Source organism: Burkholderia sp. Ed8 (assembly GCF_040761425.1).
Taxonomy (GTDB): domain Bacteria; phylum Pseudomonadota; class Gammaproteobacteria; order Burkholderiales; family Burkholderiaceae; genus Burkholderia; species Burkholderia seminalis.
The window spans coordinates 563,955-679,297 of the sequence record NZ_CP142885.1; the positions used below are offsets into that span (position 1 = coordinate 563,955).

A 115,343-nucleotide genomic window follows, 5' to 3' on the forward strand; every position below is an offset into this window, starting at 1 on the left:
GCGCGGCATGGCGCGCCGCGTCGCGCGTCATGCGTCGTCTTCGTCCATCAACCGGACCTTGACCCGCTTGCCCTTGATCTTCCCCGCATTGAGCTTGCGCAACGCGTCGCGCGCGACGCCGCGCTCGATCGCGACATAGGTCGAGAACTCGGTCACGTTGATCTTGCCGATCTGCTTGCCGTCGAACCCGGCGTCGCCGGTCAGCGCGCCGAGCACGTCGCCCGGGCGGATCTTGTCCTTGCGCCCGCCGAGGATCTGCAGCGTTTCCATCGGCGGCAGCAGCACGCTGTCGTCCGCCGGCTTCAGTTCCGCGAGCGGATGCCATTCGACGTCGCGCTTCTGCGCCTGTTCGATCGCGCCGACGCGGCCCATCTCGTCCATGCTCGCGAGGCTCAGCGCCCAGCCTTGCTGATCCGCGCGGCCGGTGCGGCCGATGCGGTGCACATGCACTTCGGGGTCGGGCGTCACGTCGACGTTGATCACCGCTTCGAGCTGCGCGATGTCGAGCCCGCGCGCCGCGACGTCGGTCGCCACCAGCACCGAGCAGCTGCGGTTCGCGAACTGGATCAGCACCTGGTCGCGCTCACGCTGGTCGAGCTCGCCGTGCAGCGCCAGCGCGTGGAAACCCTGCGCATGCAGCACGTCGAGCAGGTCGCGGCACTGCTGCTTCGTATTGCAGAACGCGATCGTGCTCACCGGCCGGTAGTGGTTCAGCAGCTGGCCGACCGCGTGCAGCCGCTCGTTCTCGGTCACCTCGTAGAAACGCTGGCGGATCTTGCTGTCGTCGTGGCGCTCCTCGAGCTTGATTTCCTTCGGGTTGCGCAGGAACTGCTGGCTCAGCTTCGCGATGCCGTCCGGATAGGTCGCGGAGAACAGCAGCGTCTGGCGCGTGGTCGGGCACATCCGCGCGACCTTCGCGATGTCGTCGAAGAAGCCCATGTCGAGCATCCGGTCGGCTTCGTCGAGCACCAGCGTGTTCAGCGCGTCGAGCTTCAGGTTGCCGCGGTCGAGGTGATCCATGATGCGGCCGGGCGTGCCGACGACGATGTGCGCGCCGTGTTCGAGGCTTTGCGCCTGCGGGCGCATCGGCGTGCCGCCGCACAGCGTCAGCACCTTCACGTTTTCTTCGGCACGTGCGAGGCGGCGCACTTCCTGCGCGACCTGGTCGGCCAGCTCGCGCGTCGGGCACAGGATCATCGCCTGCACGTCGAAGCGGCGCGCGTCGAGGCGCGCGAGCAGCGCGAGCGAGAACGCGGCGGTCTTGCCGCTCCCCGTCTTCGCCTGGGCGATCAGGTCCTGGCCGGCCAGCGCGACCGGCAGGCTCGCGGCCTGGATCGGCGTCATGTCGACATAGCCGAGCTGCGCGAGGTTCGCGAGCGTGGCGGGCGTCAGTGGCAGCGCGCTGAAGGGCGTGGGCGTCGATTGGGTCATGTCAGGACAGGTCTCCGAGGTAGGGGCGGCCTTCCATCTGCTCGTAGACGACGTTGCCTTCGTCGTCCTCGAAGCGTTCGAGGTAGTTGCGCGCGCCGCACAGCGGGCAGCGGAACAGCAGCCCCTGGCCTTCGTCCTTGATGGCGACGTCGGACTGCTCCCACTGCGTGCCGCAGCTCTGGTTTCTGCAGGTAAACACGGTCTTTCTCCAGCTGAATTCGGTTGATGGCGCGCCCGGGCGGGCGCGGCAACGGCGGGCGGCGCTCGCGCGGCTCGGGCGCGGGCCGCACCGGCGGTGGCTCGGGTTGTGTCGATGCGGATGATGGATCGGGCGGCGACGGGGTCGCGCGTGCCGCAATTCTAGCGGATGCGGGGGCGTCCGCCCGGTGCGCGCCAAGAAAAACGGCCGCCCCGGAGGGCGGCCGTGCGGCGTGGCGAAACGGGGCCGGGCGCGTTACAGCGCCATGTCGGCCGACGCCTTCGCCGGGCGGGCCGGCGCGTTGCCGGCCGGCTGCGACGGCACGCCGAGGTCGATCTTCGGCGGCGGCGACAGCTGCAGCACGTCGCTCGTGTAGGTCCATTCCTCGACGACCTTCGCCGGGCTGTCGTTCAGCTTCGTGCCGTAGCTCGGCACGATCTGGCGGATCTTCTGCTGCCACTCGGGCGTCGCGACCTTGTCCTTGAACACCTTCTTCATCAGGTTCAGCATGATCGGCGCGGCCGTCGACGCGCCCGGCGATGCGCCGAGCAGGCCCGCGATGCTGCCGTCCTGCGACGCGACGATCTCGGTGCCGAGCTTCAGCACGCCGCCCTTGACCGGGTCGCGCTTGATGATCTGCACGCGCTGGCCGGCCTGCCACAGGCGCCAGTCTTCCTTCTTCGCGTTCGGGAAGTATTCCTTCAGCGCGTTGAAGCGATCGTCGTCCGACAGCATCAACTGGCCGGCGAGGTACTGGACCAGCGGGAATTCGTCGACGCCCACCCGCATCATCGGCGCGACATTGTGCAGGTTGGTGCTCTTCGCGAGGTCGAAGTACGAGCCGTTCTTCAGGAACTTGGTCGAGAACGTCGCGAACGGCCCGAACAGGATGATCTTCTTGCCGTCGATGATCCGCGTGTCGAGGTGCGGCACCGACATCGGCGGCGAGCCGACCGACGCCTTGCCGTAGGCCTTCGCGAGGTGCTGCTTCACGACCTCGGGGTTGTCGGTCACGAGGAACGAGCCGCCGACCGGGAACGCGCCGTAGTCCTTCGCCTCGGGGATGCCCGACGCCTGCAGCAGGTGCAGCGCGCCGCCGCCCGCGCCGATGAACACGAACTTCGCGTCGACGGCTTGCGGCGGTTCATCCGAGTGCAGCTTGACCCACGACACGTGCCACGTGCCGTCGGCATTGCGCGTGATCTCGCGCACTTCGCTCGACAGCGACAGCGTGAAGTTCGGCTGCGTCTTCAGGTAGCCGACGAACTGGCGCGTGATCTCGCCGAAGTTCACGTCGGTGCCGATCGGCGTCCACGTCGCCGCGACCTTCTGGTTGCGGTCGCGGCCTTCCATCATCAGCGGTACCCACTGCTTGATCTGGTCGTAGTCTTCCGAATACTGCATCCCGCGGAACAGCGGGCTCGCCTGCAGCGCCTCGTAGCGCTTCTTCAGGAAGCGCACGTTGTCGTCGCCCCACACGAAGCTCATGTGCGGCGTCGAGTTGATGAACGAGTGCGGGTTCTTCAGCACGCCCTGCTTGACCTGCCACGCCCAGAACTGGCGCGAGATCTGGAACGACTCGTTGATCTCGATCGCCTTCGAGATGTCGATCTTGCCGTCCGCCTTCTCCGGCGTGTAGTTCAGTTCGGCGAGCGCCGAGTGGCCGGTGCCGGCGTTGTTCCAGCCGTTCGAGCTTTCCAGCGCGACGCCGTCGAGGCGTTCGACCATCGTCATCGACCAGTCGGGCTGGAGTTCGTGCAGCCAGACGCCGAGCGTCGAGCTCATGATGCCGCCGCCCACCAGCAGGACGTCGACCTTCTTCGTATCGGCGGCGTGCGCGGACGACGTCGCGACGCACAGCGCGAGCGCCGACAGTATTACCCGTAACGTTTTGATCACAGCAGATCCCTTTTTCAACTTGGATACATCGGTTTGCCATGCCGCCCGGCGCGCGGTTCCATTGCGCCGGCATGCGGATCCGGAGATCCGGATCGCGAATCCGGAATTCCGGATCGACGCGATGCGCCGTTGCATTTGCGCACGCGCAGCCGTTCGGAAGGACACCTTCGGATCGGCTTCCCGCGGGCAGGCAATCGCAGCATCGCGAGGGTGCGCAACGTGCCCGGGCCCTTGTGGCAAGCCTCGGCGGAACGCGCTTCAGGCTGCGTGGAAAGGCGCCGCGCGCGATGCGTTTTTGCGGGGGCGGGGTGGCAAGGGGCGCGTAATATAACCGAACTCGGACAACGTGTCGCAGACGACGAATGCCCCTGTTTTCGTGGGGTTTTTGCGTGTCCGGGTTTCCGGAATGACGGTGCGCGAGGCGGGAAAACCGGCGGGGTCGGAAGCGCGAAATGCGGGCGACGGACACGCCGTGCGCCACGCGGGTACGTCATCGGGCCGCGGCGTTGCACCGCGCCCCGTTCACGTCGAATCACTTCACTTCGCTTCGCCGTTCCGGCAGAACTGCGCGTAGGCCGGTGCCGAATTCGCGAAGCCATGTGCCTTCGCGAGTTCCCACGGACGCTCGCACTGCTGCGTATGCTCGCACCATGCGTAGCCGGCCGAGCCGATGCAGCCGTGTGCGTCGCGATCGCCGCCGACGATCGGCGGAGCCGCTTGCGCGGAGGGACCGGCCGGCGCCGATGCACTGGCCGGCGCGGACGATTGCGCGGCACAGGCGCTCAATGCGAATGCGCAGGCGATCGCGGCGGCCAACGACGCGGCGGGAAGGTAACGTTTCATCGGGTAGCGCTCCATGGGATGACGATCGGTGGCGGATGCCCGCATACGGGCGCATGGACGCGTGATCGATCACGCGTCCGGCACCGGCACGCGCGACGAGAACTTCACCTCGCGCAACGCGAGGCTCGACTGGATCGACGATACGCCGGCCTGCTTTCGCAGCACGCGCTCGACGAATTCCGCATACGCGTCGAGATCGGCCGCGACGACCTGCAGCAGGTAGTCGGCGGCGCCGGTGATCTTGTGGCACGACGTGACTTCGTCGTGACGCCGCATCACCTCCTCGAAGTGATCCGAATCCTGATCCGAGTGCATGTTGAACGTGACCTGCACGAACGCGAACACGTTCATGCCGAGCGCGCGGCGGTCGAGGTTCGCCTGGTAGCCGGTGATCACGTGCTCGTCCTCGAGCCGCTTGCGGCGGCGCCAGCACGGCGTGACGCTCAGCGACAGCTTCTCGCCGAGCGTCGCGTTCGACAGCGCGCCGTCTTCCTGCAGCAGGCGGAGCATTGCGCGGTCGACACCGTCCAGTTCAACCGAAGCGCGATTTTTGCTCATATCCGGTGTCTCGTAGACAGATTTCTCAAAATTGTACGAAACGAAGAAGCGAAAAGCAAAGTTATTGCCGGCCGGCGTCAATAGACTGTTACCACCCCATTCCCCTGGTCATCACGGCAACGGTCAATCATGCTCACGGTCTACAGCAGCGATCACCACCTGCATCGCGGCGTCGAACTGAAGGACGGCGCGATCACCGAGTCGTTCGAAAACCCGCTTCGCGCCGAAACGGTGCTCGCGCAGGTCCGCACGGCGGGCCTCGGCGACGTGATCGCGCCGCGTGCGTTCGACCGCGCAAGCTACGCCGGCGCGCACAGCGCGCGCTACGTCGATTTCCTCGCCGGCGCGTGGGACGAATGGACGGCGACCGGCCGCACCTGCCAGGCGCTGCCGCTCGTGTGGCCGGTGCGCGCGATGCCGGCGTCGGCCGCGCTGCCCGATTTCATCGACGGCAAGCTCGGCTTCTTCGCGATGGATGCCGGCGCGCCGATCAACGCGGGCACGTGGGACGCGGTGAGCGCGAGCGCGAACTCGGCGCTCACCGGTGCCGACCTGCTGTCGGGCGGCGGCGCGCGCGCGGCGTTCGCGCTGTGCCGCCCGCCCGGCCATCACGCGGGCCGCGAGTACATGGGCGGCTACTGCTACCTGAACAACGCGGCGATCGCGGCACAGCACGGCATCGCGAGCGGTGCCGCGCGCGTCGCGGTGCTCGACGTCGATTTCCACCACGGCAACGGCACGCAGGACATCTTCTACACGCGGCCGGACGTGCTGTTCGCGTCGCTGCACGGCGAGCCGTCGGTGTCGTACCCGTACTTCTCCGGCTATCCGGACGAGCGCGGCGAGGGGGCGGGAGCAGGCTTCAACCTGAACCTGCCGCTGCCGAAGGGCACGCAGTGGGACACCTACTCGGCGGCGCTTGGCCGCGCCGCGGCGGCGATCGCGCGGCACGCGCCCGACCTGCTCGTCGTGTCGCTCGGCGTCGACACGTTCGAGCACGACCCGATCAGCCATTTCAAGCTGCGCTCGCCCGACTTCCTGCGGATCGGCGAGGCGCTCGCGCGCCTGAACCTGCCGACGCTGTTCGTGATGGAAGGCGGCTACATGGTCGACGAGATCGGCATCAACGCGGTGAACGTCCTGCTGGGATTCGAAGGGCGCGCGTGAGCGCATGCGCGGCCTTCGACGAACGACGGATCCGGACACGAACGAAGCGTGATTAAGGAGGAGACAGGCATGAACCGGCATCACAAGACGGCACTCGCCACCGCGGCCGCACTGACGTGCGCACTGGCCGCATGGCCCGCGCATGCGGACGACATCGTGCGCATCGGGCACGTCGCGCCGCTGACCGGCGCGATCGCGCATCTCGGCAAGGACAGCGAGAACGGCGCGCGGCTCGCGGTCGAGGAAATCAACGCGAAGGGCCTGACGATCGGCGGCCGGAAAGTCACGCTGCAACTCGACGCGCAGGACGACGCGGGCGATCCGCGCACCGCGACGCAGGTCGCGCAGCGGCTCGTCGACGACAGGGTCGTCGGCGTCGTCGGCCATCACAACTCGGGCACGTCGATCCCGGCGTCGCGCGTGTATCGCGACGGCGGCATCGTGCAGATCTCGCAGGCCGCGACCAATCCGACGTACACGCAGCAGGGGTTCAAGACGACCTATCGCGTCGTCGCGACCGACGCGCAGCAGGGGCCGGCGCTCGCGATGTATGCGGCGAAGCACCTGGGCATCAAGACGGTCGCCGTGGTCGACGATGCGACCGCGTACGGGCAGGGCCTCGCGACCGAGTTCGAGAAGGCCGCGCAATCGGCCGGGATGAAGGTCGTGTCGCGCGACGCGACCAACGACAAGGCGATCGATTTCCGCGCGATCCTCACGAAGATCAAGGGCGAGAACCCGGACGCGATCATGTACGGCGGAATGGATGCGACGGGCGGCCCGCTCGCGAAGCAGGCACGCCAGCTCGGCCTGCGCGCGAAGCTCCTCGCCGGCGACGGCGTGTGCTCGACCGACCTGCCGAAGCTCGCGGGCCCGGCGTCGGACAACGTCGTGTGCTCCGAAGCCGGCATCGCGCTCGAGAAGATGCCGGGCGGCGCGGCATTCGCGAAACGCTACGAAGCGCGCTATCACCAGCCGATGCAGGTGTATGCGCCGTTCTCGTACGACGCGGTGTACATCATCGTCGACGCGATGAAGCGCGCGAATTCGACGAACCCGGCGAAGGTGCTGGCCGCGATGCCGGCCACCGACTATCGCGGCGTGATCGGCGAGACGAGCTTCACGCCGCAGGGCGACCTGAAGCACGGCGCGATCTCGGTGTTCACGTACAGGGGCGGCAAGAAGGCGCTGCTCGACATCGTGAAGATGTGACGCGGTACGCGCCGGTATCGCGCGCCCGTCGCGCGCGCGGACCTCAGGCCGCGATATCGGCGAACACGTCGTGGTCGATCACGCCGGGCACGAGGCGCGGCTGCCGCAGCCAGTCGAACGCGAGTTCGACGACGAGCGGTGTCGGCCGGCTGCAATGCAGCGACCCGACGGACTCGCGGTCGATCCACGCGCAATGCGCGATCTCGCTCATCGGGCGCGCGATCGCATCCGGATCGATCTCGGCGAGAAACACGTGGTGCACCTTGTGCGCGCCTGCGATCCGGAACAGATAGCGGGCATTGCCGCACGCGAGCCCGGTTTCCTCGAGCAGTTCGCGGCGCGCGGCGTCGCGCAACGATTCGCCGGGCCGCGGCGTGCCGCCGGGCAGTACCCAGCGGGCATTCAACCGGGCGACCAGGAGGATCCGGTCGCCGCGTCGGCACAGCACGGTGGCGCGTTCTTTCATGCGGGTTTCCCGATTGAATGCCCGCGTGTCGAATCGACGGGCAAAAAAACGCCGCTCGGCAAGAGCGGCGAAGAACGGAGATGGATACTGGCGTGTGCCGGACGGGATGACCGCTTCATCCGGCACGCTCATTGTGGCGAGCGTTGCACGCGCAGTGAATCAGACAAGTCTGATTTGAGCGCGGCCAGCGGGCGCATCGCTCCGGAGCGATGTCCCCGCCGCTTACACCCGCTGCGCGCGTGCGCCGTCCGTGCGGCGTTCGGCGTCGTGCACGATGTGCAGTTCACGCGTGCGGATCGGCAGCGCGCAGTCCGCGTCGGCGAGCGTCTTGCGCACCTGGCGTGCGAGGCGCCAGCGCATCGCCCAGAACGTGTCGGTATGGGTCCACACGCGCAGGTTCGCGACGGCCGTGCTGTCGTCGAAGCGCATCACCATCACGTCGGGCGCGGGATCCTGCAGCGCGTCGGGATCGGCCGCGGCCAGCGCGCGCAGCGCGTCGAGCGCGCGATCGATATCGTCGTGTACCGACACGTCCACTTCGAGATCGAGGCGGCGCGTCGGATTGCGCGTGTAGTTGCGGATCGCGCTGCCCCACAGCGCGCTGTTCGGCACGTATTCGCAGATGCCGTCCGGCTTCGTCAACCGCGTCATGAAGAGCCCGACCTCGTCGACGGTGCCCGCGACGCCGGTGCCGCCGTCGATGTAGTCGCCCACCTTGAACGGCCGCAGCAGCAACAGCATGATGCCCGCCGCGATGTTCTGCATCGTGCCCTGCAGCGCGAGCCCGATCGCGAGGCCGGCGGCCCCGAGCACCGCGATGAGGCTCGCGGTCTCGATGCCGAGCTGCGACAGCGCGCCGACGATCGCGACGATGCGGATGCCCCAGACGGCGACGTCGCAGAGGATCGGCCGCAGCGTGTCGTCGACGCGTTCCTTGTTCGCGAGCAGCCGGTTCAGCCAGCGGCCGATGCGTTTGGACAGCCACCAGCCGGCGACGAGCAGCGCCAGGCCGGCGCAGAGCCGGAGGGAGAGCGTGGACAACGCTTTCCACAGGAACGTCCAGCGTTCCGGATGAAATTGATCGAGAAACATGACGGGATTCCGGGTTGAAGACAGGGGGCGCGGTATGTCGTGCGCAGGCAGCCTTCGACTCTACCCGGCGCACGGCGGTTCGCGCGATTGCACGGGGTCGGACGGTGGAAACGCAATTTCGTTCGTGTACTAAACGGCATTTTCCAAAAATAAGATTGGTCCTATTTAGCCGAAGTGGGTACGCCGATACACTCGGTTTCAAGTTGCCGGGCCGCGCCGATCATGGTTCGTGATGCCCGGTTTTTCCGTGTTTTTTCCCGATTTTTCATTGATAGCGAGTGACGACGTCATGCGGTTAGACCTGCGTTCCCGTCTCGCACGCGAACAAGGTCGACCCGCCGAGCGCGGCGTCCGATGTTTTCCGACGCTCCGCGCGCTGATGCGCGGTGTCGCCGCGGCGGCCTGCGTGGCCGGCGCGCACGGGTCGGCGGCGCAAGCGGTGCACGATGCCGCCTTCGCACCGGCGACCGCGGAATCCAGCGACCTTGCCGGCGTGCCTTTTTTCAGTTCCGCCCGAACGACGTGGGGCGGTTTGCGCGCGTCGGTCGTGCCGCTCGACGTCGCGTACGCATCGTACGCGTTGCACGGGCCGCCGGCCGCCGAGCGCGACGGCCCCGTTGCCCGCTTCGGTGCATGCGTGGCTTACCGCGTGCTGTGCGAGGCGGCACGCGGCGCGGTCGAACGCAGTTATGCAGCGCGGTTCGATTACGGCCTTGCGTCGCCGTTGCCCGCGCTGGATCCGCCATCGGCGCCCGGGCGTCCCGCCGTCGATCTCGCATCGGCCGAGGCGTTCACGCTCGCGCCGCCCAGCCGCGGCACCCGTGCCGGCGCGATCACCGGCACCTTGCGGGCGTCGCCGGCGCGCGCCGAACTGCCGGCCGGCGTCGCCGCGCAGATCACCCGCTTGCTGGCCGGACGCGTCGATCCGACGCAGCGTGGTGCGGCCGGCGACACCTTCCGCGTCGCCTTCGAATCCGACGGCAGGGCGAAGCAGCCGGGCCGTGCACGCGTGACGGCGCTCGATATCCGCTTTCGCGGGCAGCGGGTCGCGGCCGTATGGTTCGTGCCCGATGCGCGCGCGCCCGGCGCGTACTACGACCTCGACGGCATGCCGCTCGCTGGTTCGCGGTTTGCCATGCCGGTCGCCGCGACGCGGATCAGCTCGCATTTCGGTGCGCGCGTGCATCCGGTGAGCGGCGCGCGTCACGTGCATTCCGGCGTCGATCTCGCGGCGCCGGCCGGTCGCGCGGTGCATGCGTCGGAGCGCGGCGTCGTGACGTTCATCGGCACCGAGCCGCGCGGTTACGGCAAGTACGTGGTGATCCGTCATGACGGCGGTTATGCGTCGTACTACGCGCACCTGTCGGCGTTCGACCCGGCGTTGCGAACCGGCATGCGGGTCGTGCGCGGCCAGCGCGTCGGTGCGGTCGGCAGCACGGGGACGGCCACCGGCCCGCATCTGCACTTCGAGGTGCGCAGGCATGCCCGCCTTGTCGATCCGATCGCGCTGGTGCAGGCGGCCAAAGCGGCGAAGCTCAAGGGGGAGCAACGCGTGGCGTTCCGCCGCGTGGCGCGCGATGCGCGCACGCAACTGGCGTTGGCGGCGCTGGCGCAGCCGGTGGCAATGTCGAAGGTCGATGCGCCGCGGGCGGGTTGACCGCCAGCCTCCGAAGTCCGTCGATGCCGGTCGCAATGACCGGCATCGTTGCGTGGGCCAACCGGTGCTCCGTCGCCACCGAATGTGCGCGTCGCCGGCGCTCGTACGGCAGGACGGGGCCTACGTCCGTCCGGTGCTTTCAGCCCAGTCCGATGTACCCGTCTTCGTCCCGTCGCTAAGATTTTCGTATGCAACGCGCATGGCGATTTCCGCAGGTGATCGTCGCTGTCGCGTTCGCGCGTCAATCGGCTCGATCGCGCGCGCCGGATGGTGTCCGCAGGCGTGTCGACGCTTCATGTGTCGACGGCCGCGGCGCGGAATGCGCGACGACACAACGGGATGAAAAACCATCTATGTCAAAACTTGACCTCACATCGAAACGCACCTGGAGCGCACTGGCGGCGATCGCGGTCGTGGCCGGCGCACTGACGTCCGCGCTCGCGTGGGCGGCGGGCTGGATCGGATCGCGCACGACGAGCGCATCGCTGGTGTCCGAGACGCCGCAGCCGTTTCCGCCGGGCTTTCGCCGCGCGCACGGCAAGGGCATCTGTTTCGCCGGCACCTTTCGTCCCGACAGCGCGGCGGTGCCGTTGTCGACCGCGCGCGTCTTCACGCAGGCGGATATTCCCGTCGTCGGGCGGCTCTCGATCGGGACCGGCAGTCCGCATGCGGCGGACAGTTCCACGACGACGCTGAGCATGGCCCTGCTGCTGACGACCGACGACAAGCAGCAATGGCGGATGGCCATGAACAACCAGCCGTACTTCGCGACACACGAACCGGAAGGTTTTCTGGCGATGCAGCGGGCAACGGCTCCCGATCCGGCCACCGGCCAACCCGACCCGGAGCGGGTAGCCGCTTTTCTGAAGGCGTACCCGGAGGCAGGGAAGTTCATGAAATGGGCGGCACGGGAACCGGCACCGGGCAGCTTCGCCGGCGCGACGTTCCATAGCGTCAACGCCTTTTATCTCGTGGCCGCCGACGGGCACCGGCAAGCGGTGCGCTGGATGATGCGCCCGCATGATCCGTTCGTGCCCTTGAGCGATGTTCAACGGCGGAAGGCCGACCACGACTTCCTGTTCGAAGGCGTGCGCGCGCGGCTCGCGCGGAAGCCGCTCTATTGGGACTACGTACTGCAGCTCGCGCAGCCCGGCGATGCCGTGGACGACGCATCGCAGCCGTGGCCGGCCGATCGCAAGCAGATCGTCGCCGGCACGCTGGAAATGACGGGCGTCGTCGAGCAGGCGGAGGGCGCCTGCCGGGACATCAACTTCGATCCTTCGATCGTGCCCGCGGGCGTCGAGGTGTCGAACGATCCGATCCTGAATGCGCGTTCGGGCGCATACGCGCATTCGTTCAATCGCCGCGAGCGGGAAATCGGCTACGGCAAGGCGACCGAAGCGGTCGGCAAGCAGGAGGTCAAATGAGTACGCAAAAGCGCGCGAGCGGCGGCGTGCCGCGCCATTTCAATGCGCTGGCGAGAGGTCTGCACTGGTTGATGGCCGCGATGATCCTGGCCATGCTGTTCATCGGCGCGGGCATGATGACGTCGTTGCATCATCGAATCTGGCTGATCGACCTGCATCGGCCGCTGGGTATCGCAATCCTCGCGCTCGCGCTGCTGCGCGTCGCGAACCGGTTGCACAGCCGGCCGCCTGCACTGCCCGAGAATCTCCCGCATTGGCAGAGGCTGGCCGCGAAGGCATCGCACTGGATGTTGTATGCGCTGATGCTGGCGCTTCCACTGATCGGGTGGGCGCTGCTGTCGGCGGGCGGTTTCCCGATCGTCCTGTTCAAGGGCGTCAACCTGCCGGCGATCGTGCCGGCCAGTCCGACCCTCTTCGCATGGCTGCGCGATGCGCATGGCCTGTTGGCGCGACTGCTGTTCGTCGTCGTCGTGGGCCATCTGTCGGCTGCCCTGGTTCATGCGTGGATCTACCGGGACGGCGTTTTCTCGAGCATGGCACGAGGCGAGCGCCGACGCGGATAAGCGGCCCAGTGTCTGACTGTCGCCGGAGCCTGTCGAATGACGGGTCCGGCGACAGTCGTCCGGCAAGCTGGAATACGTATCGGCCGGTTCGACAATCGAATCGGCGAGCGGGTGTACCGGATGCGGGTCGTCCGCATCGTGCAGAGCAGCATCGTCGAGCGGCATATCGCCAATGCATGGCCAACGAATGGCGGCATTGCGTCAGTATTTCCGAATCGCCCGAAATCCGTCATCCGCACTTTCAGCGTTTTCGTCCAAACCGGCAAATTCAACCGGTTTCCCCGCCGCGCGGCCGCCGCGCCGTCGCGCAAAGGGTTGCTGCAAAGCAGCAGCCCAGCCCGTTTCGCTTGTTTCCCAATCCGAAATGAATCGCCGCGTGATTGCCGATATCACGCAATCGCATCTTGCGATTATTTCGAGACAGGTGATATAACCCGGTTCACGCACCGATTTGCAGCAATAACGTCACCAATAAATGCGAGCGGAAAAATGAAAAGAAAGGCGCGGAATCTGGGTTTGGGTGGAGTGGCGATCCTGACCGGCGCAATGCCGGTTGGTACGTATGCGACATGCTCGGCCACCGCGCCGGGCAGCGGCACGACCGTCACGTGTACCGGCGCGAACGCGCCGTCGGTCGTGGCCACGGCCGGCAGCACCAACGTGACGATCAACCTCGATTCGACGGTGACGGGCAGCTACGTGCTGTCGTCCGCGCCGACACCGTTCTCCGTCGACACGTCGAGCACGGTCACCAACAACGGCAACCTGTCGATGTCCGGCAACGGCACGGGCGTCGCGAACCGCGGCGCGGTGCTGCTCGGCGTGAACAACGGCAATACGCTCACCAACGGCGCGGCCGGCGTGATCGCGACGACCGGTCAGTACAACGACGGGATGGCCGCGAACGGCAACAACAACACGCTCGTCAACAATGGCACGATCACGACCACCGGCAACAACGCGTACGGGATGACGGCCGCGTGGGGGCAGAGCAATCCGGGCGCGGCGGGCAACCAGATCGTCAATACGGGCACCGTGACGACGTCCGGCAACAACGCGCGTGCGGCGTCGCTGCTCGGCGGCAACGGCACGATCACCAACAGCGGCACGCTGACGTCGAACGGCCGCGATGCGCCGGCCGTCTACATGCAGGGCAACAACGACACGCTGGTCAACAGCGGCACGATCCAGACGACCGGTACCGCGACGAGCGGCGGCAGCGTCGACGCCGTCGTGTCGAACACGCTCGGCAGTTCGTTCACGGCGACGATCGCGAACCAGGCCGGCGGCAGGATCATCAGCAACAACGGGATCGGCGTGCGGTCGACCAACGGCGCGACCACCATTACCAACGCGGGGCTGATCCAGGGCGGCGGCGGTACCGCGATCCAGGGCGGCAACGGCAACGTGACGCTGATCCTGCAGACGGGCTCGCAGATCGTCGGCACGGCGAACGGCGGCGCCGGCGCCAACACGGTGACGCTGCAGGGCACGGGCACCGCGTCGAACGCGTTCACGAACTTCCAGAGCCTGACGATGGCCGGCACCGGCTGGACGTGGGCCGGCACCGGCACGTTCTCGACCGCGCTGGTGCAGAGCGGCACGCTGAACCTCATCGGCACGCTCGGCACGACGACGGCGTCGGTCGTCGCGGCCGTCAACGCGGGCGCGACGCTGCAGGCGAATGCGTCGAACCTGCCGCTGTCCGTCACCGACAACGGGCTCGTGCGCTTCCAGCAGGACAGCGCCGGCACGTACACGGGTACGATCGGCGGCTCGGGCGCGGTGGAGAAAACCGGTGCGGGGACGCTGACGGTCACGCCTTCTTCTGCCGGCGGCAACACGTACTCGGGCGGCACGACGATTATGCAGGGCACGCTGTCGGTCGCGGCGGACAACGCGCTCGGTGCGGCGTCGGGCAGCCTGACGTTGAACGGCGGCACACTGCAGCTCGGCAGCGCGTTCAATGTCGCGTCGAGCCGCGCGGTGTCGATCACGGCGAATAACGGCACGATCGATACGCAGGGTTTCAACTCGACGCTGACGCAAGGCATCACGGGCGCGGGGTCGTTGACGAAGCTCGGCAGCGGCACACTGACGATGAACGGGGCGAGCAGCCATGCAGGCGGTACGAGCGTCAATGCCGGCATCGTGATCGTCGGTGATGGCTCGAGCGCATCGGCGGCGCTGGGTGGCGGCGGGCCCGTGACGGTGGCATCGGGTGCGACGCTCGGCGGCTATGGCAGCGTGACGGGCAACGTGACGAACAGCGGCACGCTGTCGGTCGCGAATGCGCTGTCGAGCCTTGCAGGCGGCGCGACCGGCAATTTCCGGATCAACGGCAACCTGATCAATGCGGGGCACGTGCAGCTCGGCGGCAGCGGCATCGGCAACACGCTGACGGTCGCAGGCAACTACGTCGGCCAGAACGCGACGATCGCGATGAACACGTATCTCGGCGGCGACGGCTCGGCCTCCGACAAGCTGGTCGTCAGCGGCGGCACGGCGAGCGGATCGAGCACGCTGAAGGTGACGAACGTCGGCGGTCCCGGCGCGCAGACGACCGGCGACGGCATCCAGGTCGTGCAGGCGGCGAATGGCGCGACCACGAATGCGGGCGCGTTCTCGCTGTCCGGCGGGACGGTGAGCGCCGGCGCTTACACGTACTTCCTCGCGAAGGGCGGCACGGCGAACGGCACCGGCGACAGCTGGTACCTGCGCAACACGGTACCGCCCAAACCGCAGCCGCCGGTGGTCGAGCCCGGCCAGCCGACGCCGCCGACCGAACCGCCGGTCACGCCGGCCGAAGGCACGCCGGGATCGATCGTTGAAGCTGTCGACAATGCAGGCGCCGACGGTAAGCCGGAACCGATCTACCGTCCCGAAGTGCCGCTGTACGCGGAAGCGCCGGCCGTCGCGCGCCAGCTCGGCCTGCTGCAGATCGACACGTTCCATGACCGGCAGGGCGAACAGGGCTTGCTGGCCGAGAACGGTTCGGTGCCCGCGTCATGGGCACGCGTGTGGGGCGGCAAGAGCGACATCAAGCAGAAGGGCGACGTGACGCCGTCGTTCGACGGCACGGTGTGGGGGATGCAGGTCGGGCAGGATCTCTACGCCGATACGACTGCCGGTGGCCATCGCAATCACTACGGCTTCTTCCTCGGCTTCTCGCGCGCGGTCGGTGACGTGAACGGTTTTGCTCTCGCACAGCAGGACATGGGCGTCGGCTCGCTGCAGGTCAATGCATACAACCTCGGCGGTTACTGGACGCATATCGGCCCGGGCGGCTGGTATACGGATGCGGTCGTGATGGGCAGTGCACTCACGGTGCGCACGCATTCGAACGACAACGTGAGCGGCTCGACGAACGGCAACGCGTTCACGGGTTCGGTCGAAGCGGGCTTCCCGATCGCGCTCGGTTACGGGCTGACGCTGGAGCCGCAGGCGCAACTGGTGTGGCAGTACCTGTCGCTGGACAAGTTCAACGACGGCGTGTCGGATGTCACGTGGAACAACGGCAACACATTCCTCGGCCGGATCGGCGCTCGCCTGCAATACGCGTTCGATTCGAACGGCGTGAGCTGGAAGCCATACCTGCGCGTGAACGTGCTGCGTTCGTTCGGCAGCGACGACAAGACGACATTCGGCGGTTCGACGACGATCGGAACGCAGGTCGCGCAGACGGCCGGTCAGGTCGGCGCGGGGCTCGTCGCGCAACTGACGAAGCGCGGCAGCGTGTATGCGACGGTCAGCTATCTGACGAACCTGGGCGGCGAGCACCAGCGCACGATCACGGGGAATGCGGGTGTGCGGTGGGCGTGGTGAGGGCGCGCCGTGGCAGCGATTCGGCTGCGGCGCGGGCAATCGATGCTCGCATGGGGCATGCGTATCGCAACTAGCAACAATGCAGCATTTGAAGCTCGTTGCAGCGAGCCCGATCCGGAGAGGCGATGCGTTTGCGATCGTGAAGTTCGACGAGAAGTGCCCGATGGTCGTGCCGACCTTCGATGCCGCGAAGAAAGTGGTGTGTCAGCGACTTGGAGCGCGGGCGCCGCAGCACGCGATAACGGCGCTGATCGACGAGCTGGCCGCGCAGACGATGATTCAGCAGTAAGCGTGTGCGAGCCGGTCACGCCGCTGCCATTGTCGATGACGGCGGATTTTTTCAGAGTACGTGCAACGCAAGAATTAGATCGTTTAGCTAACTGACGAATCGCGAGGAGGTCGCCTTAGAGTCCGAAGGAAGCGTGTAGAGACGCATTGACATACCGAAGCCAGATACCCGGCTCACCTGGCCTGACGAGCGTGACCTGATCGGGGCTCGTGACCGGCAACGGGCACGTCGCGTTGTCGCGGGAGTCTCAATACATGCGGGTGGTCACGTGTACGTGGCGCGTTGACCGGAAGGACTCGACAGCTTGATGAGAATTAGCAGATTTGCTAACATTGCGATGAAGAAGTAGACGATCCTGTACTACGACGAACGAGTAAAACGTGATGTGTTCGCTTTGCCCAAGGGCATTCTTGCTGGCTACCTCCGACTGATCGAGACGATGGAAGAATACGGTGCGGATCTACGGATGCCGCATTCGCGCGCGATGGGGGAAGGATTGTTTGAGTTGCGCCCGCGAGGTCGCGAGGGCATCGGGCGCGTGTTCTATTGCATGCAGGTGGGGTATGACCTCGTCGTCCTGCATTCCTTCGTCAAGAAGACGCAGGAAACATTCGGCGACGAGTTGCGAATCGCCCGCCGGCGAATGAAGGAGGTACGTAACAATGGCTAACGCCCGCCGCGCGCATGCAAGCGAGGAGCGGTATGCACCGGTCCGACACACTGCCGAAGACACCGCGCGTCTACTTACCGATCCGGCGATCAAGGCGGAGTACGATGCGCTGGAAGAGGAGTTCACCGCGCTTCGTGCGTTGCTCGACGCGCGTAAAGACGCGGGCCTGACTCAGGCTCAGGTCGCCGCCCGAATGGGCACTACGACATCGGCCGTATCCAGGCTCGAAGCTTCGTTTTCGAGCGAGAAGCACTCGCCGTCGTTTGCGACGCTGCGCAAGTACGCCGCAGCGTGCGGCAAGAAGCTCGTCATTTCGTTCGCTTGAACACGCCGGCGTCAGGCGCTGATCAGCCGAAGGTGCGGATATCAAAGTCGACCGCTTACGCCGCCTGTTCGACCGGCAACCAGACTTCCAGCACGCCGGCACCCGTCACCGGATCGTAGTCACCGCTGTAGCGCTCGAACTCGGGCGCGTCCACCGCCTTGAATCCCGACGTCGGCAGCCAGCCGTTCCAGATGCTGTGGAAGGTCTGGTGCAACGTCGAGATATGCCCGGCGTGTTCGAACACCGCGTAGCGCTGCGGCGCCAGTTCGACCCAGCGAAACGGCGTGGGCAGCCGGTCGACGCGCGAGACTTCCACGCCCGCGATGTATTCGAAGCTGCCGTCCGCGTCGGGATTGCAGCACACGCCGTACGTGACGTCGCCGAGCTGGCCGGGGAAGGACCCGAGGTAGGGGATGAACGCCTGCCAGAGCGCTGGAATCCCTTCGTTGGTTTCGAACGTATAGCGGTCGCTCATGCCCGCGATCAGCCGCGTGCCGGCGGTCTCGAAACGTGACGGCATCACGTCGACGATCTTCAGTTCTTTCATGCGAAGCGGCTCCACAACAGACAATCCGTCGAGCGTGCGCCGTGCCCGCACCTCCTCGGGCGTCATGCCGAAGAGATCGCGGAAGGCGCGCGTAAACGCCTCATGGGAGCCATAGCCGGCATCGAGCGCCACGTGCAGGATGTCCGGCGCGCCTTGCGCCAATGCATGCGCTGCGCGCGTCAGCCGCCGCGACCGGACATAGCGCATCACCGGCCAGCCGGTATTCATCGAGAACAGGCGCGAGAAGCCGAAGCGCGTCATGTCGCAATCGGCGGAAATCCTGTCGAGCGTCAGTTCCCTGTCCAGTTCGGTTTCGATAAACCAGAGTGCTTGTCCAACCGGGTGCATGGCGTACCAATGAGGGTGTCGGGTGGACTATATGGTATCGGCGGCCGGGGCATTTGATCGTTCTTGCGCGGCAGCCGCGATCGGGCGGCTGCACAAATGCACATCGCCACGCCGGTCGGCGTGGCGATGATCGACGGGCTGCTGCGGTTCAACCCAGCGGCCAGTTCAGGATCGCGATGCCGTCGTTGTAGTCGCCGTCGGTTCCATCCTCCGACCCGACGAGCCCGAAGTAGGTCTTCTTGAAGATGTCGACCTGGCGCGAGCCGATCTTCGACGGCTTGCCGTTCGCCGTCACGACCACGCGCACCTTGCCCTTGCCCGAGTTCACGATCTGCGTGTTCAGGTTCGCGTCTTGCGTGCCGGCGCCCTGGAACGTCGCGGCCGGTGTCGGGTTGTCGTCGACGAAGACCTCGATCGTCTGCGGTGCCGACGAGTTGACCAGCGCCGTCACGCCGAACGCGATGTTCGGCGGCAGGTTGAAGATGCCGTCGCGTTCGCCGCCGGTCGGCGCGGGCGCCGGCTGCACGGGCTGCGGCGTCGCCTTCGAGAAATAGTTGACGACTGCGCCCACGCCGAATTTGGCGGCGGCGCCGGGCAGCACGCCGGGCGCGCCGGCCCACGTGACCGTGCAAGCGACGACTTCGCCCGCCGCATCGGTCTTCACCTTGTTCTGCCAGCTGCCGACGTCGAAGCTGTACGGGATCGTCGCGATATCGACGAACACGTCGTATTGCGGCAGTTTCTCGACCAGCTGCGCGGTCATGAACTGACGCATCCGGTCGAGCACGGCCTGATCGCCGTTGGCTTGTACGGCGGTGGCGTCGTTGCCGGCGAGTTGCAGCAGCGCATACAGATCGTCATGGGTAAACGGTTGTGACATGTCGTCCTCGTCTCGATGGAATATCTCGCGTTGCGCAGCCGGTGACCGGGGTCACCGTGCCGCGCGCGGCGCAAAGCGTGGGACTGCTTGAAAGTTTCGCAATGTGTGGTTGGCCCCGTCGCCATCGCGAAGCTGCGTGACTGCCGCCGATCAGCCGAGCGGCCAGTTCAGGAACACGATGCCGTCGTTGTAGTCGTCGTCGGCGCCGTCTTCCGAGCCGACGATCCCGAAGAACGACTTCTTGAAGAGGTCGACCTGCCGCGAGCCGAGCCGCGACGGCTTGCCGTTCGCCATCACGATCACGCGCACACGGCCCTTGCCGGAGTCGAGCACCTTCGTGCCGAGGTTCTGGTCCTGCACGCCGGCGCCCCTGAACGTCGCGGCGGGTGTCGGGTTGTCGTCGATGTAGATGTCGATCGTCTGGTCGTTCGCCGCGTTGGTGAGCGCGGTGACGCCGAACTTGATGTTCGGCGGCAGGTTGAACGTGCCGTCGCGTTCGCCGCCGGCCCCTCCACCGATGTTGCCGGTGCCCGGATTCCCGCTGCCGTGCGACGACGATTGCGCGGCGGTTTCACCGATCGCGGACAGGCTCGCGTACGAATCGATATGCATCGCGCTGCCGCGCACGCTTTTCCACTGGCCTTTCACGAACGTGATGCCGCTGCCGGCATCGATTGTCGCGACCAGCGTGAACGGCATGCGGCCGGTGCTTTCCGGCACCTTCGACGAATACGTGAAGCAGCCGTCCGCGACGACGCCTCGATCGGTCGCGATCGCGAAGTAGATGCCGGGGAAGTTGTTGCCGGTCGCGTACGGCGTCGGCACGTTGAGGATGACCTGCAGCTTGCCGTCGCGAATCTCCGCCTTGGCGATGTCGATATACAGGCCGGGGATGTCGACGTAGGTTTCCGACGTCACGACGGGCGCGCTGACGATCGAAGCCGAAAGGAGCGGCATGGAAGTCTCCGGTGATGACACGGTTCTGGGATGGCGGCGTGAGGGGGCGCCGAACGCGGCGCGAACCCGCCGGCCGGCGTGGACGCGGCCAGCCGGCGGTGGTCGGTCGTCGATCGCGTCAGGTCAGCCGATCGGCCACTGGAGCACGACGATGCCGTCGTTGTAGTCGCTGTCGTGGCCGTCTTCCGACACGACGATCCCGAAGTTGACCGTGTACGGCGAGCCGTCCGACTTCTTGCCGTTGACCGGCGCGAGGCGCGCGTCGGTGGCCGACGGCTTGCCGTTGACCGACACTTCGAAGCGGAGCTTGCCGTTGCCGGAATTCAGCTTGACTTCACGCGGGCCGTCGCGCGTCGTCAGCTTGTGATACGCGGCGGGTTCGGTGCTGTCACCGATAAACAGCTTGATGTGCTGCTGCTCGGCGGCATTCGCGAAGAAAATCGCACGGAAATCGGTATTAGGCGGAATCGAAAACTCGCCGGCACGATTGGAAGACGTTTGAGAGTCGGCCATGCTTGCCTCCTGAGGTTTGTTGGATAAGGCGTGAGTGCTGTCGCGCAAACGTTTGCCGTTTGAAACGCGACGGTTAAAGCATGGCGAAAAATAAATTAAAAAATATTCGAACGGGAATGGTTATTGTTCAGTAAATCGAAAATCAAGGTTAATCGATTTAATGAATTGCAGTTAATGAATCGATTTTCGATGTATTCGGGAAATTATGTCGATGCGCGTATCGTTTTCGTGAACGATGCGGGCCGTAGCGCGGCGAGAGCGTGGCGGGCAGGTGCAGCGGACAATCGGGCTTCGGAGCAGACGCTCGGCGTTCGCATATGGCAGCGTTTCGTTTCAACATCAGCATCTCGGTCGTGGCCGCGCCCACCGGCCACCGTCGAACGCCCGCACCGAAGCCCGATCGCAAGGGGAACGGGTGCGACACCGGCGAAGAGGATGGACCGACTCACTCCGAACATGAATAGGACCTCACCGGCGCCGCACCCGTGAAGCATATCGACGGGGCAGGCCGTCGCCTATCGGACTGGACTGATTTTGTGCCCGCACTGAGTGCCGGCAAAAACCGCGAATCCCGAGCGCCCGGTTGACAGCCCCGGTCGCCCTGTGATCTGATTCCGGCCATGCAAGCCGCCCAGTCCCTCTTCTCGCTACGACTACTAGCCCGTTTCTCCGGGCTGGGTCTGCGGCTGCGCGCTTTCCGTCTGCTTCTGTCCTGAAGCGCCAGATTTCCCCCGTATCACCGACCTGGCCCCGGTTGTCGACCGGCGCCTGAGTTCGTCTTTTTTCCGTATCGCTCCGCTCCGTCCCGGTCGCTCAACCGCCAAGGCCGTCGTTCGCCGTACCGCTTTGCCGTTGTGCCGTTTCATCGCTGTCACCGCTGCGCGCGCAGCCGGCCACACCCGCCGAGGGCCGCCGCGACGCGGTTTCCCGACATACCGACCGAGGACCGAACATCATGATGCTGAAGAACCCCGCGACGAAGTACCGACCGTTTACGCCCGTCAACCTGCCGGACCGCACGTGGCCGTCGCGCACGATCACGCACGCGCCGATCTGGATGAGCACCGACCTGCGCGACGGCAACCAGGCGCTGTTCGAGCCGATGGACGCCGCGCGCAAGATGCGGATGTTCAAGACGCTGGTCGCGATCGGCTTCAAGGAAATCGAGGTCGCGTTCCCGTCGGCGTCGGAAACCGATTTCAACTTCGTGCGCGAGCTGATCGAGGGCGGCCACATTCCCGACGACGTGACGATCGAGGTGCTCACGCAGGCGCGCGACGACCTGATCGAGCGCACGTTCGAGTCGCTGCGCGGCGCGAAGCGCGCGATCGTGCACCTGTACAACGCAACCGCGCCGGAATTCCGCAAGATCGTGTTCGGCCTCGAGCGCGACGGCGTGAAGCAACTCGCGGTGAACGCGGCGCGCACGATCAAGCGCTGCGCCGACGCGGCGACCGACACGCGGTTCACGCTGCAATACAGCCCCGAAACCTTCACGGCCACCGAACTCGACTTCGCGAAGGAAGTCTGCGATGCCGTCTTCGACGTGTGGCAGCCGACGCCCGAGCACAAGGCGATCGTGAACCTGCCGGCGACCGTCGAAGTCGGCACGCCGAACTTCTACGCGGACCAGATCGAGTGGATGCACCGCAACCTCGCGCGTCGTGATGCGCTGATCCTGTCGGTGCATCCGCACAACGATCGCGGGACCGCGGTCGCGGCGGCCGAACTCGCGGTGATGGCCGGCGCCGACCGCATCGAGGGCTGCCTGTTCGGCAACGGCGAGCGCACCGGCAACGTCGATCTCGTGACGCTCGCGCTGAACCTGTACACGCAGGGCGTCGACTCGGGCCTCGACTTCTCGCAGATCAACGAAGTCGCGCGCACGTCGGAAGAATGCACGCAATTGCCGATCCATCCGCGTCATCCGTATGTCGGCGATCTCGTGTTCACCGCGTTCTCCGGCTCGCATCAGGACGCGATCAAGAAGGGCTTTGCCGTGCAGAAACCCGACGCCGTGTGGGAAATGCCGTACCTGCCGATCGATCCGAGCGATCTCGGCCGCACCTACGATTCGATCATTCGCGTGAACAGCCAGTCGGGCAAGGGCGGTATCGCGTACCTGCTCGAACAGGGCTATGGCGTCGCGTTGCCGCGCCGTCTGCAGGTCGACTTCAGCGCGGCCGTGCAGCGCTTGACCGACGACAGCGGCCACGAGGTGACGAGCGCGCAGATCTGGTCGCTGTTCCAGCAGGAGTATGTGGCGGGCGATGCGCCGCTGCGTTATGTCGGCCATGAGCTGACCGAGCGCGACGGCCGCGAGACGATCGTGCTGACCGCGGACGTGCACGGCGAGCGCCGCGTGCTGCGCGGCGAAGGCAACGGCCCGCTCGACGCGCTGATGCACGCGCTGCGCACGCCGCTGCGGATCCAGCACTATGAGGAGCGCGCGCTGTCGCAGGGCGCCGATGCGAAGGCGATCGCGATCGCCGAGCTGGCCGGCACGGGCGTGCGCGGCAGCGCGTTCGGCGTCGGCATCGATGCGAACCTGACGACCGCGTCGATCCGCGCGGTGATCAGCGGCATCAACCGCGCGTATGCGCGCGCGGACGAGGCGGTGCAGGCGACGTTCTTTGACGTGGCGCGCGCGGTGAAGGCCGTGGCGTAAGTCGAGCGGTGATGGGTGCGCCGGTGTGACGCAGGCCTGACAAACCTGACAGGCGATGACTTCACATAACGAGCGTATCGTGCAAGCGGCGCGCGGGTCCGTTTTATCGCGCCCATCACCACGAGGAATGTGTCATGTCGAAAGAAGATGCCCTGCGGGGCGATATCAAGGGGCAGGCCCAGGCGGCGGACCGCCACAACCTGGCGCGGCCGGCCGCGAACGGCGCGCTGTGGGCGCGCGGGCTCACGACGCAGCGGGTCGCCGACCTGTTCAGGACCTTGCCGGGATTGCCGGGGCACTGGATGCAGTTGCAGAACGAGGTTAACGCCGGGAATCGCTATTTCTACGGCGTCCAGAACGGCAGCGTGACGACCGAGGAAGGCAAGGCGCTGATCCGCTGGATCGCCAACGCGGTCGTGAGCGCCGCCGAGCATGCGTCGTTCGACTTCACGTTGCAGCAGCTGCGTTTCACGGCCGACATGGGCTGGCTCAAGCTCCAGCGTGTCAACGGGCGCGTGATGGTGTTCTCGCGGCCGTGAGCCGGGCGCCGGGCCGACGCTGACGGCCGGTCGTGCATCGAGAAGTGTGCAGGTGAATGTGATGCGGCCGTCGACGGGATGCCGTTCGGCTGCGTCGCTCTATTGCTCGGCAGCTTTCCCTCGTCAAGCCGGCTTTTCGGTTTTCCCTATTTCGCCGTTGCCGAAATAGGGAAGCGAACGAAATCGTCGCCGCGCTCGCGGCGCTTGCGCACGAACCGGCAGGAAGGGCGCTTTCTGATCCATTGCGCGACCTTCGACACGATGAACGGGCTGCCGGGTGATGTCACGGAGCATTGTTGCGGCGGCGATCCGCGCTCGCCGGTGTCCGCGTATTCTGCTTCCCGCATGCAATCTTCCGGACGCGCATTCGCGTCGACGAGTTTCGGTGAGCGGACAGGTAACGGCACATACGCGCTCAGGGACGTGCTTACCGATGAAAGCGTGATCGTGCCGGCAAGACGACGTTTTCCGGGACCCGGTCATCAATCAGGGCATCCCGCGCGTTGACCGTCGATGAAATGACAGTTGCGCCGCAATCCGATCAAGCCCAAACCTACCAACGCTGAGCGCGCCCATCGCGCCCGGCCGCCCACGTTTTCCTGGTGGCGCGGCTAAGACCGGTCCGATTGCCCACATGCGCGACACAGGCGATGCTGTCGGGATTTGAGGGAATCCTTGCATGGGTCTGCTGATCATCGCGATATGCGTCACCGTCGCCATATTCTTCGTATTGTGACCGGCGCCGATCGACGCGGCTCGTGCGCGTTCCATGACAGAAGGGGGGCCTTGTCCGCGATGTCCAATCGAATTCGCAAGCTGGCGATCGCCGCCGCCGGCTGCATGCTGGCGGCTGCGGCCGGTGCCGCTGATACGGCGCGCTGGCCTGGCGCGTCGGGCGGTGAGCCGCGCGTCGGCGTGCAGGTCAAGATCCAGTCGTTGACGCGCGACGATGCGCGCAACATTCGCGACACCGGCTTCGCGTTCGTCCGCTTCGGCGCGTGGGCCGAACGTCTGGATCAGGCGGCTTATCGGGCGCAACTCGACGAGGCGTTCGCGGCCGCACGTTCCGCGGGCCTGCCGGTGCTGTTGACCGTGCGCGCGCTGGGTCCGCTCGTGCCGGCGCACGACGCGAAAACGAAGACGGACGCGCTCGCGCTCGCGGGCCGCCGGATGGCCGATGCGATCGCGGCGCTGGCCGCGCGGCATCGGCACGACCTGATCGCCGTCGAACTCTGGAACGAACCCGACCTCGCGCGCTACTGGCCGACCGGCGATGTCGCGCGGACCTTTCCACCATTCGCCGTAGCCTTGTGCCGCGCGCTGGCCGACGCGGCGCCGGGCGTGCCGGTCGTCGGCTTCGGGTTCGCGCGCGCGCCGCTGCCGGGCAGCGTGCCGGACCGCTTGCTGGCGGGCGTGCATGCGGCCGCACCGGGCTGTCTGGACGCTGTGTCGTACCACGCGTACGGGATGACGCCCGCGCAGATTCGCACGGCCGCGCGCGACATCGACACGCGCTATGGGCTGCCGGCCATCGTGACCGAAGTCGGCGCGGCGTCGACGGGCGGCGATGGCGAGCAGCGGCAGGCGCATCGCCTGCGCGCGCTGCTCGATGCGCGCGGCGAACTGCATACGCCGCTGATTTCGGTTTACGAGTGGGCCGATACCGCAAGCGCCGGCGACGCGGCGCAACGCGCCTACGGCGTCGTGCATGCGGACCGGTCGCCGAAGCCGGCGCTCGACGCATTGCGTGCCGCGCTGCGCACGGCGCCGCTTCCCCGGTAATCAGGGCGACCTCGGTCCCGTGCGGACCAACCACAGCGCGACGGCCAGCAGCGCGACGCTCGACAGGTGCCGCAGGTAGCTGCCGAGATCGGGCTCGAACAGCATCGACACCGCGACATGGCCGAGCACCACGCAAGCCAGCAACTCGCCGTCGCGTGCGGGTGCGATCGCGTGGCCGTCGATGCGCCGCACCGGCAGGCGGCGCCACGCGGCGCAGAGAAACAGCGCGATCAGCGCCTGCATCGCCCAGCCCTTCGGATCGAACGAGAAAAACACCGGCAGGTTGAGCCGGACGACCGAATACGCGTAATTGCCGACGAAATGCACGAAGGAATCGGGCGGCAGCGGATTGTAGAAACTCGTGCGCGCGCCGAACGGCGACGAATAGACGAGATAGTCGACCGCGAGGTCGCGCGGTTGCTGGAGCAGCGTATAAACGCCGTTCGGCAGCGCGACCAGCACCGCGACGAGCAGCAGCGCGCCGGCCACCCTCGGCAGCATGGACACGCGCCGGAATACCCACGCCGCGAACGCGATCGCGAGAATCAGCGCGAAGTAGCTGCGGATCGTCGCCGCGTAGGCGAGATACAGCACGGCAACGATCAGCATCCGCCGCGCCGTGCCGCGCAGGCGCGCGACGGCGAGCACGGCGATCGACATCGCGGCGACGATCGTATCCTTGCTCGCGACGAACAGGTTGAAGAACAGGCACGGCGCGATCAGCGCGAGATAGATGACGAGCCCGCCGAGCCGGCGCGTCTCGCGCAGCGCGATCCAGATCGTCGCGACGCCGAGCGCGACGACGAACACGGCGGTGCCCGCGCTGCCGAGCGCCTGGTACAGCTTGCCGACCGCGTCGAACGACGAGCCGTCGTAGGTCGAGCTGCCGCCGATCTGGGTCTGGATCTTGTCCGCATCGCGGAAGATGAATTCCGGCAGCAGCGCGCGTGCATTCGCGTAGACGCCCACGTACAGCAACGCGACGAGCGCCGCGATCGCGTCGCGCAGGCCGGGACTCAGCAGCGGCCCGCTGCGGATCGCGCTTCGGATGACGTTACGCAGCATGGCCGGCTCGAGTGCGCTTGCCGCGCACGGCGGGCAGGCGCGACGTGACGATCCACGCGAGCCACGCCGTTACCGCGATGCTCGCAACCAGATGGGCGCAGGCCGCGCCGAGCTCATGTTCGCTTTGGACCAGTGCGATCGACATCGGCACGCATGCAACCGTCAGCGCGGCGATCACGCATGCGACCGTGCGCCCCGCACGCAGCGCGACTGCCGCCGCCCACAGCACGTCGGCGGCAGCACGCAGGACGAACGACGGCAGCAGGATCAGCAGGAGCACGGTCGACCGCGCATCGTCGCCGCCGTGCGCAAGCCGGAAGAGCCACGGGTGGGCGAGCGCGATCGCGAGCGCGGTGGCGCCGGTCAGCAGGAGCGACGCACGCAGGGCCCGTGCGAGCTCGGCGCGGAACGCGGGCGCGGCCGCGTGCACGCTGTCGAGCACGCGCACGACGCGTGGCGCGGCGACGGCGACGACGGTCGCCGACGCGACCGTCTGGATCGCATTGGCGATCGACCAGACGAACACATAGTGGCCGAGCGCGTTCGCATCGAGCTGCGCGGACGCGACGAAGCGCTCGAGATACTGCAACACCGACAGCAGCAGCAGCGCGACGAAAAACGGCACACCGTCGCGCCACACCGGGGCGAGCCGCACGCGCGTCGCCGACAGCGCGGGCATGGCCGGCAAGCGGCGCGCGGCGCCGGCGATCAGGATCCAGCCGATCGCCACGACCAGCACGTCGGCGGCGATCCAGATCGCGAACAGATCCTCGACCGACGCGATCGCGCGCAGCGTCAGCGCGCCGATCGCGACGCCGGCCCATGCACCCGTGCGGACGAACAGCAGCCAGGATGCGGCGCGCGCGCGATGCAGCGAGAACAGCCACGTATTGACTTCGAGCGCGGCATGCTCGGCGCACGCCACGAGCGCGACGAGCAGGAGCGGGACGTCGCGCAGCGCGCCGGGCGCGGCGATCGGCAGCGTGGCCACGCCGCAGAGTAACGCGTAGACCCCGGCGTACAGCACGGACAGGCGCACGCAGGTCCGCACCGCGTCGTGCGGATCGGGGCCGGCCAGCCGGCGGTTGATCTCGGTGCTGAAGCCGAGCCCCAGCACCTTCGACGCGACGACCGACATCGCGAGCGCGAAACCGTAAGCGGCCACCGCATCGAAGCCGAGCGTGCGCGCGACGACGATCGTCAGCATGAACTTCAGCCCGAGCGCGCCGACGCGCAGCGTGAGGCGCAACCATGCGGCGCTCATCGCGTTGCCTCGCGGTCGAGCGCATCGCGCAGTGCGGCGACGATCTTTCCGCGTTCGCGCGCGAGACGGGCGAGCCCGGCGTCGGCCTGCATCCAGAAGCGGCTCAGTGCATGGGGCGCGAGCAGCGTGTCGCACACCGCGCCCGCGTCGAAATCGGCCGCGTTCGCGACCCAGTGGCCGACGCCGAGATCCGCGTACGCGCCGAAACCCTTGCGCTCGTAGCTCAGGTGGTACGCGGGCACGCCGTGCAGGATCGCTTCGAGCGCACCGTGCAGACGCACCGACACGACCGCGTCGGGGGTGTCGTCGGCGAGCACGTCCTTCAGCGTGCGCGTGGCGTCGAATCCGCGTTCACGGTAGTACGCGGCGTCGTCGTTGCCGCGACCGGTGCTCTGCACCGCGAACGTGATGCGGCAGAGCGTACCGAGCCGCTCGATCAGCGCGTCGGTCGCCGCGAGATAGCGCGCGCGTTGCGCGTCGCTCCACGCCGGCGGGCGTCGCAGCACGAATGCGACGTGGGCGGGCGTCGACGCGGCTGCATGCGTGCGCATCCGCAGGTCGTTCGCCCGGTGCGCGAGTTCGAGCACCGCGAGATCGGGGGCGCGGCGCGTGTTCGCATTGGCGGCGAGCAGCTCGGCCGAGCGGTCGTCGCGCACGAACACGGCGTCGAAGCCCGCGAGCAGCGACGTCAGGTGCGCGGCGAGCACCGGACTGCCGGCAGCCGGCCCGATGCTCTGCGGCAGATAGACGGCCGGCTTGCCCGCCGCGCGGGCCGCGCGCATCTGCACGAGATGCCCGGCCTCGAGCTTGAGCGCTTCGACCGCGTTGCGCGCGCGCAGATAGCCGCCGCCGACGCCGACGATCAGGTCCGCACGACGCAGCAGCGCACGCAGCCCGGCGAGCGCCGGGTTCGCGCCGACGGGCAGCGCGGCCATCGCCGCGCCGATCAGGCGGCCGGCGCCGCCGGCCGCGAGCACCGGCGCCGGATGCACGTCCGGGTAGCCGGGGAACGACGCGGGATCGGCCGCGACGATCGAGACCTGCGTGTCGGGGCCGAACGCCTCGCGCAGCAGTGCGACCGACAGGTCGACGAGCAGTCCGTCGCCGGAGTTGCGTGCGCTGTAGGCGTGCAGCAGCACGACGTGAACGGAGCGTTTCATCATGCGTGTTCCTGGAGAAGCGCGCGATAGACGGCGAGCGTGCGGTCGACCATCGCGTCGGCCGAGAAATGCGGGGACGCTTGCGCGCAGCGATCGCGCATCATGCGGAATGCGGCCGGGTGCTCGACCAGCCGGCTGACCGCCGCGGCGAACACGGTCGGATCGTCGTCGTTCGGCACGGTAAGGCCGACGTGGTGCGCGGCGATCAGTTCGGCCGCGCCCGCGACCTGGGTCGCGACCATCGGCACATGCGCGGCGACGGCTTCGAGGCAGACGTACGGAAAGCCTTCGTAGCGGCTCGGCAGCGCGAGCAGGTCGAATGCGGCGAAGTAGCGGCGCGCGTCGTCGACGCGGCCCGCGACGTACAGGTTCAGCGGCAGGTCGCGCGCCTCGTCGCCCGCCGCGCGGGCGAAATCGCCGGACCCGATCGCGACGACCTGCACGCGGCGGCCGTGGCGCCGGTCCAGCGCGCGTGCAATGCGCACGAGGCGGTCGACGCCCTTCTGATGATCGAAACGGCCGACGAAGCCGACGACGAACGTGTCGTCGGCGAGCCCGAGCGCGATGCGCGCGGCTTGGCTCGCGAGCAGCCGCGGCGGCGTGACGCCGTTCTCGACGACGCGAATCCGTTGGTGCGCAATGCCGAGTGCTTGCAGGTGATCGGCCTCGTCCTGCGACACCGCGATCACCGCGTCCGAGCAGGCATTGCCGAGCACGCGCTCGATGCCGCCGTAGAACGCGCGCTTCGCAGGCGACAGCGCCGGGTTCAGCGTATAGACCGCGTGCGGCGTGTAGACCTGCTTCCACGGCCCGCGACACAGCCGCGCGAGCGCGCCGGCTTTCGAGCTGTGGCTGTGCACGATGTCGGGCCGCAGCTTGCGCAGCAACCGCCGCAACGCCAGTGCGCCGCGCAGGTCGTGCAGGCCGACCGCGCGTTGCAGCGGCAGCCGGTGGAACGCGTGACATTGCGCGGCGGCGGCGGACAGCATGGTTTCGTCGAAGCGTTCGCCGAGCGGGGCGATCAGATGAATCTCGACGCCCGGGCGTGTCCGCAGGCCTGCGATCAGGTCGTTCAGGTGCACGGCGACGCCGCCGCCGGCTGCTTCGACGACCAGCGCGATGCGCGTCGGCCGTGCGGCGCGGGCTGCGGGCGCGGCCAGGTTCGATGTGGGGCGGGCGGCCGTGTGCGTGGCGGGCGGCGGGGCAAGTTCGATGTCGGTCATGCGGACCTCCGGAGCAGGCGTTGAAGGGCCGCGCGCAGACGGGCCGGATACGTGCAGCGCGTCCCGCACGTGTAGCGATAGGCCTCGTAGCGATAGCTGCCGTATTTCGAGCCGAACGCGGACGCGCCCGAGCGCGGATCGAGGCCGTTCAGCACCACGCCCAGCGAGCCGGCGGGCCGTTGCGGCAGCCGTCGCGCGGACTCGACCAGTTCGCCGGCGCGGGTCGACCCCGCGCGGGCGACGAGCAGGGTCGCGTCCGCGTGCGTGTCGAGCCAGGTCGCGTCGGCGACCGCGAGCAGCGGCGCGGCATCGACGATCACGAGGTCGTAGCGCTCGCGCAGCGACGCGAGCCGCGCGCCGGTGCCGGCGTGCTGCAGCAGCGCGATCGGCGCGGCCGGCAGTTCGCCGGTCGGCAGGAAGTCGAGGTTCGGCGCGACGCCGCGGCGGACGACGTCGTCCGCGCGGGCGCGACCGTCGAGCAGTTCCGCGAAACCGGCGCCGCGTTCGAGGCCGAAGTACTGATGCAGATAGCCCTTGCGCAGGTCGCCGTCGATCAGCAGCACGCGCTGGCCGTTCGCCGCATGCACGGCTGCGAGGTTGACCGACACGAACGACTTGCCGGTGCCGGGCGCGGGTCCGGTGACCAGCACGAGCGGATGCGGGACGTCGGCCAGCGAGAAGTGCAGCGCGGTCTGCAGGCTGCGCAGCCCTTCGATCGCGGGTTCGTCCGGATCGTCGTAGGCCAGCACGTGCAACCCCGCGTCGCGCCGTTCGACCGCGCGGATCAGGCGGCGCTGGCGCGCGGCGGCGGGCAGTACCGCGCGCACCGGCAGCGACGTGTGGCGTTCGATCTCGTCGACGGCCGTGAGGCCGCCGTACAGGAACTCGCGCGCGAACGCGGCGAGCATGCCGAGCGCGAGGCCGGCCAGCGCGGCCGCCGCGATCACGACCGGCCGGTTCGGCCGGACGGGATCGGCCGGTGCGACGGCCGCGTCGACCACGCGGACGCTGGCCGTGCGGCCGGCCTGCACGAGTTCGAGCTGCTGGATGTTGTTCAGCAGCGCGGTGTACAGGTCGGTGTTGACCTTCACGTCGAGCTGCGCGCGCACTTCCTCGGCCTGCTGCGCGGGCAGGTGCGCGATGCGGCTGTCGAGTGCGCCTTGCTGGCGCCTGAGCGTCGCGAGCTGCGCGTCGAGCGCGGCCATGTCGGGGTGGGTGGGCAGGAAGCGGCGCGAAAGTTCGTCGCGCTTCTGCCGCAGTTCGAGGGCGCGCGTCTGCAGGTCCGCGCCTTGCTGGAGCGCGAGCTTGCCTTCCTCGGCGAGATCGACCGAGCCGGTGCGGCTGCGCAGCGACGCGTAATGCGTTTCCGCCCGTTCGAGCTGCTGCTTCACGATCGGCAACTGTCCGTTCAGGAACGTCAGCGACTGCGCCGCTTCGGCGGAACGGCGCGCGATGTTCTGCTCGACGTAGCGGTTCGCCACCGCGTTCAGCGTCGCGCTGAGGTCGGCCGGGTCGTCGCCGCGCAGCGACGCGACCAGCACGCCCGACTGCTTGACCTTCTCCTGCACGTCGAGCGCGGTGCGCAGCGTGTCGATCGTTTCCGCGCGCGAATGCCGGACCAGCCTGAAGCGGGTGCCGGGCAGCGCGTCGAAACCGGTGATCTCGATCTGCAGCGGGCCGTAGCGCGTCGCGAAGGTTTCCGCGCGGCCGACGCGGCCGACGGCGTCGGCCGTCAGGTCGGCGCCGGTCAGCCGGTAGCGCGTGGCGTCGAGCCGCACGACGTGGAACGTGTCGCCTTCGGCGCGCGTCGGCACGTCGAAGCGCGCGACGTCCACGCGCTCCTGGCCCCATGCATAGCCGCCGAAGCCGAGCAGGCCGGGCGACACCGCGCCGTCGTTGAAACGCGCGACGAACGCGCCGATCACGGGCACGCGCGACGGTTTCGCGACGATGTAGGCGCGCAGGTCTTCCACCGCGCGCGTGACGACGAGCCGCGACGACAGGATCTGCGCTTCGGCTGACGCGGGCGAGCCGACGTTGAAGAACGACGCGGCGTCGCCGAGCAGGTTCTTCGATGCGGCGTCGCTCGCATCGTCGGCCTGGATCATCAGGTCGGCCTGATAGGTGGGCGGCGCGACGAACGCATAGAGCGCGCCGGCGGCGACGCAGGCCGCGACGATCGACGCGACGGTCCAGCGCGCATGGCGCAGGACGTCGAGCACGCGGACCAGGTCGATCTCGCGTTCGGAGGAAGAGGGCGTGTTCATGACCGGGAGACGGAAACGGGGTGGGCCGGCCAGCGCGCGGCGAGGCGCGGCAGCCAGCCGGCAACGGCGAGATCGATCAGCGCCGCGCAACGGATGAAATCCGCGCGCGTGCCGCGATACGGATCGGGGATGTCGAGCCCGGGACGCGCGTCGTCCGACGCACGCGCGTATTCGCCGAGCCGGAACACGCGCCCGCGCAGGAACGGGTGGCGCGCCTCGAGCACGCGGCGTTGGCCGTCGTCCATCGCGAGAATCAGGTCGGCGCGCGTGCACAGCGCGGTCGTCACGGGGCGGGCGGCGTGGGTGTCGAGCGTCAGGCCGCGCGCTTCGGCCATGTCACACGCGAGCGGGTCGGCCGGGCGGCGCGGCGGCGGTGCGAGGCCGGCGGATTCCACGTCGGCCTGCGGCAACCGCGCCGCGAGCAGCGCGGCCGCGAGCGGGCTGCGGCAGAGGTTGCCTTCGCATACGACGAGCAGGAACGGGCGCGCGCTCATTTCGCGGCGATCCCGGCGGCGACGCCCGTGTTGACGCTCGGCAGCAGCAGGCTCAGCACGCGGCTGAAGCGGACGAGCCCGTTGCCGTCGACGTAGACGATGTCCTTCGGCTCCAGTTCGAACTGGTTCGCAAGCACCATCGCGACCGGCGAGCGCGCGTCGAGATGGAAGATCGTCGGCGCGCGGCTGTGCGCGCCGCGGATCACGAACATCTGCGCGGCGTCGGCCGTGTTCGAGTTGATGCTGCCGGCCTGCAGCAGCGCGTCGCTGAGCGTCAGGCGGCCGTTGCGCTTCGGCAGCGCGAGCATGGGCCGGTTCACTTCGCCCATCACGTAGACGCCGTTGTCGTCGCGCGCATTGACGCGCAGCAGGTCGCCGTCGCGCAGCACGATGCCGGACGGATCGGTGCGCCGTTCGAGCAGGCCGGTCAGGCTGATGCGAACCGGTATGCCGCCGCGTACGATCGTCACGTCGCTCTGGTCGGCGGCGGGCGTGAAGCCGCCCGCGCGGGCGATCGCGCTGGCGAGCGTCATCGGCACGTCGTTGACGGGCTGCGCACCGGGCGTGTGGACTTCGCCGTCGATGTAGACCTGCTGCGAACGGAACGACGCGACGCGCAGCGTCACCTGCGGATCGCGGTAGACCGACGCCAGGGCGCGCCGCACGCTCGCCTGTGCCTCGGCGGCCGTCGAACCGGCCACCTTCAGCGTGCCCGCATACGGAAACGTCAGGTTGCCGCGATCGTCGACGACGAAACCCGCGACGGGATCGGCGGCGCGAGACGGCGTCTGCGGCGTGCCGCCCTGCGCGGCCGCGAGTTCCGGATGATCCCAGACGGTGATCTGCAGCACGTCGCCCGGGCCGATCCGGTAGGCCGGTGCGCGCGCGCCGGCGAGCGCCGCCAGCGACGCGGCCGCCGCTTCGTGCGCCGCATGCTGGCGCGCGATCAGCGCCGGGTCGATCGTGACGACGGGCGGCATCGCGCCGGAGGCAGCGCCCGGCGGTTGCGGCGCGGCGGGCGCACCGCCGGAGCCGTCGCGGGTTTCGCGTGGGCCGTCGGCGGAGGCGGGCGCGGGGTGCGGGTCGTCCGCCAGCCAGCCGAGATACGACGGGCTCATCTTCATGCCGGGCGCCAGCGCGCATCCGGACAGCCACACGCAGGCCGTCAGGGCGAGCATGGGCGCGGCAAGGCGGCGTACGGCCGCCGGTACGATCGGATTGGTCATGGGTTCCTTCCAGGAGCGCCGCGCAGCGCGGCCGTGGCGTCGGCACTGCGCCGCAGTCACATCAATCGGCGGCCGCGATGCCGCCCCGGGCGGCGTGGCCGCTCAGTACGCATTGGGATGCACGATCCCCTTGAGCACCGTCGCCGCGATGATTCGCAGGTCGAGTGCGAACGACCAGTTGCGCAGGTAGTACAGGTCGTAATCGACGCGCGACTGCATGCTTTCGACCCGCTCGGTCGCGCCGCGCAATCCGTTCACCTGCGCCCAGCCGGTAATGCCGGGCTTGATCCGGTAGCGATGGATGTAGCCGTCGACCAGCGTGCGGTACTGCGCGTCGTGTTCCACCGCATGCGGGCGCGGGCCGACCACCGACATGTCGCCGAACAGCACGTTGATGAACTGCGGCAGCTCGTCGAGGCTCGTGCGGCGCAGGAACGCGCCGACCTTCGTCACGCGCGGGTCGTTGCGCGTCGCCTGCACGACGGTGCCGGGCGATTCGGCATGCGCGCGCATCGTGCGGAACTTGTAGATGTCGAACGTGCCGCCGTCGCTGCCGCGCCGTTTCTGCGTGAACAGCACCGGGCCCGGCGAACTCAGCTTGATCGCGGCGGCGATCGCGAGCAGCAACGGCATCAGCAGAATCAACACCACCGCCGCGAACGCACGATCGAAGATCGCCTTGGTCCACCGGGCGCCGCGGGACAGCGGCGGTGCGGCCAGCGAGATCGCCGGCTCGCCGAGAATCTCGTCGATGCGGCTGCCGAACAGCGCGTGCTTGCTGACATCGGGCATCAGGCGCAATTCGACGAAATCGTTGCGGAACTCGTCGATCACGGGCTCGACCGCGTCGTCCTCGATCGCGAGCGCGATCCAGACTTCTTCCGCCTGTGCACGCCGCACGCAGGCGGAGAACGACGGCAGCGTGTCCAGAATGCGTGCGTCGCCGTCGAGCTCCGGCATGTCGCCCGAGGTCAGGTATGCGCCGACGAGTCGATACTGCGGCGCGGCATTCGCCCGCAGCGTGGCGGCCAGGCGCTCGATGCGCGCACCGTCGCCGACGATCGCGACGCGGCACGGCGCGACCGTCGCGCGCAGGCTGCGCCGCCGCGCGACGCTCAGGGCGATGCGGAACACCACGAGCGCGATCGCGACGCCGATCGTCCAGTCGAAGAACCAGTGCAGCAACACGGCCGTGAGCGTCGTCAGCGCGATCATCTTCACGAACACGAAGCCCTGCACGACCAACCACAGCGCGAGCGAGCGCAATGCGGCGCGTGTGGCAGGCAGGCGCCGGCCGTCCATGCCGGCGCCGGTGAGGCGAAGCAGGAACGCCGCGAGCAGCGCGCTGACGCCGACCAGGATCGATTCGACGCGGATCGATGCGAGATCGCGGAACGAACCGGTATGCGCCCAGGCCGCGATCGCGACGATCGCGGCGACGTCTACCGCGCACACGGTGATTTCGCTGCCTGTGGGCTGCCTGCCATTCATGTTTCTCTTCCCTTCCAACCTGATCCGCTAGGCGCGATGGGGCGCCGTCTCGTCTGCCCGGTCACGGGACGCTGCTCGGCGGGCCAACTGCCGACGTATCCGGAGAGGAAGACGAGTCTAGGTGCCGTCTTGTCCCGAAACCATGGGACATGTACGAAAAATCGAGCTGTTCGTGACCGGGAATCACCGGCGCGCGCCCGATGTAAAGCGGTTTTCGCCCATGGCGTCTGATCGATGCGGAAGGTGATCGACGATAAATCGATACGCACTCCGTACAAAAAAAATCGATTCGAGAACGAAAAAACGACGACGCCAATCGCAACGAAATTCGCATTACTTGCCGGGTGACGGCGTGTTAGGTCCTGTTCACATTCTCACCAGCGGTCCAAAGGCGCAAGCAAGCACCGCGAAGGCGAGATAGTTACCGGCGAGCTTGTCGTAACGAGTGGAGACACGACGAAAATGTTTGATGCGATTGAAGAAGCGTTCGACGATGTTCCGAGTTCGATACAGCACGCGGCTGTACCGACGTTTGGTCTTTCGATTCGAACGCGGCGGGATAACGGCCTTCGCGCGCGTAGCGCGGATGGTGTTCACGAAGGCGTCCGAGTCGTAACCTTTGTCAGCAATCACGGCGCCCGTGCGCAGATGCTCGACCAATTCGTGCGCACACGAAATGTCCGAGACCTGTCCTTGCGTGACAATCATTCGCAGCGGCCGCCCGGCTTCATCAACGGCCAGATGCAACTTGGTCGTCAATCCTCCTCGTGAGCGGCCGAGCGCTTGCGGGCCGCTTTTTTCGGGCGCCTGCCGAATGCTGGTGTGCTCGCACGATGGTCGAGTCGATCAGCACGCGTTTGATTTCCGTCTCGTCGGATACCGCATGTGCCACGCGTTCCCACACGCCTTTGCGACGCCACCGGGAGAAGCGCATGTACACCGTATGCCATCGGCCGAATTCCTTCGGCAAGTCGCGCCACGGACAACCCGTGCGGCCGATCCAGAGAACGGCCTCGACAAACCACCGATTGTCGGCTGCCGTTCGCCCCGGGTCGCCTTCCTTGCCTGGCAGGACATACTCGATTCGTGCCCATACCTCGTCGCTCAGTAATGTTCGGACCATCTTGCCTTGATCGTGCAAAAAACAAGATGTAAACACATTTCATCGAATGTAAACAGACCCTAGCCATCCAGCGCAGCCATTGTGTCGAATGGGCGGGGTGCAGGGAATCAGACGCGTCTTAGCTGTCTGTCAACGATTGTGAAAGAAGAATTGGATGGGCCGATGGGCGAGTCGCTTGACGCCGCTTCGGAATGGCAGCCGACGGTGTGGACAAGGCGGCCACGCGCGACCGATCGGACGCGTCCCGTCACGATGCGGCAACCGCTTCCCGCAGCAGCGGTGCGAGCGCGCGTGCCTGCGGATGCCGGCCGATCGTTTCCAGCGCGGCCGCCTCCAGTGCCCGACGCCGCTCCGGATGGCGAACCAGCTCGACGCATGCGTCGACCAGTCCGTCGTACGGCGCCGCCTGAAACCCGCCTGCATAGTCCGGATCGAGGGCCGTGGCAGGCGACACTTCCCCGACGACGGCCTTGCCGTTCGTCATCAGATAAAACACGCGCACGACCTCGAATATCTGCGACGCATAGTGATGCAGGTTCAGCACGACTTTCGCGCGCGCGATGGCCGCGTCGCGTGGCGCGCCGTAGATGCCGCCGCTGACGATGCCGACGTTCAGCCCGCGCGCCTGCAGCGCGTCGAGTATCGCCGCGCGTCGCGGCCCGATCGTGCCGTAGAACAACACGTCGATGTCCTGTTCGACGTCGTGCGGAATGCGGCGCAGCGCCGGATGGGAGCCGAGCTTCAGATAGTGCGCATGCGCGATACCGAGGCGGTGCAATTTGGCGAGATTGCGTTCGCTGTAATCCCAGGTTTCGTAACGCGACGCCCAGCGGTAAATCGTCTCGTTCCACGGTTGTTCGTCGACGTGAATCTGCTCGGTGTTGATGACGATCGTGTCGTCGGGCACGTGCGCGGTCGCGTCGGGATCGGCGAGATGGCAGCCGATCAGCAGATTGCGCGCGTCGGGCATCATCGCGTTCTCGCTGATATGGACGGTGTGGCCGAGATCGTCGAGTCCGTAGGCGACGACTTCGGCGAGTTCCGTGAATGCGCCGGAATGCGCGTAGCCCGGCGGCCGGACGACGCAGATGTTGTAGTGCATGGCGAGGCTCCGGTGTCGCGCTGGGCCCGACGGCGATCGCGCGTCGTCGGCCCGGCGGCGGTGTGGAATCGGGCGGCGCCGTCAGGCGGCGAGCGCACGGAGATCGTCGGCCGCTTCGTTCAGCACCGGCCCCCAGTCGGCGAACGTCGGCTGCCGGTACAGCGACGCGTCGGGATAGAACGGGCTGTCGCGGCGCTCGTGCTGCCAGACCCAGTGCGGATTCGCATCGAGCAGCACCCACGTGGGGCGGCCGAGCGCGCCGCTCAGGTGCGCGACGGACGTGCAGACCGTGATCACGAGGTCGAGCGCGCCGACGAAGGATGCGGTGTCGTCGAGCGTTTTCCATTCGTGCGTGCAATCCTTCATCGCGAACCCGCGCGCGCGCGCCGCTTCGACGTCGTGCTGCGCGCCGGGCTGCAGCGAATAGAACGCGACCTTGTCCTGCAGGCCGGCGAACGCATCGGCGTAGCGGTCGAGGCCGATGCGGCGGTAGCGGTTGCGCGCATGCGTGACGCTGCCGGTCCATGCGAGGCCGACTTTCAGGCGTGTCTCGTCGGCGAGCGCCGTGCGCCAGGCATCGGTCGCGGCCCGGTCGGCGTGCAGATAGGGCGTGTGCGTGGCGAGCGTGTCGCCGTCGAGACCGAGCATCCACGGAATGCTCATCAGCGGCAGTTCGAAATCGAAGGCCGGCAGCGCGTCGGGTTGCATCGCGATGTCGTACACGTCGACGTGTTGCGCGAGACTGCGCTCGAGCAGCGCGCCCATCACCGGGAACGCGTTCCAGACGAGGCGTCCGCCTTCGCGTCGCACGCGCTCCGCGAGCAACGGCACGTAGCGGCAGAACTGCAGCACGTCGCCGAGCCCCTGTTCGCCCCAGACGAGCAAGGTCTTGCCCGCAAGCGATTCGCCGCGCCAGCGCGGCCCGGCAAACACCGGCAGGCGGCCGCGCAGTTCGCCGGAGCCGTCCCAGCGTGCTTCGTAGTTGCGCCAGCCGGACGCGAAGTCGCCGCGCGCGAGCTGCAGCAGCGACAGGTTGTGGCGGTAGGCCGCGTTGTCCGGCGCGAGATCGATGGCGCGTCGCGCATAGGCCTCGGCGGCATCCCACTGTCCGGCTTCCTTCAGCACGGTCGCCGTGTTGTTGGCGACCAGCGGGCTTTCCGGGGCGAGCGCGTACGCCTGCGTGGCGGCATCCAGCGCGCCGTCGAGATCGAGCCGTTCGAGCCGCGTGACGACCGCATTGGTCCATGCCTGCGCGTCGTTCGGGTCGTCGTCGAGCGCATGTTCGAGCAGCGCGTATTCGGTATCCGGGTCGCCGTTCGTCAGCCGGATCGCCAGTGCCAGGTTGTTCTTCAGCGACGGCCACGCGGGCGCCAGTTCGTACGTGCGCAGATACGGCGCGAGCGCGTCGGCGTGGCGCCCGGCGATCTGCAGTGCGTAGCCGCAGTTGAACGCGGCATGCGCCGAGTCGGGGTGCGCGTGCCAGTGCCGCGCGGCGAGAATCACGGCATCCGCGATGGCGCCGCGATCGATGAGTGCCTGCGTCAGCGTCGCGACGGCGTTGTCGTCGGCATGCATCGCCGGCGACACGATGTCCTCGCGGGCGATCGGCATCGGCTGCATGCGGGCGGCGGGCGGCGTGTCGGGGAAGGTGGTCTGCATGGAAGTCGCTCCGGTGAGTCGTCCGCGTGACGGCATGCGGACGGTCGGGTTGTCGGTCGTGGAGCCGGGCGACGAGAGAAAGCTCGACGACACCGGCTCCGTGTCGACTGCCACTTTAGGCATGCCGTTTCGGCAACTGAATCGGACCAGTCCTAATCTGCATCGCGTTGACGGATTTCCGCGCCGTGCGTGTAGGCCCAGTCCTATTTTTGCGTGTCCGGCTATCCAATCGGACTCGTCTGACAGAGATTCGCGTCGCGCATCCCTTTAATACGGGGTATTCCGGCCGACGGCGTTCGGCCGCCAACCTACTGGGAGAACGAACCATGAGCGACGCGGATCATCTGGTGAAAGGCACGGTGATGGGCATGATCGCCAGTGCGGCGACGGTGGCGCTCGTCCATGTCGTCGTCGAGTTCGGCACGCGCTGGACGTCGACCGGCGCGGTCGTGATGGGCGCAACCGCGCTGCTGATGGCGCTGGCGTTGCTGGCGCCGCCGTTGCTCGCGGCGTGGCGCAACCGGCACGAAGCGGTCGATCCGTTTTTCGAGCCCGCGGCGTTGAAGCCGATTCTGCAAGGGCGCTCGGTCGGCATCGTGCTCGGTATCGTGTTCGGCGTGTCGGTCGTGACGGGGTGGTGACGATGTCGACACCCGTTACCGATCGGCCCGGCCCGACCGCCCGGCATTCCGCCTCGGTGTCCGACGCGTGCATGCCGACCGTATCCCGCACGCTGCGCGTGATTTCGCTGGAGGACGAACGCGGCCGTCGCGACGCATTTCGCGCGAACAACCCGAATCTGGATTTTGCGTTCGTCGACGCGGTCGACGGGCGCGCGCTGTCGGATGCGACGATCGAGGAAAGCGGGCTGTTCGCACCGGGCTTGCCCTATACGCGCGGCGCGATCGGCATTGCGATGACCACGCACCGGCTGTGGACCGCGATCGCCGCAGGCGACGCGCTCGTGACCGTCGCTGAAGACGACGCGATCTTCAGGCCCGACTTCGACGACACCGCGATGCGGTTCCTGCGTGCGCATGCCGGCCGTTACGACTTCGTCGCGTGGGGCTACAACTTCGATTCGATCCTGCGCGGCTCGATCTTCAACAGCCGCACGCCGGTGACGATGCGTTTCGACGAGGCGTCGCTCGCGCAGGCCGTCGAGGATTTCCGTATCGATCGCGGCCCCGTGCTCGTGATGAACCTGCTCGAGTTCTACGGGATCTGCGCGTATACGATCTCGCCGGCCGGTGCGCGCTTCCTGCTCGACCATTGTTTTCCGCTGCAGCCGGAGACGCTGTTCTCGCACGGGCTTGGCCGCACGCTGCCGAACTACGGGATCGACGTCGCGATGAACAAGTTCTACGGCGCGATGCGCAGCGTCGCCGCATTCCCGCCGCTCGCCGTGACGATGAATGCGCGCGAGACCTCGACGATTCAACGGTGATGTCGTGCGGAATAGGACCCGGCTGATTGTGCGGACGCTGTCCGAACTTCGACAATGCAAACGTCGGGCGGTCGCATGGTGTGCGCCCGACACCTCGTATCCGAAGCCCCGCTTCGTTGGACGCGCTGCCCGTTCGCCGGGCGGCGCATTTTTCTCCGCGTGCGCCCGAATCGAACGATACAGCCTAAGCGGGCCGAGCCGGATGGCGAGACGTGAATGCCCTGCGGCGACCGGTGGGCTCGGTCGCGTCTGCCCCATTTGGGTCGCAGGTTGGGAGAACGCTGCCACATGCGAGCGCAGGGCATTCATCTCTGTCTTCCGCGCCGACGGCCGCCGTTGCGTCGCCGGCGGCCGCTGTGCCATCCCATGCGAGACCGGGCCGACCGGTTCTCGTTCCAGGTCCGGCCGCGACGCGATCGTTCGCGCGCGGCCTGTCCGGCACCGATCCGTTCGGTTGCCCGCGGCGAAACCGCCGCGCTTTCTCCCGACCGCCATCGCGTGCGGCAACTCCCTCCCTCGATGAAGGAACCCTCATGAAGAAGCACCACATATCCATTGTTTCCACGCTGATCGCACTCGCATGCGCCTGCGGCGCACCCGTCGCGCGCGCCGCAGGCACGAAAACCGAAACGCCGCTGCCGTCGGGCGTCGAAGCGGTCGTCAACGACACACCCATCGCGCGCAGCGACGTGGACAGCATGATCGAAACCACCGGGCTGGCCGCCACGCCGGAACTGCGTGCACAGGCCAAGCGTGAACTGATCGCCCAGCATCTGGTCGAGCAGGCGGCTGAAAAGGCCAACTACGGCAGCCGGCCGGAAGTGAACCGCGTCGTGATGCGCGCCCGCACGGTGGCGGCGACGGATCTCTATCTGCGCGACAACCTGCACCCGCAAGCGGTGACCGATGCGCAGGTGAAGGCGCGTTACGACGACGTCGTCGCGAATGCCGCGCAGTTCGAATATCGCGCGGACGTGATCGCCGTGGCCGATCCGGCCGACGTGAACGCGCTGGTCGCGGAGCTGAAGCAGGGCGTCGCGTTCGACGCCGTGGCGAAGAGATACAACACGACGCCGAACGGCGGCGTGGCACAGTGGGTCGAGTTGCGCACGCCGGTGGCCGAAGGGAAGACGGGCGGCCTGCCCGTGCCGCTCGCGCAGGCGATCACGTCGCTGCAACCGGGCGCCGTCGCGGGCCCGATCCGGATCGGCAACGCGTTCGCGATCGTGAAACTCGACGAGAAGCGTGCGACGACCGTGCCGACCTTCGACGCGGCGAAAAACGTCTTGCGTCAGCAGCTCGAAGCACAGGCGCAGCAGCGTGCGATGACGGCGCTGGTGGACAAGCTGGCGCAGCAGGCGGTGATTCAGCAGTAAACGGCCCGCTTTCCGGGTATGTGTCACATACGTCGGCCCGTTGCTCGATTCGAGCGCGGGCCGATGTCATTTCGATGCGTGACCGGACGGTCGCCGCGTCTGCTTTGGGGGATCGATGGCGCGTGGCGCGCGTGGACTGGAGGCGGCGGATTCAAGCGACGGATTGGAGTCGATCGGATGCGCCACCGATGGCATGGCCGAGGATGCCGCCACGACAGGAGAAGAATCAGCCTGGTCCGATTGGTTGTGACGATCGTTCACGTTAAATTGAACGAGTGTGGTGCCGGAGCCGCTTCGGCGTCGGCCGCTGGGCCCGGCCGTCGTCATGCTATGTATTCGATAGCACTACTCCTAACGCTGCCTCATGCGAGCGCCGAGGCGCTTCCGGCCGCCACACACTCCTTCAAGCCCGCCCGATGGCCGTCACACCGAAACCGTGATCCCCGCCGGCCCGCCTTCCCGCGCAGGCCGTACGACGATCTCCACATGCTGGCCGAACGAGGCGAGCGTCAGCATCAGTTGATCCAGCGTCACGTTGCGGAGCCGCTCGCGCTGCTCGGGGGTCACGACCGGCCGGGCCATTTCCGCGAGCGCCGCGGCCTCTTCTTCGGTCAGGCCGCGCGATGCCATCAATGCGTTGAGCTTAAGTACGAGTACGGACTTGGCTGCCAGTTCGCCGACATCGTAGTAGTCGAAATCGTCCGGTACGTCGTCGGTGTGCTGCTTCGATGCGTCGTAGTTCATTACGCTTCCTCCGTCATCACCGAACGTTGCTGCCGCCCGGTTCCACGATCGATATCGGGGCATCCCGCTTGTTCATCCGACGTGCAGCCAGCGTCTTCGATCGGCGTGATCACCAGCCGCTTGTGCGACACCTCGATCCGCAGGCGCTGCCCGGGATCGAAGCCGGCAGCCTCGATCCACCGGCCGGACAACTGCGTCCACAGATACACGACGGGCGGCGCCATGTCGGTCAGCCTGATGTGCGGGACGACGCGGCCAGATTGGAAAGACGATTGAGGGGAGACAAAACAATCGCGGAAATACATCGGTGCGTTATGATGCGCGCCAGCCATGGTCAACTCCTGCGTTGAGTTGGTTGTGGTCAGCGGCCCGTGGGTGCTGTATCACCTGCGGGCCGCGCTCGTTTACGCAGTGGATGCCAACGATCAGTCCGTCACATGCTTGGCATGTCGAAATGATGTCGGAGTCCAGGCGAAAACGTGCAACCACTGTAGCCGAGATCGCGCGGTGTCAGAGGGCAGTCATGTACGAAATCATCCGCGATGGCCATCAGGTCAATGCCTCGAATGCCTGCTGCACAACGTGTGCGGCGCAATCGAGCCGGCCGGCCGCATGATCGATTCCTTCCGGATGTGTCAGCAATCGTTTCAGTCGGCGATTTCGATCAGCCTGCCGCCCGCCGCATGAGGATCTCGTTCGCGCTCCGTCGATAGCGCTCGAACTCCCGCGCGAACGCGGCGGCATCGCCCGCCAGCGCCAGCGCTTCCATCGACGCACAGAGCCCCGAAATCTCCCGCTCGCCGATCATCGCGAACGCGCCCCGCATGCTGTGAATCTCCGAGCGCGCGACCTTCAGGTCGCCGTCCTGCAGCGCCCGAGCGATGGTCGCGCTCGAGCGTCGCGTTGCATCGGCGAGCACCGTATGCAGGTCTTTCGGCAGCGGGCCGGACGCACGCGCCGGTGCAGGCGGATAGACCGGCCGACGCCACGTGCCCGTGTACCTCGCGATCGCCTGTTCGAGCGATTTCAGCGACGTCGGCTTCGTGACGATCTCGTCGATGCCCGCTTCCCACGCCAGGCGCAACTCGTCCGGTTCGGCATGCGCGGTCACCGCCAGGATCGGCTGCACCCGCCCGCGCTCGCGCAGCACGCGTGCGAACGCGTACCCGTCGAGGCCCGGCATGTTGAGATCGGTGAGCACGACCGGATAGTCGTGACGGTCCACCAGATCGAGCGCCTCGGCGACGTTCGATGCGATATCGGCCTGATAGCCGAGGACGTCCAGCTGATCGTGGACGAGCGAACGGTTGACCGGGTTGTCGTCGACGAACAGCACGCGCACGTTCGGCGCATCCTCGCCGGACGGCGCGTGTGCGGCGCCGGGCTGACTGTCGAGCGGCAGCGGCAACGTGACGACGAACGTCGATCCCACGCCCGGCACGCTGTTCGCGTCGATGCGCCCGCCCATCGACTCCGCGAGCTTGTAGCTCAGCGCGAGGCCGATGCCCGTTCCGCCGAAGCGGCGCGCGATCGATTCGTCGGCCTGCGCGAACGGCTCGAACACGTGCGCAAGCTGGTCGGCCGTCATGCCGATGCCCGAATCGCTGACGCGGATCGTCACGGGCGTCGCATCGCCCGGCGGCGCCGATACCGACAGCGCGACCGTGCCGCGATCGGTGAACTTGATCGCGTTGCTGACCAGGTTCACGACGATCTGCCGCACCCGCATCGGATCGCCGAGATACGTGCGGGTCGCCGCGGGATCGACGTCGATACGCAGCGCGACGCCCTTCGCGCCGGCCACCGGCTCGAACAGGTCCGCCACGTCGCGCATCAGCTCGTCGATCCCGAACCCCGTCGCTTCGAGCGTCATCCGGTCGGCTTCGATCTTCGTCATGTCGAGCACGTTGTTCAGCATGTCGAGCAACATGCGCGCGGCGGACGTGACCGCATGCAGGCGCGGCTTCTGGCGGCTCGGGTCGGGCGCCTTGTCGAGCAGTTCGAGATTGCCGAGCATCGCGTTCAGCGGCGTGCGGATCTCGTGGCTGATCGTGGCGAGGAACGTCGACTTCGCGCGGTTCGCGCTGTCGAGTGCGCGTTCGGCGTCGGCGCGCGTCGTGATGTCGGAGAAGCTGAACAGCAGCGCTTCCTTGCCCTTGTAGCGGACGCGCACGAAGTTGACGAGCAGGTCGCGCGCGCGGCCGTCGTCGAGCGTCACGGGCAGTTCGACGTCGAGCTGCACCGGCGACGCGTCCGCGCGCTCGCGGTAGCGAGCCAGCAGCCGCTCGTGCAGCGGCGGATCGCCGGCCTCGCGGTCGTACAGCTCGAGCATCCGGTTGCGCAGCAGCACCTGCTGCGTATCGGGCGACACGAGGCCGATGCCGAACGGCGCGGTGGCGACGATCGTGCGGCTCATCCGCTCGCTTTCGAACACGCGGCGCGAACGACGGAACAGCGGCGCGAACACCCGCAGGTCGAACGCGATCACGAGCGTCCACAGCACGATGAGGATGGTCGCGGTCGTGCCGAACTCGCGCAGCATCGTCGACCAGATCGCAAAGGCGATCGTGCGCCACGAGTACGCATAGACGATCGCGTAGCCGGTGTCCGAAATCCGGTCGGTGATCGTGAACATGCCGTGACGGTAACTTTCGTCGAAATGCGCGAGGCCGCGCCGCCAGGTGCCTTCGGCCAGCGCTTGTTTCATCAGGGCCGCGCCGTCCTCCGCGTCGCCGGTGCGATCGGCATCCAGCAGCACGCGGCCGTTTTCGTCGATCAACATCGCGACGGCATCGCCGGGTGCATGCTTCATCCGCTCGGCGATCACGTCGACGTCGAAGTCGCTCACGAAGGTCATGAAATGCTGCTGGCCGTCGAATGCGGGTTCGACGAGACGGAAGACCGTCTTGCCGGTCAGCGGATCGATCGCCGGCGCCTGCCAGGCGATCCGGCGCGACAGGCGCCAGTAGCGCGCGATGGCCGGATCGGACCAGTCGGCCGCGTCGAACGCGAGGTGTTCGATCAGCGTAGGCGTGTCGGGCACGCCGATGCGTGCGAGCAGGTCGGGATACGGCATCGACGGCGGCGGCGTGATCGCGATCACGTTGCGGTCGGGGCTGTATGCGTAACCGCGTACCGCGCGCCCGGTCTGGCGTTCGGCGGCCGCGACCGAGATCGTCTGGCGCTCCATCAGCTGCACGTAGCGATCCGTTTCGCGCTCGGCGAGCGCCTTGGGCGACGCGGCCACGAAGATCTCGCTCACGCCGGGCATCGGGGCGAGCAGAACGTGCCCGTCCCTGCGCAGCGCGTCGGAGGCTTCGCGCGCATGCGGCGGATGGCCGTTCCACAGCAGCTCGGCATTGATCACCGCGCGGCGCATCGACGCCTGTTTCGCGTCCATTTCGAGTTGCACGAGCGCCTTGTGCGTCGCGAACAGGTCGCGCCGCTCGGCGATGTAGTCGCGCACCGAGCCGACGAGCAGGATGCCTGCCGCGATCAGGATCACGAGCGACAGCACGACCGCGCCGCCGTACAGCGTGAAGCGCTGATACCGGTTCAGCAGGCTCAGGTCGCGCGTGTCGTCGTCGATCGATGCGAACGGCGCGCTGGCGTCCGTGTGGGACGCGAAGAGGTGGCGAATGGGCATGAGGCGAAGACTGGTGAATCAATGCGCGAATCGGGGACGCGCCGCGGCGAGGCCGGAACGCGGACGATCTCCACGAGCCGATTGAAGGCAGCGCGATGCGCCGCCGGCTCGGGGAACGGGAAAATTATCGGGATAGTGGACGAGGCTGTATGTAGGGCAGTCCGAAACACTCGCGCGCGAAGGATAGGACCAGTCCTATTCGGGCAATCGGCCGCGCGTTGCGTATATACGTCCTGCGACGCAACCGTGTCAAACGGAATCGTTCAAGAGAACGGCGTGTCGCGTTGCGTCTGGCACGGCCGATTGTCAAGCAACGTCATGTTAGGACTAGGCCTACGAAATAAGTCATGTCACGTCCGGCCGTCTGATTATCGAAACGACGGGCGATCAATACATTGCCAATGGTGGACGAGGAGCGTCCTTCTCCCTTTTTCTACTGAGGCAAACAACGTGAACAAGACCTATCGCACCGTCTGGAACGCGACGACGGGTACATGGACGGCGGCAGCCGAAACGGCGCGGATGCGCACGAAATCGAAGTCGAATACGACGATGCGTTCGTCGGTCACCGCGGCGGTCGCCGTGATGGCCGGTGTGGGTGGTGGTGCCATGGCGAACGACGCGATGGCGCAGGCCGCCAATGGCGGTGGATCGTTGTCGCTGTGTGCGCCGGCGGGCAGCGGCTATTATGGGACGACCTTTGGCGGCGGCAACACGGTCGGAACCAGGACGACTGCGGCGTGCGGTACGGCGATCTCCAATTTCAGACTGAGCGAAGGTCACGTCAGGTCGTTTCAGTTGTACAACAACAGCAACGTCAACGGTGGTGGTGTCGGTCAGGCAAGCGCGGCGACCGAGGCCGGCATCAGCGGTACCGTCGACGGCCATCTCTTCCTGCTGGGCGGCTCGGGCGTGCACCTTCGCGGCCCGGTGGACGTCGACAGCAATTTCAACATGACGAATCACCGCATCAACAACCTGGCTGCCGGTACGGCCGGGACGGATGCCGTTAACGTCAACCAGTTGAACGCGGCGATTGCGGCCGCGGGGACGGCGAACCCGTACGTGGTGACCAATACCGGTACGTATGCGACTGCGACGGCTGCACGCGCGGGCGGCAGCGCGACGGCAATCGGGGCGAATGCGAACGCCGGCGGCACGTCGGCCGTCGCGCTCGGCGGGAATACCGTTGCAACGGGGCAGAATGCCGTTGCGCTCGGCACCCTTGCGAACGCGACGGGCAGCGAGACCGTGGCGGTCGGCGTGAGCGCACGCGCGACGGGGAGCAATTCGACGGCAATGGGCCGAGGTGCGGCGGCTCTGTCCACCAATGCGACTACCGTCGGCTATGGCGCCTATTCGGGCGCCGACGGTGCCACGGCACTCGGCATGACGGCAAGTGCCGTCGGCGCGAACGCCATTGCGGTGGGCCGCGGTGCCAGCACCAGCGGGACCTATGGGTCCGCAATCGGTTATGCAGCGAATGCAACCACGAACGCCGTTGCGATCGGTGTGCTCGCGAACGCGACATCGGCGTCGAGCGTTGCCTTGGGTGAGCGGGCAAGTGCAACGGGCGCGACCTCGACGGCACTCGGTCGTGGTGCACTGGCCAGCGGTACGAATGCGGTTGCGCTCGGCGCGAACTCGGTGGGCGATCGCAACAATGCGGTGTCGGTCGGGTCGACGTCGCTGCAACGACAGATCGTCAACGTGGCTGCCGGCACGCAGAATACGGATGCCGTGAACGTCGGGCAGATGAACACGGCGCTGTCGAAGAAGGTCGACAACACGTACGTCAACGTTCGCGGGACGGGCGCGGCGGCCAGCGTGGGCAGCACGAATGGCGTCGCGATCGGCAATGCGGCCGTGGCCGGCACCATGGGCGCGGAGACAGCTATCGGGAATACGGCTTCCGCACAGGGCCTGTCCGCGACGGCACTCGGTTCCGGTACGGTGGCCAATGGTGAAGGCGCAACGGCGCTGGGTCGTATGGCATCGGCAAGCGGCAGTCACGCAACTGCATTGGGCAATCAGGCGAATGCCGGCGCGAATGGTGCCGTTGCCATTGGCGATCGCGCGGTCGTTGGCGCATCGGCCACCAATTCCGTTGCGCTCGGCACGCAAGCAGCGGTCGCCGCGAACGTGACCGGTGCGATGGCGCTCGGCTCCGGTTCGAGCGCGACCCGCAACAACACGATTTCGGTCGGCTCGGCGACGCAGCAGCGCCAGATCGTGAACGTCGCGGCCGGCACGCAAGCCACCGACGCGGTCAACGTTGGCCAGCTGTCGGGCGTGACCAAGGCACTCGGCGGCGGCGCGGTGGTCGACGGCAGCGGCAACGTCACGCAGCCGACCTACAAGGTCGCCGGAACCGACTACCACAACGTTGGCGACGCGCTCGATGCGCTGGCCGCGAATGGCGGCAGCGATCCGAACGCGGTGACCTATGACGGCGCGACGAAGGACAAGGTCACGCTGAAGGGCGCTGGCGGCACGACGCTGTCGAACGTGAAGGCCGGCATCGCCAATACGGATGCCGTAAACGTCGGCCAGATGAACACGGCGCTGTCGACGAAGACGGACAACACCTACATCAAGGTTCTGGGTAACGCGACGAGTACCGCGGCGACGGCCAGCGGATCGGGATCTGTCGCGCTCGGAAGCGGAGCGGTGGCTCAGTCGGGAAGCTCTGGCGGAAACATCGCCATCGGTAACGGTGCCACGGCCAATACCAGCGGCGGCGGGTACGGCACGATGGCGATCGGCGTGAACGCGCAAGCCGGCACGAGCGGGTACGCTGGCGGCGGTGCGATCGGGTTCGGCGCCAAGTCGAACTATGCCAACTATGCGATCGGCGATGGCGCGACCGCAATGGGACCGGCCGGCAGTCAAAGCGTTGCGCTCGGCACCCGTTCGTCCGCATCGGGGATGAATACGCTCGCATTCGGGCCTGCTGCGCTTGCGTCGGGCAATTCGAGCGTTTCGCTGGGCGCGAATGCGTCGTCGACCGGCGTGTCGTCGGTCGCACTGGGTAGCGGCAGCATCGCGACCGCAGACAACACGGTCTCCGTCGGTTCGTCGGCGTTGCAGCGACGCATCACCAATCTGGCTGCCGGGACGGCGGACACCGATGCGGTGAACGTGAGCCAACTGAAGGATTCGGGGCTGATCGATCCGGTGACGGGCAAGCCGATTACTGCGGTGACGTACGACAGTGCGACGAAGGACAAGGTCACGCTGGCCGGCGCGACCGGTACGACGCTGTCGAACGTCAAGGCCGGCGCGGCCGACATGGATGCGGTCAACGTGAGCCAGCTGAAGGGTTCGGGCCTGATCGGCGACGACGGCAAGTCGATCGCTGCGGTGACGTACGACCGCAACGCGGACGGCACGCCGAACATGGGTTCGGTGACGCTGGGCGGCGCGAGCGCCACGACGCCGGTCGCGCTGAAGAACGTTGCAGACGCGAAGGCGGATCACGACGCGCTGAACCTCGGCCAGTTGAAGAACGCGGGCCTGGTGGGCGATGACGGCAAGGGCAACCTGACGTCGATGGCGGTGACGTACGACGGTGCGGCGCGCGACAAGGTGACGCTGGCCGGTGCGGGCGGCACGACGCTGTCGAACGTCAAGGCCGGCGTGGCGAACATGGACGCGGTCAACGTCGGCCAGTTGAAGGACGCGGGCCTGGTGGGCGACGACGGCAAGGGCAATCTCACGTCGCTGGCCGTGACGTACGACGATGCAACCAAGAGCGCGGTCACGCTGGGCAATGCCGGGACGCCGGTGGCGATCCATAACGTCAAGGAAGGCGAACTGTCGGCGACGAGCAAGGACGCGGTGAACGGTTCGCAGCTGTTCGCAACGAACCAGAACCTGAGCGACCTGAAGGACTCGCTGAAGGACGGCGGCGTGATCGACCCGATCACGGGCGAATCGCTGGCTGTCGTATACGACGGCAACGCGAAGGACACCGTCACGCTGAAGGGCACGAACGGCACGACGCTGTCGAATGTGAAGGCCGGCGTAGCGGACCTGGACGCGGTCAACGTTTCGCAGCTGAAGGGCTCGGGCCTGATCGGGGACGACGGCAAGTCGATCGCTGCGGTGACGTACGACCGTAATGCGGACGGCACGCCGAACTACGGTGCGGTGACGCTGGGCAACGGCGCAGGCCCGACGCAGATCAAGAACGTCGCGGACGCAACGGACGATCACGACGCCCTGAACCTCGGCCAGTTGAAGGACGCAGGCCTGGTGGGCGACGATGGCAAGGGCAACCTGACGTCGATGGCGGTGACGTACGACGGTACGGCACGTGACAAGGTGACGCTGGCCGGCGCGAGCGGCACGACGCTGTCGAACGTGAAGGCCGGTGCGGCCGACATGGACGCGGTCAACGTTTCGCAGCTGAAGGGCTCGGGCCTGATCGGCGACGACGGCAAGTCGATTGCCGCGGTGACGTACGACCGTAATGCGGACGGCACGCCGAACTACGGCACGGTGACGCTGGGCAACGGCGCGGGCCCGACGCAAGTCAAGAACGTCGCGGACGCAACGGACGATCACGACGCACTGAACCTCGGCCAGCTGAAGGACGCAGGCCTGGTGGGCGACGATGGCAAGGGCAACCTGACGTCGATGGCCGTGACGTACGACGGCACGGCACGCGACAAGGTGACGTTGGCCGGCGCGAGCGGCACGACGCTGTCGAACGTGAAGGCCGGCGTAGCGGACATGGATGCGGTCAACGTGAGCCAGCTGAAGGGTTCGGGCCTGATCGGTGACGACGGCAAGTCGATCGCCGCGGTGACGTACGACCGTAACGCGGACGGCACGCCGAACTACGGCACGGTGACGCTGGGCAACGGCGCGGGCCCGACGCAAGTCAAGAACGTCGCGGACGCAACGGACGATCACGATGCACTGAACCTCGGCCAGTTGAAGGACGCAGGCCTGGTGGGCGACGACGGCAAGGGCAACCTGACGTCGCTGGCGGTGACGTACGACGGCACGGCGAAGGACAGCGTGACGCTGGGCGGCACGGGCGCGACCACGCCGGTGGCGATCCACAACGTCAAGGAAGGCGAACTGTCGGCGACGAGCAAGGACGCCGTGAACGGCTCGCAGCTGTTCGCAACGAACCAGAACCTGAGCGACCTGAAGGACTCGCTGAAGGACGGCGGCGTGATCGATCCGGTCACGGGCGAATCGCTGGCTGTCGTATACGACGGCAACGCGAAGGACACCGTCACGCTGAAGGGCACGAACGGCACGACGCTGTCGAACGTGAAGGCCGGTGTGGCCGACATGGACGCGGTGAACGTGTCGCAGCTGAAGGGCTCGGGCCTGATCGGCGACGACGGCAAGTCGATCGCGGCGGTGACGTACGACCGCAACGCGGACGGCACGCCGAACTACGGCACGGTGACGCTCGGCAACGGTGCAGGCCCGACGCAAATCAAGAACGTCGCGACGGGCGTCGACGACCTGGACGCGGTCAATGTCAAGCAACTGAACACGGGCCTGTCTGACCTCCGCGACGAGTTTTCCGGCGGCAACCTGCGCTTCGTCAAGGTCAATGCCGACCCGGTCACGGGCACGCCGGCGGTCGCAAGCGGCGCGCTCGCCGTCGCCATCGGTTCCGACGCGCGGGCGACCAGCGCCAACTCGCTGGCACTCGGCAGCGGTGCGCGCGTGACCGGCAACGGCTCGATCGCGATCGGCTACAACTCGGTCGCGAACCAGAACAACGTCGTGTCGGTTGGCGACGTGGGCCGTGAACGAAAAATCGTCAACGTGGCGGACGGCGACGTCGCATTCCAGAGCACCGATGCGGTCAACGGCGGCCAGTTGTATGCGGCACTGAACACCCTGTCGACATCGGTGACCTCGAAGACACAGCAGGCGATCGATACCTTCTCGTCGGAGATCGACAAGAAGACGAAGGCTGCAATCGACGAAGTGAGTTCGCGCTCGATGCAGCCGATGGATGTCAGCGACCCGCTCGTCGCGATCGAAGGTCTGCGGGGCAACAACGTCGCTTCGCTGAACGGCGCGGATCCGGCTACGGCAACGGCGGCCGCGATCGGATCGTCGACGGCGGCAAGCGGCGCCAACGCAGTGGCGGTCGGCCTCCAGAGCGGCGCGGGTTCGAACAACTCGGTCGCAATCGGCAGCTTCGCGCAAACCGGCGCTGGCCAGGACTACTCGGTCGCCGTGGGTTCGAACGTCCAGACGAACGGCACGCAGGCCGTCGCGCTTGGTGCGAACGCGCAGGCGAACGGCGAGTATGCGCTGGCGGTCGGTAACAACGGTGCGCAGGCGATCGGCGACGGCTCGATCGCGCTCGGCAGCGCGGCGAACGTGCGGGCCGGCTCGACCAATGCGGTCGCGATCGGTACGGGTGCGAACGTCGCGCGCAGCGTCGAAGGCGCGATGGCGCTCGGCTCGAATGCGACCGCGGGCGCGGCCAACAGCGTCGCGCTCGGCGCGAACGCGTTCTCGAATCGTGCGAACGCAGTGTCCGTCGGCCGTGCAGGGGCGGAACGCCAGATCGTCAACGTCGCGGCGGGCACGCAGGCAACCGACGCAGTCAACGTCAGCCAGTTGAAGGGGGTGACCGATGCCCTCGGCGGCGGTGCGGCGGTGGGTGCCGACGGCACGGTGACGAGCCCGGCCTACTCGCTGGCCGATCCGGCGGATGCGTCGAAGTCGAAGTCGTACGACAACGTGGGCGACGCACTGTCGAACCTCGACGGCCGTACGACCACGAACACGGAAAACATCACCGTGATCAACAAGCAACTGGCCGATTCGGGTCTGGTCGATCCGGTGAGCGGCCAGTCGATCACGGCGGTGACGTACGACCGTAATGCGGATGGCACGCCGAACCTCGGTTCGGTGACCTTGGGCGGCGCGGGCGCGACGGCTCCGGTGGCGCTGAAGAACGTCGCGGATGCGAAGGACGATCACGATGCGCTGAACCTCGGCCAGATGAAGAATGCGGGCCTGGTGGGCGACGACGGCAAGGGCAATCTGACGTCGATGGCCGTGACATACGACGGCGCGGCGAAGGACGCTGTAACGCTGGCAGGCACGAACGGCACGACGCTGTCGAACGTGAAGGCCGGTGTGGCCGACATGGACGCGGTGAACGTGAGCCAGCTGAAGGGTTCGGGCCTGATCGGCGACGACGGCAAGGCGAACGCGGCGGTCACGTACGACCGCAATGCGGACGGCACGCCGAACTACGGTGCGGTGACGCTGGGCCATGGCACGGGCCCGACGCAACTGAAGAACGTGGCGGACGCGACGGACGACGGCGATGCGCTGAACCTCGGCCAGTTGAAGGACGCGGGCCTGGTGGGCGACGACGGCAAGGGCAACCTGACGTCGATGGCGGTGACGTACGACGGTGCGGCGAAGGACAGCGTGACGCTGGGCGGCACGGGCGCGACCACGCCGGTGGCGATCCACAACGTCAAGGATGGCGAACTGTCGGCGACGAGCAAGGACGCCGTGAACGGCTCGCAGCTGTTCGCGACGAACACGCGTGTCGGCAACCTGGAAGATTCGCTGTCGAAGGGCGGCGTGATCGATCCGGTCACGGGCGAATCGCTGGCCGTGGTGTACGACAGCAATGCAAAGGACACCGTGACGCTGAAGGGCACGAACGGCACGACGCTGTCGAACGTGAAGGCCGGCGTAGCGGACATGGATGCGGTGAACGTGAGCCAGCTGAAGGGCTCGGGCCTGATCGGCGACGATGGCAAGTCGATCGCCGCGGTGACGTACGACCGTCTCGCGGACGGCACGCCGAACTACGGTTCGGTGACGCTGGGCCACGGCGCCGGCCCGACGCAGCTGAAGAACGTGGCGGACGCAACGGACGACGGCGATGCGCTGAACCTCGGCCAGCTGAAGAACGCGGGCGTGGTGGGCGACGACGGCAAGGGCAACCTGACGTCGATGGCGGTGACGTACGACGGCGCGGCGAAGGATACCGTGACGCTCGGCGGCGCAGGCGCCACGACGCCGGTCGCACTGAAGAACGTTGCCGACGGCACGGAGCGTCACGACGCGATCAACCTCGGCCAGTTGCAGGATGCCGGCCTGGTTGCGCCGGTCGACCCGTCGAACCCGGGGGCAGGCCTGACGTCGCTCGCCGTCGCATACGACGGTGCCGCGAAGGACACGGTCACGCTGAAGGGCGCGACCGGCACGACGATCACGAACGTGAAGGCGGGCGCGGTGACGGCCACGAGCACGGATGCGATCAACGGTGCGCAGCTGCACGGCACGGCGCAAAGCGTGGCCGATTCGCTGGGCGGCGGCTCGACCGTGGGCGCGGACGGCAAGCTGACAAACCCGTCGTACTCGCTGGCCGATCCGGCGGATGCGTCGAAGTCGAAGTCGTACAACAACGTGGGCGATGCATTGTCGAACCTCGACGGACGCACGACGACGAACACGGAAAACATCACCGTGATCAACAAGCAGCTGGCCGATTCGGGTCTGGTCGACCCGGTGAGCGGCCAGTCGATCGCGGCGGTGACGTACGACCGAAATGCGGACGGCACGGCGAACCGCGGTTCGGTGACGCTGGGCGGCGCGGGCGCGACGGGTCCGGTGGCGCTGAAGAACATCGCGGACGGCGTGGACAAGCATGACGCGGTGAACGTCGGTCAGCTGCAGAGCGCGGGTGTGCTCACGCCGATCGATCCGACGAACCCGGGTGCGGGCCTGACGTCGCTCGCCGTGACGTACGATAAGCAGGCGAACGGTTCGGCGAATTTCGACCAGATCACGCTGAAGGGTGCGAACGGCACGACGCTGTCGAACGTGAAGGCGGGCGCGGTGAACGCGACCAGCATGGACGCCGTGAACGGCTCGCAGCTGTATGGCGCGTCGAAGAGCGTGGCGGATGCGCTGGGCGGCGGTTCGACCGTCGACGCGAACGGCAAGGTGACGAACCCGACGTACACCGTCAACGACAAGACGTACAACAACGTCGGCGACGCGATCGAGAACATCTCGAGCAGCCTCGTCCACGGCTCGATCGGCCTCGTCCAGCAGGACGCGGACACGCGCGAGATCACGGTCGCGAAGGAGACGGACGGCACGTCCGTGAACTTCGCGGGCACGGCGGGCGACCGCGTGCTGACCGGCGTGGGCGCGGGTGCGGTGAGCGCGACGAGCCGCGACGCGATCAACGGCTCGCAACTGCACGGCACCGCGCAAAGCGTGGCGGACACGATCGGCGGCGGGACGACGGTCGATGCGGACGGCAAGCTCGCGGATACGTCGATCGAAGTGAACGGCAGCAAGTACAAGACCGTGGCCGAAGCTGTCCAGGCCGCGGCCAAGTACGGCGCGACCGATTCGCTCGCGGTGCGTTACGACCTGAACAAGGACGGCACGCCGAACTACGGTTCGGTGACCCTCGGCGGCTCGGGCGCGGCACCGGTGCGCCTGGGCAACGTCGCGGACGGTGCGAGCCGGTATGACGCGGTGAACTTCGGGCAGTTGAGCGAACTGAACGACAAGATCGGCGGCCTCGACGACCGTGTCGGCGAACTGGAGCGGAACCCGGGCACGGGCAATCCTGGCGATGGCGGTACCGGCAACGACTACTTCGCCGGTACCGACGTGGGTGCGGACGGTACGACGAAGGCGAACGCAGGCAGCGGCACGGGCAACACGGCCGCGGGTTCGGGCTCGACGATCGGGACGGGCGCGAACAACGCCACGGTCGTCGGTTCGAACGCGAACGTATCGAGCAGCAACGGTACGGCGATCGGTTCGGGCGCGAAGAGCAGCGCCGAAGGGGCGACCGCGATCGGCAGCAGCGCGAACGCGTCCGGCGAGAAGTCGACGGCGATCGGCGAAGGTGCGAACGCATCGGGCAAGAACTCCGTCGCGCTGGGCGCCGGTTCGGTGGCGTCGAGCGACAACACCGTGTCCGTCGGTACGGCCGATCAGAAGCGCACGATCTCGAACCTGGCCGATGGCGTGAACGCGTCCGACGCGGCGACGAAGGGCCAGATGGATCGCGCGATCGGCGGCGTGCAAGGTCAGGTCAACGACCTGTCGCGCAACGCGTACTCCGGTATCGCCGCGGCCACCGCGCTGACGATGATTCCGGGCGTCGATCCGGGCAAGACGGTGTCGTTCGGTATCGGCGGCGCGACCTACAAGGGCTATCAGGCGGTGGCGTTCGGCGGCGAGGCCCGCATCACGCAGAACCTGAAGATGAAGGCCGGCGTGGGCATGTCGAGCGGCGGCAACACCGTCGGCGTGGGCGCTTCGTATCAGTGGTAAGTCGCCGGGCGGGGCATCGCGCCCCGCCCGCGACGTCGATCCGACTGACTCCATTCAACTTTTTCCAGGCGTCCGCCGTCACGGCGGACGTTTCACCATGACCATGAAAACCTTGTTGTTGCGCGCGGCATCGATCGGCGCGATCGCGATGGCGCTCGGTGCGTGCACGACGCAATCGGGCGTCACCTACGACATCCGGGCGGTGTCGATTCCGGGCAAGCCGGACAACGTATTTCGCGTGAGCTGCGATGGGCTGCTCGGCAGCGCGAACGCCTGCGCCCGTGCGGCGGAAGAATTCTGCCAGGGCAAGGGTTTCACGCCGCTCGAGATGATCGACCGCGTGTACAGCCGCGCACCGATGAAGGACCCGCGCGAGATCACGTTCATGTGCGGCAAGCCGCAGCCGGTCGTGCAGGCCGCGCCGCCGGCACCGCAACCGGCGCCGCAGCCGGTTCAGCAGCGCCAGGTGCTGCTGCAGGGCGACGCGAACTTCGCGTTCGACAGCGCGGTACTGACGCCGGAGGCGCGCAGCCAGCTCGACCGCTTCGTGCAGATCAACGGCGGCATCGAATTCCGCCGCGTGGCCATCACGGGCTTCACCGATTCGACCGGCAGCAAGACGCACAATCTGGCGCTGTCGGCGTCGCGGGCCCGCAACGTGATGAACTACCTGAGCAGCAACGGCCTGAAGGCGCAGTCGTTCGTGTCGGAAGGCCTCGGCGCCGCCGACCCGGTTGCGTCCAACGCGACCGCGGAAGGCCGCGCGCAGAACCGCCGCGTCGAGATCCGGATCGATGCGAAGTAATGCGTCACGCATGACGCTCCACCGGTACGTGCGGGGACTCGATCGGCACTGAGCCGATGGAAGGACGCTCCCACCCGCCCGCCCTGTACCTGGAACCGCCCGCTCGTCACGAGCCGGCGGTTTTTTTCATGGCGGTGCGCGGTGCGGCGGCGGCGGCCGCCGGCCGGGGCGATGGCTGACGGCCCCGTTTTCGTGCGAAGATAGCGCCCAATTACGATCCACGACGCCGCGCTGCGCGCGGTCGGCGCCGCCCGCGGGCGGCGAGCCGGCCGCGACGGTTGCCGCGCAAATCTGGACGACTATGGGAAGCTATCTGATACGCGTGGTACTGGCCGACGACCACCCGGCGATGCTGGTCGGCGTCGAGCACGGGCTGTCGTCGGTGCCGACGATCCGGTTGACCGGCAAGGCAGTCAATTCGACCGAGCTGATCCGGCTCGTCGAGGCCGGCGTATGCGACGTCGTGGTGTCCGACTATGCGATGCCGGGCAGCGCGCACGGCGACGGCATCACGCTGTTCTCCTATCTCCAGCGCAATCACCCGGCCGTCAAGCTGGTCGTGCTGACCATGCTCGACAATCCGGCCGTGGTCGGCGCGCTGACGCGGCTCGGCATCGAGTGCATCGTCAGCAAGTCCGACACGATCGATCATCTGATTCCCGCGATTCACGCGGCCGCGACGGGCGGCACCTATTACTCGCCGTCGGTGGAGAAGGTGGTGCGCACGCTCACGTCGCATTCGAGCGCGCGGGCCGCCGACCAGAAGCGCGATCTCAGCGACCGCGAACTCGAAGTGGTGCGGCTCTATGCGTCGGGCCTCACGGTCAACGAGATCGCCGACAAGCTGAGCCGCAGCAAGAAAACCATCAGTACGCAGAAGGCGCGCGCGATGGAAAAGCTCGGGATCGACAAGGACATCGACCTGCTGCGCTACGCGATCGAGCACGGGATCGTCGCCGCGTCGGCCAGCGAAGGGCGCGGCGGCGAAACCAGGGAGGAGGGCGGCGTCGATCCGGCCTGACGGCAGGTGCGACGACACCGGCGGCACGGGAACGTGCCGGCGAAGATCAGCGCGCCGGATCGCACCGACGCGCGAAAGCCCCGGCGGCCGCAAGGCGCCGGGGCTTTTTGTTTCGGTCTTCCGCGGCGGCGTTACCCGTTTGCGCCGTCGCCGCGTGCGGATGTCGAATAACCGTGGTCGGTCACGAGCCCGCACGAGATTGCGTAACGCACCAGGTCGACGTCGCGCTCGATGCCGAGCTTCTGCATGGCCGAACTCTTCTGCGTACTGATGGTTTTCTTGCTGCGGCTCAGCTTGTCGGCGATTTCGTTGACCGACAGCCCCGACGCGAACAGGCGGATGACTTCCACCTCGCGAGCCGACAGTGCCGGCGGCCTGCCGCTGACGCTGCCCGTGTTGCGCATGATCCGGTCCATCGACGGCGACAGGTAGCGGCCGTTCGTATAGGCCGCGTGAATCGCCATCGTCAGATGATTCGGCATGTCCGACTTGCTGACGATGCACGCGATGCCGATGTCGATCAGCGCGCGCAGCGCGACCGCGTTCTCCATCATCGTCATCACGACGATCTTCAGGCCGGGAAAGCGCTTCAGGATGCTCGTGAACATCGTGAGGCCGTCGCCGTGCTCGACGCCCGGCATCGCGTAGTCCGACACGAGTACGTCGCACGGATGCTGCGCGAGCGCGTCCATCAGTTCCGTCGAATTGTGCGCGGTCGCGACGACCGACACCGTATTCGTCGCGGACAATTCGTAGCGCGCGCCGATGACGACCGCCGGATGGTCGTCGGCGATCACGATGCGGATGGGGAAGGTTCTGTTCATGTTGAGATTGCGCGTTGCGCCGCGCCATGCGGCGGGTTGCGGTAGGCGTTGTCGAGGCTGGGTGGAAGTCGGCACACGGGCACGGCCGCCGGCGATACCGCTGGCGGTCGCGATCCCGTCGCACCGACGGCCGGTGGCAACTCGCGGGAATCGCCACTGGCCGTCGGCCGACAAGCGGAAGGGGCGATGCCCTTCCGCGTCGGGTCGGCACTCCGCTTGCGCGGAGCCCTTCGGTCAGAACTCGTAGCCGACTTGCGCACGGACACCCACGTCGCCGACCGACGTGATCGACGTCGCGCCGTTCACGAGCCAGTTGCCGCTGCGCGACCGGTAGGTGGCGCCGGCGGCGATCGCCGAGCCGCTCTTGAAGTTCGCGGCGCCGACCGCGACGACGGTCTTGCCCGGTTGCGACGGCGTCATGTTCGGCATCGCCATCGCGGCCGCGATACCGGCATACGCGTTCTTCGCGACGTCGTTGATCGCGCGGTTCGTGTCGTTGAAGCGCTGGTCGACCGATTCCATCGCGCGGTCGAGCTGGCCCTTCGTGGCCGCGTCGCTGGCGTTGATGCCGTCCGCGATGTTGACGAGCCGGCGGTTGCCTTCTTCCGTGCCGTTGCCGAACGAGACGGTGTTGGCTTCCGCCGCCACCGAGCCCTGGCCGATCGCGACCGAGCCGCTGCCGGTGGCCGATGCGCCCTGGCCGAGTGCGGTGCTGTCCTTGCCGGATGCAACCGCGCCCTGGCCGAGCGCCGTGCCGTTTTCGCCCGACGCGACCGAGCCCTGGCCGATGGCCGAACCGTTGTTGCCCGACGCGACCGCGCCCTGACCGACGGCCGAGCTGTTGCTGCCCGATGCCGTCGAACCCTGGCCGATGGCCGAACCGTTGCTGCCCGATGCGACCGCCCCCTGGCCGACAGCCGAGCTGTTCTCGCCGGACGCGAGCGCGCTGTCGCCGATCGCCGAGCTGTTTTCGCCCGTTGCCACCGCGCCTTCGCCGACGACGGTCGAGCCGTCGCCCGTGCCCGGGCCGCCCGTGCCGGGGTTCGTTTCGAGTTCGCCGAGACGGTCCGACAGATCGTCGAAGCGGTTCGACAGGTCGCCGAACTGGCCGCTCAGTTCGCCGTACTGCTTCGCGAACTGCTCCTGCAGGTTGAACAACTGGCTGCCGTTGATCGCGTCCATGCTCGTCGCGCTGATTTCGCCAGCGGCGACGCGCTGCAGCTTCGTGCCGAACGTGCCGGCGAACGTCACCGTGTCGAAATTCAGGCCCGAGTCGTACGTGACCGCGCCGACTTCCTTGCCCGTGTAGTCGATCAGTCCGGTTGCACGGAGCTGCGACACCGTCACGACGTCGTCGTCGTCCACGCCGTTCGCGACGCCGGACAGCACGCGCGCGCCGCCGGTGCCCGTGAAGTTCACCACCGAGCCGCCGGTATTCGCGCCGACCGTGATGCCGCCCGTCGTCGGATTCTGTTGGACGAGGCCGAGCGTGCCGCTTTCGAACTGCTCGGAAAGCTTCTTGAGGCCGCCTTCGTTGGTCGTCATGCGACCGTCGAGATTGGTGACGGCGTCGCCGACCGAGTTGACGATCTTCGTGCCGCCGCTGCCGTCGCCGACGGTGAAGGACGGTGCGGAGATCGAGCCGTCCGAGTTCACCTTCGAATTGCCGCCGATTGCGGAAGCGACGCTGTCGGACACGCCATGCAGTTGCGAACCGTTGACGGCTTCGGTACTCGTCGCCGAAACGTCACCTGCCGCGACGCCTGCGAGCTTGCGGGCGCCGGTCTTGCTGCTGAAGTTCACGGCATTGCCGTCGGTGTTCGCGCCGACGGTGATGTCGTCGCCCGGGTTGGCCTGCCGGACGAGGCCGAGCGTGCCGCTGCCGATGTCGTCAGCGAGCTTCTTGATGTCACCTTCGTTGGTCGTCGTACGGCCGTCGAGATTGGTGACGACATCGCCGACCGAGTTGACGATCTTCGTGCCGCCGCTGCCGTCGCCGACGGTGAAGGACGGTGCGGAGATCGAACCATCGGAGTTCACCTTCGAGTTGCCGCCGATTGCTGCCGCGACGCTGTCGGACACGCCATGCAGTTGCGAACCGTTGACGGCTTCGGTACTCGTTGCCGACACGTCGCCTGCCGCGACGCCTGCGAGCTTGCGAGCGCCGGTCTTGCTGCTGAAGTTCACGGCATTGCCGTCGGTGTTCGCGCCGACGGTGATGTCGTCACCCGGGTTGGCTTGCTGGACGAGACCGAGCGTGCCGCTGCCGATGTCGTCAGCGAGCTTCTTGATGTCACCTTCGTTGGTCGTCGTACGGCCGTCGAGATTGGTGACGACGTCGCCGACCGAGTTGACGATCTTCGTGCCGCCACTGCCGTCGCCGACGGTGAAGGACGGCGCGGAGATCGAACCGTCGGAGTTCACCTTCGAGTTGCCGCCGATTGCTGCCGCGACGCTGTCGGACACGCCATGCAGCTGCGCGCCGTTGACGGCTTCGGTGCTCGTCGCCGACACATCGCCTGCCGCGACGCCCTTGAGCGTGCGCGCGCCGGTCTTGCTGCTGAAGTTCACGGCGTTGCCGTCGGTGTTCGCGCCGACGGTGATGTCGCCGCCGGGCTTCGGCTGCTGGACGAGACCGAGCGTGCCGCTGCCGATGTCGTCGGCGAGCTTTTTGATATTGCCTTCGTTGATCGTCGTGCGGCCGTCGAGATTGGTGACGACGTCGCCGACCGAGTTGACGATCTTCGTGCCGCCGCTGCCGTCGCCGACGGTGAAGGACGGCGCGGAGATCGAACCGTCGGAGTTCACCTTCGAGTTGCCGCCGATTGCTGCCGCGACGCTGTCCGACACGCCGTGCAGTTGCGAGCCGTTGACGGCTTCGGTGCTGGCGGCCGACACGTCGCCTGCCGCGACGCCCTTGAGCGTGCGTGCGGTGCCGCCGGTCGCGCTGAAGTCCACGGCGTTGCCGCCGGTGTTCGCGCCGACCGTGATGTCGTCCCCCGGATTCGCCTGTTGCACGAGACCGCTGGTCCCGCTCTCGAGCTTGCTCAGCTTGTCGTCGATGTCGCTGATCTGCGACGTATGTCCGGCGACGGTGCTGTTGGTCGAGGAGAGCCCGGTGCTCAAACCCGCGACGGCGCTGTTGGTCGACGAGAGCCCGGTGCTCAAACCCGCGACGGCGCTGTTGGTCGACGAGAGCCCGGTGCTCAAGCCCGCGACGGTGCTGTTGGTCGATGAGAGGCCCGTGCTCAGGCCCGCAACCGTGCTGTTGGTGGCCGAGAGGCCCGTGCTCAAGCCGGCGACCGTGCCGTTGGTCGACGAGAGGCCGGTGCTCAAACCCGCGACGGTGCTGTTGGTGGCCGAGAGCCCGGTGCTCAGGCTGGAGACCGTGAGGTTGGTCGCGGCGATCGCGTTGTTCGTCTTCGTGAACTCGGCCGTCATCTGGCCGAGGTTTACCGCGTCCGTGTCCTGCGTGCCGGCGGCGACGTTGGTGATCTGCCGACGCAGCGCCGACGAGCCGACCGAAACGCTGTTGTTGCGATCGGTGGCCGCGCCGGCGCCGAGCGCCACCGAATCGGTATGGGACGCGCTTGCGTTGACGCCCAGTGCAACGCCGTGCGAGCCGCTTGCGTTCGCGCCATTGCCGACCGCGACGGCGGCGCCGCCCGCACTGCTGGCCTGGAAGCCGAGTGCCGTGCTGTTGTTGCCGCTGGCGAGTGCGCTGTTACCGACGGCCGTCGCGTAAGATCCCGAGGCGCTCGTGTTCGTGCCGATTGCAAGCGCGGCCGTACCCGCTTGCGCGGCGACCGTGCTGTTGCTCGTATCGATCTTGACGTACGTATCGTCGACCTTCGTCGACAACTCCGTCTTCATCTGGCCGACGTTCACGGCATCGTTGTCTTCCGTCCCGGCGGCGACGTTGACGATCTGGCGCGTGAACTTGTTCCCGTCGATATTGGGAACACCGGCACCCACGGATACGGTGTTGTCCCGATCCGCAACCGTGCCGAAGCCCAATGCGACGGCGTTGTTGGCGCCGGCGCTGGACGTGGTGCCGATCGCGACCGACGCGTTGCCGGTTGCCACCGCAGCGCGACCGGTACCAATGGCGCTGCCGAGAGCAACGCTGTAGTTCCCGGTTGCCGTCGAATTGGCGCCGAGCGCCATGCTGGCGGTGCCGGTCGAGGTGGCCGACGTGCCGAGCGCAGTCGAATAATTGTTGGAGGCGGACGCATTGGATCCGATGGCGGCCGAGTTCGAATTCGCCACGCGTGCGTTCATCCCGAGCGCGACGGCATTGTTTGCGCCGTTGGCGATGGCTGCTGACTGGCCGACGGCCGTCGAGCCCGTGCCGCCCGACGTTGCAGTGGCGCCGATCGCCACCGCGCCGGTGTTCGTTGCGGAAGACGCGCGTCCGAATGCCAGAGCGTCTTCGACCGTTGCCGATGCCAGGTAGCCCATCGCGATCGTGTACCTTCCGGTGGTTTGCGCTTGGCCGCCGATTGCGATTTGCCGGTCGCTGGCGTCTGCGTTCTTTGCCCCTGCACCAAGCGCAACCGAGTGCAGGCCGCTGGCCGTCGTGTTGGAGCCGATGGCAACTGAACTCGAACCCGCGGAAGTCACGGTTTGACCGATGGCGATCGCATTGGCGCCGGTTGCGCTTGCAGGATTTGCAGTAGCGTTGACCTTTACGAAGGTCGTATCGTCAGTCGCCATCGTGCCGACGGTGCCCATCATGCCGATCGCACCACCGCCTGCCGCCGTGCATACCCCCGCCGCATCGACCGTTCCGCTCGACCCGTCTGCCGTCGTGCACGCTTCCGCCGCGGCCGCGCTGCCGATCGCCGCACCACCGATCGCGATCGCGATCACCGCTTGCCGCGCCGCGCGCGCCGATCCCTTCGAATGCGACTTCGCCGTTTCCGCGGCGGCCGTCCATGTGCTGGTCACGGCGTTCCAGACGCTGCGATAAGTCTTGTTCATGCCCCTACTCCTTTCAGTTTGTCAGTTCACAAACCGATGGTAGGGATCGGCCTCGTCCTAATCAGTCGTCCAGGGCTGATTCGAGATAGCGACCGTGTAGGCCCAGTCCTACGCGCGCGACGACGCGCCGCGGGCATGCGCTGCAGAACGAAAGGCGAGGGATCGGGGAGGCCGGCGCGCGAGGGCCGGCCGCGCGGGAATCAGGCAGTCGGCGCCTGCGTTGCGCGCCGTCGCAGTGCTTCCCGCGCGAGGGCATCCGCGTCGGCGAGCCGCGCATCGAACGACGTCAGGTCGCCGCCGTGCACGATGGCTTGCAGTTCGCCGATCGCGTCGGCCACGGCATGTTCGTGAATCGTCGCGAACGCGCCGCGCAGCGAGTGCAGTTCGTGACGCAGCGCGGCGATATCGTTGCGTGATGCCGCGTCGTGCATCGCCGCGACCGATTGCGCTCGACTCGTTTCGAGCAACGCGTGCACGTCCGGCGGCAGCGGACCTTGCGCGAGATCGACGAGCGTGCGCGCGGCGGGCGCCTGCGCCGCTGCCGTCTGCGCGTAACGCCGCACGGTGCGATCGATCGTATCGAGCAGCACCGGTTTCACGAGCACGGCGGCGATGCCCGCTTCCGCGCAGCGCGCATGCTCGGCCGCGCTCGCGTGCGCGGTGACGGCGACGACCGGCAGCCCCGGATATTGCGCACGCAGCACGCGCGCGAGCGTATAGCCGTCCATCCCCGGCATGTTGAGATCGGTCATCACGAGGTCGTGGCGCGTCTCCGCGCAGCGCCGCAACGCCGCCGCGCCATCGTCGGCGGCGTCCGCCGCATAGCCGAGCGTGACGAGTTGCCCTTGCAGCAGCGTGCGGTTCACCGGGTGATCGTCGACGACGAGCACGCGCGCGGCGACGGCCGGCAGCGCGGTATCGTCGGCCCGCGCGGCGTCATGTTCGGCAACCTGCGCATCGGTGGCCGCGCGCAGCGGCAGCGTGACGACGAACGTGCTGCCCTTGCCGGGTTCGCTCTTCACGTCGACCGTGCCCTGCATCATCTGCGTGAGCTGCTTCGTCAGCGCGAGGCCGAGCCCGGTGCCGCCGTAACGGCGCGTGATCGACGTGTCGGCCTGCGTAAACGGGCGGAACAGCGCCGCGCGCTGCGCGTCGGTCATGCCGATGCCCGTGTCGCTCACGCCGATCGCGACGGGCGATTCCGGGTTCGTGTCGTCGCGCAGGTAGACCTCGAGCGTGATTTCCCCGTGGTTCGTGAACTTGATCGCGTTGCCGACGAGGTTCGCGGCGACCTGCCGGATGCGCGTCGGGTCGCCGACGTAGCGCGACGCGAGCGCATCGTCGACGAACACGTCGAACTGCAGCCCCTTCGCGGCCGCGAGCGGCTCGAACATCGCGCCGGTCTGCCGGACCGTCTCCGCGAGATCGAACGGGATCGCCTCGATCGTCATCTGGCCGGCTTCGATTTTCGACAGGTCGAGGATGTCGTTGATCAGGTCGAGCAGCACCGACGACGCGCCCTCGACCGTATGCAGCCGCTCGCGCTGCGAATCGGCGAGCGGCTCGCGGCCGATCAGCTCGAGGTTGCCGAGGATCGCATTGAGCGGCGTGCGGATCTCGTGGCTCATCGTCGCGAGGAACGCCGATTTGGCGTCGTTCGCGGCGTCGGCGGCGCGCGCCGCTTCGTCGAGCCGGCGCTCGATGTTCTTCTGCGACGTGATGTCGGAGAAGTTGCACAGCACGACGTCCATGTCGCGAAAGCGCGTGCGCACCAGATTGACGAGCAGGTCGACGGCCTCGCCGGCGGCGGTGGGCAGCGTCACGTGCAGATCGGGTTGCCACGCGGCGGCGGCGGGCGAGCGGTCGAAGCGTTCGAGCAGCCGCGCCGGCAACGAAGGTTCGCCCGCACGCCGCGCATCGTAGTCGCGCATCGTGTCGTTTTGCAGCAGCACCGCGCCGTCGGCGAGCGACAGCAGCGCGATACCGGACGGCGCTGCCTCGACGATCGTCCGGTTCAGGTTCTCGCTGTCGATCACGCGGCGCGTGCGCGCGTCGTCGGGTTTCAATACGCGGCGGTCGAAGCGCACGAGCAGCCACCAGACCAGCGCGATCACGGCCAGCATGACCGCGACGTACCAGCCCGCGTGCAGCCCGATCGTCGCGAGCAGCGAGCGCAGCGTGAACGCCTGCACGAGCGTCCAGTCGGTTTCGGGAATGGGCTGTCTCAGCGAGAACAGCCCGTCGCCGAACGCGGTGCGCGGCCCGCCGCGATTGGCTGCCTCGTGCGTGGGCGCGCCGAGGCGTTCGAGTGCGACGCGGGTGGCGTCGTCGTCGGCCGCGATGCCCGCGCGCAGCAGCGTGCGGCCGTGCGCGTCGGCGACGATCGCGGCGTCGGTCGTGCCGCCCGTCGACAGACGGGTGCGCAACACGTCGACCGGCAGCGTCGACAGGAAGACGGCGCGGGGCGCACGCGCATCGTAGACGGCACCGGCGATCCGGAACACGTCGCGGCGCTGTACGGGATCGTAGACGGGCGCATACCATTGGTATTGGCCGGGCGGCGGCGTGTCGATGCCGGCGGCGACTTTCGCGACGAGCGTCGCTGCATCGGTGGCGGGCGACGCGGTGAGCGGATCGGGCGGGATCGGTTCGGGGATGACGACGGCAAAGCTGTGGTCGGGGCGATAGGCGTAGCCCGCAATCGCGCGGTCGGCGTCGTGCTTGGCGACGTACGCGCCGACGCGATAGCTCATGTCGCTCGCCATCGCGAGATCCTGCGCGTAGCGCGCGGCCGGTTGCGCGGGCGACAGGTCGGCCAGCACGAGCGTCGGCGGGAAGGCCGGGCTGCCCTGGATCACGAGCCGGCCGCGGCCGGCCTGGAGTGCGGCGACGCGCGCCGGATCGGTCGCGCGCGTGTTCCATACGGCTTCGTCGTGCGTGACGAGCGTGTCCATGCCCGTCGTGCGCATCTTGAATTCGATCTGGACGAGGAACTGGCGCACCGCGAACGTCGTATAGCGCGCCTGGATCGCATCGCGCGCCATCGTATACAGCATCAGGCCGCTGGCGAGCAGGATCGTGACTGTCACGGCCGCGCCGCCGGCATAGAGCAGTGCGCGCTGGCGGCGGCCGATGCGGGTCGGCGCGGCGGACGCGTGTCCGGCGGCGGCGCGGGCGTGATCGGGTGTGGCGCGGTGGTCCATCGGGAGCGGGGCGGTCGGCCTGGGTGCCCCCATGATAATGGAGTCCGATCAGCGCGCAATGGGGCCTGTCAGGGTTGCGGGGGGGCGCGGCGTCATTGCGGCGGCGCGCCATCGGAATCGGGCCCGCCCGGTTCGCACGCGACGAGCCGATACCCGACCCCGTACATCGTCATCATCCGCACGCCGTGCCGCCCGTCGAGTTCGAGCCGGTCGCGCAGATACGCGACGTGCGTGTCGAGCCGCCGGCTGGATGCCGCGACGAGCGAACCCCACACGAGCTGGCTCACGTGCGCGCGGTCGAGCGCGCGGCCCATGTTGAGGAAGAACGCGGTGATGATCTGGAAGTGTTTCTCCGTCAGCACATGCTCGCGGCCGGCGACGATGACGCTGCGCGTGGCCGTGTCGAATTCGAAGCTGCCGATGCGCCAGTGGCGATGATGGATCGCGCGATGATGGGACCAGCGCAGCCACGTTGCCATGCTGGCGACGAGCAGGTCCGGCGGCACGGCGTACGGCAGATGCTCGTTCGCGCCGGCCGTGAAGCAGGCGGATCGCGCGAGTTCCGTGTCGCGCTGACTGATCGACAGGATCGCGACGGTGCCGGCGAAACGCGCGCGCAGCGCACGGATCGCGTCCGTCGTGCGGCGGCAGGCCGTCTCGCATTGCACGATGAACAGATCGAACGCGCGCGTGTTGCAGGCTGCGAGCAGATCGGGCAGATACTCGAAGCGCGACGGCCGGTAGCCGGCGCGGCGCAGGATGTCCTCGATGCGCAGCCGGTCGTAGCCATGTCCGGCGCGGCGCAGGCGATCGTCGAACGAGCCGCGGCTCGGGTGGTCGATCGTCAGGATCGCGATGGCGGTGGAGGAAGCGTCGGTCACGATGTGGACGGCCCAGGCCGGTGTGGCGCGGTGGCGGGATGCATGCGCGATCGGATGAACGGAAGCGGGATCATGGCCGGACGGGTTCCGGGCAGGGTTCGGCGTGACGCCGTCCAAAAAAATTCCCGCCAGGGGAGGCGGGAGAAAGTATCGACTATGGAGCCTGTGCTCCCGGAGGCTCCGGAGGACAGGCAGGCCGATTGTGTTCGGTTCGGAGTGAGAAGAAAATCAGCCTGGTCTGAAATTGCGCGGGGTCGGCCGCGATCGTGTTCACGCTGCGACCCGGTGCGGGCGCCGCCGTGCGCGTGGAGGTGCGAGACGATGTCGTCGACGCGGCACGGCCATTCGCGAATGGTGGCCGGATTTGGGACGGGTCTGACGGCAAACATAACGGCATTCGGACCACGGGAAGTGCCAACTTGCCGACAATGAGCGCAATCGATCCGGCGCGCAGGGACGGCACTTTGTCCCATGCGCGCGCTCGTCGTCACCCTCAACCGCTTCGCTTGCCGTGCGGCGCGACCCGTACCCGTCGCGCATGGCCGCATTACCATCGATCATGAAACCGTCCGTCCGACTCGCCGCCTTGGCTGCGTGGCTCGCGTTGAGCCTCGCCGGCACCGCGTTGGTCGTCTCGCGCGCCGTCTCCGACGCGTACGACCGCTTCTTCCAGGATTCGAGCATCACGATTCGCCTGCTCGCGCAGAAAGCCGCGCAGCACGAGGCGATTCTCGCGACGCTCGGCGCGTCGTCGCTCGCTTCGCCGCCCGCGCATATGCTCGACAACCTGCGCGAACGCATGCCGCAACTCGGCGGGCTCGCGTACTGGCGGCCCGGCGCGGGCTGGCAGACCGATGGCGGGCCGGCGCCCGCCGCGCTGCCGCTGCGGCGGCCCGGCAAGCCGTTCACGCTGGCATTCGATGGCCCCGCTGCGTACTGGCTCGTCGCCGGGACCGGCTGGGCCGTGCGCGTCGATCCGCGCCGGATGCTGCAGCCGGGGGACTGGTCCACGGCAATCTCGTCGGCGGCGCTGGAATTGCGCGACCGCCGCATCGACCTGCTGTCGCCCACGCCCGGCGATGCGCAACCGCTGTGGACGATGCATCTCGAGAAACACCTGCCCGCGCAGCCGCAGGCCTTCGTGCTGCGCACGACGCGCACGCTGACGGCCGCCGACCTGCCGTGGCTGTCGATCGCGCTGTGGAACGCGGTGGCCGCGTTGCTCGCGGCCGGTGCGCTCGGCGCATGGCGGCTGCGCGAGGCACGGCGCCGTGCCGATGCACGTGCGCGCCTCGACCGCTTCGGCCGCCTCGACACCTTCGGCGAAATGGCCGCCGGCCTCGCGCACGAGCTGAACCAGCCGCTGACGGCGATCGTCAGCCACACGCGTGCGGCCGAACGCATGCTCGACCAGCCGGCCGAGCGCGACAGCGTGCGCCGTGCGTTGCAGACGAGCGTCGCGCAGGCGAAGCGCGCGGCGGCGATCCTGGAGCGCATGCGCGACGCGGTGACCACCGCGCACGGCGGCGAGCGCCGCACGCTCGATCCCGACGCGATCGTGAATGCGCTGCTGTTCCTGTACCGCGACGACTGCGCGCGCGAGCACATCGCGCTCGGCTGGCACAACGCGGCGGCGCGCGCGCGGCCGTTCGCCGAGCCGATCGCGGTCGAGCAGATCCTGCACAACCTGATCCAGAACGCGCGCGACGCGCTCGCCGGCGCGCGCGCATCGCGCGGCGAGATTCGCATCAGCGGCGCACGCGTCGGCGGGCATTACCGCTTCAGCATCGTCGACAACGGCCCCGGCGTGCCGGAAGACGCGCTGCCGCGCCTGTTCGAACCGTTCTTCACGACGCGTGCACGCGGGCTCGGACTCGGGCTGCCGCTGTGCGACACGCTCGCGCAGCGGCAGGGCGGCACGCTGACGCTGCGCAATCGGCCGTCGGGCGGCGTCGAGGCCGCGCTGCTGTTGCCGCTGGCAGGGGCGGCCGCATGAACGATTCGCGGCATTCGACGCACGACGCATCGGTCGTCGCGATCGTCGACGACGACGAAGCCGTGCGCGACGGGCTCGCGCTGCTGCTGCGCACGGTGGGTGTCGCGACGCGCCGTTATGCGGACGCATCGGCCTTTCTTGCCGATGCGGATGACGTGGCGCTCGGCTGCGTGCTGCTCGACATCCGGATGCCGGGGATGAGCGGCCTCGACGCGCTCGACGCACTGCGTGCACGGCGCGACCTGCCGGTGATCGTGATGACGGGCCACGGCAACGTCGACGCGTGCCGGCGCGCGTTCAAGCGCGGCGCGCTCGATTTCCTGCGCAAGCCGGCGGATGACGACGAGCTGATCGACGCGGTCCAGCAGGCGCTGCGCCGGCAGGCCGCGCGGCGCGGGCAGGGCGATGCGGACCACGTGCGCGCGGCCCGTGTCGCCACGCTGAGCGCGCGCGAACGCGAGGTGCTGGACGGCATCGTGCGCGGCTGGAGCAACAAGGCGATCGCGCGCGCGCTCGGGCTGTCGCCGCGCACGGTCGAAACCTATCGCGCGAACGTGTTCGACAAGCTGCAGGTCGCGTCGCTGGTCGAGCTCGTGCGCGATTACGCGGCGCTCGCGGGCGGGTCGCCTCCGTAGCGCTACGGAGGCGCGACCCGTACGCGACCGGGTGCAACGATCGTCGCGCGGTTCCTACGATGACGGTTTCTCCGACAAGCCATTCATCGTCAAGGAACCGGATTCATCATGATCAAGCGCTTTGCCCTGCCCTCCACGCTCGCCCTGCTGTTCTCGGGTGCCGCTTTCGCCGACAACGTCGCCGTGCCGGAACCGAAGAAGGCCGCCGACACGAGCGACGCCGGCTACTACGCGACGGGCCGCATCATCGGCGCGTTCGACAACGCGGTGAACATGGAGCTGACGAGCCCGCGCGTCGCGAGCCGCGTCGGCGGCCCGGAGACGGGCTCGAACGTCACCGGCTCGCTCGGCCTCGGCTACCAGTTCGGCAACGGCTGGCGCGCGGAAGGCGAATACGTGTTCAAGCGCAACAACAACTTCGTCAGCTACTGGGCGCCGTTCGATGCGAACGCGAACGAATTCCACGTGTCGGCGCAACGCCTGATGCTGAACGGCTACAAGGATGTCGATCTCGGCCGCGGCTTCTCCGTGTACGGCACGCTCGGCATCGGTGTCGCGATCGTGTCGGCCGACGGCTGGCAGACCAACGACGCGCGCCGCTTCGCATCGAAGACGCAGACCAACCTCGCCTACTCGGCCGGCGCCGGCGTGAGCTATGCGATCAACAAGCGTTTCTCGATCGACCTCGGGTATCGCTATGTCGACATGGGCAACGTCGAGACAGGCTTCAACACGTTCGCGAACCGCATCAACGCGCGCGACGAGCAGCTGAAGGCGAAGCTGTCGTCGAACGAAGTGTTCATCGGCCTGCGCGGCCGGTTCTGACGGCGACGGCGACGGCGACGGCGACGGCGCGGCGACGCATCGTCCGCTCCGGTCCCCGGGGACGGTAGGACCAGGCCGACTGCCGGATCGGACTGAAGGTGACGCAGTCCGATTTACCGCAACCGGTGCGACGGCGATACTCGGAGCCATTCGTTCAACTACGGGAGCACGGATTGCGGCGGCGGAGGTCGCGCAATGCGTCGTCGACATCATGAGCATGCAGGACATCACCGGGCAATACGCGATTCCGCTCGCACTTCCGTTCTCGGACGTGCCGCCGCCGTACGGCCGGCGACGCCGGCCGTTCGTGGCGAGCCGCCGGCCGACTCCGGTCGTGTTCGATCTGAAGCGCGCGCGTCACGCGGCGCCGCCGGCCTCGGCGCAGGCCGCGGTCGCGTCGCGCGCAACGAAGGCGCACAAGGCCGCGAAGGCCGTGCGCGCGGAGGATTTCGGTTCGGATAACCGCGCGTGGGTCAGGCCGCATCCGTTGCGCCGGCGCTGGCGGCTGACGTTGATGGCGTGCGCGCTGTTCGGCGCGGCGTGCATCTTCGCGACGCATTTCGTCGATGAGCGTCAGCATGCGGCCGGGCACGGCGCGGTGTACGAGGCGTCGATCTCGGTGGCGCCCACGGCTGCGGTCGCCGCCACGGAGGTTGCGCAGGCGACCGGCCGATCCGCGGAAGTCGCGATCGTATCGGCCGATCGTGCTGCGTCGGCGGGTGAACAGGCGGCCCGTGCGGCGACCGTCGTGGCGAAAACCGTGTCCGCGGAATCGCGTGCGGCGCAGGCGGGCCGCGCGTCGGCGAGCGCGCCGGTTGCCGTTGCGATGGTCATCGCATCGGATGCCGTCGTTGCGGAAGCCGCGGCGCCGGTTGCGGAACGCGCATCGCCGGCAAGCAGGAAGCCGGTCGCGGTCGCGGTCGCGGCGCGTGCGGCGGCGAAGCCTGCCGCCACGTTGCGCGGCAAGAAGGCGCGGGACGCGGCGCCGAACGCAGCCACCGCGTCCCGCGAGGCGACGCTGCAGGCGCAGCCGGCCGCACGCGTGGCGGACGCGCCGGCAGTCGCGCCGGTGTCGAGTTCGGCCCAGGCCGTCGGCATGACTGCCGCCGAGTTCACGCAATGGCTCGCGGTGACGCGCGACACGTCACGGCCGGCCGCGGGCGGCACCGATCTGTCGGTCGATCTGCCGAGCCACACGCGATTGATCGGGCGCTGACCGGGACGCGTGGCGCGCGGCCCGGCGCACCTCTTCTCGGGGACAGCGCTTTCGGGCGACGCGCGCCTCGACGCGACTTCCCTGGTTTCCATATTTCGACTATTATCGAATAATGGAAACGAACCAGACCATTGCCGCTCTCGCGGCGCTCGCGCACGAGTCGCGCCTCGCGGTGTTTCGCGCGCTGGTGCAGGCCGGGCCGCAAGGCATGCCGGCCGGCCAGATCGCCACGCTGCTCGAGGTCCCGCCGTCGTCGCTGTCCTTCCACTTGAAAGAACTCGCGCATGCGCGGCTCGTGACCAGCCGGCAGGAAGGCCGCTTCGTGTTCTATTGCGCGAACTTCGCGACGATGAACGGCCTGCTGGCCTACCTCACGGAGAACTGCTGCGGCGGCCATCCTTGCTCGCCGGTGCCGGCATGCGCGCCGTCCGGCGCCTGCGAATCCTGAAGCGCGCTCGCGCCCGCCTTTCATGACCACGAACGTCCTGATCCTCTGCACCCACAACTCGGCCCGCAGCGTGCTGGCCGAGGGCATGCTCAACCACTGGGCCGCGAAACTCGGCAAGGACGTGCGGGCCTACAGCGCCGGCAGTGCGCCGAGCGGCCGCCTCAATCCGTTCGCGCTGGCGGCGCTGACGAACGCGGGCGTCGACGTCGACGGCTACCGCAGCAAGAACTGGGATGAATTCGTCGGCGACGGCGCGCCCCGCATGCGCGTCGTCATCACCGTGTGCGACAGCGCGGCGTCGGAGCCGTGCCCGTACTGGCCCGGCAGCCCCGTGAGGATCCATTGGGGCTATGCCGATCCGTCGAACGCGACGGGCGGCGACGAAGGCAAGCGTCTCGCGTTCGAACTGACGCGGCAGGCGATCGGTTACCGGATGCTGCAGTTGCTGGCGCTGCCGCTCGATCGCATCAGCGATGCCGAACTCCAGGCAGCGCTGGTCGAGATCTCGCAAAACTGATCATGCGCCGCGCGGCGTGCGCGACACGCGACCGCCGGCGGCTTCGAAAACGAACCTTGTCAGATGAACACGTCCCCCGTCACGCCGCCCGGAGCGGCCGCCGCGAAACCCGCGATCAGCTTCTTCGAACGCTACCTGACGGTCTGGGTCGCGTCATGCATCGTGGCAGGCATCACGCTTGGCCAGTGGCTGCCCGGCCTGTTCCAGCAGATCGGCCGGATGGCGTATGCACAGGTCAATCTGCCGGTCGGGCTGTTGATCTGGGTGATGATCATCCCGATGCTCGTCAAGGTCGACTTCGGCGCATTGCGTGACGTGCGCCGGCACGTGAAAGGCATCGGCGTCACGCTCGTCGTGAACTGGCTGGTCAAGCCGTTCTCGATGGCGTTCCTCGGCTGGCTGTTCATCCGCCATCTGTTTGCACCGTTGCTGCCGGCGGAACAACTCGACAGCTACGTCGCCGGGCTGATCCTGCTGGCCGCCGCACCGTGCACGGCGATGGTGTTCGTCTGGAGCCGGCTGACGGGCGGCGATCCGCTGTTCACGTTGTCGCAGGTCGTGCTGAACGACAGCATCATGGTGATCGCGTTCGCGCCGCTGGTCGGGCTGCTGCTCGGCATGTCGGCGATCGCGGTGCCGTGGGCGACGCTGTTCACGTCGGTCGTGCTGTACATCGTCATGCCGGTGATCCTCGCGCAGATCCTGCGCAAGCGGCTGCTCGCGCACGGCAACGCGGCGTTCGACGCCGCGATGACCAAGATCGGCCCGTGGTCGATCGCCGCGCTGCTGGCGACGCTCGTGCTGCTGTTCGCGTTCCAGGGCGAAGCGGTCCTGAAGCAGCCGCTGGTGATCGCGCTGCTCGCGGTGCCGATTCTGATCCAGGTGTTTTTCAACTCGGCGCTCGCGTACTGGCTCAATCGTGCGGTCGGCGAGCAACATGACGTCGCATGCCCGTCGGCGCTGATCGGCGCGTCCAACTTCTTCGAACTGGCGGTCGCGGCCGCGATCAGCCTGTTCGGCTTCCATTCCGGCGCGGCACTGGCCACCGTCGTCGGCGTGTTGATCGAGGTGCCGGCGATGCTGCTGGTCGTGCGCATCGTCAACCGGTCGAAGGACTGGTACGCGCGCCGGACCTGAGCACACACCAGGGAATCCAGACATGACCGACCACGTGAACGATCTGCCGCAACTCGATGCCGCGCTGTTTCGCGTGCCGGACGCCGCCCGGCTGCGGCCGGCGTCGCCGTCGACCCATCCGCCGCGACTGCTGCTGCTCTACGGTTCGTTGCGTGAACGTTCGTTCAGCCGCCTGCTGGTCGAGGAAGCCGGGCGCCTGCTGACGGCGATGGGCGCCGAGGTGCGCGTGTTCAATCCGAGCGGCCTGCCGCTGCCCGACGACGCGCCCGAGCATCATCCGAAGGTGGTCGAGCTTCGCGAACTCGTGATGTGGTCGGAAGGGATGGTGTGGTGCTCGCCGGAACGGCACGGCGCGATGACCGGGATCATGAAGTCGCAGATCGACTGGATCCCGCTGTCGGTCGGCGCCGTGCGGCCGACGCAGGGCAAGACGCTCGCGGTCATGCAGGTGAGCGGCGGTTCGCAGTCGTTCAACGCGGTGAACCAGATGCGGGTGCTGGGGCGCTGGATGCGCATGCTGACCATCCCGAACCAGTCGTCGGTGGCGAAGGCGTTCATGGAGTTCGACGAAGCCGGGCGGATGAAGCCGTCGGCGTATTTCGACCGGGTGGTGGACGTGATGGAGGAACTGGTGAAGTTCACGCTGCTGACGCGCGACGTCGGCCCCTATCTGGTCGACCGGTACAGCGAGCGGAAAGAAAGCGCGGAGGCACTGTCGAAACGCGTCAATCAAGCGCGTATTTAGCGTTCGTTGTCGAATCAACGCCGAGACGCTCAGGCACGTTTCGTTGCGCGGCGTTGGATTGGCTGGAGCGTGCTGGATCCAGCGACGTCACTGCAAACCGGGAGTGGAACCATGGTACCTGTTCGTCAAGCGACCGAGTCCGATCTGGCCTCGATCGAAGCACTGCTTCGAGCCAGCGGCTTGCCGACCGAGGGCGTCGCCTTGTCTCTGCCGCATTTCGTTGTGGCCGACGCGGCATCCGGCATCGTGGGGTGTGGCGGAATCGAGTTCCACGGACGCCATGCGCTCGTGCGTTCGATCGCCGTCGTCGAGCACGCGCGTCGCGCCGGCGTCGGGCGGATGCTGGTGGCCCGCCTGCTCGCGGAATGCCGCGCGCGGGCCGTCCGGTCGATCGGGTTGCTGACCACGACGGCGGAAGACTACTTCGCCGGGCACGGTTTCGTCCGTATTGCCCGCGAGGATGTGCCCGAGCCGTTGTTGGCGTCCAGCCAGTTTCAGGGTGTCTGTCCGGGATCGGCCGTCGCGATGCTGATGGTCTGCGACGACAGAATCGGACTCGGCTGATTCCCTTCCCGGTTCACATTCCCGACAATTCGGTTTCTGCGGCCCGGCATACCCCGTGTGCCGGATCATGGAGATATCTCCTCTTCGCGGCCGGTCTTCTCGACTGGCCGCTTTTTTATTCCCGTTCGTCACCGGAGAGCACGATCGCGATGCAGCTCGACCGCCTGATCCCTGAAATCCTGTTCGGCTTCACGGGCCTGATCGGCATCATCAACCCGTTCGGCATGGCGTTCGTGTTTCTCGAGCGCACGCAATCGCTGACCGAAGCCGAGCGCGCGACGCTGTCGAAGCAGCTCGCGACGAACGTGTTTTTCACGCTGCTCGTGATCTTCTTCGTCGGCGCGCCGGTGCTGAACTTCTTCGGGATTTCGATGGAGGCGCTGCGCATCGGCGGCGGCTTCGCGGTGGCGGTGGCCGGCTGGTCGATGCTGAACGCGCCGGACGTGCCGGCGGGCGGCGACGTTGCCGTGCATGGTGACGACTTGCAGAAGCTGATGACGCGTGCGTTTTTTCCGCTCACGGTGCCGCTGACGATCGGGCCCGGCTCGATCGCGGCCGGTATCGCGCTGCATGCGAACCGCGCGCATACGGCCGCCGACTATCTGTTGTCGGGTGTGGTGTCGGTGGCGGTCGCGGCACTGGTCGCGTTCGCGATCTGGCAGATCTACAGCCGCGCGACGACGCTCGCGCGTTATCTCGGTGGAGAAGGCACGAAGGTCGCGATGCGCGTGTCCGCGTTCCTGTTGCTGTGCGTCGGCGTGCAGATCATGCTGACGGGCCTGTCGGAGTTCGTGAAGACGTTCGGCGGGCAGGGCGGATGACGAAGAAGGGGCTGGCACCCGTGCCGGTGGTCGCGGAGTCGAGCTGAAGCGGCCCGGTCTTATTCCGCCGGTGGCGTGGCCGGGCGTGAATCGTGCGCCGCGGCACCGGCCGCATCGTCCTTCGGCAACACGCTGCCGCAATGCGGACAACAGCCGGCACGTGCATCGCCCGCGCGCTTGCGCTCGAGCGCCGACGCGACGAGTTCCGCGCCCATGATCCCCGTCGGAAACGCGATGATCCCGTAGCCGAGCAGGATCGCGCACGACGTGATCAGCCGGCCGAGCGGCGTGACGGGCGTGAGATCGCCGTAGCCGGTCGTGCTCATCGTCACCGCCGCCCAGTAGACCCCCACCGGAATGCTCGTGATCCCGTGCTCGGGCCCTTCGACGAGAAAGATCACCGTGCCGAGAATCACGACGAGCACGAACATCCCGCCGATGAACACGAAGATCTTGCGACGGGCACGCGCGAGTGCGCGGATCAGCATCTGCCCTTCCTCGAGATAGATCGACAGCCCGAGAATGCGGAACACGCGCAGCAAGCGCAGCAGCCGCACGTCGATCAGCGCATGCAGGCCGGGGAAGAAGAACGCGAGATAGGTCGGCAGTACCGACACGAGATCGACGATGCCGAAGAAACTGCGCGCATACGCGGCGGGCCGCTTCGCGGTGAACAGACGCAGCAGGTATTCGGCCGAAAACAGCAGCGTGAACGCCCATTCGGCCGCGTAGAGCGTGCGGCCGTATTGCGCGTGCAGTTCCTGCACGCTGTCGGCCATCACGACGAGCACGCTCGCGACGATCAGCGCGAGTACCGCGACGTCGAGCTTGCGGATGAACGACGGACGATGCACGCATTGCCGCACGGCATCGCGTACCGTGTCGAAGGCGGTCGGATTCAGCGAATTCATGCGCCCGAGTGTACGGACGACGCGCCGCAGGGCCTATCGGACGTGTCTGATTCCGGTGCCGCCCAACCGGCCGCCCCGCAGGCGTTACTGCCCGAAGCGTTGCGCGATGGCATCCTTCAGCCGCGCGGCGGTCAGCTCGCCCATGTGCGACTCGACGAGTTCACCTCGCGCGTTGAAGAACAAGGTGGTCGGCAGCCCGCGCGAGCCGTACGCATGCATCGCATGCAGCGACGGATCGAGCAGCACGTGATCGAAGCGCAGGCCCTTTTGTTCGAGGAATGCGCGCACGACCTGCGCATTTTCGCCCTGGTTGAGCATCAGCACCGTGATGCCGGGATGGTCGCGCTGCGCCTGTTCGAGAATCGGCATTTCGCGCTGGCACGGCGGGCACCACGTCGCCCACAGGTTCACGACCACCGGCTTGCCGACGAAGCTTGCCGGCAACACGGGCGCGGCATCGAGCGCGCGGAGTTGCAGCGCGGCCAGCGGCGCGGCGCTCTGCTGCAACGTCGCCAGCGTGCCTTGCGCGATCCCCCACGCACCGAGGCCCGCGACGATGCCGGCCAGCACCGGTCGACGCAGCGCGGGCAGGCGGCGCAAGCGCCAGCCCGCGAACACCAAGGCGGCCGCAACACCGATACGCCAGTCGAAACCGCCGTCGCCGAGCGCGACGATCGAGCGCGGCGATGCCGCATAGTCCGGCCACCACTGCGCGACGTAGCCGGCGCGCGCGGCGATCAGCCCGAGCAGCAGCACGTCCAGGATCAGGCTCGAGGCGGTCTTGTGATGTCCGTCAGGCGGGCGCCGCTGGATGAAACGCGCGACGAGCCACGCCAGCAGCGCGGCGACGGCGACCGCGACGACGCGAATCGAGAAGGGACCGATGCTCAGCATGAAAGGGATGGGTGGAGGTGAACGAGCGGGGAAGGAGAAGGGATTGTCCGCCGCGGCGAAGAAACCGTCGACGGTCATGCGGCGTTTCGACCGGTTGCCGCGCAACGCGGTTCCCTTCGAGAACGTAACGGCGTATTGCGGATTCGGTGAACGCGCGTGGAGCAGGACCGTGACCGACATTCGGAAGGGCTGCGAATCAGACTGGTCTGATGGTCAGCGGAATACCGCTCGTCAACAATACGCATACCGGCGAGATGTGGTGTCCTCCGGTATCCCGAACAGGGATCTCTCCTTGACGGCCGCTCCTTTTGCGAGCGGCCGCTTTTTCAGCGCGGTGCATGCGGGCGTGAATGCCTTGTGGCGGTCGGTGGGCGCGGCCGCAATCCGGTTCATATCGGCTGGTTCAACGGAATAGGAACGCTGCCACATGCGAGCACAGGGCATTCACTCGCGCATTGCTTGACTCCCGGCTTGCGCTCGGCGCGGCCGTTCGTCGGCGGCGGCGGGGATGCCGCCGTGGCTCGACGCGCCGCGCATCCGCGGCCCGTCGAGCGTCGAGTCTTACAGCTTCTTCGAAGCAGCCGGTGCCGCGTCAGCCTGCTGCGCGCCGGCCGCCGGTTCGAGCGTGGTCAGCGTCTTCTCGGTGAACTTCTCGTACAGCCAGTTCATGCGCGTGTCGTCCATCCCGCCGGCGATGCCGCCGAGTGCATACGATGCCGACACCTTGAAACGGTCGATCGGGTGGTTGTCGGCGTCGAGCAGCGTCACGGTGCCGTCGACGTGATCGTTGCCGGCCATGAAACCGAACATGACGGCGGAGAAACTCGAGCGCACGCGAATACTGTTGACTTCGACGTTCAGATGCATGGCATCGGTCGAATCCGCCTTTGCCAGCAGCTTGCGTGCATCCAGCGCGCTTTCGATTTTTTCCTGCAGTTTCTTCGCGTCGAACTTCAGGTTGTCTTTCAACGCTTCCTGCGCGGCATTGTCGAGCGTGACCTTCACGATCACGGGTTTCGTGCCGAATTTCGTCGTCGATGCGGTCACGGCGGCCCCGGCCGGATCGCTGGCGTCGCGTGTCACGCTGCTGGCGCAGCCCGACAGGAAGCCGATCGTCACGAATGCCAGCGCGGCGTGGCGGAAAAGAGATTTCATGATTTGGTCTTTTGATTTGGGTTATTTGAATTGGCTCTATGGCCGGGCGGGAATTTAACACGGGGCGACCGGATTCAATTCGACGAATAGATCGAAAATCGAATCGGTGTTTATTCGTCGCGGTGTGAGTACGCCAATGAATGGCCGGGACAATGCACGGTGAGTGGTGAACGGCGATGGGGATTCGCCATTGCGTTTGCGAGGTCGTCTATTGACGAGCGATTACTGGCCGTTGCGGGATGCCGATTCGCCTAGCCGATACGCGGTGAAGAACTCGTACCACGGCGACCCTTCCGTAACCGGTACGCCGAGTGCCGACGTCCGCCGTTTCAGCGCGCCGAATACGTCGTTGATGAGTGCGATCCGCGCCGGGTCGCCAAACGGTACCGGTTGCGCCCGCCCCGCGGCGAACGTCCCGTACGCGATTGCCAGCAGGCGTGCCGGGTCATCGGTGCCCGCGATGGCTGCGTCGATCCTTTCGACGAGACGCGGCCGGTCTTCGGCGCGCGACCCGGACAGGCACAGGAACACGAGCGCCGACAGTTCATGCAGGTCCTTGACCTGCAGCAACGCCGGCAGCCGTGCGACGATCCGCTCGACCGGTTCGTCGCGCAGCGCATCGCCGAAGTCGAGCACGGCGGTCATCGGATTGCGGTCCGCATTCAGCCGATCGAGCGCAGGCACGCTGGCGGGCGCGGCTGCCGGTGCAGATCGCAGCGCGTCGGCCACCTGCTGCGTCCATGCCGGAAAGATCATCCTGACGTTGCCGAATTGCTCACCGCCTTCCGCCGCCGGATTCCACCGGTACACGATCGTGCCGCCGTGAATGAACGGCGAATACAGGTGCTCGGGCGTTTGCGGCAGCGGCCGCCGGTTGATCGGCAGTCACGCGAGCGTCAGCCAGTCGTAATGGCCCGTCGCCGGCACGGCGGGGCTCGAACTCGCGACGACCTGCCACGTGCCGCGATTCGCGTAGCGGCGGCGCGCGTCGGGCACCGGGACGGTGCGGCCTTTCGCGGTGTCGAAAACCGTCGTGCCGGTGACGTTCTGCCCGCTGTCCTTTGCCGGCGTGATGGTCGAGATGACCCACGACGCGCCGTCCGCCGCACGGTAGTCGGACGGCTTCAGCGTCGCGACGTCGTGCACCATGCGCGTTTCCGCCGCGACGGCGCTCGGCGGGAGATCGGCGGGGGCGGCCAGGATGCTCGGCATGGATTTTCCTCGGAATCGGGTGCGCATCGTCGAACGGGGCGATGCGCGGCGGCACGGGTTGTTTCCCGTAACTGTAGGACGTCGCGGCCGGAAACGGAAACCGGCCGGATGGCCAATCCGCCCGCGCCGTTCGCCGCTTCGGCTTACCATGCGCATCCTGGGCAACGACGAATACCGGGCGGAAGCGGACATGACGAACACGAAAGCCATCACCGAACACTGGACGCAGGTGGCCGACCAATGGATCGGCTGGGCCGGCAAGCCGGGCCACGACGCATTCTGGAAATACCGCGCCGGGCTTGCGGCCTACATCGGCCGCGGCACCGGCACCGCCCTGGAGATCGGCTGCGGCGAGGGCCGCGTGAGCCGCGAGCTGAAGGCGCTCGGCTACGACGTGACCGCGAGCGACGCGGTGCCCGCGATGCTCGACGCCGCGCGTCATGCCGATTCCGCGCATCGCTATCAACTGGCCGACGCGGCGGCGCTGCCGTTCGACGATGCCAGCTTCGATCTCGTGATGGCGTACAACGTGCTGATGGACCTCGACGACATGCAGCGCGCGTTGCACGAGGCGCGCCGCGTGCTGAAGCCGGACGGGCTGCTGTTCATCTCGCTCGTGCATCCGTTTCGCGATCGCGGCGGCTTCGCGGGGCCGCAGCCCGACGCGCCGTTCGTGCTGAAGGGCAGCTATTTCGGGCGCGCGCATTTCGACGGCGTGGAAACGCGCGACGGGTTGTCGATGCACTTCGCGGGCTGGTCGCTGCCGCTGCAGGCGTACATGGAAGCGCTGGAAGCGGCGGGGCTCGCGATCGTGTCGCTACGCGAGCCGCCGCCCGATCACGCCGATACGGATCAACTGAAGCAATGGGCGCGCGTGCCGCTGTTTTTGTGGATCAAGGCGCGGCCGGTGGGGTGAGCGCGGGCGGTCAAGGTCGGGCGACGACGATGGGTTCGCCGGTCCGGATGAGAACATGAATTGACGCGTTGAACGGGTAGCCGTGGGGATGCAGAAACCGATGGAATGACGGATCTCGTATCCCCTGGGCTACTGTGGCTTGTCGACGTGAGACGGCCAGCATTCCGACACCTGTTTTCATCCCTTTCAGCGCGACAACTCCTTCCGGTAGAGCACGGCCCCCGGCTTTTCCGCGACGGTGTCGTACAGCCGCATCGCCGTGTGATTCGTCTCGTGCGTTTGCCAGTACACGCGTTCGGCGCGATGCGCACGCGCGGTGTCGTACACGGCCTCGATCAGCGCGCGGCCGACGCCCTGGCCGCGCTCGCTGTCGAGCGTGAACAGGTCCTGCAGGTAGCAGGTCGGTCCGGCCAGCGTCGTGCTGCGGTGATACAGGAAATGCACGAGCCCGACGAGCCGGCCTGCGCGCTCGGCGACGAGCGCATGCATCGGTTCGTAGGCGTCGAAGAAGCGCGACCACGTGAGCTGCGTGATGCGCATCGGCAGGGCCGTGTCGTCGAAACGGCCGTAGAAGCGGTTATAGCCGTCCCACAGCGGCAGCCACTGGTCGTAGTCGTCTTCCGTGACCGCGCGTACGGTCAGTCCGGTGTCGTTGGCATTCATGTTGGCGGGCCTTTCGATGAGAACGGCGCGCGGCCGATCCGGCCGACGCGTCGCAGGTCTCTACGATAGGAAGTTCACGGCACCATGGGTAGGCCCAGGCCGGCGGCATTTCATGGTGCCACGGCCAACCCGCAAGCAGCGGCGCAACAGGATCATGACGACCCGGCAACACGTTCGGGATGCGCGGACGGGTACGGCGCGGAGGCTTACCCGCGCAGCGGCGGGTTCAACCGCGCGAACGCCGCCTGCCGGCGATACGGGAAGTACGGATAAGGCGCTTCGACAGCACTCGCCGCATCGAGCTTCGCGACCTGCGCATCGGTCAGCGCCCAGCCGACCGCGCCGAGGTTCTGCCGCAACTGTTCCTCGTTGCGCGCGCCGACGATCACCGACGACACGGTCGGCCGCTGCAGCAGCCAGTTCAGCGCGATCTGCGGCACCGTCTTGCCGGTTTCCTCCGCGATCGCGTCGAGTGCATCGACCACGTCGTACAGGCGTGCGTCGTCGACCGGCGGCCCGTAGCTGGCCGTTTCATGCAGGCGGCTGCCTTCGGGCAGGGGCGCGTTGCGGCGGATCCTGCCGGTGAGCCGGCCCCAGCCGAGCGGGCTCCACACGAGTGCGCCGAGGCCCTGGTCGGCGCCGAGCGGCATCAGGTCCCATTCGTAGTCGCGGCCGACGAGCGAGTAGTAGACCTGGTTGGCGACATAGCGCGACCAGCCGTGCCGATCGGCCGCTGCGAGCGATTTCATGATCTGCCAGCCGGCGAAGTTCGAGACGCCGATGTAGCGCAGCTTGCCCGCGCGCACGAGATCGTCGAGCGTCGACATCACTTCCTCGACCGGCGTGCCCGCATCGAATGCGTGCAGCTGCAGCAGGTCGATGTAGTCGGTGTCGAGGCGGCGCAGTGCGTCGTCGACGGCGCGCACGAGCCGCGCGCGCGACGTGCCTGCATCGTTCGGACCGTCGCCGGTCGGCAAGCCCGTTTTCGTCGAGATCAGCACCTGGTCGCGACGCCCCTTGATCGCCGCGCCGAGCACGCGCTCGGACGCGCCGTCCGAATACACGTCGGCCGTGTCGAACAGGTTGACGCCGGCTTCGAGGCAAATGTCGACGAGGCGGCGCGCTTCATCGACGCCCGTGTTGCCCCATGCGCCGAACAGCGGGCCGGTGCCGCCGAAGGTGCCTGCGCCGAAGCTCAGGACGGGAACCTTGAGGCCGGAACGGCCGAGCGTACGGTATTCCATCTGCGTTTCCTTTGGTCGGGTGAGCGAGCGGGGCCGCATGTCGATCGTCGGCCACTCAATGTACCGTTTGCGACTTTTCCTGATAATCCTGAAGATAGCGAAAATATCCTTCGGAAGAGGCGAACAATGCTGCTCGACAACCTCGCGCTGTTCCTGCGCATCGTGGAGAAGGGCGGGCTGGCCGCGGCGGGTCGCGAGGTCGGCCTGTCGCCGGCCACGGTGTCCGAGCGGCTGACGGCGCTCGAGCGCCACTACGGCGCGGCGTTGCTCACGCGCACGACGCGCGCGATCAGCCTGACCGACGAGGGCCGCACGCTCGTCGACGGCGCGCGGCGCCTGCTGGCCGAGGCCGACGAACTCGAAAGCCGCGTGCGGCTCGGCGTGCAGACGTTGTCGGGGCCCGTGCGGCTGAGTGCGCCGGCCGATCTCGGGCGCGAGCGCGTGGTGCCGGTCGTCGATGCGTTTCTGGCCGAGCATCCAGGCGTGACGGTCGACCTGCATCTCGGCGACGGCTACGTCGATCTCGTCGGCCAGGGGCTCGATTTCGCGATCCGCCGCGGCACGCTTGCGGACAGTTCGCTGCGCAGCCGTTTGCTCGGCCGCGCGCGGCGCGTGGTGTGCGCGTCGCCTGCGTATCTCGCCGCGCACGGCACGCCGGTGCATCCGGACGAGCTCGCCGCTCACGACTGCATCGTGATGCGCTTCGGGCCGGACCTGTATGCCGAATGGCCGTTCAGCATCGATGGCGAACCGAAGCGCGTGATGGTGCGTGGCCGCCGCGTGGCCAACGACGGCGCGCTCGTGCGCGCGTGGTGCATCGCGGGGCATGGCGTTGCGCTGAAGTCGCTGGTCGACGTCGAACAGGATCTGGCGTCCGGCGCACTGGTCGAGGTGCTCGGTGCGTTCTCGCCGGGCGACGTCGATCTGCAGATCGTCTATCCGGGCAGCGCCGCGCAGCCGAGGCGCGTGCGTGCGTTGATCGACAGGCTGGCGCAGGCGCTGGCGACGACGTGACACGCGAGCGACGCGGTGCCCGCGATGCTCGACGCCGCGCGTCATGCCGATTCCGCGCATCGCTATCAACTGGCCGACGCGGCGGCGCTGCCGTTCGACGATGCCGGCTTCGATCTCGTGATGGCGTACAACGTGCTGATGGACCTCGACGACATGCAGCGCGCGTTGCACGAGGCGCGCCGCGTGCTGAAGCCGGACGGGCTGCTGTTCATCTCGCTCGTGCATCCGTTCCGCGATCGCGGCGGCTTCGCGGGGCCGCAGCCCGATCACGCCGATACGGATCAACTGAGGCAATGGGCGCGTATGCCGCTGTTTCGGTGGATCAAGGCGCGGCCGGTCGGGGTGAACGTCCGACGTGGCACACCCGGCGCAACGGCCTTCCCGTCATCCGGCCAGGCTGTTTTCGGGCGGCGGACCGGCCGGTCCGCGGATCGGTGGCGTCGTACTCAGCTTCTCCGACAGCATCCGCTCGTACACGCCGAAGTGCAGGTCGACCTCCTTTTGCGTGACGGGGGTGACCGTGATGTTGATCTGCTCGGGCAGCAGGCCCAGCACGACCGCCACCGCCGCTTCAAGTTGCGGTGCACAAACCTGGTCCTCCGCCATCGTCGTGCCGACCAGCACGTCGTAGGTCCGCTCCTGCCGGCAGACGACTTCGACGAGCCGCGCCCGCGCGCTCATGTTGTGGTCGATCGCGAGCCGGACGACCTCGGTCACGGTGCGCATCGTTTCGGTCGGAAAGCCTTTCGTCGAGCGCAGCCGGACGCGATGCCTGCCCAGCGTGAGCCAGTCCGTGTCGAATTCCATGACGTTCTCCGCATGCAGTTCCGGGTCGCTGCGATGATAGGTTCCAGCACCGGAATTTCAAGTGCGAAAATCCGCCGGCCCGGCTTGAAATTTTCCGCGGAGTGCCTATCTTGATTTTCGCTTAGGCAGACGCGCGAGTGACCTCATCCCGCGCGCTGCGTGTTTCGATTTGTTTGCAGGCAGTCCGGCAGGCGAACTGGAGCGCGTAGGCCCGTTCGCCTCCCGGCTGCACTCGAGGAGGATACGATCATGAGCGATCTTTACTTCGGAACCGACTTCTTCAGCGAGTTGGACCGCCTGCAGCAGCAGATGGCGCAACGCTTCGGCGGCTTCCCGTCCAGCATCCGCGCCGGCCGGTCCGGCACGTTTCCGCAGATCAACATCGGCGCGACCGACGAGTCGATCGAGATCGTCGCATTCGCGCCGGGAATCGATGCCAACGAACTCGATGTGTCGATCGACAAGGGACTGCTGATCATCAGCGGCGAGCGGCGGTCGACCCAACCCGACACGGGAAGCGAGACGCGTACCTATGCGCAGGAGCGCTTTGCCGGCACCTTTCGGCGCGTCATCGAGTTGCCCGACACGGCCGATCCCGACAAGGTCCAGGCGCGCTACGACAACGGCTGCCTGTCGATCAGCGTCGGCAAGCGCGAGTCGTCGAGGCCGCGCGCCATCTCTGTCCAGTAACGCAAGGAGGCGATCATGAACGACACGACCCAACTGGCTGAACGCGACCCGTCCGCCGTCACGCGTCGCGGCACGGAGCAGCCCGCGCGCCGGATCACCCTCACGCCGGCCGTCGACATATACGAGGACAGTCAGGGCATCACCCTGTGGGCGGATCTGCCCGGCGTGACGAAGGACAAGCTGGACATCAAGGTTCACGACGGCAGCCTCTCGATCGAGGCCGAGGCGGCGGTGCCGACGCCCGCCCAACTGCGCCTGCAGCATGCGGAGGTCCGGGAGCCGCACTTCGCGCGGACGTTCACGCTGTCGCCGGACTTCGACACGTCGAAGATCGAGGCGAGCCTCCGGGACGGCGTGTTGAAACTGACCCTCCCACGTCGCGACGAGGCGCGCCCGCGGCGCATCGAAGTCAAGACCGGTTGACCTTCGGCAACGGTAAATCGGGAGCCTGGGCGGCCGCGACCGTGCGGCCGCCCGTCGCGAACCGGACGCAGGGGGCACCGGCGTCCGCTGTCACGCGGCAATCCCGGGAAAGGACATCATCGGAGGACGCCATGAATACCGATCCGAAAAAATGGAACCCGTTCAAGTTCCTGCGCGGCGCGGCCCGCAAGTCCGACGGGGACGGCCCGGAAAACCCGCAAACGAGTGAACCGTGGCAGGCCTCGTGGCCCGACATTCCGCGACTGCTCTCGCGGGAGCCGTGGCGTGTCGTGGAGACGTTCCTTCATGACCCGTTCGCCGGCCGTGGCGCGCTCGAACGATGGTTCGGCGACTTCAGTTCGTCGCGCTTCCAGCCGCGCATCGACGTCGTCGATGAAGGACCGGTGCTTCGCGTGACCGCCGAACTGCCCGGAATGGCGCGCGAGGATCTGAAGGTGAGCGTCGAGGACGGCGCGATCGTGCTGCGCGGAGAGAAAAAGCAGGACGTGCGCAGCGAGGAAAACGGCTGTTACCGGCTGGAGCGTGCCCATGGAAGCTTCGTGCGCACGATCCCGATGCCGGAAAACGCCGACCCCGACCGTACCTTGGCGAAGTTCGACAACGGTGTGCTGACGCTGACCGTGCCGAAATCCGAGCCGGCGCGGACCCTGAGTCGCACGATCGAGATCCACTAGGCCAGACCGGCAACGTGCCGGGGCGGCGGCCGGATACCGGGCGCACCGGGCGGTTGGCGCAGGCCGCGGCGCGGCCGGTTTTTGTCCGCCGGTCAGGAGTGACGCACGGGCGTGAAGCCGGCGACGCTCGACGCATGTCTCACGGCATCGTCCTTCGGCCCCGGTGCGATCTCGCACCAGAATTCCTGATGACGGGCACCGAGCCGACGGGCCGCCTCGTAGCGGTGAAAGTGACTGGCGAGCCAGAACCGGCAGCCGTCGAAGAACACTTTCATCGCCGGCCGTGCCGCGCGCATGGCGCCCAGCCGGATCGCGGTTTTCGCTTCTTCCAGCGCTTCGACGTCGCTTGACGCGTTGCCGAGAAGCGCGTCATCGACTGCCAGTTGCAAGAACGTCAGGTAGTCCCGCCCGAGCACGCCGGCAGGCAGCCCCATCGACGAGCGGACGGACGAACGAGGTTCGCTGGGCATGGTGATGTCCGATTCAGCGGGATGGCAGGACGATCGAGGCGCGCGCCTGTGACGCCGCAGCCTCGGCTCCGGCCCGATGGGCCGGTCGAGTTCATTCGCCGGCCATGAGATGCCGGATGACCAGCGCCGGGTCGGCGATATCCAGAATCAGGCGGCGAAGGATGCGCCTGCGCATGTGCTCTTCGTCGAGGCTCCAGGGCTCGCCCTGTTTGCCGAGATAGCGCGCGAGCGCGTCCCGGTTGTCCGTGCCCGCGGGCAGGTTCAGCCGGGCGGCCAGCAGTCCGGCCACGACGTCGTCGAGTTCGATGTCGAGCCGTTTCGAGTCGATGCAGAGTTCGAGTTTCATGTCGGTCGCCGGAAAAAAAGCGGCGCCGCGTGAATGGCAGCGTGCGGCGCCGAACGAATGGCGCCGGCCGCGACTGTTGGCCGGCGCGTGCACGACCCGCTGCCGGGTCAGTACTCGAGTTCCGGTGCGGCGGCCTGCACCGGCTTTTCGTCCTTCGGGGCGTCGGCGACCGTTGCGTCCGTCGTCAGGATCAGCCCCGCGATCGACGCGGCGTTCTGCAGCGCCGTACGCGTGACCTTGGTCGGGTCGACCACGCCTGCCTCGACGAGATCGCCGTACTCGCCGGTCGCCGCGTTGTAGCCGAAGTTGCCCTTGCCCTCGAGCACCTTCGCGATCACGACCGACGGCTCGTCGCCCGCATTCGACACGATCACGCGCAGCGGTGCCTCGAGCGCGCGCAGCACGATCCGGATGCCGGCATCCTGATCGGCGTTCGCGCCCTTGAGGTCCGACAGCGCCGCGCGTGCGCGCAGCAGCGCGACCCCGCCGCCAGGCACGATCCCTTCTTCGACCGCCGCGCGCGTCGCATGCAGCGCATCGTCGACACGGTCCTTCTTTTCCTTCATTTCGACTTCGGTGACCGCGCCGACCTTGATCACGGCGACGCCACCCGCGAGCTTCGCCACGCGCTCCTGCAGCTTCTCGCGATCGTAGTCGCTCGTCGCTTCGTCGATCTGCACGCGGATCGACTTCACGCGCGCATCGATGCGCGCCGCGTCGCCCGCGCCGTCGATGATGATCGTGTCGTCCTTGCGCACCTCGACGCGCTTCGCGCGGCCGAGATCGTCGAGCGTGGCCTTGTCGAGCTGCTTGCCGGTTTCGTCGGAGATGACCGTCGCGCCGGTCAGGATCGCGATGTCCTCGAGCATGGCCTTGCGCCGGTCGCCGAAGCCCGGCGCCTTGACGGCGGCGACCTTCAGGATGCCGCGCATCGCATTCACGACGAGCGTCGCGAGCGCTTCGGCCTCGACATCTTCCGCGACGATCAGCAGCGGCTTGCCGGCCTTCGAGGCGGCCTCGAGAATCGGCAGCAGATCGCGAATGCTCGAGATTTTCTTGTCGTGCAGCAGGATCAGCGCGTCGTCGAGATAGGCGGCCTGCTTGTCCGGATCGTTGATGAAGTACGGGCTGACATAGCCGCGATCGAACTGCATGCCTTCGACCACGTCGAGCTCGTTGTCGAGCGACTTGCCGTCCTCGACCGTGATCACGCCTTCCTTGCCGACCTTCTCCATCGCGTCGGCGATGATCTTGCCGATCGCCTCGTCCGCGTTCGCGGAAATGGCGCCGACCTGCGCGATTTCCTTGTGGGTCGAGATCGGCCTCGACAGCGTGCGCAGCTCGTCGAGCACCGCACCGACGGCCTTGTCGATGCCGCGCTTCAGGTCCATCGGATTCAGGCCGGCCGCGACATGCTTCATGCCTTCCTGCACGATGGCCTGCGCGAGCACGGTGGCGGTCGTCGTGCCGTCGCCGGCCACGTCGGCGGTTTTCGACGCGACCTGCTTGACGATCTGCGCGCCCATGTTCTCGAAGCGCTCCTTCAGCTCGATTTCCTTCGCGACCGACACGCCGTCCTTGGTGATCACGGGCGCGCCGAAGCTGCGCTCGATCACCACGTTGCGGCCCTTCGGACCGAGCGTCACCTTCACCGCATCGGCCAGCACGTTCACGCCCTTGACGATGCGGTTACGCGCGCCGTCGCTGAATTTCACGTCTTTTGCAGCCATTTTGATTGCTCCGGAAAAAGTCGTTGATCGGAATGCCGCGCACACCGGGCCAACACCGGTGCGGCGCGGTCGAAGCGGGTGTCAGGCCGCTTGTCGGGCGGCTTGCGAGCCGGGTTCGAGTACGCCCATGACGTCCTCTTCGCGCATGACCAGCAGTTCCTCGCCGTCCACCTTGACGGTCTGGCCCGCGTATTTGCCGAAGAGCACCTGGTCGCCGACTTTCAACTGGAGCGCGCGCAGCGTGCCGTCCTGCAGCAGCCGGCCGTTGCCGACTGCGACGATTTCGCCTTGTTCCGGTTTTTCCGCCGCCGAATCGGGTATCACGATGCCCGAAGCCGTCGTCCGCTGCGTTTCGATTCGCTTGACGATAACCCGGTCGTAGAGGGGACGAATCTGCATTTCCATCTCCTGAGCGATTAAAGGATCACCAATAAGGGAATCCGGCTGCGGGTAGCGGGGCGCGTGGAACGCCGCCATGCAGCCGAGCCAATGTCTGGCGGATTGCGAAATAGAGGCGCCCGTCGCGCGCTTCAAGAGGGGGTGAAAACGGCTGTTTGTAACAAATTGTTTCGTGGCGATGGCAGGAGGTGAGGAACCGGGCCGAGGGCATATGAGGCGCGATCGCGTCGCATGGCGGTGCCCCTGAACGGCGAACGACATCGCCCGCCGACATCGCCGTTCGCCCCCTTGCCCACGTTTCGTCATTTAGCTAATATTCAAAACGTCAAACGAAACCGCATCTCATGGACGACGTCACCCGCATCAGCGCCCTGGCCAACGAAAGCCGTCTGGCCGTGCTGCGCTGGCTCAAGCAGCCGCGCGAGCATTTCCCGCCGCAGCCGCACGGCGATATCGACGCGCTCGGCGTGTGCTGCACGTACATCACCGAGAAGCTCGGCATCGCGCCGGCCACGACCACGCGCCACATGCGCATCCTCGCGGATGCCGGGCTCGTGCGGGCCACGCGTGTCGGCAAGTTCACGTACTACAAGCGGATCGACGGCGCGCTCCAGCAGCTCGGCCACGATCTCTCGCAACTCTGACGCACCGCTGATTCCCACCGAGGCAACCGACATGGACGAACTCGCACTGCTGGCCGACGCCGACCGGCGCGCGCACGCGTATCTGGCTGCAACCGCCGACCGGCGCGCGTTTCCCGACGCGGCCGCGCTGGCCGGCCTCGCCGCTTTCGACGAACCGCTGCCCGATACGGGCCGCCCGGCCGACGACGTGCTGCGCCTGCTCGACGAGCGCGGCACGCCCGCGACGGTCGCATCGAACGGCCCGAACTACTTCGGCTTCGTGATCGGCGCGACGCTGCCGGCTGCCGCCGCGGCCGAACGATTGATGCTTGCGTGGGACCAGTGCGCGTCGTCGTATGCGAATTCGCCGGTGGCCGCGACGCTCGAACGGCAGGCCGCGCGCTGGGTCGTCGACGTGCTCGCGTTGCCCGAAGGCAGCGCGGTCGGCTTCGGCACGAGCGCAACGGCCTGCACGCTCGTCGCGCTGGTGGCCGCGCGGCGCGCATTGCTCGCGCGCAAGGGCTGGGACATCGACGAGGACGGCCTGATCGGCGCGCCGGAAGTGAAGGTCGTGATCTCCGCGCTCGCGCACATCACGGTGAAGAAGGCGCTGCGCGTGCTCGGTTTCGGGATGAAGCGCATCGTCGTCGCGCCGGTCGATGCGCACGGCCGCATCGACCCCGCGCAGTTGCCGCCGCTCGACGACATGACGATCCTCTGCGTGCAGGCCGGCGAAGTGAACACCGGCGAATTCGATCCGTTCGCGGCGCTGATTCCGCCCGCGAAGGCGGCCGGCGCCTGGGTACACGTGGACGGCGCGTTCGGCCTGTGGGCGCGCGCGTCGGCGAAGCGCGCGCTGACCGACGGCATCGACGGCGCGGACAGCTGGACGACCGACGGCCACAAGTGGCTCAACACGCCGTACGACGGCGCGATGGTGATCTGCCGCGACCCGGCCGCGCTTGCCACCGCGATGAACAGCGACGCCGTCTACCTGAGCGGCGCGCACGATGCGCAGAAGAACCTGAACCTCGAATTTTCGCGGCGTGCGCGCGGCATCCCCGTCTGGGCCGCGCTGCGTGCGCTCGGCCGCGCCGGCGTGGCCACGATGGTCGAACGGCATTGCGCGCAGGCGGCGCGGGTCGCGGACGGGCTGCGGGCGGCCGGCTACGACGTGTTGAACCGCGTCGTGCTGAACCAGGTGCTCGTGCGCGCCGGCACCGACGCGGAAACCGCGGCGGTCCTCGACGCCGCGCAGGCCTCGGGCGACGTATGGTTCGGCGCGACCGTGTGGCAGGGGCGGCCGGCGTTCCGGATCAGCGTGTCGTCGTGGCGCACGGAAGATGCGCACATCGACCGGCTCGTCGCATTGCTGACGGAGCTGCGCGGCGTGCACGTGCGCTGAGCGTCACGCGTCGGCCGTGGCCGGGATGGTTGCGGATGCAACTTTCAGGCATTCGATGAGGTGTAGCGCGGCCGGTGTCAGCCATGCATGCCGCCGCATCACGATCGCAACCGTCAACGCGGGCATCGGCTCGGCGAGATCCAGCGTGACGATTCCGCGCGACTTGCGTTCGACGTCCGCGAGCGGCCGCGCGAACACGCCGAGCGCATCCGTCTGCGACACGAGCCCGAGCGTCGCGGCAAACGACGGGCAGTGAACCACCCGCTTCGGCACGTCGAGGCCGAACGGCGTGAAGATCGAGCGCACCAGATCGTCCCCGCCTTCGCCGTAGCGCGGCACGCACCAGTGCGCATCGACGAGCTCGCGCAGCGAGCGGGCGCGCGCGAGCCGATGCCGGTTTCTCGCGACGACCGCGAACGCGGTCCGGAACAACGGAATGCTCGCGAACGCGTCGGGGTCCGGCATCGCGTTCGACAATTGATGCGTGACGATGAAATCGAGCGAACCGTCGCGCAGCCGCGCGAGATCCGTCGCGGTGAGCGCGTCGTCGACGTTCAGTGTCGCGTCGGGCAGGTCGCGCGTGAATGCGGCGAACGCGCGCGGCAGGATCGTCAACGCGACGGTCGGACTGACCGCGATCGACACCGAGCCGGTCGTGCCTAGCCGCAACTGCTCGATCTCGTCGCGCGTGCGCTGGATCTCCTCGACGATCAGCCGCGCGCGAATCGCGAACGCGCTGCCGTAATCGGTCAGTTCGATCCCTTTCACGCTGCGCACGACGAGCGGCACGCCCAGCGCCTGTTCGAGCTCGCGCACGATGCTGCTGATGGCCGGTTGCGTGACGCCGAGCGCGCGCGCCGCGCCGCGAATGGTGCGATGCTCGGCGACCGCGAGAAACGCATCGAGTTGCTTGAGCTTCATGACCGATCGATCCGGTTGCGGGGAAGGCGCAGGGTGTCGGGTGGAACCCCGGGTGACAAGGAAAAGTTATCGTCCACAACGAAATCTTGGATTTTTCTTATTGGGTCGAGTGTATATGCTCGGGGCTTTTCAGGAGCGGTCGCGATGATTCTCGTTAACCAGCAACGGCTGTGGGATTCGCTGATGGAGATGGCGACGATCGGCGCGACCGCGCACGGCGGGAGCTGCCGGCTCGCGCTGACCGACGACGACGCGCGGGGTCGGCGCCGCTTCATCGCATGGTGCGAGGCAGCCGGCTGCGAGGTCCGCATCGATCCGATCGGCAACGTGTTCGCGCGCCGGCCCGGCACGCAGCCCGACCTGCCGGCCGTGATGTGCGGCAGCCATCTCGACACGCAGCCGCTCGGCGGGCGCTTCGACGGTGTCTACGGCGTGCTGGCGGGCCTCGAAGCGATCCGCACGCTGAACGAGCACGGTATCGAAACGCGGCATCCGATCGACGTCGTCGCGTGGACCAACGAAGAGGGTTCGCGCTTCACGCCGGGCATGATGGGCTCGGCCGTTTATGCCGGCTCGCTGGATCTCGACTACGCGCTGGCCCGCCCGTGCATGCAGACGGGCGTGCTGCTGCGCGACGAACTCGAACGCACCGGCTTCGCCGGCCCCGCGCGCGAGCGGCAGATGCCCAACGCGTATTTCGAAGCGCATATCAAACAAGGGCCGGTGCTGGAGCAGGCCGGCTTGCCGATCGGCGTCGTGACGGGCGTGCAGGGCATCTACGAACTCGACGTCACGGTGAGCGGCTTCGAATCGCATGCAGGCACGACGCCGATGAGCGTGCGCCGCGACGCGATGGGCGCGGCGGCCGCGATGATCGCCGCGATCGTCGAGCACGGCCACGCATTCGACGCCGATGCGCGCGTGACGGTCGGCCATGTCGCGTGCCAGCCGAATTCTCCGAGCACGATACCGGGCAAGGTCCGCTTCAGCGTCGACGTGCGTCACCCGTCGCGGCCGGCGTTGCAGCAGCTCGTCGCCGACATCGAAGCGATCTGCTTGCGGCGCACCGCGCTGCGCGGTACGACGGTGGAAGTGCAGACCATCGCCGAATACGAGCCGGTGGTGTTCGATGCGGAATGCGTCGCACGCGTGCGGCGGGCCGCCGCCGCCGCCGGCTATCCGTACCTGGAGATGTGCAGCGGCGCGGGGCACGACGCGGTGAACCTGTCGTACGTCGCGCCGTCCGCGATGGTGTTCGTGCCGTGCAAGGCCGGCCTGAGCCACAACGAAGCGGAAGACGCCGATCCGGTGCACCTCGCGCAAGGGGCGTCCGTGCTGGCGAACCTGCTGGCCGATTGCGCGCGTTAGCCCAGGTTGGCCGCGTCGCAGGGGCGGCCTGACGCGCCTTGCAAGCGTGAAAATGTCGGACAATGACCGCTGCGCGCGCCGCGCCGGCGCCGCATTCAACTGACGCATTCACGCTTGCGAGATCCCCATGTCGACTCCCTTTCCCCGGGAACTGCTGAAGGCCGCCGATATCGAGAAGATGGAACCGACGCGCGCGGTGCATTCGCTGAATCCCAATGCCGTTCGTCTCAAGCGACAACTCAGCGACCTGACCGGCCTGACGCAATTCGGTGTTCACCTGCTCACGCTGATGCCCGGTCACGAATCGGCCGAATATCACCGTCATCTGTACGAAGAGGAGTTCGTCTACGTGCTGGCCGGCACGGGTTCGGTCACGATCGGCGAACGCGCCAGTGAAATCGGGCCGGGCGATTTCATCGGCTTCCCGCGCGGCGGCGAAGCGCATACGGTGCAGAACACCGGCGATGCGCCGCTGGAACTGCTCGTCGGCGGGCAGCGGCTCGAACACGACGTCTGCGAATACCCGCGAATTGGCAAGCGGCTTTATATCGCCGGGGAACTCGAGGATTACGTCGATCTGCCGAAGCAACGCTGATTCGGTTCCCGAGCCTGATTGCCCCATGCTAGGGCTCGTGCAACCGGCAGGCACTGACATCCGTGTAGTCGATTTTCCCGCTTCCCGCCGTCCGACCACTCGCTCCTCGAAGAGGAGATTTGTCCGAAATTTGCAGCATTTTTTCGGACACGTCGCGGTTGATATTTGTCTGGAAAAAGTATACAAATTTCGGACAAGGAGAATTCGCATGTCGGATATCAGTACCCGCATCTTCACGCTCGTTCGCGCGGCGGACCCAGGCACTGTCTGGGTGCCGACCGACTTTGCGCATCTTGGCTCGCGCGACGTGATAGACAAGACGTTACAACGTCTGGTCGCCAGTGGAACCCTGCGTCGCATCGACCGGGGGCTATACGACCTCCCGTCCCTCAATCCGCTGACCAAGCGGCCGACGGCTCCCGATTATCGTGCCGTGCTCGATGCAATTGCCCGTCGCGATCAGTTGCGTCTGCTGGTCGACGGCATGACGGCGGCTAATGACCTCGGGCTGACGGACGGGGTGCCTGCGCGCGTGACCATTCACACCGACGCGCGCCGACGTGCCGTTCAACTGGGCGAATTGCGCATCGATTTCAAGCAGACAGCTCCCAGTCGCCTTTATTGGGCAGGTCGACCCGCGATGCGTGTCGTACAGGCGCTCCATTGGCTCAAGGACACCCTGCCGGTAGACGGGGACAGGGTGCGTGGCCGGCTCGGGGCGATCCTTGCGGACCCGAAATACGGACACGTGATTTCCGCTGACCTCGCGTTGGGATTTTCACATTTGCCGACATGGATGCAGGAATTCCTGCGTGACATTCCCATTTTCGCTCAGCGGCTCGCCGATTTGCCCTTGCAGCGAATCTCCGAAGTGTCGGATGGCAAAACAGTGTTGCCGGGTGCGGGTAGGGGTGCTTGATGAACGAAGCATTTCGGGAAATCATCGCAGCCAGTGACGTGGATCGTCGCGATTTGTTCGTCGGCACGGCGACGCGCCTTGGCACGACGGTGCAGAACGTCGAGAAAGACTTCTGGGTATGTTGGGTTCTGGATGCGCTGTTCAACGGGCTGCCTGCGGGCGGCCCCCGTCTCCTGTTCAAGGGCGGCACGTCCTTGTCCAAGGGGTTCGGGTTGATTTCCCGCTTTTCGGAAGACATCGACATTACGGTGTTTCGGGGTGATCTCGGGCAGCCTGTCGAGCCGACGGATCTTGAGGCACTGAGCGGAAAGCAGCGTCGCCACCGGCTCGATGCGATACGTAATGCATGCCGGACCTTCATTCAAGGGGACTTCCACGCAGGGTTGCATGCCTGCGCTACACGGCTCGTCTCTCAGGGTTTTACGTTGCAGTCCGACTTCGACGATGCGGATGGGCAAAGTCTGCTTTTCTGGTATCCCGCGGCGACGGTTCGACAAGGCGAGTACATCCGTTCCGCGGTCAAGATCGAGTCCGGCGCAAAATCAGCGCTGGACCCGCACACGATGGCGATCATCAAGCCCTACGTCGCGGACGATCTTCCGCATCTTGATTTACGTGTGATGAACGTGACGACCGTGCAGCCCGAGCGAACTTTCTGGGACAAAGTCGTGATCCTGCATGGAATACGGCAATGGTTCGAGCAGCGTGGGGAATTGCGTCACGGAGGTCAGCGAGTCTCCCGGCACTATTACGATGTTCACCAACTGATCAGTAGTCCTGAAGCATCAAAATGGATAGGGAATATCGAACTGGCCGAAGATTGTGCTCGCCATGCCCGTTTGTTTTTCGGTAGTCCGGATTTGCGACTGGACATTGCTCGGCACGGTACGTTTACGCTGATGCCGTCCGCCGGGATGCTGGATGCTCTGCGACGGGACTATACCGCCATGACCGGAATGATATTCCACGAGGTACCTTCGTTAGCCGACGTGTTGGCGAGTGTGGAGCGCCTGGAGGCAACGATCAATGCCCGATCTGACACGTGATGCGAATTCAGGCTTGAGTCTGGTTGCGTGTCGTTATTCGCGAGCGGCTCTAAATATCCTGTAAATCTTGGATAACATATTTGTTTAGATAAACAAAATAAAAATTCGTAAAAACACGGGGTAGAGAAATCACGTTTATTTGGGCACGCTTGTGCGCGTTGTCCGTTCCCGGGCGCCGGCATGTCGACATGCCGGTGCGTCCTTTTCGGGCACCCAGAATGCGGCAATAAATACATGCGTCCGGCAGTTTCGACCGATTGACCGCGTACGCGACAAGTCACGAAAAGATTCCTGATCTAAAGCTCAGTAGTTCGAACCAGCAGCTTGATTCAAGAACGAAACGGAGACAGGCGATGTCGAGGAACTGGGGGTGGCGAGCGGCGCTGCTGGCGCTGTGCGTTGTGCTGGCTTCGTGCGGCGGCGACGGCGATTCGCCGTCGGTCGCGATGTCGAATCTGTCGGCCGCGGCGCATGGGCAACGCAATGAAAACGATGACAGCACCGGCAGCGAAGCATCGAAGAAAAACGCCGACATGCGCGTCGTCCAGTACGTCGATCCGCTGATCGGCACCGACTACGCGACCGATCAGCCGGCCGACCCGGTCGGCTCGGGGCTCGGCGGCGGCACGTTCCCGGGGCCGACGGTCCCGTTCGGGATGATGCAGTGGAGCCCGATGACGCCCACCGCGCAATACGACAGCCGCAAGGGCGACGGCTCCGGCTTCTCCGGCGGCTACTGGTACGGCGACACGTCGATCAACGCATTCAGCATCCTGCACCTGAGCGGCACCGGCTGCTGGGCGAATGGCGGCTACCTGAACGTGATGCCGCAGCTCGCACCGGGCGATGCCGGCACGCCGGCCAGCTTCAGCCACGCGGACGAAACCGCGCAGGCCGGCTACTACGGCGTAACGCTCGGCAACGGCATCAAGGCCGAACTGACGACGACGGTGCGCACCGGCTTCGCGCGCTTCACGTATCCGGTACTCGCGCGGGGCCAGCAGGCGACGATCGCGATCGATCCGACCGTGCTGAACAACCGTGCACAGGGCACGACGCGCGACACGATCCGCCAGGTCGGCGACCGCGCGCTGTCGGGCACGATCGCGGGCGGCGGATTCTGCTGGGCCGGGCATGCGGTGCCCGTCTACTACTACGCGGAGTTCAGCCAGCCGTTCGCGGCGAAGCCCGCGTTGTCGAACGACAGCCCCGTGACGTTGACGTTCCATGTCGACCGCAAGCAACCGGACGTGATGATGAAGCTCGGCATTTCGTTCGTCAGCGAAGCGAACGCGAAGGCGAACCTCGACGCGGAAAACCCCGGCAACGCGATGCACGGCCATGCAGGCTGGAACTTCGACAAGGTGCGCCGCGCGGCGAGCGCCGCCTGGAACGCCCGCCTGAACGCGATCCAGGTCACCGGCGGCAGCGATGCCGACAAGACCAGGTTCTACACCGCGCTGTATCACGCGTCGCTGCATCCGAATGTATTCAACGACGTGAACGGCCAGTATCCGGACTTCCATGCGTCGAACGGCGCGCCTGATGCGTCGACACGTCAGGTCGACCGGGGCCGCACGATGTACGCGAACTTCTCCGGCTGGGATATCGACCGCTCGTTCATCCAGTTGCAGGCGCTGCTCGATCCGGTGCGCACCAGCGACATCGTGCAGTCGCTCGTGCTCGACGCGAAGGCCTGCGGCGCCTTCCCGCGCTGGGCATACTTCAATACGGAAACGGCCGTGATGCCGGGCGATGCGGGATCGATCATCGCGGCGAACGCGTATGCATTCGGCGCGACGAATTTCGATACGCAGGCCGCGCTGTCGATCATGAAGCGCAGCACGGCGCCCGGCGCCGCGTGTGCCGGCACACCGATGATGGGCAGCCGAGCGGACTACGACCGGCTCGGCTACGTGCCCGCGTCGGGCAGCGGCGACAACCAGACCGCGTCGAACACGCTCGAATACGCCGTGCGCGATTTCGCGGTGTCGCGCTTCGCGACGGCACTCGGCGATACGGCGACGGCCGGCGCGCTGCTGAAGTCGAGCGGCAACTGGCGGAACCTGTTCGACAGGACGGCGATCCAGCCGAAGACGTCGGCCGGCGCGTGGGTCACCGACGGCTCCGGCTTCATGGAAGGCAACGCGGAGCAATACACGTGGTACGTGCCGCACGATCTCGCGGGCGTGGTCGCGCGGGCGGGCGGCGCCGCACCGGTCGTCGAGCGGCTCGACACGTTCTTCACGCACCTGAACGTCGGCACCGTGCAGCCGTATTTCTACGTCGGCAACGAAGTGACGATGGCCGTGCCGTGGGTCTATGCGTGGGCCGGCGCACCGTCGCATACGCAGCGCGTGCTGCACGCGTCGCTCGCGAACGCGTTCGGCACCGGCGCGGCGGGGTTGCCCGGCAACGACGATCTCGGCGCGCTCTCCGGCTGGTACGTGTGGGCCGCGCTCGGTCTCTATCCGGTCGTGCCTGGCGTGAGCGGCGTCGCGCTGTCGAGCCCGCAGTTCGAGAAGATCACGGTGCGCGTCGGGCAGCAGGACGGCAGCTACCGTCTGCTGCGCATCGCCGCGCCGGGGGCGGGCTCCAGCGACGGCGCGTCGTTCTACGTGAAGTCGCTGAAGCTGAACGGCGCACCTTACCCGACAGCATGGCTGCCGTTCGAACATATCGCGCAGGGCGGGACGCTGTCGTATTCGATGACGGCCGACGCGAACGCCGCGACGTGGGGCACCGATGCGTCCGCGATGCCGTCGTTCCCGCAGGCGGCCGGCGCGCAGTAAGGCTGGACGATCAACGAGCGGTCCTTGCCAACGGGATCGACGCAAAGAGAGAGGGAGGGACGAACGGATGAAGCTACGTCATGTGGTGGGTATCGGGTGCCTTGCCGTGTTGTCGGGGTGCGGGGGCGACCAGGGTTCGACGGATGCGAGCGTGTTGGCGCAGATGTCGAACCCGCAGCGCAACCAGAACGATCGAACCGACCAAGGCGATCAAAACGACCAGGGCGAGAACGGCGGCGCGGGCAAGCGGTCGGTGCTGCGCAGCGTCGATCCGATGATCGGCACCGCGAATCTCGACATCAACGCGGACTGGGCGAGCGGCGTGCGCGGCCACGGCCACGTGTATCCGGGCGCGACCGTGCCGTTCGGGATGGTGCAGCTCGGGCCGGACACGACGGGCGGCGCGCATACGCTGCCGTGGAACTGGGATCGCACGTCGGGCTACCAGTACGACGATCCGTTCGTCACCGGCTTCACGCACACGCACCTGTCGGGCACGGGCATCGGCTCGGGCGGCGAAGTGCGGTTCCTGCCGACGCTCGCGCCGGTCGACAAGGCAACCCTGGCGAAGGTCGCCGCCGATCCGTCGATCACCTACAACGCGTCGTTCAGCCATGACGACGAAACCGCGAGCCCCGGCTACTACCGCGTGAAGATGGCGCCGGTCGGCAGCGGCAACACGCCGTGGAACGTGCAGGGCGCGACGATCCTCGCGGAGATGACGGCGACCGCGCATGCGGGCGTGCATCGCTATACGTATTTCCCGGGCGCGGCGACGCAGAAGCGCAGCATGATCGTGAGCATCGACAACCCGATCGGCGGGTCGACCGCGAGCGGCAGGATCCAGATCGTCGACGCGCGGACGATCGCCGGCTGGCAGTTCACGAACAACTGGGCCAACCACAAGCCGACGTATTTCGTCGCACGCTTCTCGAGGCCGTTCGATACGAAGAACGTCGCGTTCAGCACGGACGGCTTCAAGGCCTACTTGACGTTCGCCGACGGCAGCGACGGCGGCGCGGTCACGGTGAAGGTCGGCATCTCGCCGTCGAGCGTCGCGGATGCGCAGGCCAACCTCGCGGCGGAAGTCGGCACGCAGTCGTTTGACCAGGTGCGCGGTGCGGCCGAGCGCGCGTGGCACGCCGCGCTCGACCGCATCCGGATCAAGGGCGGCACGGCCGACCAGCGGACGATGTTCTACACGTCGCTGTACCGCACGATGCTCGCACCGACGGTCTACAACAACGCGGACGGCAGCTACGTCGGCATGGATTCGACCAACGACGGCACGACGTCGCCGCCGACCACGAGCAAGCATGCGAACCCGGGCTTCGACTATTCGTCGACGTTCTCGCTGTGGGATACCTTCCGCGCCGAATCGCCGTTGATGACGCTCGTGCAGCCCGAGCGCGTCGACGGCTGGGTGAAGTCGCTGCTCACGCAGTTCCGGCAGAACGGCAAGGGCGAGCTGCCGGTGTGGCCGCTGGCGCAAACGGAAACCTTCACGATGGCCGGCCACCCGTCGATTCCGATGATCGCGGATGCGTACCTGAAGCACCTGACGAGCGCGGGCATCGACGACATCTGGACCGCGCTGACGACCACGCAGGGCGCGAGCGCGCACGGCTTCGATCAGTATCGTCAAAGCGGCTATGTGTTCGCGGGCGACAACGCGTCGGTGTCGACGACGCAGGACTATGCGTTCGACGACTGGGCGACGGCCGCGGTCGGCAAGGCGGCCGGCAAGCGTGCGGCCGACTACCGGCCGTACCTGCAACGCAGCCGGAACTACCGGAACGTGTTCAACGCGGTGCCGAACAACGGCTGGACGTTCTCGCAGCCGAAGGATGCGCAAGGCAACTGGGTCGCCGGCTTCGATCCGACCGCCGCCGAGAAGACGGACTTCTCCGAATCGAATGCGTGGGTCGATACATGGAACATCTTCCACGACTTCCCCGGCCTCGTCGCGCTGCTCGGCGGCAAGCGCCAGTTCATCGCGCAGCTCGACCGCACGTTCGATCCGGCCAACCCGCTGACCTTCCAGTACAACCAGGGCTTTCCGGACCTGACCGGCCGCAGCGGCCAGTTCTTCGCGGGCAACGAACCGGCGAACCACCTGCCGTACCTGTACGCCGTCGCGGGCATGCCGTCGAAGACCCAGGACCGCGTGCGCACGGTGATGGACGACATGTACTCGCTGACGCTGACGGCCGGCGATCGCGCGTTGCTGAGCGGCGACAGCCTGAAGGCCGCGCTGAACGATCCGCGGCGCGTGCGCGATGCGGCGATTCCCGGCAACGACGATTGCGGCCAGTTGTCCGCGTGGTACGTGCTGTCCGCGCTCGGCATCTATTCGCTGAATCCGGTCGGCGGCGTGTTCTACTTCGGCACGCCGCTGTTCGAGGAAGCGACGATCGATATCCCGGTCGCGTCGGCAAGCGCGGCGGGCGGGGCGTTGAGGTTCGGTGCGACGCGGCGCTTCAAGGTGACCGCGCATACGGCGAGCGGCGGCGCGCCGTCGTCGGTGAATCGCTACGTGCAGTCGGTCAGCCTGAACGGCACGCCGCTGCACCGGCCGTACATCACCTATGACGAGATGAAGGCCGGCGGCACGCTCGACTTCGTGATGGGCTCGACGCCGAACGATACGTGGGTCGGCCAGTGGAACGGCCAGGACCCGAACAGCGCGCTCGCGCCGTCGCTGGTGGCGGCCGGCCATACGACCGGCGTGCAGTAGCCGCGCGCGGCGGCGCCATGGGGCGCTGCCGGTCGTGCCGCCCGCTCACCGGCTGGCGCGGCCGGCACGCGCGTGGGGGCGGATCGATTGCGCTTCGGTTCTATGCCCCGTCGCGCTTATGATGCGGGAACGCCACTGACAGGGTTCCCCGCCATGGATGCGCCGCTTCCGCCGATGTCTGCCCCGATTGCCGAGACGGCCCCCGAAACCGAAACCGCCGCCGCGCCGCGCGCGTCGCGCCTGCACCGGCCGGTCGCGCTCGTCACCGGCTCGACGTCGGGGATCGGCGCGGCCGTCGCGCGCCGCCTGGCGGCGGACGGCTACGCGGTGATCCTGCATTCGCGCAGTTCGGCCGACACCGGGCGTGCGATGGCGCGCGAACTCGGCGGGGCCTACGTGCAGGCCGATCTCGCGGACGATACCGAGCGCGTGCGATTGATCCGCGACGCGCTGGCCGTGCACGGCCGGCTCGACGTGCTCGTCAACAACGCGGGCGTCAGCCGCGTGATTCCGCATGACGACCTCGCGGCGGCCACGCCCGACGTGTGGCGCGAGATGCATGAGATCAACGTGATCGCGCCGTTCCGGCTCGTCGCCGAAGCGGAGGCCGCGCTGCGCGAAGCAGCGTCGCACGGGCGAGCCGGGTGCGTCGTGAACGTCAGCTCGCATGCGGGCGTGCGGCCGAAGGGCGCGTCGATTCCGTATGCGGCCGCGAAGGCCGCGCTCAATCACACCACACGGCTGCTCGCGCGGACGCTCGCGCCGGCGATCCGCGTCAATGCGGTCGCGCCGGGGCTCGTCGATACGCCGCTGACCGCCGACTGGACGGAAGCGCAGCAGCTGTGGCGCGAGCGCGCGCCGATGCGCCGCCCGGCGGCGCCGGACGACATCGCGCAGACGGTCGCGATGCTCGTCGCGTCCGATTACGTGACGGGCGAGATCGTGATGCTCGACGGCGGGTTGAACCTGACGTGACGCGGTGACGCGCGCGTGTCGCGCGCGACCGCCGGGGCCTTCGGGAGGCGCGGACGATCAGCCGAGACTGGACCGCAGCCGCGCGAGCGCCTGATCGTGCGTGCGCTCGAACTTCAGCGGCGTGACGGCGACATACCCTTCGCCGAGCGAGACGGTTTCCGAATCCGCGTCGTCGTCGCGCGGCGCTCGCGCGAGCTTCAGCCAGTGATAGTCGATCTCGCGCGGATCGCGCCCCGACACGATCTCGACACCCTGCAGCGTGCCGGCGCCCTGGTTCGTCACCTTCAGGCCGCGCACGTCGTCGGCCGGCCGCGCCGGGAAATTCACGTTGAGGCACGCATCGCTGTCCCAGCCGGCGGCGACGAGCCGGCGAATGACGTCCGGCGCGTGCGTGAGCGCCGTGTTCCATGGCACCGCGTTGCGATCGACGAAGGCCTGGCTCAGCGCGATGGCCGGCACGCCGACGAGCATGCTCGTCATCGCCGCGCCGACCGTGCCGGAAAACACCGTTTCGGTGCCGAGGTTCGCGCCGCGATTCACGCCGGACAGCACGACGTCGGGCCGCGCATCCTTCATCAGGTGGCTGACCGCGATCGCGACGCAATCGCCGGGCGTGCCGCGCACCGCGAAGCGGCGCTCGCCCTTGCGATGCACGCGCAGCGGTTCGTGCAGGCTCAGCGAATGCGACGTGCCGCTCTGGTCTTCCGCCGGCGCGACGATCCACACTTCGCGTGCCAGTTGCGTGGCGACCTGTTCGAGTACTGCCAGGCCGGGGGCGTCGAATCCGTCGTCGTTGGTGAGCAGGACACGGTCGAACAGCGGGCGGGCTTCTTGCATCGGGACGATCCTCGCGGAGATGGGTAATGACAGGGGCGTACGGCGCCGCGCCAGCGTGGCGCAAGCGACAAGGCTAGCACTCCGGCGTGAGGAGCGTCGTGTCACGCGCTCGCCGCACGCCGGCGCGGACGTGAAAACGGGCGCATCGCGCGCCCGTTCGTCGTTGGAGGGGGGCCGGCGCGGCGGCCCGGCACCGTTCAGCCGAGCAGGTGCCGCAGCAGGCCGGCCGACACGACGCCGACGATCACGGTCGGCAGGATCGACAGGCGCGTCGCCGCGGCGAGCGTGATCGCGAGCGCGAGCAGGTCGGCGGGGCGCGTCGACACGAAGGCCGGCGCGATCACCGAGATCAGCACGCAGCCGGGCACGTTCTCCATCACCGACGCCATTCGCGGGCTCAGCGTGCGGTTGCGCAGCATCACGTAGCCGAGGATGCGCGACAGATAGGTCGTCGACGCCATCAGCACGATCGTCGCGACGGTACTGAAATCCGGCAGCTCAGGCATCGCGCGGCTCCCACAGCAGCGCGGCGATCAGCCCTGCGCATGCGCCTGCCGCGACGTACCAGGCGCCGGGCACGGCGAGGTGCGTGGCCGCCGCGACGACGAGGCTCACGAACCACGGCCGGCTCGCACGCATCCCTTTCCACATGCCGCGCAGCAGCACCAGAAACACGGCGGTGAACGCCATGTCGAAGCCGTACTGCTCGACGTTGCCGATCGTCGGGCCGACGGCCGCGCCGAGCGTCGTCATCGAGATCCACGTCAGGTAGAGCCCCATGCAGATGCCCGCGTAATAGGGCACGCTGATGTGCGTGGCCGAGCGCGCCCTCGCGTCGGCGAGCGACATCGCCCAGCTCTCGTCGCACATGAAGAACAGCGCGACGAACGCACGGCGGCGCGGCAGGCGCCGGATGTACGGCGTGAAGGCGGCGCCCATCAGGATGTGGCGCGAATTCACGAGGAACGACATCGCGACGATCAGCGCGATGTGCGGCGGCGACGTCCACAGATGGATCGCCGCGAATTCGGAGCCGCCGCCGAAATTGAGGCCCGTCATCATCGGCACCTCGAACAGGCTCAGCCCTTTCTGCGCGGCCTGCGCGCCCAGCACGAGCGCGAACGGCACGAAACCCAGCATGACGGGCAGCGCCGCGCGCAATCCGCGACCCATCTCGGCGACATAGGCGGGCTTGTCGCGAAGCCCGGACGACGTTGAAACGCTACTGCTCATGACTCCTCCTTCGGGGGGAGGGATTGTCTGCTTTTTTGACTCGAATCGGGTTGCGTTGTGGCCAAATTTTCCTCAGAATTTGGCATTGAACGCGCGATGTGAGTATTTTTTGGAATCGGATGCCAAATGAAACTTGACGCTATCGATCGCCGCATCCTGAGCGCGCTGCAGCGCGACGGCCGCATGCAGAACGTGGAACTCGCGCACGAGGTCGGGCTGTCGCCGTCGCCGTGCCTGCGGCGCGTGCGGCTTCTCGAGGAAGCCGGTGTGATCGAGAAATACGTGGCCGTGCTGAATCCCGCGAAGGTCGGCAAGGGGCTGACGATCTTCACGCGGGTGTGGCTGAAGGGGCAGGACGCGGAATCGGTGAACCGTTTCTCGGAGGCCGTCCAGCAGATGCCGGAAGTCGTCGAATGCCACCTGATGGCCGGCGATTGCGATTTCCTGCTGCGCGTCGTCGCGGCCGACATCGACGACTACCGGCGCTTCCAGATGGAAACCCTCACGCGCATTCCCGGCGTGCTCAGCGTGAAGACCGACATTCCGATGCAGAAGATCAAGCTCACGTCGGCGCTGCCGACGTAGCGCGACGCGGGCGCACGGTGCCCGTCGACGAATGGTCATTGCGCAGTGACAATCGCCGGATAAACTGGCGACGCAGGCCGCATCGCCCGTCTCGCCGGCGCGGTGATGCGACGTTCGATGTGCAAGCAACTAACGGTCAATGTTGACGCGATCGGGCACGCGGCGCTGCGCGCCGGACATGCGTTGCCGTGAATGCGTTTCTTCTTGTCGGGCCATTCATGCAGCCAATCAACAATCCGTGGAATTCGCTGGAAATCGTCAAGCTCGTGCTCGGCGTGCTGACGCCGTTGTCGGTCGCGTGTCTCGGCTGGCTCGTCGCGCGCCGGCTGAAGCGGCTCGAACTCGTGCAGTGGACCAACCAGCGGCTGATCGAGAAGCGGCTCGCGCTGTACGACGCCGTTGCGCCTCAGCTCAACGTGCTGCTGTGCTTCTACACGTGGATCGGCTACTGGAAGGACATCTCGCCGGACGACGTGATCCGTGCGAAGCGCGAGCTCGACCGCACGTTCCACATCTACCGCTACCTGTTCGACGACGACGTGTACGACGCCTATCACACGTACATCCACGCGCTGTTCGACGTGCATACGGGCCCGGGCCGCGACGCGCGGATCCGCTCGCTGATCCAGGCGCCCGACGGCGATCGCAGCGTGCACGGTTCATACGAGTGGAAGCCCGCGTGGTCCGACCGTTTCGCGACGGCGAATGTCGTGCCGAGGGACGACGTGCTGCGCCACTACACGCAGTTGATGGAGCGGCTGCGCGTGGCGCTGGGCGCGACGCGCTGAAGGCCGCGGCGCCCGCGCGCCGCTTCACGCCGGTATCGGAATCCGCCACCGGGCGGCGCGAATATCCGCCCTCGCACAGGAAGCGGATGCGAAGCCCGGCCGCTGCTGACATGCTCGCGCCATCACCACTCGCGCGAGGTCCGTATGGTCGTCGACACCGGCCGCCAGCCGCTCATGATCCGCTCGCCCGGCGCGGGCCGGCGGCGTCTCTTCTTCGTCGGTTCTCCCGAAACGCGTGATGTGTCGTTGCCGGTCGAACCGGAGATCGGCGACATCGTGTTCATTCGTGTGACCGTGCGGCCGTTCCTCGAGGTAGCGAGCGCCACGCGCTCATGGACGAATCACGTCGGCATCGTGGTCGGCGCGCGCGGCGGTGAAACGCTGATCGCGGAGAGCACGTTCCCGCTGTCGCGCGTCACGACGATGTCGCGGTTTCTCGCGCGTTCCGATCGCGGCGCATGCGTGATCGCGCGGCTCAAGCAGCCGCTCGACGCCGCGCAGCGACGCCGGCTCGTCGACGCGGCGATGCGCCGGATCGGCGTGGTCTACGACACGGGTTTCAATCTCGCGTCGCGCCGGCAGTTCTGCTCGCGGTTCGTGCACGAAGTCGTGCGCGATGCGACGCGGATCGTGCTCGGCGACGTCGAGACCTTCGACATGCTGCTGCGCCGGAATCCCGATCATCCGCTCGGCTTCTGGAAAATCTGGTATTTCGGGCGAATCCCGTGGCGCCGCCGCACGGTGACGCCGGCGAGCTTGCTCGAGAGCGGCGCGTTGCGGGTGGTGGCGGATACGCGCGGGTGCGGGGCCGATTGACGGGCAAGTGCGATACGGAATCGGCGGCGCGTCCGCTGACGCGATGCAGGGCTTGAAGGAGGGCAGGAGAAATCGATCGTGTCGCGGGCGCGTGACTCAGGCAAACGAGATGACGAGCTGCTTGCCGCAAGCCGCCGCATACTTGCGCAGCGTATCGATGGACGGGGAGTGCCGGCCCGTCGCGAGCGCTCGTTCGAGCCGGGTAATGGCGGGCGCTTTCGTGCCCATCCGTTCCGCCACGTCGGCTTGCGACAAGCCGGCCGCTCGCCGAGCCGCCAGCATCGCGTCGAGCAGCGCGAATTCTTCGCGATTCAGCCGTTCGTATTCGGCGCGCACCTCGGGAGCGGTCAACGCACGCTCGCGCAGTTCCTTATACGTTGCCATCTCGAACCTCCTTCAATCGACGACGGGCGGTTTCCAGTTCCTTCCGCGCCCTTCAATCGCATTTCGTACAGCCCGTTTCCCATCGGTCGGGTGTGGGGCTCGCCCAGATTCGGGCCGTACTGCGCCATGCGGTCGGCGAGTGCAAGGATCCGGGCAAGCAAGGTCGCGGGCAACGACGCTACCCCAACCTCGACACGCTCATTGAAGAAGCGAATCTCACAAGCATGATTCAACACGGTAACAAATATGTTATGTATTCGCGAGAACAGTGACCGACCGCGGATGCGGGTACAGGCGGTTGGTCAGCGGTGAGGGAACGTTCGAGACCTTGTTGCAGCGGTCGGAGATAGCGGAGACGGCGTTCGGACCCGACGGCTTTCAGGAAATTCGGGTCCGGCAAGTACGCGATCCGGTGTCAGGGTGGGGCAGGCACCACGGCCGGATGACGGAGTTAGTTTCGCCCTGCCACCGCAAGCCGTGCCGCCAGCCCGACGAACACCGACCCAAGCAGATACTGAGGCAGCTTCGACGGCCGGCGGCGCGCGCCGATCCGCCGGCTCAGCCGGCTCGCGGAGAGAATGACCGCGCCGTTCACGACGAGCCCGATCAGGTTCAATACCGTCGCGAGCACGAGAATCTGCGCGGCGATCGAACCGTGCTCGGGGCGCACGAACTGCGGAAACAGCGCGAGCACGAACAACGCCATCTTCGGATTCAGCAGATTCGTCGTCAGGCCCTGACGAAAGATCGTCGCGGTCGAGTGGCGGCGTGGCGACGCGACGGGCGACAGCGCGGTCGCATCCGAACGGAAGGTCTTCCACGCGAGATACAGCAGATACGCGGCGCCTGCGAAGCGCACGGCGTCATACGCGAGCGGCACTGCGACAAAAAGCTGCGACAAGCCCAGCGCGGCCGCGAGCGCGTGGCAGTAGGTGCCGGCCTGAATGCCCGCGAGCGTCGCGAAGCCTGCACGCCGGCCCTGGCTCACGCTGCGGGACGCGATCAGCAGCATGTCGGGGCCGGGCGTGGCCGTCAGCGCGAGACATGCGCCGGAGAACAGCGCGAGCGTGGAGAAGTCGATCATGGCAGTCCCTTTTGTCGGTGCGGCGTAAAAGGGAGGTCAGTTTAGGAGGGCACGTGAGCGCGGTCAATCGAGCGAACGGACGATGGCCGGACGGTGTGGATCGCATGACACAGGCATCATGCTCGCGCGATCAGCGCGCCCCCTGCTTGCGACACGCGACCTGGTAGTCGATCACGGTATTCGCCGAAGGCTTGTCCGGCTCGCCGCCGACCGTCGTCACGCCGAGCACGCCGGCCGCATTCCGGTAGCGCAGCGCGCAATACCCCATCCCGGTGCCCGAACACGCTTCGGCTTCGATGATGCCGTGCTTCGCGAGCGTTGCCGCGCCATCCGTGGCTTCCGGCTTCTCGCGCGGGGGCAGCGGTTGCCAGCCATGCGCGATCAGGATCCTGCGTGCCGCGTCGAGCGGCTTGCCGTACACGTTCGGCACGACCGCGCGGCCGCCGCAGTGCGTGCTTTCGGCGGCGACGCCGGTCAAGCGCAGGCCGCCGTTCTCTTCATGCAGCTCGCCGACGGGCGGTGCCGGGCCGTCGCCGCCCCAGATCAGCAGCGCGCCGTTTTCCAGCCGATCGACCGAGCCGAGCTGCCAGCCGGCCTTGCGCGCGGTATAGCCGAGCGCGACGAGCGTCGTGCCGTCGAATACGCCGATGTTGCCGTTGCGCGCGAAGCAGATCGCGCTCGTGCCGGCGCCGAAGCCGCTCGAGAACGTGACGACCGTGTAGCGCCCGAGCGGCGCCTCGGACGTCACGATCCAGTCGCGCTTCGCGACTTCGCGGCCGGCCGCGGTGGTCGCATTCGCGCGATATCGCGTGCAAAACGGATCGAGCGAACCGTTCTCGGGTGAATGCGGCAGCACGCCGAGCGGCACGAGCGATGCGCCGGCAATATCGGACGCCGTCCGCGGCGGGGCGGCCGATGCCGTGCCGCCGAGCGCGGCCCAGGCAACAGTGGCGATCGTGGTTGCCGTCGCGAAACGGCGGCCCGAGGCCAGCGCACCGAAGCGCGACACGCGAGCGGTTTCCGGAGAAGCTGATACGGATGCGACGATTGCGGTGTTCCGCACGCGTGCCGCCAACGACTCAGTCCTTCGCGACGACGTCGATGCGCAGCGCTTCGCCGCCGTCGACGATCGCCAGCAGACGATCGACGTTCGGGTGCGCGCCCGGGCGGTTGCGTGCGTCGGCCGTGTGTTCGGCGAACACGGCGAGGCCATGCTCGGCCGCTTTCGCGTCGAGCGTGCCGAATGCCTGCTGCAGATAGTGGTACACCGCGAGCGAGCCCTGCTTGCCCGGCTGGTTCTCGATGGTCGCGACGACGTCGCCGTTCGCGCCGGCGAGATCGATGCGTGCGATACCGTCGATGGCCGGCAGTTGCGCGAGGTTGTCCTTGAATACAGGGGTCGGTTGAATCACTGAAAACGCTCCGTCGGTTTGATCGTGGAAAGGTGGCGGCCCGTATGTTATCTGATTCGCCGGGATGCATTCTTCGACGCAACCGGGCGATTCGCACAGAGTCGGATCATCCGGTCATAGACGCGCACGGCGGCCGATTGCGGGCACGCGCGAATGCTCCGCGAGACGCAGTCGGCCGGTTTGCGATGCCTGCTTCTCGCGCCGCCGCCACTTCAGCGTGACGGTCGCGATCGCAATCTCAAGACATGCCCGTCGTCAATTGTTGCTATCAAGACAACATGGTGAACGCGTGGGCGACGCTACCGACGTTGGGAATCCAAATCTACAATTTGCGTCAACGCCGGTTGTACAACGCTTGTTTCATGTTTCAACCCGGCGTATCTGCCGCAAGGAAGCCGGCAACCCGCGCGCTTCGTTCGGCTGGATCGTTTTTGCCAGCCGCGGAAACGCCCTCCTTTTCAACGGAGCACACCATGACATTCAATTCCCTTTCGCGATCGACCCTCTGCTCCGCGATGCTCTTGTCGATCGTGCCGACAATCGCCGTCGCGGGAACGTTCTCCGTCAAAGTCGATGACCTGAACCATGGCCGGTTCGGGAACGAACAGGTCTACGGCGGATTTGGCTGCCATGGCGAAAACGTCTCGCCGCGCATTTCGTGGTCCTATCTTCCTCGCGGAACGAAGAGCATCGTCGTGACCATTCACGACCCCGATGCCCCGACGGGCGGGCTGGGCTGGACGCATTGGGGCGTCGTCAATATTCCGGCGTCGGAAGCGTCGATCGAAAAGGGCGCGTCCGGCAATCCGAAGCGGATGCCTGCAGGCGCCGTCGAAACGCTGACCGATTTCGGGACGGCGAAATACGGCGGGCCTTGCCCGCCTCAGGGAGAGTCGCACCGATACGTCGTCACGGCGTCGGCGCTCTCGGTTCCAGGTATCGACGTGAACGCCACGTCGAGCCCGGCTCTCGTTGCATACCAGATGCACGGAAAAGTGATTGCACGGGCTCGCTACGTTGCGATGTATCACCGAGCGGCGGAGTGAGCGTCGTGGCGGGAGGTCATCGCAGCGCATCCCGCCGTCGGCATTCCGGTTCATGCCGTTGACGAAGCGCCCTTCGCTGCTGACGAGAATCAGTGCGGCGCGAGCCAGTGACTTGCGGCCGAATGTCATGACCGGTCAGGCGGGGAGTCGCGCGTCGATCGGATGCGCTTGGGTTTCCTTGCGACTAGCCCGGACCATCGCTGGCGGCGGCGAGAAGCGGCACGACCAGATCGCTGATCGGCGTCGGAATGCCGTGCGTTCGTCCGTATCGCTGCACGACGCCGTTCCGGCAGTCCCATTCGAGCGGATGGTTGCCCTGCCGGTCGGCCAGGATGGACGTACCCAAGTCCGGCGGATAGCCATGCAGTCCATCGACGATTTCCTGCGGCACTTCATCACCCAGCTTCGCACCTTCGGCCCGCGCGACCTCGAGACATTCCCGCAGGTAGGCGAGCGACAGTGCGGTGATGTCGCCGCGCGCGTACATGCCGGCGCGGCGACCGGTCAGCACCATCAGTCCCGCTACTGCGTTCTGCAAAAGCTTGCGCCACGCGAGCGAGATGAAATCCTCCGCGACCTCCGGCGAGCAGCGCGTGCCGTGCAACGCGGCGACCACCACGTTGCTCGCCGGCGTATCGGGCAGCGTGAGCCGAGGCTTGCCCCGCAGCCACACCGATGCGCCCGATTCGCGCTGCGCCGGAAACCAGACGACCGACGGCACGACCGTGGCGCCGGCCGCGTACGGCGCGAACGCGGCTTTTTGCTCGACGCCGTTTTGCAGCACGCAGACGACGGTATTCGCATCGCATAGCGCGGAGACCCAGGGTGCCGCGCTCGCTATCTGCGTCGACTTCACCGCAACGAACACGAGATCGAACCGCTCCTTGACCGCGTGCGGATCGGTCAGGACGGGCCCGGGCACGACGATCTCGCCGCCGTCGAAGCGCAGCTTCAGCTGCGCGTGGGCCGAGCGGCCGCAGATCACCGGTGTGCGGCCGGCTTCGTGAAGGGCCGCGGCGACGGTCGTTCCGATTGCGCCCGGACCGACGAGTGCGACGGTCGGGGAGTCAGCGTTCGTCATGGTGTTCATCCTGTTCAGTCATCCGCCAGATGCGGGCGCAGTGCGAGGGCGAGCGGAAAGATCGCGAGGGCGGTCAACGCGGTCGCATACGTGGCGCCATGCACACCGATCCTGTCGCCCAGGAAACCGTAGAGAACGGGCGAGATCGCGCCCGATGCGATCGTCCCCGTGTAGAAAATCGCGAATGCGCGCTCGGTACGCTCGGGTGCGGACATCTCCGGAACGGTTCCGTACAGCACCGACGAAGTACCATTGAGCATCATACCCAGAATCGGCAGCAGCACCATGGTAAGTGCCAACGGGAGATACATCACCGCGACGATGCACGCGGCCGTACCGCCCTCCGTGAGCAGCACCGTCCTGACCATACCCAGGCGCGCGCCCAGCCAGCCGCACATGAATTTGCCGGCCGCACCGCCTATGAAAACGAGTGCAAGCGCCGTTCCCAGCAGTTGCGGCGAGACACCCTTTGCCTTGAGCAGGAAAGGCAGAAAGGTAAGCAGTCCCATGCGTACCGCCGTATCGAGCACGCCGATGGAAAACAGCGTGGTGAATCCGCTTCCGCCGGTGCCGCTGCGTTGAGCGGACGCCTGCCCTTTGGCCGCCGTCTTGTCGGCGCCACGCGGCACGGCGGGAAACCAGAGCGCGATGACGGCGGCCACGACGCAGCCCAATCCGGCGACGATCCATAGCGCGTGACGCCACGGCATCAGGGTCACGAGCAGCGAAATGGCGGCCGGCAGTGCGGATTTCCCCAGATCGCCGGCGAAGTTGTAGATGCTGAGCGGGCCTCTCGCGTCGCGTCCATAGAGGCGGGACACGGCGCCCGATGCGATCGGATGCTGCGTGCTGGATCCGCCGCCCGAAATCGCCAGCGCCACGCCCAGACCGAGCAGGCCGCCCGACAGGCCCGCGAGCGCATAGCCGAGCGCGGCGAGCAGCGTGCCGAATGCGAGGGTCGTGCGGCTGCCCAGGTGTTGCGCGAGGCGCCCCGCCGACAACTGCAGCGTCGCCATCGTGCCGGCATAGACGCCGCGCA

At 67.3% G+C, this 115,343-nt stretch carries 99 protein-coding genes and 3 pseudogenes (1 of these 102 only partly in view); 49 read left to right on the top strand and 53 right to left on the bottom strand.

Annotated features, from left to right (window positions below; translation table 11 throughout):
• Window positions 1–27 precede the first annotated feature (27 nt).
• From dbpA to VXM69_RS02700, 5 genes are all read right to left on the bottom strand, one after another.
• Window positions 28–1,431: an ATP-dependent RNA helicase DbpA gene (gene dbpA, locus VXM69_RS02680; RefSeq protein ID WP_175027250.1), complete on the bottom strand. Its 1,404-nt coding sequence runs from the start codon at window positions 1,429–1,431 to the stop codon at window positions 28–30.
• A gap of 1 nt (window position 1,432) precedes the next feature.
• On the bottom strand, window positions 1,433–1,630 hold the full coding sequence (locus VXM69_RS02685) for a hypothetical protein (protein ID WP_367188942.1): 198 nt from the start codon (window positions 1,628–1,630) through the stop codon (window positions 1,433–1,435).
• Window positions 1,631–1,885: 255 nt separating this feature from the next.
• The gene (gene mqo, locus VXM69_RS02690) at window positions 1,886–3,547 is read right to left on the bottom strand and encodes a malate dehydrogenase (quinone) (RefSeq protein ID WP_175027251.1); all 1,662 of its coding nucleotides are present in this window, start codon (window positions 3,545–3,547) and stop codon (window positions 1,886–1,888) included.
• 519 nt (window positions 3,548–4,066) lie between these two features.
• Window positions 4,067–4,372, bottom strand: a complete 306-nt coding sequence (locus tag VXM69_RS02695) for a hypothetical protein (protein WP_059556397.1) — start codon at window positions 4,370–4,372, stop codon at window positions 4,067–4,069.
• Window positions 4,373–4,441: 69 nt separating this feature from the next.
• Window positions 4,442–4,930, bottom strand: coding sequence for an Lrp/AsnC family transcriptional regulator (locus tag VXM69_RS02700; RefSeq protein ID WP_034189659.1), 489 nt, complete (start codon window positions 4,928–4,930; stop codon window positions 4,442–4,444).
• Window positions 4,931–5,059: 129 nt separating this feature from the next.
• Between VXM69_RS02700 and VXM69_RS02705 the strand changes: the two genes are divergently transcribed.
• Both VXM69_RS02705 and VXM69_RS02710 read left to right on the top strand, forming a co-directional pair.
• Entirely contained in the window at window positions 5,060–6,097 is a 1,038-nt protein-coding gene (locus VXM69_RS02705; protein WP_367188943.1) for a histone deacetylase family protein, read from the top strand.
• 69 nt (window positions 6,098–6,166) lie between these two features.
• Window positions 6,167–7,309 (top strand): branched-chain amino acid ABC transporter substrate-binding protein, encoded by a 1,143-nt coding sequence (locus VXM69_RS02710; protein WP_034189657.1) that lies wholly within the window; start codon window positions 6,167–6,169, stop codon window positions 7,307–7,309.
• A 43-nt stretch (window positions 7,310–7,352) separates the two neighbouring features.
• Here the strand turns inward: VXM69_RS02710 and VXM69_RS02715 are convergent, their stop codons facing one another.
• Window positions 7,353–7,775 (bottom strand): NUDIX hydrolase, encoded by a 423-nt coding sequence (locus tag VXM69_RS02715; RefSeq protein ID WP_034189656.1) that lies wholly within the window; start codon window positions 7,773–7,775, stop codon window positions 7,353–7,355.
• 222 nt (window positions 7,776–7,997) lie between these two features.
• On the bottom strand, window positions 7,998–8,867 hold the full coding sequence (locus VXM69_RS02720) for a mechanosensitive ion channel family protein (protein WP_367188944.1): 870 nt from the start codon (window positions 8,865–8,867) through the stop codon (window positions 7,998–8,000).
• Between the two features lie 289 nt (window positions 8,868–9,156).
• Between VXM69_RS02720 and VXM69_RS02725 the strand changes: the two genes are divergently transcribed.
• Complete coding sequence (locus VXM69_RS02725; protein ID WP_367188945.1) at window positions 9,157–10,524, top strand: M23 family metallopeptidase; 1,368 nt, start codon at window positions 9,157–9,159, stop codon at window positions 10,522–10,524.
• A gap of 241 nt (window positions 10,525–10,765) precedes the next feature.
• On the opposite strand, the gene VXM69_RS02730 is transcribed toward VXM69_RS02725, so the two are convergent.
• Window positions 10,766–11,224 carry a hypothetical protein gene (locus tag VXM69_RS02730; protein ID WP_346778199.1) on the bottom strand — a complete coding sequence of 153 codons (459 nt, stop codon included), beginning with the start codon at window positions 11,222–11,224 and terminating at the stop codon, window positions 10,766–10,768.
• Between VXM69_RS02730 and VXM69_RS02735 the strand changes: the two genes are divergently transcribed.
• The 7 genes from VXM69_RS02735 to VXM69_RS02765 all read left to right on the top strand — a co-directional run bounded on the left by VXM69_RS02735 (window position 11,109) and on the right by VXM69_RS02765 (window position 17,623).
• A complete protein-coding gene (locus VXM69_RS02735) occupies window positions 11,109–11,951 on the top strand; it encodes a catalase family peroxidase (RefSeq protein ID WP_367189217.1) in 843 nt (280 codons plus the stop codon). The genes VXM69_RS02730 and VXM69_RS02735 overlap by 116 nt on opposite strands.
• Window positions 11,948–12,514, top strand: a complete 567-nt coding sequence (locus VXM69_RS02740; protein ID WP_367188946.1) for a cytochrome b — start codon at window positions 11,948–11,950, stop codon at window positions 12,512–12,514. Before VXM69_RS02735 ends, VXM69_RS02740 begins: the two co-directional genes overlap by 4 nt.
• Before the next feature lie 176 nt (window positions 12,515–12,690).
• The gene (locus tag VXM69_RS02745) at window positions 12,691–12,882 is read left to right on the top strand and encodes a hypothetical protein (protein ID WP_154233779.1); all 192 of its coding nucleotides are present in this window, start codon (window positions 12,691–12,693) and stop codon (window positions 12,880–12,882) included.
• A gap of 121 nt (window positions 12,883–13,003) precedes the next feature.
• Window positions 13,004–16,339, top strand: a complete 3,336-nt coding sequence (locus VXM69_RS02750) for an autotransporter outer membrane beta-barrel domain-containing protein (protein WP_367188948.1) — start codon at window positions 13,004–13,006, stop codon at window positions 16,337–16,339.
• 139 nt (window positions 16,340–16,478) lie between these two features.
• On the top strand, window positions 16,479–16,628 hold the full coding sequence (locus tag VXM69_RS02755) for a hypothetical protein (protein WP_154233778.1): 150 nt from the start codon (window positions 16,479–16,481) through the stop codon (window positions 16,626–16,628).
• A 385-nt stretch (window positions 16,629–17,013) separates the two neighbouring features.
• Window positions 17,014–17,298, top strand: a complete 285-nt coding sequence (locus VXM69_RS02760; protein WP_367188949.1) for a type II toxin-antitoxin system RelE/ParE family toxin — start codon at window positions 17,014–17,016, stop codon at window positions 17,296–17,298.
• Entirely contained in the window at window positions 17,291–17,623 is a 333-nt protein-coding gene (locus VXM69_RS02765) for a helix-turn-helix domain-containing protein (protein WP_367188950.1), read from the top strand. Before VXM69_RS02760 ends, VXM69_RS02765 begins: the two co-directional genes overlap by 8 nt.
• Before the next feature lie 55 nt (window positions 17,624–17,678).
• Here the strand turns inward: VXM69_RS02765 and VXM69_RS02770 are convergent, their stop codons facing one another.
• From VXM69_RS02770 to VXM69_RS02785, 4 genes are all read right to left on the bottom strand, one after another.
• Window positions 17,679–18,518, bottom strand: coding sequence for an AraC family transcriptional regulator (locus VXM69_RS02770; RefSeq protein WP_367188951.1), 840 nt, complete (start codon window positions 18,516–18,518; stop codon window positions 17,679–17,681).
• 148 nt (window positions 18,519–18,666) lie between these two features.
• A complete protein-coding gene (locus VXM69_RS02775) occupies window positions 18,667–19,398 on the bottom strand; it encodes a fucose-binding lectin II (protein WP_367188952.1) in 732 nt (243 codons plus the stop codon).
• Window positions 19,399–19,548: 150 nt separating this feature from the next.
• Window positions 19,549–20,355 (bottom strand): fucose-binding lectin II, encoded by an 807-nt coding sequence (locus VXM69_RS02780; RefSeq protein WP_069705902.1) that lies wholly within the window; start codon window positions 20,353–20,355, stop codon window positions 19,549–19,551.
• A gap of 123 nt (window positions 20,356–20,478) precedes the next feature.
• On the bottom strand, window positions 20,479–20,868 hold the full coding sequence (locus VXM69_RS02785; RefSeq protein WP_034189645.1) for a fucose-binding lectin II: 390 nt from the start codon (window positions 20,866–20,868) through the stop codon (window positions 20,479–20,481).
• A gap of 958 nt (window positions 20,869–21,826) precedes the next feature.
• Here VXM69_RS02785 and leuA point away from each other — a divergent pair.
• Window positions 21,827–23,536: a 2-isopropylmalate synthase gene (leuA, locus tag VXM69_RS02790; RefSeq protein ID WP_367189218.1), complete on the top strand. Its 1,710-nt coding sequence runs from the start codon at window positions 21,827–21,829 to the stop codon at window positions 23,534–23,536.
• A 134-nt stretch (window positions 23,537–23,670) separates the two neighbouring features.
• A complete protein-coding gene (locus VXM69_RS02795) occupies window positions 23,671–24,075 on the top strand; it encodes a hypothetical protein (RefSeq protein ID WP_034189643.1) in 405 nt (134 codons plus the stop codon).
• 146 nt (window positions 24,076–24,221) lie between these two features.
• Here VXM69_RS02795 and VXM69_RS02800 read toward each other — a convergent pair whose 3' ends face one another.
• Entirely contained in the window at window positions 24,222–24,422 is a 201-nt protein-coding gene (locus VXM69_RS02800) for a hypothetical protein (RefSeq protein WP_141727464.1), read from the bottom strand.
• A gap of 448 nt (window positions 24,423–24,870) precedes the next feature.
• Here VXM69_RS02800 and VXM69_RS02805 point away from each other — a divergent pair, with 448 nt between their 5' ends.
• On the top strand, window positions 24,871–25,857 hold the full coding sequence (locus tag VXM69_RS02805; protein ID WP_175027259.1) for a beta-xylosidase: 987 nt from the start codon (window positions 24,871–24,873) through the stop codon (window positions 25,855–25,857).
• Here VXM69_RS02805 and VXM69_RS02810 read toward each other — a convergent pair whose 3' ends face one another.
• The 11 genes and pseudogenes from VXM69_RS02810 to VXM69_RS02860 all read right to left on the bottom strand — a co-directional run bounded on the left by VXM69_RS02810 (window position 25,858) and on the right by VXM69_RS02860 (window position 39,883).
• Window positions 25,858–26,922, bottom strand: coding sequence for a hypothetical protein (locus VXM69_RS02810; protein ID WP_367188954.1), 1,065 nt, complete (start codon window positions 26,920–26,922; stop codon window positions 25,858–25,860).
• The gene (locus VXM69_RS02815) at window positions 26,912–28,186 is read right to left on the bottom strand and encodes an oligosaccharide flippase family protein (RefSeq protein ID WP_301741266.1); all 1,275 of its coding nucleotides are present in this window, start codon (window positions 28,184–28,186) and stop codon (window positions 26,912–26,914) included. The genes VXM69_RS02810 and VXM69_RS02815 overlap by 11 nt, the downstream gene beginning before the upstream one ends.
• On the bottom strand, window positions 28,183–29,349 hold the full coding sequence (locus VXM69_RS02820; RefSeq protein ID WP_367188955.1) for a polysaccharide pyruvyl transferase family protein: 1,167 nt from the start codon (window positions 29,347–29,349) through the stop codon (window positions 28,183–28,185). The genes VXM69_RS02815 and VXM69_RS02820 overlap by 4 nt, the downstream gene beginning before the upstream one ends.
• Entirely contained in the window at window positions 29,346–30,569 is a 1,224-nt protein-coding gene (locus VXM69_RS02825) for a glycosyltransferase family 4 protein (RefSeq protein WP_049028272.1), read from the bottom strand. Before VXM69_RS02825 ends, VXM69_RS02820 begins: the two co-directional genes overlap by 4 nt.
• Window positions 30,566–32,836 (bottom strand): polysaccharide biosynthesis tyrosine autokinase, encoded by a 2,271-nt coding sequence (locus VXM69_RS02830; protein WP_367188956.1) that lies wholly within the window; start codon window positions 32,834–32,836, stop codon window positions 30,566–30,568. The genes VXM69_RS02825 and VXM69_RS02830 overlap by 4 nt, the downstream gene beginning before the upstream one ends.
• On the bottom strand, window positions 32,833–33,330 hold the full coding sequence (locus VXM69_RS02835; protein ID WP_034189637.1) for a protein-tyrosine-phosphatase: 498 nt from the start codon (window positions 33,328–33,330) through the stop codon (window positions 32,833–32,835). The genes VXM69_RS02830 and VXM69_RS02835 overlap by 4 nt, the downstream gene beginning before the upstream one ends.
• A complete protein-coding gene (locus VXM69_RS02840; RefSeq protein ID WP_367188957.1) occupies window positions 33,327–34,556 on the bottom strand; it encodes a polysaccharide biosynthesis/export family protein in 1,230 nt (409 codons plus the stop codon). Before VXM69_RS02840 ends, VXM69_RS02835 begins: the two co-directional genes overlap by 4 nt.
• A gap of 102 nt (window positions 34,557–34,658) precedes the next feature.
• Window positions 34,659–36,047 carry an undecaprenyl-phosphate glucose phosphotransferase gene (locus VXM69_RS02845; protein WP_034189636.1) on the bottom strand — a complete coding sequence of 463 codons (1,389 nt, stop codon included), beginning with the start codon at window positions 36,045–36,047 and terminating at the stop codon, window positions 34,659–34,661.
• Window positions 36,048–36,413: 366 nt separating this feature from the next.
• Window positions 36,414–37,170 (bottom strand): annotated as a pseudogene (locus tag VXM69_RS02850) (IS5 family transposase).
• Between the two features lie 247 nt (window positions 37,171–37,417).
• Window positions 37,418–38,272: a hypothetical protein gene (locus VXM69_RS02855; RefSeq protein WP_367188958.1), complete on the bottom strand. Its 855-nt coding sequence runs from the start codon at window positions 38,270–38,272 to the stop codon at window positions 37,418–37,420.
• 81 nt (window positions 38,273–38,353) lie between these two features.
• Window positions 38,354–39,883 carry a tetratricopeptide repeat protein gene (locus tag VXM69_RS02860; protein ID WP_367189219.1) on the bottom strand — a complete coding sequence of 510 codons (1,530 nt, stop codon included), beginning with the start codon at window positions 39,881–39,883 and terminating at the stop codon, window positions 38,354–38,356.
• 374 nt (window positions 39,884–40,257) lie between these two features.
• Here VXM69_RS02860 and VXM69_RS02865 point away from each other — a divergent pair, with 374 nt between their 5' ends.
• The 3 genes from VXM69_RS02865 (at window position 40,258) to VXM69_RS02875 (ending at window position 42,754) form a co-directional block, all read left to right on the top strand.
• Complete coding sequence (locus VXM69_RS02865) at window positions 40,258–40,572, top strand: hypothetical protein (protein ID WP_034189633.1); 315 nt, start codon at window positions 40,258–40,260, stop codon at window positions 40,570–40,572.
• A gap of 71 nt (window positions 40,573–40,643) precedes the next feature.
• Complete coding sequence (locus VXM69_RS02870; protein WP_367188959.1) at window positions 40,644–41,378, top strand: glycosyltransferase family 25 protein; 735 nt, start codon at window positions 40,644–40,646, stop codon at window positions 41,376–41,378.
• A 533-nt stretch (window positions 41,379–41,911) separates the two neighbouring features.
• Window positions 41,912–42,754, top strand: a complete 843-nt coding sequence (locus VXM69_RS02875; RefSeq protein ID WP_367188960.1) for a peptidylprolyl isomerase — start codon at window positions 41,912–41,914, stop codon at window positions 42,752–42,754.
• A gap of 423 nt (window positions 42,755–43,177) precedes the next feature.
• Here VXM69_RS02875 and VXM69_RS02880 read toward each other — a convergent pair whose 3' ends face one another.
• The 3 genes from VXM69_RS02880 to VXM69_RS02890 form a co-directional block, all read right to left on the bottom strand.
• Complete coding sequence (locus VXM69_RS02880) at window positions 43,178–43,498, bottom strand: XRE family transcriptional regulator (RefSeq protein WP_034189630.1); 321 nt, start codon at window positions 43,496–43,498, stop codon at window positions 43,178–43,180.
• Window positions 43,498–43,830: a SymE family type I addiction module toxin gene (locus VXM69_RS02885; protein ID WP_367188961.1), complete on the bottom strand. Its 333-nt coding sequence runs from the start codon at window positions 43,828–43,830 to the stop codon at window positions 43,498–43,500. Before VXM69_RS02885 ends, VXM69_RS02880 begins: the two co-directional genes overlap by 1 nt.
• Before the next feature lie 332 nt (window positions 43,831–44,162).
• Window positions 44,163–47,144 carry an ATP-binding protein gene (locus VXM69_RS02890; RefSeq protein ID WP_175027268.1) on the bottom strand — a complete coding sequence of 994 codons (2,982 nt, stop codon included), beginning with the start codon at window positions 47,142–47,144 and terminating at the stop codon, window positions 44,163–44,165.
• Between the two features lie 450 nt (window positions 47,145–47,594).
• Here VXM69_RS02890 and VXM69_RS02895 point away from each other — a divergent pair, with 450 nt between their 5' ends.
• The 3 genes from VXM69_RS02895 (at window position 47,595) to VXM69_RS02905 (ending at window position 59,293) form a co-directional block, all read left to right on the top strand.
• A complete protein-coding gene (locus tag VXM69_RS02895) occupies window positions 47,595–57,467 on the top strand; it encodes a YadA-like family protein (protein ID WP_367188962.1) in 9,873 nt (3,290 codons plus the stop codon).
• A 97-nt stretch (window positions 57,468–57,564) separates the two neighbouring features.
• Complete coding sequence (locus tag VXM69_RS02900; protein WP_367188963.1) at window positions 57,565–58,272, top strand: OmpA family protein; 708 nt, start codon at window positions 57,565–57,567, stop codon at window positions 58,270–58,272.
• Between the two features lie 301 nt (window positions 58,273–58,573).
• The gene (locus VXM69_RS02905; protein WP_034189626.1) at window positions 58,574–59,293 is read left to right on the top strand and encodes a response regulator transcription factor; all 720 of its coding nucleotides are present in this window, start codon (window positions 58,574–58,576) and stop codon (window positions 59,291–59,293) included.
• A gap of 131 nt (window positions 59,294–59,424) precedes the next feature.
• Here the strand turns inward: VXM69_RS02905 and VXM69_RS02910 are convergent, their stop codons facing one another.
• The 4 genes from VXM69_RS02910 to VXM69_RS02925 all read right to left on the bottom strand — a co-directional run bounded on the left by VXM69_RS02910 (window position 59,425) and on the right by VXM69_RS02925 (window position 69,184).
• Complete coding sequence (locus VXM69_RS02910; protein WP_034189625.1) at window positions 59,425–60,117, bottom strand: response regulator transcription factor; 693 nt, start codon at window positions 60,115–60,117, stop codon at window positions 59,425–59,427.
• A gap of 234 nt (window positions 60,118–60,351) precedes the next feature.
• Window positions 60,352–65,100, bottom strand: a complete 4,749-nt coding sequence (locus VXM69_RS02915) for a YadA-like family protein (protein WP_367188964.1) — start codon at window positions 65,098–65,100, stop codon at window positions 60,352–60,354.
• A 200-nt stretch (window positions 65,101–65,300) separates the two neighbouring features.
• Window positions 65,301–68,336, bottom strand: a complete 3,036-nt coding sequence (locus VXM69_RS02920) for an ATP-binding protein (RefSeq protein ID WP_367188965.1) — start codon at window positions 68,334–68,336, stop codon at window positions 65,301–65,303.
• Between the two features lie 59 nt (window positions 68,337–68,395).
• Window positions 68,396–69,184: a response regulator transcription factor gene (locus VXM69_RS02925; protein WP_226103864.1), complete on the bottom strand. Its 789-nt coding sequence runs from the start codon at window positions 69,182–69,184 to the stop codon at window positions 68,396–68,398.
• A gap of 559 nt (window positions 69,185–69,743) precedes the next feature.
• Between VXM69_RS02925 and VXM69_RS02930 the strand changes: the two genes are divergently transcribed.
• The 10 genes from VXM69_RS02930 to VXM69_RS02975 all read left to right on the top strand — a co-directional run bounded on the left by VXM69_RS02930 (window position 69,744) and on the right by VXM69_RS02975 (window position 78,088).
• Entirely contained in the window at window positions 69,744–71,180 is a 1,437-nt protein-coding gene (locus tag VXM69_RS02930) for a sensor histidine kinase (protein WP_367188966.1), read from the top strand.
• Window positions 71,177–71,815, top strand: coding sequence for a response regulator (locus VXM69_RS02935; protein ID WP_059560044.1), 639 nt, complete (start codon window positions 71,177–71,179; stop codon window positions 71,813–71,815). Before VXM69_RS02930 ends, VXM69_RS02935 begins: the two co-directional genes overlap by 4 nt.
• 108 nt (window positions 71,816–71,923) lie before the next feature.
• A complete protein-coding gene (locus VXM69_RS02940; protein ID WP_034189619.1) occupies window positions 71,924–72,640 on the top strand; it encodes an outer membrane beta-barrel protein in 717 nt (238 codons plus the stop codon).
• A gap of 217 nt (window positions 72,641–72,857) precedes the next feature.
• Complete coding sequence (locus VXM69_RS02945) at window positions 72,858–73,856, top strand: serine protease (RefSeq protein ID WP_367188967.1); 999 nt, start codon at window positions 72,858–72,860, stop codon at window positions 73,854–73,856.
• Window positions 73,857–73,968: 112 nt separating this feature from the next.
• Entirely contained in the window at window positions 73,969–74,304 is a 336-nt protein-coding gene (locus VXM69_RS02950; RefSeq protein WP_034189617.1) for a helix-turn-helix transcriptional regulator, read from the top strand.
• 22 nt (window positions 74,305–74,326) lie between these two features.
• Window positions 74,327–74,821, top strand: coding sequence for an arsenate reductase ArsC (locus tag VXM69_RS02955; RefSeq protein WP_367188968.1), 495 nt, complete (start codon window positions 74,327–74,329; stop codon window positions 74,819–74,821).
• Between the two features lie 63 nt (window positions 74,822–74,884).
• Window positions 74,885–75,958, top strand: a complete 1,074-nt coding sequence (gene arsB / locus VXM69_RS02960) for an ACR3 family arsenite efflux transporter (protein ID WP_034189615.1) — start codon at window positions 74,885–74,887, stop codon at window positions 75,956–75,958.
• Between the two features lie 22 nt (window positions 75,959–75,980).
• Complete coding sequence (arsH, locus tag VXM69_RS02965) at window positions 75,981–76,703, top strand: arsenical resistance protein ArsH (protein WP_034189614.1); 723 nt, start codon at window positions 75,981–75,983, stop codon at window positions 76,701–76,703.
• Between the two features lie 111 nt (window positions 76,704–76,814).
• Window positions 76,815–77,267, top strand: coding sequence for an arsenic resistance N-acetyltransferase ArsN2 (arsN2, locus tag VXM69_RS02970; protein ID WP_034189613.1), 453 nt, complete (start codon window positions 76,815–76,817; stop codon window positions 77,265–77,267).
• A gap of 149 nt (window positions 77,268–77,416) precedes the next feature.
• Window positions 77,417–78,088 (top strand): MarC family protein, encoded by a 672-nt coding sequence (locus tag VXM69_RS02975; RefSeq protein WP_124610189.1) that lies wholly within the window; start codon window positions 77,417–77,419, stop codon window positions 78,086–78,088.
• A gap of 59 nt (window positions 78,089–78,147) precedes the next feature.
• Here the strand turns inward: VXM69_RS02975 and VXM69_RS02980 are convergent, their stop codons facing one another.
• On the bottom strand, window positions 78,148–78,999 hold the full coding sequence (locus VXM69_RS02980; RefSeq protein WP_034189611.1) for an ion transporter: 852 nt from the start codon (window positions 78,997–78,999) through the stop codon (window positions 78,148–78,150).
• Window positions 79,000–79,083: 84 nt separating this feature from the next.
• A complete protein-coding gene (locus tag VXM69_RS02985) occupies window positions 79,084–79,893 on the bottom strand; it encodes a TlpA disulfide reductase family protein (protein WP_200087297.1) in 810 nt (269 codons plus the stop codon).
• On the opposite strand from VXM69_RS02985, the gene VXM69_RS02990 reads away from it, so the two are divergent.
• Window positions 79,883–80,308, top strand: coding sequence for a hypothetical protein (locus VXM69_RS02990; protein WP_226227048.1), 426 nt, complete (start codon window positions 79,883–79,885; stop codon window positions 80,306–80,308). The two genes, VXM69_RS02985 and VXM69_RS02990, sit on opposite strands and share 11 nt — an antisense overlap.
• 146 nt (window positions 80,309–80,454) lie before the next feature.
• On the opposite strand, the gene VXM69_RS02995 is transcribed toward VXM69_RS02990, so the two are convergent.
• Window positions 80,455–81,048, bottom strand: a complete 594-nt coding sequence (locus tag VXM69_RS02995; RefSeq protein ID WP_034189610.1) for a DUF4410 domain-containing protein — start codon at window positions 81,046–81,048, stop codon at window positions 80,455–80,457.
• Window positions 81,049–81,270: 222 nt separating this feature from the next.
• A pseudogene (locus VXM69_RS03000) lies at window positions 81,271–82,260 on the bottom strand (hypothetical protein).
• Window positions 82,261–82,450: 190 nt separating this feature from the next.
• Here VXM69_RS03000 and VXM69_RS03005 point away from each other — a divergent pair.
• Window positions 82,451–83,176, top strand: coding sequence for a class I SAM-dependent methyltransferase (locus VXM69_RS03005; protein WP_059560115.1), 726 nt, complete (start codon window positions 82,451–82,453; stop codon window positions 83,174–83,176).
• Between the two features lie 186 nt (window positions 83,177–83,362).
• Here the strand turns inward: VXM69_RS03005 and VXM69_RS03010 are convergent, their stop codons facing one another.
• Window positions 83,363–83,839: a GNAT family N-acetyltransferase gene (locus tag VXM69_RS03010; RefSeq protein ID WP_034191145.1), complete on the bottom strand. Its 477-nt coding sequence runs from the start codon at window positions 83,837–83,839 to the stop codon at window positions 83,363–83,365.
• Window positions 83,840–84,045: 206 nt separating this feature from the next.
• Window positions 84,046–85,083, bottom strand: coding sequence for an aldo/keto reductase (locus VXM69_RS03015; RefSeq protein ID WP_049031081.1), 1,038 nt, complete (start codon window positions 85,081–85,083; stop codon window positions 84,046–84,048).
• A gap of 126 nt (window positions 85,084–85,209) precedes the next feature.
• Here VXM69_RS03015 and VXM69_RS03020 point away from each other — a divergent pair, with 126 nt between their 5' ends.
• Window positions 85,210–86,097 (top strand): LysR family transcriptional regulator, encoded by an 888-nt coding sequence (locus tag VXM69_RS03020; RefSeq protein WP_034191147.1) that lies wholly within the window; start codon window positions 85,210–85,212, stop codon window positions 86,095–86,097.
• A gap of 3 nt (window positions 86,098–86,100) precedes the next feature.
• Window positions 86,101–86,436, top strand: a pseudogene (locus VXM69_RS03025) (class I SAM-dependent methyltransferase); the annotation flags it as partial.
• 45 nt (window positions 86,437–86,481) lie between these two features.
• Here VXM69_RS03025 and VXM69_RS03030 read toward each other — a convergent pair.
• On the bottom strand, window positions 86,482–86,904 hold the full coding sequence (locus tag VXM69_RS03030; RefSeq protein WP_034188580.1) for a hypothetical protein: 423 nt from the start codon (window positions 86,902–86,904) through the stop codon (window positions 86,482–86,484).
• A 249-nt stretch (window positions 86,905–87,153) separates the two neighbouring features.
• On the opposite strand from VXM69_RS03030, the gene VXM69_RS03035 reads away from it, so the two are divergent.
• From VXM69_RS03035 to VXM69_RS03045, 3 genes are all read left to right on the top strand, one after another.
• A complete protein-coding gene (locus VXM69_RS03035; protein WP_069704380.1) occupies window positions 87,154–87,594 on the top strand; it encodes an Hsp20/alpha crystallin family protein in 441 nt (146 codons plus the stop codon).
• A gap of 15 nt (window positions 87,595–87,609) precedes the next feature.
• On the top strand, window positions 87,610–88,017 hold the full coding sequence (locus VXM69_RS03040; protein WP_175901459.1) for an Hsp20/alpha crystallin family protein: 408 nt from the start codon (window positions 87,610–87,612) through the stop codon (window positions 88,015–88,017).
• 131 nt (window positions 88,018–88,148) lie between these two features.
• Window positions 88,149–88,712: an Hsp20/alpha crystallin family protein gene (locus tag VXM69_RS03045; RefSeq protein ID WP_034188577.1), complete on the top strand. Its 564-nt coding sequence runs from the start codon at window positions 88,149–88,151 to the stop codon at window positions 88,710–88,712.
• Window positions 88,713–88,804: 92 nt separating this feature from the next.
• Here VXM69_RS03045 and VXM69_RS03050 read toward each other — a convergent pair whose 3' ends face one another.
• The 4 genes from VXM69_RS03050 to groES form a co-directional block, all read right to left on the bottom strand.
• Window positions 88,805–89,146 (bottom strand): hypothetical protein, encoded by a 342-nt coding sequence (locus VXM69_RS03050; RefSeq protein ID WP_034188576.1) that lies wholly within the window; start codon window positions 89,144–89,146, stop codon window positions 88,805–88,807.
• Window positions 89,147–89,273: 127 nt separating this feature from the next.
• Complete coding sequence (locus VXM69_RS03055; RefSeq protein ID WP_034188622.1) at window positions 89,274–89,528, bottom strand: hypothetical protein; 255 nt, start codon at window positions 89,526–89,528, stop codon at window positions 89,274–89,276.
• A gap of 107 nt (window positions 89,529–89,635) precedes the next feature.
• Window positions 89,636–91,258, bottom strand: coding sequence for a chaperonin GroEL (gene groL, locus VXM69_RS03060; protein WP_059560015.1), 1,623 nt, complete (start codon window positions 91,256–91,258; stop codon window positions 89,636–89,638).
• An 81-nt stretch (window positions 91,259–91,339) separates the two neighbouring features.
• A complete protein-coding gene (gene groES, locus VXM69_RS03065) occupies window positions 91,340–91,657 on the bottom strand; it encodes a co-chaperone GroES (RefSeq protein ID WP_034188621.1) in 318 nt (105 codons plus the stop codon).
• A 344-nt stretch (window positions 91,658–92,001) separates the two neighbouring features.
• Between groES and VXM69_RS03070 the strand changes: the two genes are divergently transcribed.
• Together VXM69_RS03070 and VXM69_RS03075 are read left to right on the top strand one after the other, a co-directional pair.
• Complete coding sequence (locus VXM69_RS03070; protein ID WP_049030128.1) at window positions 92,002–92,301, top strand: helix-turn-helix domain-containing protein; 300 nt, start codon at window positions 92,002–92,004, stop codon at window positions 92,299–92,301.
• Between the two features lie 31 nt (window positions 92,302–92,332).
• Complete coding sequence (locus VXM69_RS03075) at window positions 92,333–93,685, top strand: aminotransferase class V-fold PLP-dependent enzyme (RefSeq protein WP_049030126.1); 1,353 nt, start codon at window positions 92,333–92,335, stop codon at window positions 93,683–93,685.
• Window positions 93,686–93,688: 3 nt separating this feature from the next.
• On the opposite strand, the gene VXM69_RS03080 is transcribed toward VXM69_RS03075, so the two are convergent.
• Complete coding sequence (locus VXM69_RS03080) at window positions 93,689–94,606, bottom strand: LysR substrate-binding domain-containing protein (RefSeq protein WP_367188969.1); 918 nt, start codon at window positions 94,604–94,606, stop codon at window positions 93,689–93,691.
• Between the two features lie 144 nt (window positions 94,607–94,750).
• Here VXM69_RS03080 and VXM69_RS03085 point away from each other — a divergent pair, with 144 nt between their 5' ends.
• The 7 genes from VXM69_RS03085 (at window position 94,751) to VXM69_RS03115 (ending at window position 105,038) form a co-directional block, all read left to right on the top strand.
• On the top strand, window positions 94,751–95,974 hold the full coding sequence (locus VXM69_RS03085) for a Zn-dependent hydrolase (protein ID WP_367188970.1): 1,224 nt from the start codon (window positions 94,751–94,753) through the stop codon (window positions 95,972–95,974).
• Window positions 95,975–96,101: 127 nt separating this feature from the next.
• Window positions 96,102–96,569, top strand: coding sequence for a cupin domain-containing protein (locus tag VXM69_RS03090; protein ID WP_034188570.1), 468 nt, complete (start codon window positions 96,102–96,104; stop codon window positions 96,567–96,569).
• A gap of 208 nt (window positions 96,570–96,777) precedes the next feature.
• Window positions 96,778–97,488 (top strand): DUF6088 family protein, encoded by a 711-nt coding sequence (locus tag VXM69_RS03095; protein ID WP_034188569.1) that lies wholly within the window; start codon window positions 96,778–96,780, stop codon window positions 97,486–97,488.
• Window positions 97,488–98,534, top strand: coding sequence for a nucleotidyl transferase AbiEii/AbiGii toxin family protein (locus tag VXM69_RS03100; RefSeq protein WP_367188971.1), 1,047 nt, complete (start codon window positions 97,488–97,490; stop codon window positions 98,532–98,534). The genes VXM69_RS03095 and VXM69_RS03100 overlap by 1 nt, the downstream gene beginning before the upstream one ends.
• Before the next feature lie 353 nt (window positions 98,535–98,887).
• The gene (locus VXM69_RS03105) at window positions 98,888–101,326 is read left to right on the top strand and encodes a GH92 family glycosyl hydrolase (protein WP_367188972.1); all 2,439 of its coding nucleotides are present in this window, start codon (window positions 98,888–98,890) and stop codon (window positions 101,324–101,326) included.
• Window positions 101,327–101,393: 67 nt separating this feature from the next.
• Window positions 101,394–104,063, top strand: coding sequence for a GH92 family glycosyl hydrolase (locus VXM69_RS03110; RefSeq protein WP_367188973.1), 2,670 nt, complete (start codon window positions 101,394–101,396; stop codon window positions 104,061–104,063).
• 153 nt (window positions 104,064–104,216) lie between these two features.
• On the top strand, window positions 104,217–105,038 hold the full coding sequence (locus VXM69_RS03115; RefSeq protein WP_226252040.1) for an SDR family NAD(P)-dependent oxidoreductase: 822 nt from the start codon (window positions 104,217–104,219) through the stop codon (window positions 105,036–105,038).
• Window positions 105,039–105,095: 57 nt separating this feature from the next.
• Here VXM69_RS03115 and surE read toward each other — a convergent pair whose 3' ends face one another.
• From surE to VXM69_RS03130, 3 genes are all read right to left on the bottom strand, one after another.
• Complete coding sequence (surE, locus tag VXM69_RS03120; RefSeq protein WP_367188974.1) at window positions 105,096–105,875, bottom strand: 5'/3'-nucleotidase SurE; 780 nt, start codon at window positions 105,873–105,875, stop codon at window positions 105,096–105,098.
• A gap of 197 nt (window positions 105,876–106,072) precedes the next feature.
• Window positions 106,073–106,372, bottom strand: coding sequence for an AzlD family protein (locus tag VXM69_RS03125; protein ID WP_226252075.1), 300 nt, complete (start codon window positions 106,370–106,372; stop codon window positions 106,073–106,075).
• Between the two features lies 1 nt (window position 106,373).
• Complete coding sequence (locus VXM69_RS03130; protein ID WP_367188975.1) at window positions 106,374–107,108, bottom strand: AzlC family ABC transporter permease; 735 nt, start codon at window positions 107,106–107,108, stop codon at window positions 106,374–106,376.
• 126 nt (window positions 107,109–107,234) lie between these two features.
• On the opposite strand from VXM69_RS03130, the gene VXM69_RS03135 reads away from it, so the two are divergent.
• The 3 genes from VXM69_RS03135 (at window position 107,235) to VXM69_RS03145 (ending at window position 109,297) form a co-directional block, all read left to right on the top strand.
• Window positions 107,235–107,693 (top strand): Lrp/AsnC family transcriptional regulator, encoded by a 459-nt coding sequence (locus tag VXM69_RS03135; RefSeq protein WP_034188562.1) that lies wholly within the window; start codon window positions 107,235–107,237, stop codon window positions 107,691–107,693.
• Window positions 107,694–107,911: 218 nt separating this feature from the next.
• The gene (locus VXM69_RS03140; protein WP_367188976.1) at window positions 107,912–108,481 is read left to right on the top strand and encodes a hypothetical protein; all 570 of its coding nucleotides are present in this window, start codon (window positions 107,912–107,914) and stop codon (window positions 108,479–108,481) included.
• Window positions 108,482–108,625: 144 nt separating this feature from the next.
• Window positions 108,626–109,297 (top strand): YebB family permuted papain-like enzyme, encoded by a 672-nt coding sequence (locus tag VXM69_RS03145; RefSeq protein WP_059559988.1) that lies wholly within the window; start codon window positions 108,626–108,628, stop codon window positions 109,295–109,297.
• 96 nt (window positions 109,298–109,393) lie between these two features.
• Here the strand turns inward: VXM69_RS03145 and VXM69_RS03150 are convergent, their stop codons facing one another.
• The 5 genes from VXM69_RS03150 to VXM69_RS03170 form a co-directional block, all read right to left on the bottom strand.
• Complete coding sequence (locus VXM69_RS03150) at window positions 109,394–109,681, bottom strand: helix-turn-helix domain-containing protein (RefSeq protein ID WP_069704391.1); 288 nt, start codon at window positions 109,679–109,681, stop codon at window positions 109,394–109,396.
• Window positions 109,645–109,809, bottom strand: coding sequence for a hypothetical protein (locus VXM69_RS03155; protein WP_367189220.1), 165 nt, complete (start codon window positions 109,807–109,809; stop codon window positions 109,645–109,647). The genes VXM69_RS03150 and VXM69_RS03155 overlap by 37 nt, the downstream gene beginning before the upstream one ends.
• A 323-nt stretch (window positions 109,810–110,132) precedes the next feature.
• Window positions 110,133–110,765 (bottom strand): LysE family translocator, encoded by a 633-nt coding sequence (locus VXM69_RS03160; RefSeq protein ID WP_034188558.1) that lies wholly within the window; start codon window positions 110,763–110,765, stop codon window positions 110,133–110,135.
• A gap of 130 nt (window positions 110,766–110,895) precedes the next feature.
• Window positions 110,896–111,774 carry a hypothetical protein gene (locus tag VXM69_RS03165; RefSeq protein ID WP_367188977.1) on the bottom strand — a complete coding sequence of 293 codons (879 nt, stop codon included), beginning with the start codon at window positions 111,772–111,774 and terminating at the stop codon, window positions 110,896–110,898.
• A gap of 70 nt (window positions 111,775–111,844) precedes the next feature.
• Window positions 111,845–112,177, bottom strand: coding sequence for a DUF2322 family protein (locus VXM69_RS03170; protein WP_034188557.1), 333 nt, complete (start codon window positions 112,175–112,177; stop codon window positions 111,845–111,847).
• Between the two features lie 473 nt (window positions 112,178–112,650).
• On the opposite strand from VXM69_RS03170, the gene VXM69_RS03175 reads away from it, so the two are divergent.
• Complete coding sequence (locus VXM69_RS03175; RefSeq protein WP_343726386.1) at window positions 112,651–113,223, top strand: YbhB/YbcL family Raf kinase inhibitor-like protein; 573 nt, start codon at window positions 112,651–112,653, stop codon at window positions 113,221–113,223.
• A gap of 184 nt (window positions 113,224–113,407) precedes the next feature.
• Here VXM69_RS03175 and VXM69_RS03180 read toward each other — a convergent pair whose 3' ends face one another.
• Both VXM69_RS03180 and VXM69_RS03185 read right to left on the bottom strand, forming a co-directional pair.
• A complete protein-coding gene (locus tag VXM69_RS03180) occupies window positions 113,408–114,304 on the bottom strand; it encodes an oxidoreductase (RefSeq protein WP_034188618.1) in 897 nt (298 codons plus the stop codon).
• 14 nt (window positions 114,305–114,318) lie between these two features.
• Window positions 114,319–115,343, bottom strand: partial view of an MFS transporter gene (locus VXM69_RS03185; protein ID WP_034188555.1) — the 3' portion only. Its footprint extends 178 nt past the window's final position; only the last 1,025 of its 1,203 coding nucleotides appear in the window; its start codon lies off the right edge, out of view; its stop codon occupies window positions 114,319–114,321.

Bases quoted from the DNA above. Each gene is read 5' to 3' on its own strand.
- dbpA (WP_175027250.1), bottom strand. From the start codon at position 1,431: ATGACCCAATCGACGCCCACGCCCTTCAGCGCGCTGCCACTGACGCCC.
- VXM69_RS02695 (WP_059556397.1), bottom strand. From the start codon at position 4,372: ATGAAACGTTACCTTCCCGCCGCGTCGTTGGCCGCCGCGATCGCCTGC.
- VXM69_RS02700 (WP_034189659.1), bottom strand. From the start codon at position 4,930: ATGAGCAAAAATCGCGCTTCGGTTGAACTGGACGGTGTCGACCGCGCA.
- VXM69_RS02705 (WP_367188943.1), top strand. From the start codon at position 5,060: ATGCTCACGGTCTACAGCAGCGATCACCACCTGCATCGCGGCGTCGAA.
- VXM69_RS02710 (WP_034189657.1), top strand. From the start codon at position 6,167: ATGAACCGGCATCACAAGACGGCACTCGCCACCGCGGCCGCACTGACG.
- VXM69_RS02715 (WP_034189656.1), bottom strand. From the start codon at position 7,775: ATGAAAGAACGCGCCACCGTGCTGTGCCGACGCGGCGACCGGATCCTC.
- VXM69_RS02720 (WP_367188944.1), bottom strand. From the start codon at position 8,867: ATGTTTCTCGATCAATTTCATCCGGAACGCTGGACGTTCCTGTGGAAA.
- VXM69_RS02725 (WP_367188945.1), top strand. From the start codon at position 9,157: ATGCGGTTAGACCTGCGTTCCCGTCTCGCACGCGAACAAGGTCGACCC.
- VXM69_RS02730 (WP_346778199.1), bottom strand. From the start codon at position 11,224: ATGCTCAGCGTCGTCGTGGAACTGTCCGCCGCATGCGGACTGCCGGTC.
- VXM69_RS02740 (WP_367188946.1), top strand. From the start codon at position 11,948: ATGAGTACGCAAAAGCGCGCGAGCGGCGGCGTGCCGCGCCATTTCAAT.
- VXM69_RS02745 (WP_154233779.1), top strand. From the start codon at position 12,691: ATGGCCAACGAATGGCGGCATTGCGTCAGTATTTCCGAATCGCCCGAA.
- VXM69_RS02750 (WP_367188948.1), top strand. From the start codon at position 13,004: ATGAAAAGAAAGGCGCGGAATCTGGGTTTGGGTGGAGTGGCGATCCTG.
- VXM69_RS02765 (WP_367188950.1), top strand. From the start codon at position 17,291: ATGGCTAACGCCCGCCGCGCGCATGCAAGCGAGGAGCGGTATGCACCG.
- VXM69_RS02770 (WP_367188951.1), bottom strand. From the start codon at position 18,518: ATGCACCCGGTTGGACAAGCACTCTGGTTTATCGAAACCGAACTGGAC.
- VXM69_RS02775 (WP_367188952.1), bottom strand. From the start codon at position 19,398: ATGTCACAACCGTTTACCCATGACGATCTGTATGCGCTGCTGCAACTC.
- VXM69_RS02780 (WP_069705902.1), bottom strand. From the start codon at position 20,355: ATGCCGCTCCTTTCGGCTTCGATCGTCAGCGCGCCCGTCGTGACGTCG.
- VXM69_RS02785 (WP_034189645.1), bottom strand. From the start codon at position 20,868: ATGGCCGACTCTCAAACGTCTTCCAATCGTGCCGGCGAGTTTTCGATT.
- leuA (WP_367189218.1), top strand. From the start codon at position 21,827: ATGCTGAAGAACCCCGCGACGAAGTACCGACCGTTTACGCCCGTCAAC.
- VXM69_RS02795 (WP_034189643.1), top strand. From the start codon at position 23,671: ATGTCGAAAGAAGATGCCCTGCGGGGCGATATCAAGGGGCAGGCCCAG.
- VXM69_RS02800 (WP_141727464.1), bottom strand. From the start codon at position 24,422: ATGCGGGAAGCAGAATACGCGGACACCGGCGAGCGCGGATCGCCGCCG.
- VXM69_RS02805 (WP_175027259.1), top strand. From the start codon at position 24,871: ATGTCCAATCGAATTCGCAAGCTGGCGATCGCCGCCGCCGGCTGCATG.
- VXM69_RS02810 (WP_367188954.1), bottom strand. From the start codon at position 26,922: ATGCTGCGTAACGTCATCCGAAGCGCGATCCGCAGCGGGCCGCTGCTG.
- VXM69_RS02815 (WP_301741266.1), bottom strand. From the start codon at position 28,186: ATGAGCGCCGCATGGTTGCGCCTCACGCTGCGCGTCGGCGCGCTCGGG.
- VXM69_RS02820 (WP_367188955.1), bottom strand. From the start codon at position 29,349: ATGATGAAACGCTCCGTTCACGTCGTGCTGCTGCACGCCTACAGCGCA.
- VXM69_RS02825 (WP_049028272.1), bottom strand. From the start codon at position 30,569: ATGACCGACATCGAACTTGCCCCGCCGCCCGCCACGCACACGGCCGCC.
- VXM69_RS02830 (WP_367188956.1), bottom strand. From the start codon at position 32,836: ATGAACACGCCCTCTTCCTCCGAACGCGAGATCGACCTGGTCCGCGTG.
- VXM69_RS02835 (WP_034189637.1), bottom strand. From the start codon at position 33,330: ATGAGCGCGCGCCCGTTCCTGCTCGTCGTATGCGAAGGCAACCTCTGC.
- VXM69_RS02840 (WP_367188957.1), bottom strand. From the start codon at position 34,556: ATGACCAATCCGATCGTACCGGCGGCCGTACGCCGCCTTGCCGCGCCC.
- VXM69_RS02845 (WP_034189636.1), bottom strand. From the start codon at position 36,047: ATGAATGGCAGGCAGCCCACAGGCAGCGAAATCACCGTGTGCGCGGTA.
- VXM69_RS02855 (WP_367188958.1), bottom strand. From the start codon at position 38,272: ATGCACTACAACATCTGCGTCGTCCGGCCGCCGGGCTACGCGCATTCC.
- VXM69_RS02860 (WP_367189219.1), bottom strand. From the start codon at position 39,883: ATGCCGATCGCCCGCGAGGACATCGTGTCGCCGGCGATGCATGCCGAC.
- VXM69_RS02865 (WP_034189633.1), top strand. From the start codon at position 40,258: ATGAGCGACGCGGATCATCTGGTGAAAGGCACGGTGATGGGCATGATC.
- VXM69_RS02870 (WP_367188959.1), top strand. From the start codon at position 40,644: ATGCCGACCGTATCCCGCACGCTGCGCGTGATTTCGCTGGAGGACGAA.
- VXM69_RS02875 (WP_367188960.1), top strand. From the start codon at position 41,912: ATGAAGAAGCACCACATATCCATTGTTTCCACGCTGATCGCACTCGCA.
- VXM69_RS02880 (WP_034189630.1), bottom strand. From the start codon at position 43,498: ATGAACTACGACGCATCGAAGCAGCACACCGACGACGTACCGGACGAT.
- VXM69_RS02885 (WP_367188961.1), bottom strand. From the start codon at position 43,830: ATGGCTGGCGCGCATCATAACGCACCGATGTATTTCCGCGATTGTTTT.
- VXM69_RS02890 (WP_175027268.1), bottom strand. From the start codon at position 47,144: ATGCCCATTCGCCACCTCTTCGCGTCCCACACGGACGCCAGCGCGCCG.
- VXM69_RS02900 (WP_367188963.1), top strand. From the start codon at position 57,565: ATGACCATGAAAACCTTGTTGTTGCGCGCGGCATCGATCGGCGCGATC.
- VXM69_RS02905 (WP_034189626.1), top strand. From the start codon at position 58,574: ATGGGAAGCTATCTGATACGCGTGGTACTGGCCGACGACCACCCGGCG.
- VXM69_RS02910 (WP_034189625.1), bottom strand. From the start codon at position 60,117: ATGAACAGAACCTTCCCCATCCGCATCGTGATCGCCGACGACCATCCG.
- VXM69_RS02915 (WP_367188964.1), bottom strand. From the start codon at position 65,100: ATGAACAAGACTTATCGCAGCGTCTGGAACGCCGTGACCAGCACATGG.
- VXM69_RS02920 (WP_367188965.1), bottom strand. From the start codon at position 68,336: ATGGGGGCACCCAGGCCGACCGCCCCGCTCCCGATGGACCACCGCGCC.
- VXM69_RS02930 (WP_367188966.1), top strand. From the start codon at position 69,744: ATGAAACCGTCCGTCCGACTCGCCGCCTTGGCTGCGTGGCTCGCGTTG.
- VXM69_RS02935 (WP_059560044.1), top strand. From the start codon at position 71,177: ATGAACGATTCGCGGCATTCGACGCACGACGCATCGGTCGTCGCGATC.
- VXM69_RS02940 (WP_034189619.1), top strand. From the start codon at position 71,924: ATGATCAAGCGCTTTGCCCTGCCCTCCACGCTCGCCCTGCTGTTCTCG.
- VXM69_RS02945 (WP_367188967.1), top strand. From the start codon at position 72,858: ATGCAGGACATCACCGGGCAATACGCGATTCCGCTCGCACTTCCGTTC.
- VXM69_RS02950 (WP_034189617.1), top strand. From the start codon at position 73,969: ATGGAAACGAACCAGACCATTGCCGCTCTCGCGGCGCTCGCGCACGAG.
- VXM69_RS02955 (WP_367188968.1), top strand. From the start codon at position 74,327: ATGACCACGAACGTCCTGATCCTCTGCACCCACAACTCGGCCCGCAGC.
- arsB (WP_034189615.1), top strand. From the start codon at position 74,885: ATGAACACGTCCCCCGTCACGCCGCCCGGAGCGGCCGCCGCGAAACCC.
- arsH (WP_034189614.1), top strand. From the start codon at position 75,981: ATGACCGACCACGTGAACGATCTGCCGCAACTCGATGCCGCGCTGTTT.
- arsN2 (WP_034189613.1), top strand. From the start codon at position 76,815: ATGGTACCTGTTCGTCAAGCGACCGAGTCCGATCTGGCCTCGATCGAA.
- VXM69_RS02975 (WP_124610189.1), top strand. From the start codon at position 77,417: ATGCAGCTCGACCGCCTGATCCCTGAAATCCTGTTCGGCTTCACGGGC.
- VXM69_RS02980 (WP_034189611.1), bottom strand. From the start codon at position 78,999: ATGAATTCGCTGAATCCGACCGCCTTCGACACGGTACGCGATGCCGTG.
- VXM69_RS02990 (WP_226227048.1), top strand. From the start codon at position 79,883: ATGCTCAGCATGAAAGGGATGGGTGGAGGTGAACGAGCGGGGAAGGAG.
- VXM69_RS02985 (WP_200087297.1), bottom strand. From the start codon at position 79,893: ATGCTGAGCATCGGTCCCTTCTCGATTCGCGTCGTCGCGGTCGCCGTC.
- VXM69_RS02995 (WP_034189610.1), bottom strand. From the start codon at position 81,048: ATGAAATCTCTTTTCCGCCACGCCGCGCTGGCATTCGTGACGATCGGC.
- VXM69_RS03005 (WP_059560115.1), top strand. From the start codon at position 82,451: ATGACGAACACGAAAGCCATCACCGAACACTGGACGCAGGTGGCCGAC.
- VXM69_RS03010 (WP_034191145.1), bottom strand. From the start codon at position 83,839: ATGAATGCCAACGACACCGGACTGACCGTACGCGCGGTCACGGAAGAC.
- VXM69_RS03015 (WP_049031081.1), bottom strand. From the start codon at position 85,083: ATGGAATACCGTACGCTCGGCCGTTCCGGCCTCAAGGTTCCCGTCCTG.
- VXM69_RS03020 (WP_034191147.1), top strand. From the start codon at position 85,210: ATGCTGCTCGACAACCTCGCGCTGTTCCTGCGCATCGTGGAGAAGGGC.
- VXM69_RS03030 (WP_034188580.1), bottom strand. From the start codon at position 86,904: ATGGAATTCGACACGGACTGGCTCACGCTGGGCAGGCATCGCGTCCGG.
- VXM69_RS03035 (WP_069704380.1), top strand. From the start codon at position 87,154: ATGAGCGATCTTTACTTCGGAACCGACTTCTTCAGCGAGTTGGACCGC.
- VXM69_RS03040 (WP_175901459.1), top strand. From the start codon at position 87,610: ATGAACGACACGACCCAACTGGCTGAACGCGACCCGTCCGCCGTCACG.
- VXM69_RS03045 (WP_034188577.1), top strand. From the start codon at position 88,149: ATGAATACCGATCCGAAAAAATGGAACCCGTTCAAGTTCCTGCGCGGC.
- VXM69_RS03050 (WP_034188576.1), bottom strand. From the start codon at position 89,146: ATGGGGCTGCCTGCCGGCGTGCTCGGGCGGGACTACCTGACGTTCTTG.
- VXM69_RS03055 (WP_034188622.1), bottom strand. From the start codon at position 89,528: ATGAAACTCGAACTCTGCATCGACTCGAAACGGCTCGACATCGAACTC.
- groL (WP_059560015.1), bottom strand. From the start codon at position 91,258: ATGGCTGCAAAAGACGTGAAATTCAGCGACGGCGCGCGTAACCGCATC.
- groES (WP_034188621.1), bottom strand. From the start codon at position 91,657: ATGCAGATTCGTCCCCTCTACGACCGGGTTATCGTCAAGCGAATCGAA.
- VXM69_RS03070 (WP_049030128.1), top strand. From the start codon at position 92,002: ATGGACGACGTCACCCGCATCAGCGCCCTGGCCAACGAAAGCCGTCTG.
- VXM69_RS03075 (WP_049030126.1), top strand. From the start codon at position 92,333: ATGGACGAACTCGCACTGCTGGCCGACGCCGACCGGCGCGCGCACGCG.
- VXM69_RS03080 (WP_367188969.1), bottom strand. From the start codon at position 94,606: ATGAAGCTCAAGCAACTCGATGCGTTTCTCGCGGTCGCCGAGCATCGC.
- VXM69_RS03085 (WP_367188970.1), top strand. From the start codon at position 94,751: ATGATTCTCGTTAACCAGCAACGGCTGTGGGATTCGCTGATGGAGATG.
- VXM69_RS03090 (WP_034188570.1), top strand. From the start codon at position 96,102: ATGTCGACTCCCTTTCCCCGGGAACTGCTGAAGGCCGCCGATATCGAG.
- VXM69_RS03095 (WP_034188569.1), top strand. From the start codon at position 96,778: ATGTCGGATATCAGTACCCGCATCTTCACGCTCGTTCGCGCGGCGGAC.
- VXM69_RS03100 (WP_367188971.1), top strand. From the start codon at position 97,488: ATGAACGAAGCATTTCGGGAAATCATCGCAGCCAGTGACGTGGATCGT.
- VXM69_RS03105 (WP_367188972.1), top strand. From the start codon at position 98,888: ATGTCGAGGAACTGGGGGTGGCGAGCGGCGCTGCTGGCGCTGTGCGTT.
- VXM69_RS03110 (WP_367188973.1), top strand. From the start codon at position 101,394: ATGAAGCTACGTCATGTGGTGGGTATCGGGTGCCTTGCCGTGTTGTCG.
- VXM69_RS03115 (WP_226252040.1), top strand. From the start codon at position 104,217: ATGGATGCGCCGCTTCCGCCGATGTCTGCCCCGATTGCCGAGACGGCC.
- surE (WP_367188974.1), bottom strand. From the start codon at position 105,875: ATGCAAGAAGCCCGCCCGCTGTTCGACCGTGTCCTGCTCACCAACGAC.
- VXM69_RS03130 (WP_367188975.1), bottom strand. From the start codon at position 107,108: ATGAGCAGTAGCGTTTCAACGTCGTCCGGGCTTCGCGACAAGCCCGCC.
- VXM69_RS03135 (WP_034188562.1), top strand. From the start codon at position 107,235: ATGAAACTTGACGCTATCGATCGCCGCATCCTGAGCGCGCTGCAGCGC.
- VXM69_RS03140 (WP_367188976.1), top strand. From the start codon at position 107,912: ATGCAGCCAATCAACAATCCGTGGAATTCGCTGGAAATCGTCAAGCTC.
- VXM69_RS03145 (WP_059559988.1), top strand. From the start codon at position 108,626: ATGGTCGTCGACACCGGCCGCCAGCCGCTCATGATCCGCTCGCCCGGC.
- VXM69_RS03150 (WP_069704391.1), bottom strand. From the start codon at position 109,681: ATGGCAACGTATAAGGAACTGCGCGAGCGTGCGTTGACCGCTCCCGAG.
- VXM69_RS03155 (WP_367189220.1), bottom strand. From the start codon at position 109,809: ATGGCGCAGTACGGCCCGAATCTGGGCGAGCCCCACACCCGACCGATG.
- VXM69_RS03160 (WP_034188558.1), bottom strand. From the start codon at position 110,765: ATGATCGACTTCTCCACGCTCGCGCTGTTCTCCGGCGCATGTCTCGCG.
- VXM69_RS03175 (WP_343726386.1), top strand. From the start codon at position 112,651: ATGACATTCAATTCCCTTTCGCGATCGACCCTCTGCTCCGCGATGCTC.
- VXM69_RS03180 (WP_034188618.1), bottom strand. From the start codon at position 114,304: ATGACGAACGCTGACTCCCCGACCGTCGCACTCGTCGGTCCGGGCGCA.